The sequence below is a fragment of the Paenibacillus sp. FSL R5-192 genome (assembly GCF_000517845.1).
Taxonomy (GTDB): Bacteria; Bacillota; Bacilli; order Paenibacillales; family Paenibacillaceae; genus Paenibacillus; species Paenibacillus amylolyticus.
This window is the reverse complement of record NZ_ASPR01000079.1, coordinates 1-115343: the sequence shown is the minus strand read 5'-3', so window position 1 is coordinate 115343 and position 115343 is coordinate 1. Positions and strand designations below refer to the sequence as shown.

The following is a 115343-nucleotide window of genomic DNA, read 5'->3' as shown; positions in this document are numbered from 1 at the left end:
CCAGTCCACCGAGCATATTCAGCAGTGTTGTTTTGCCTGAGCCCGATCGCCCCTTCAACATGACCAGTTGTTGCGGATTCACTTCCATATCAATGCCTTTGAGCACATGGATAATGCGACTGCCTGTCTGGAAACTGCGATGCACGTTACGCACCTCCAGTACAGGTCCATCATATGGAGGCAGCGTATCCTTCTTTGGTTTGATCTTCTTCTGGGGTTCATCAACAGTGATGACAGCAGCTGCAGCCACTTCATCTGAAGCGATTTCACTTTCAGGTAACGGAGGTTTACTCGTCGGGTAATCATGTTCATTGTTGTATGTATTTTCCCCCGACTCCGTCGATGCCTCCAACGGTGTTTCCCCCTGTTGATGTTCATCGCCTGACTGGCTCTTGGCAGGTCTTTTTCTGAGAAATAAATTCTTCATGCCAGCAATCACGCTCATCCTTTCTTGAAATCCCGTTCATTTCTTCAAAAAACCTAAAATTAGAAATCTGTTCCATCCTACACTGAATTATAAACGACCGATCCCAACTAAAAGTTACAAGCTTTTTACAACGGTAGAGTGAAAAAGTTAATATTTTGATGAACAAACAAAAAAAGCACCCCAAAGTGCGGGATGCCTCTTGCATATTCGATGGTTTTGCCGCTATGACGGCAATCATTACAATTTTGATACCGTTCATTCCTGAACATTTTTTCGAGGTATCAATGATATTATTTACCAAATGAAGAAGGATCTTCACGCCAGGATTTAAGCAACTCAAAGTCACTCTCCTGAATCGTTCCCTGAGCCAAAGCCACATCCATCAGCGCCGTGTAATTGGACAACGTCTGAAGTGGAATTCCAGCATCTTCAAATGCTTTAACACCTTTATCCAGCTGGTAGCTGAAAATGGCAAGCACGGCGAGAGGTGTTGCACCTGCAACGCGTACAGCTTCTGCTGCTTTGATCGAGCTTCCACCTGTAGAGATCAGATCTTCGATGACAACCACTTTCTGTCCTTCGGTAATCAGACCTTCGATCAGGTTCTCCTTGCCGTGTCCTTTCGCTTTATCGCGAATGTAAGCCATCGGCAGATTCAGCTTCTGAGCCACCCAGGCAGCATGCGGAATACCTGCGGTTGCTGTACCTGCGATGACTTCTGCATCCGGATACTGGTTCCGAATGATTGTTGCAAATGCTTCAGCGATATCGTTGCGAATCTCCGGATAGGACATCGTTAAGCGGTTATCACAGTATATTGGTGATTTGATGCCGGATGTCCATGTAAATGGCTGCTGCGGACGTAACGCCACGGCTTTAATTTTCAAAAGTTGGGAAGCAATATGATTCGGAATCTCATTCAGTTCGATCATGCGTTCAACATCTCCTTCAAAATGGTTTCTACCGCTTCTCGCGGATTGGGAGCGCCTGTAATGGGTCTGCCTACAACAATGTAATGACTGCCTCTGGCGATGGCTTCACCTGGGGTCAAGACGCGTGTCTGATCTCCCAGACCACTACCCGCTGGACGAATTCCTGGAGTAACGGTGTGAAAAGCACTGCCACACGCTGCCCGAATTGCGGGCACTTCCAGTGGAGAAGCAACAACCCCATCCAGTCCGGCCTCTTGGGCTAGTCCTGCATAACGGACCACCGCAGCTTCCACACTTCCCGGGATGCCAATCTCGTTATTCATCGTTTCCAGACTTGTACTGGTGAGTTGGGTGACTGCAATGATCTCGGGCTTGCTAAGGGAAGGATCGGCAGCGATTGCTGCCTCAGCACCTTCACGTGCAGCACGCATCATAAGGGCTCCACCCGCTGCATGTACATTGAACATGTCTACACCCAGACGTGTGATACTCTCAGCTCCGCCACGAACGGTGTTGGGAATGTCATGCATTTTCACATCCAGAAAAACGGAGTAACCTTTGGATTTCAGCTCCCGAATAAAGTCAGGTCCCGCTGCGTAGAACAGCTGCATACCCACCTTGAGATAACAGGGAATGCCCTCAAGAGCTTGTACCAATTCTTGAGCTTCTTCCGCTCCAGGATAATCCAGTGCCACCATCAGACGGCCAGCCATTTCATTGAAACTCGCTTGATTCATCACCAGCGCTCCCCTCCACTTGCTCATTTTTTCCGTTTTTGCCCGATATAAAGGACATCCCGCCAGCCCGCAGGCTGACTGATGTCCTTCATCAGAGAGTTATTTATTTTACAAAGACAGGCATTGCTTCCGAAGAGAAGTTGATCGTTTGCAGCATGATCAACAGCGCACGAATCGTATCCAGTGAAGTCATACATACAATGCCGTTTTCTACCGCTTCACGACGGATACGGAATCCATCACGCTGCGGTGTTTTGCCTTTGGTGAGTGTGTTGAAGACAAAGTTTGCTTCGCCGCTACGGATCATATCCAGAATGTTCGGCGAACCTTCACTTAATTTGTTCACAGTCGTTACCGGAATGTTCGCTGCTTCAAGCGCAGCTGCTGTTCCGCCGGTAGCCATGATTTTGTAACCCAGTCTGTAGAAACCTTCGAGCAAAGGAACCGCTTCGTCTTTGTCTTTGTCTGCTACAGTTACTACGATCGCTCCGGTTGCCGGAATTTTCATTCCTGCGCCGATGAGACCTTTGAACAACGCTTTAGCGTAATTCGGGTCACGGCCCATAACCTCACCTGTAGACTTCATCTCAGGTCCGAGGGTTGGTTCTACACGACGCAGCTTCGCGAAGGAGAAGACCGGAACTTTAACAGATACATGATCCGATTCAGGCCACAGCCCGTCAACATAACCAAGATCTTTTAGTTTCACACCCAGAATGGCTTGTGTTGCCAAGTTCGCCATCGGAATGTTGGTTACTTTACTCAGGAATGGTACGGTACGGGATGAACGCGGGTTCACCTCGATAATGTACACTTGGCCATCATGGATAACAAACTGGATGTTGACCAAACCTACCGTTTTCAGTTCTTTCGCAATTTTGATTGTAATCTCTACAATTTTCTCTTTCAAATCCTGGGACAGATGTTGAGGAGGATATACCGCGATGGAGTCACCAGAGTGAACCCCTGCACGCTCGATATGTTCCATGATTCCCGGAATCAATACCGTTTCACCATCACAGATGGCGTCAACCTCAACTTCTTTACCCATCATGTAACGGTCGATCAGGACCGGATGCTCCGGATTGATTTTAACCGCCTGTTCCATGTATGTCAGCAATTCAGCATCGGAGTATACAATCTCCATCGCACGACCGCCGAGTACATAAGAAGGACGAACCAAGACAGGGTAGCCCAGACTTTGAGCTGTTTCTACTGCATCATCAACGGAAATGACCGTTTTACCTTTTGGCTGTGCAATCTCCAGACGGGAGAGCAGACGCTCGAACTTCTTGCGGTCCTCCGCCTCATCGATGCTTTCCAGATCCGTTCCGAGAATGGTTACACCTGCATTACGCAGTGGTGCTGCCAGGTTGATGGCCGTTTGACCACCGAACTGTACGATAACCCCTACTGGTTTCTCCTGTTCAATCACGTTCATGACATCTTCGAAGAAGAGCGGTTCAAAGTACAGGCGATCCGATGTATTAAAGTCCGTAGACACCGTCTCCGGGTTATTGTTGATAATGACTGCTTCATAGCCTGCTTTTTGCAATGCCCATACTGCGTGTACAGTTGAGTAGTCGAACTCGATCCCTTGACCGATCCGGATTGGTCCTGAACCCAGCACCACAACTTTTTTCTTGTCTGAAGGAATTACTTCATTTTCTGTCTCGTAAGTTGAGTAGTAATATGGCGTTGTTGCTTCAAACTCAGCCGCACATGTATCTACCATTTTGTACACTGGGCGCAGGTTCTCTGCTTCCCGACGAGTTCTAACTTCCGCTTCAGTTGTTAATGTGCCTCCTGGTTGACCTTGCGCACGCAGTTCAGCAATGGCACGGTCCGTGAATCCAAGGCGTTTCGCTTGATACAGAATGTCGGAAGACAATTCGGATTCTTCACGAATGCGATCTTCGAATGCGATCAGACCTTCGATTTTGTCCAGGAACCACCAGTCAATCTTGGTCAGATCCTGTAGCTGTTGCAACGTATAACCTCTGCGGAATGCTTCGGCAATCAGGAAGATACGCTCATCATCTGCTTTGATCAGACGCTCGTTCAGGGTGGCTTCGTCCAGCGTTTCGGCATCCTTCAGGTAGAGGCGATGTACGCCAATTTCCAGGGAACGAACTGCTTTGTGAATCGACTCTTCGAATGTCCGGCCAATAGCCATTACTTCGCCTGTTGCTTTCATCTGAGTTCCCAGTTTACGGTTCGCCGAGATGAACTTGTCGAACGGCCAGCGTGGGATTTTGCTCACGATGTAATCCAGTGTAGGCTCAAAGCAAGCATACGTTTGGCCTGTTACCGGGTTCACGATTTCATCCAACGTGTAACCCATGGCAATTTTGGCAGCCATTTTTGCAATCGGATAACCCGTTGCTTTGGAAGCCAGAGCCGATGAACGGCTTACCCGTGGATTTACTTCGATAACATAGTATTGGAAGCTGTGTGGGTCCAGTGCAAACTGTACGTTACATCCACCCTCGATATTCAGGGCACGAATGATTTTCAAGGAAGCTGAACGCAGCATTTGATATTCACGGTCCGACAATGTTTGGCTTGGTGCTACGACGATACTGTCACCTGTATGAATACCTACCGGATCAAAGTTTTCCATGTTGCAGACAACGATACAGTTATCGTTTTTGTCTCGCATAACCTCATACTCGACTTCTTTCATGCCTGCAATGCTCTTCTCGACCAGACATTGCCCAATCGGGCTGTAACGAATTCCCGCTGCCACCGTCTCGCGCAGCTCTTCTTCGTTCGCACAGATTCCGCCGCCTGTTCCGCCCAGTGTATAGGCTGGACGCACGATGATTGGATAACCAATCTCATTCGCAAATTCAAGTGATTCTTCAAGTGTCGTTACGATTACACTCTCTGGTACAGGTTGTTCCAATTCACGCATCAGGTCACGGAACAGATCACGATCTTCCGCTTTCTCGATGGATGTTAACTGTGTTCCGAGCAATTTCACATTTTCACGTTCCAAAACTCCGGCACGTGCCAGTTCCACAGCCATGTTCAGACCTGTCTGACCACCTAGTGTTGGCAACAAGCCATCTGGACGCTCCTGACGAATGATTTGGGTCACGAAATCCAGGGTGATAGGCTCGATGTATACTTTGTCAGCCATGTTTGTATCCGTCATAATGGTCGCCGGGTTGCTGTTGATAAGTACAACTTCCACGCCTTCTTCTTTCAGAGCCTGGCAAGCTTGTGTACCGGCATAGTCGAACTCGGCCGCTTGACCGATGACGATTGGACCGGAACCAATCACCAGGATTTTTTTGAGATCTTTGTTAATCGGCATGTTATTGTGCTCCTTTCACTGCGGCTGCCAATACGGCTTGACGCGGCTTTTGCGGGTTAGTGATCTTGTGCTCGCGAATCATCTCGATGAAGCGGTCGAACAGATAGCTGTTGTCGTAAGGACCCGGGGCTGCTTCAGGGTGATATTGAACCGAGAATGCCGGGAATGATTTATGTTTCAGACCTTCAATGGTCTTATCGTTATTGTTGATATGTGTAACTTCCAGGTCCGTGCTCTTCACAGACTCTTCGTTTACAGTAAATCCATGGTTCTGGGATGTGATGAAACAACGTCCGCTCTCCAGTTCTTTCACCGGGTGGTTTCCTCCGCGATGTCCAAACTTGAGCTTTTCGGTGTCTGCTCCTGCTGCAAGTGCGAACAACTGGTGACCCAAGCAGATGCCAAAGATCGGGTATTCGCCAAGCAGTTCACTGATCATGTTAACCGCGTGAGGTACGTCTTTCGGGTCCCCAGGGCCGTTGGACAGTTGAATTCCGTCCGGGTTCAGGCGACGAATCTCGTCTGCTGTTACATCGTGTGGAACAACAACTACGTCACAGTCACGTTTGCTGAGTTCGCGCAAAATCCCTGTTTTTGCACCGTAATCCACGAGCACAATACGCTCAGCCGTTCCCGGGCTGTTGTAGACATGCTCTGTAGAAGTCATTGGCACCTGGTTACGCAGCTCAGCAATGGTGGTGTCTCCCATCATCTCCAGCAGTTCTTCCACAGGTTTCGATCCTGTTGTGAGAATTCCCTTCATTGTGCCGTGGTGACGAATCCGGCGAGTCAACATGCGTGTATCAATTTCGCTGATTCCTACGATGCCGTATTCTTTGAGCAGATTGTCTACGCTATATTCCGCACGCCAGTTGCTTGGCGTTGGCTCATGACGTCGCACAACGAAACCGTGCACGTATGGACGAATCGACTCAAAGTCATCACGCGTAATGCCGTAGTTTCCGATCAGCGGATACGTCATGGTTACGATTTGACCGCAATAGGAAGGATCCGAAAGCACCTCTTGATAGCCTGTAATTCCCGTATTAAAAACGACCTCACCTGTAGTTTCACCTTCAGCACCAAATGCTTTCCCGGTGAACAGTGTGCCGTCTTCCAACAATAATCTTGCCTGTGCCTGCATCCCATTTCACTCCTCTGTGTTTATCAACGTTGAATGCATTGGGGTTGAACATGGGGGACGTTACGATTGTGCGGCTCCGCGTACAGAAAACCCTTTGATCGCTGTTATCACCGGATTACTTTTTATCATTTTTTAAATGATGTAATCCGGTGATAAAGGCGAACGCTTTGCTTCTTCGGGTCTTTTCTGTCCGCTCCGCAGTTACGTTGGTGTCCAAGTTCAAAATCATGACATTCAACTTTGCTTGTTTCGTATGTTAGACTCTCGGCATGATTTGCCTCGAGTTAGTTGAAAAGATGTTACTGGTGTAAAAGTTGTAGATTAAGTTTTAGAGTTAAAAAGATTTGTTGTTTTAAAAAGTTAAGATTTACTGTTACTGATTTAAAGAGTTAAAGATATAGAGTTACTGTTTTATTAATTTGCTGAGTTACCGTTTTACTGTTGTACCGTGTTATTCCACACGCTTTTGCCATCCACCCAAGTTTGTACGGCCCAGCCTTTCAGCTTCCAGCCTGTGAATGGTGTGTTTCTTCCTTTGGTTGCAAACGTTGCAGGATCAACCGCTTTTTCCTCGTTCAGGTCAATCATCGTGATATCGGCTGGTGCTCCCTCTTCCAGTTTGCCTGTATCCAGTCGGAATACACGTGCCGGATCAGCTGTCATGCGTTTCACCAGGAATTCCAAGCTCCACAGTCCTGTTTCCACAAACTTGGTGTACAGCAGCGGGAAGGCTGTTTCGAATCCTACGATTCCGAAAGGTGCCAGCTCCATGCCTTTGGCTTTCTCTTCTTCACTGTGTGGCGCGTGATCAGTTACGATCATGTCCAGCGTGCCGTCCAGCAAACCTTCGATACAAGCCTGCACATCGCGTGGTGAGCGCAGCGGCGGGTTCATTTTCCAGTTGGCGTCCATGCCCGGGATATCTTCATCCGACAACACCAGATGGTGTGGACATACCTCAGCAGTTACTTTAATGCCGATGGACTTCGCTAGACGAATCAGACGAACTGATTGCTCTGTACTTACGTGACAGACATGGTAGTGAACTCCTGTTGCTTCTGCGAGCAAGATATCACGGCCAACGTGGATGGCTTCGGATTCATTCGGAATCCCTTTGATGCCGTGACGTTTCGAAAACTCACCTTCTGTCACATATCCACCAACAACCAGTGAGTCATCTTCACAGTGTGCGATCACGGGCATATCCATGCTTGCCGCGAGGCTCATGGCATCTTTCATCATTTGTGCGTTTTGTACGCCTACACCGTCATCTGTGAATCCAATAGCGCCTGCTTCTTTTAATGCGGCAAAATCGGTAAGTTCACGACCCAGTTCATTTTTTGTAATGGCTGCATAAGGCAACACTTTAACCAGATCAGCTTCTTTGGCTTTATCCAATACCAGTTTCACAACTTCCGCTGTATCTGTAACTGGTCTCGTGTTCGGCATGCAAGCGATTGTTGTAAAACCACCTTGTGCTGCTGAACGGGCACCTGTCTCGATCGTCTCTTTGTGTTCGAATCCAGGTTCACGCAGATGCACGTGCATATCGATCAATCCCGGAATGACCAGTTTGCCTGATGCGTCTGTCACACTTTGCGCTGACTTTTCGGCATCCAGAACGGCTTGGTCTTCCAGACCAGCGATCTTTTTAATTTTACCTTCATCTATAATGATGGTTTTCCGTTCAAGTTCCCCTTGTTGGTTCAAGACGTTTGCGTTTTTTATAATCTGTAGCATAATTGCCCTCCGCTTCGGTTCTGTCCGGCTTACCAGGCAAGCCGGATGATTTTCTTTATCGTGTACTCTCTTATTGCTCTATAAGAACTACCGTACCGTCAGCCTATGACCTACAGCCAGACCCTGTTACAGTTTCATCGCACGTTCCATAACCGCCATGCGGATTGGAACGCCGTTTGCCATCTGCGGGAAGATCCGCGATGCTTCACTTTCCACAACCGCGTCATCTACCTCGACGTTGCGATTCACTGGAGCAGGGTGCATGATAATGGTGCTTGGTTTTAGGCGTGATGCCCGTTCTTCCGTCAATCCGTAGTGTTCGCGATAATCCTCAGCTGAAGTAATTAAGCCATGTTGATGACGTTCCAGTTGAACACGAAGCATCATGACTACATCTGCATCCAGCGCTTCTTCAAGACCGACATAAGGAGCATGCTCTGCGAGTTCCGGTGCCTGCATCGTTTGTGGTGCACAGAAGCGTACATCTGCACCAAACTTTTGCAGTGCCCACAGGTTAGAACGAGCTACACGGCTATGCAGGATGTCACCAATGATGGAAACACGCAAGCCTTTCAGTTCGCCAAATGCTTTCCTCATCGTGTAGAGGTCCAGCAGTGCCTGTGTGGGGTGCTCATTGTTGCCATCTCCTGCGTTCACGAGTGGTACATTCACTTTCTGAGCCAGTTGTTGCAGAACGCCTGCCGGTTTCAACCGGATCACGCCTGCATCAATGCCCATCGACTCAAGTGTTCGTACCGTATCGTAGATGGACTCTCCTTTTTCCACACTGGATGCGGCTGCCGTAAAGTTCAGTACTTGTGCGCCCAGGCGTTTCTCTGCCATTTCGAAGGAGAAGCGGGTACGTGTGCTGTTCTCGAAGAACATGTTCGCAACAAAGCGTGATTCCAGTACAGGAACCAACTTCTCTTTCTGTGCTTCCCAGTGAGCCGCACGGTTCAGAATGGACTCGATTTCTCCTCGACTAAGTTCCTTCAGTCCAAGCAAGCTTCGGTCTCTCAATGCTGTCTGTGTAATCATTATGCTTGCTCCCCCCGGTTCTGAGTGATTTTGACTTCATCCTGTCCGTCCGTTTCCATGAGTGCAACTTCGATCTCCTCTGATTTGGAAGTCGGCACATTCTTGCCGATAAAATCAGGTCGAATTGGAAGTTCCCGGTGTCCGCGGTCTGCGAGTACAGCCAGCTGAATGTTCTGTGGTCTTCCACAGTCCATCAGGGCATCCATCGCTGCGCGAATCGTCCGTCCGGTATAGAGCACATCATCGAACAAAATCACCTTTTTGTTATGGATCGAAAGTGATTCAGGTGTCATAATCAACATTTCCTTGCGATTCGCTTTATTTTCGTCCAAGCGGTCATCGCGGTAAGGAGTCACATCCAGCTCTCCCCAGGGGACTTTGGCGCCCTCGATTTCTTCAATCTTGGCGGCAATCCGTTCTGCAAGGTAAACCCCGCGTGTACGGATACCGACCAACACACAATCGTCGATTCCTTTGTTTTTCTCCAATATCTCATGGGCAATCCGTGTTAATGCGCGGCGGATCGCCGTCTCATCCATAATGACATGTGTCTCTGTGCTCATGCGTTCAGCCTCCTCAGGATTTCCCTTCAGCATCATGGCCCCGTGACGAGGAGAAAAAAAAAGACTCCTTGCCGTGTTTATTGGCAAGGAGTCTCCGAACTTCAGACCGCTCTGAAGAAAGTTTACTCTCGGGGATGCATCGCTTCATTTGCCGCAGCAAAAAAACGATGTATCGTTCACGTTACCTTGCCAGTCTCACGGGACTGATTTAAAGGTGCTATTCATGTCGTTCATATTGCAGGACCTCACAGGGTTCTGTAATCAATATGTCCGTTTGTCTTCATGAATTATGACAGAAAGACAACCCCCTGTCAACACCTCACCATCGCAGGTGAAAACCCTCTGCTACGTTCTTCTTAGAATCAGCAGTTAGGCTGAAAAACATCCATGCACAATACATCTCATTGGTTATTCATAATTATACAACATTTCTGCATATTTATCCATAGGCAAATGAGAAATTTGATATAACCAAAATAAACCTCTTACTGTACTCAAAAGAGATAAAACACTTCTTTTTAGAACAGACAGTGAGTTTCATTTTACGCAATATATGAAGGCTCTGAATTAGTACCAAGTGAAATGGGTACAGTTTATAAACATGAACCCATTATTAGATACTGCAATAATGCCGATATACATACGATTCACAAATATGAGTCATAGAAATAAGTTAATCCCTACATTTATGTACATTTAGGAGGAAGTCATGCGTCACATTTGGCACGTTTACAAAACAGACTGGTTGCATATTCTGAAGGTTCCCACAGGTATATTTCTAATTGTGGCTATTATTCTACTGCCCGGGGTGTATGACTGGGTCAACGTGAAGTCCGTCTGGGACCCATACAGTAATACCCAGGGGATCAAAATTGCGGTGACAACTGAGGACGAGGGTGCGACTGTTGAAGGAACCCATGTTAATATCGGAGACGAACTGGTATCCAGCCTCAAACACAACGAAAAGCTGGGCTGGACTTTTGTGGACCAGGCTGAGGCTAATCGGGGTGTGCAAACTGGAGAGTATTATGCAAGCCTGCTCATTCCGGGGGACTTTTCATCCAAAATTACAGGCATCGTTGATGGGAAGCTGGAGCGACCGGAAGTAATCTATACCGTCAATGAGAAGGTGAATGCCATTGCTCCTAAAATCACAGGCTCTGGTGTATCTGCCATAACAACACAAATCAATGAAAATTTCACTGAAGCCGTCAGTGAGGCCGTTCTGACCAAGCTCAATGAAGCCGGGGTTGAGATTAATTCCCAGCTTCCAACATTACGCAAAATGAAGAATGGCATTTTTACGCTGGAGAAAAATCTTCCGGCTATTCAAGCCGCAGGTCAAAAGGTTCTGGAAGTAGAAAAAGCCATGCCCGAGATTGTAAAAGATGCTCAAAAGATCGTTGAAATCGAGAAAAAACTGCCTGAAATCAATGAAGCAGCACAGTATGTGCTCAAGGTGCAGGAGTATTGGCCACAAATTAATGATGCGGCTTCCGAAGTGCTGGCTATTCAAGGGCGGATACCGGATATACAAAAAGCGGTAGAACGCATTCGAGAAGTGGATGAAAACTTTGGCCAGGTATCAGATGTCATCCAAACGGCGCTGGATAAAACCAACAAAGCTCTGTCTATCGTAACGGCAGCAGAGCAAGATTTGGACAAAGTATCACAAATCGCTGGCAACGGGATTGAGCTTGCAGAGGGATTAAATCAGTTCGTGGATTCCAGTGAAGAAGCGTTTCAGACAATTGGCCCGACGATCCGCCAAAATCTGCTGCTGGTGCAGCAGATTACTAACGCTGCAGGAGACGTATTTGCACAATTGCAAAATTCGGATCTTAATAACCTTCCTACAGTAGAAGATCTCGACCGGATTGCTTCACGTTTAGGGGTTGCGGTAAAACTCGTGGACAGTATGGCAGAACTACTGGGCAACATCAATAACTTGCTTCCAAGCCAACCACTTGCCGATAAAATCGCACAACTGAACTCCATCTCAGATAAACTTCAGTTGCAGATCCACTTGGCTGGCATCATCAGTGATGCCATGCGTCGTAATACAACTCCACCAACAGATGTCATCGCTCAGTTAAATACTCTCTCGAAGGACATTAGCAGCGGGATTGCCAATATCTTAAGCACCTATGAAAGTGAAATATCGCCTGCACTGGCAGCTGGTGCGGATAAGCTCAGATCTATCCTTTCCACTTCAGCAGAAACTCTACAAGGAGCAAAGGATCGTATTCCGGATATTGCGGACATTCTTGCATCTGCCAAAGAAGGAATTACGTTTGGGCAGACCGAGTTGACAAAAATCCAGAGCGAACTGCCTCAAATACAATCTAAGATCCATGAGATATCAGAGACACTCGCGAACAAAAGTGAAGGTTTTATCCAAGCTTTGAACACAGTGTCTTCATTAATTCAAAATGATCTGCCCAAGTTGGGAAACAAACTGAACGAAGCAGCTAATTTTGTTCGTAATGATCTGCCTAATGCCGAGAAACAGATAGGCAAGGCATCCGATTTTGTCCAGAACCAGCTTCCGGAGGTCGAAAAAGGAGTACATCGTGTTGCCACTCTGGTACGTGATGATCTGCCAGCATTGGAAAGTGCCATCAGCAAGGCTGCGGAAAAACTCAGGGAAGTTGAAGGTAATAACCAGTTTGCCGAACTTGCCAAGCTTCTGCGCGGCGATATCGAAGAAGAAAGTGCTTTCCTTGCAAGTCCGGTGCAAATCAAGGAACAACAACTTTACCCGATTCCGAATTATGGATCGGCCATGTCACCATTTTATGGCGTGCTGTCCTTGTGGGTTGGCTCAACACTGCTGATTTCTCTGCTTCGTGCCGAAGCTGAGAATCCAGAGGGCAAGTTCCGGGGATATGAATTGTATCTTGGACGTCTCGCTACTTTTCTGACCATTGGGTTACTTCAGGCGATATGTGTCACCCTGGGAGATATTTTAATCCTGAGTACCTATGTCGCAGATAAACTGTGGTTTGTCCTGTTTGCCATGCTGGTGAGTGCCGTATTTGTCACTATAACGTACACGCTGCTGTCCGTATTTGGAAATATCGGAAAAGGGATCGCCATTATCTTCATGGTGTTCCAGTTCTCCAGCTCCGGCGGTACGTTCCCAATCAGCATGACATCACCCTTTTTCCAAGCATTGAATCCGTTCATGCCCTTCACGTATGCGATCAGTCTGCTGCGTGAGTCGGTCGGCGGCATATTGTGGTCTACTGCCATCAAGGATATTCTGTGGTTGTGTATGTTCATCGCGCTGAGTCTCATTGTTGCTCTCGCTTTGAAACGTCCACTCAGCAGTCTCACCAAACGTTCAGCCGAGAATGCCAAGAAGACCAAAATTATTGCTTAACTCATTTGCTCAACACTAAATAAGAAAAGGCCATTGGACTTTCCATCCAATGGCCTTTTCTCGTTTCATTATATGAATCGATACATTTACTATTTGACTATTTCACTGAGCGTTCCTGTTCCAACTGATTATAGGATTGTTTGATTGTTGTTAATGTTTCTACATGGCGATAGATGTTGTTACTTGCCGTAACGATAACACATAACATGATCAAGCCTATAACCACTTTTTTCCCCAATCCCGGACGAAGGCTGATGACGAAACTTCCACCCAACAGGAAGAACGCAAACAGATAATGTCCCGCATACAGGTACATATCGTATTGAAACACAGCTAGACCAAAGCCCACGACTACATGAAGCAAAAAGGCAAACAAAATATATGGCACAAGGGTCCACACTTCTCGTTCACGAATGCCTTTAATGAAGCCCATGAATGCCAGTAGTAAAATAAAGATACCTGTCATCTGCACATGGATTGGATTGGAACGGGATAGATCCGTAACAAAGGCCGCCATGCCCGGGTCCAGTAAATGCATTTTCGGTGTCAGCATCGGATTAATAGTTAACATGTTCAATGCTTTCCAGTGAACAGCGAACTGGAATGGCGTTGCATAGCTGGTTCCACCATTTTGAATGCCCAACAGCCAGTTACTAACCCAGCTGCGACCTCCAAAGGCAACGTACTGGACGCCAGTTAATACGACGATGATCAGAACCGCTAATGCCATGATACCGATGTATTTTTTCAAATTCGCCTTATTGCGCCATGCATGCATATTGAAGAATGTGGCAGCAGCAAATGGTACGATATTGGTCGAGGTTAGTCCAAAGTTAATCGATGTAAGCAATGCATTGGGTACATAACGTACGTCCTGACGCTCACGAGTATACTGCATGTAAACCACCGACAACAGAATAACGAACTGTACATAAGGATACGAATCCGGGATCAATGCAGTAAACATTAAGTAGGAACTGAAACCAAACAATAAGGCAAACAGTAGCGGTACGATGGTCGGTTTATCTTCTTTTTGACTCAGGAACAGATACGCCAGCACCACCGAACCCGCATTCACCAGCGATTGCAGGATTAGAAAGAACCAGTTGCCTCCCAGCAGTTTCGCTACAGCCGCAAGGGTGACAGCGAGAAAGGAAATCAGCGGATGGATCACTGAAGAACTGTTGTCCCCATAATACATTGAAGGATCAAAGTTGAATAAATTGATTGGAAACAGCGTTGTATTAAATGGGGTATACGCCCCAAGCATCTCTGCATTATTTTCAATGTACAGAACATACGAGCCGTTCATTAAACCATAGAACAGAGCAAATCCCGCAAACAGGTAAAAGGCTGTCCAGTTGGCTCTGCGATTATAAAATAAGTGATCTAAAAATTTCATGCTTTCATTTCACATCCAATAAATTTTATAAAAACTATCCATAATTTGAACTAATCATTTACACAAAAACGGAGAGGACAGAAAAGACCTGAAAAAGCGGAGCGTTCGCCTTTATCACCGGATTTCCCCTTTGAAAAAAGGAAAAAAAATCTGGGGATAACAGCGATTGGAAGGTTATTCTGTCATCGTAGTGCTCGTGTAAATAACCATTAGTTCAAATTAGAACACCAATAAACATAGGCCACCCATAATACATGCCACACCTATCCAGCGTAAAGGGCCCACGGTCTCTTTAAATATCAGCCGAGCTATGATAAGAGTCCACACATATGTTAATGCGTTTGCAGGCAACACTACGGTTAATGGAAGAAACTTCAGCAATACAATATTCAGCAACGCGCCCGTTCCGTAGAATCCAAGTCCCATGAGTACATGCAGACGATTGCGACTGGATGCATAAGCTTTCAATCCGGCCCCGCCCAATGCACCGCACATCGTCATGACGATTAACACGGCAACCATCCAGCTATCGATCAACACTGGTTAATGTCACCCCGATTCCAAGCAACACAACTGCTGCCAGCTTTTGCACCGTAATTTCTTCCCCAAGCAAAAAATACCCATAGATTAAGGCAAATACGTAGCTGGCACACATCAGAGGATAAGCAACAGAGAGTTTTTCCAGAGCAAAAGCTTTAATCATCAAAATCGCTCCAAGTCCATAACACAGAAAACCAACACCCAGGTAAATCCACTCGGTTAGTCCCCATTTCCAAAACAATTGACCCGTTGCTGTCAGTAAAGCGGAAACGAGCATCAACCATTTACCAGTATGACGCGATTTTATTTCCCCCACGTTAATGCCTCCATGTCCGGAACACGCTTGTTAATAAAGTATCGTTGACTTACAAGTTGCATGACTGGAAGGTCGGATAAGGAGTCCGAGTAGGAACATGACTGGTCATAATCAATGACCATATTCTTCTCACTCAGATAAGCCTGAATTCGGCGTACCTTCTCTTCCCCTTTGCAATTGCTGCCATCAACTCTGCATGTGTAACCATTCTCATGACGGACAAGTTCAGTTCCAATTACATGATCCACCCAGGGAAAATTATTAAAGTATTTCATATAGGCATGCGGAGATGCAGTTACTAGCAAGACATGATACCCTGCTTCTTTGCGATGTTGCATCTCTACACTGGCCTCGGCAAAAATGGACGTACGCAAGCGAGTATCAAAGAAATGTTCGAGATCTTTTTCAGACATACGCTCAATTTCTTGAAAGTAGGATCGTTTGACTTGTTCAACCGTCATGAAGCCTGCCTTGAATAACACGGTATGTAATGCAATGACAGGTAATCTCCATACCTGCCACGGGTAACGGCGAACACCGTAATGCACAAATTGAAACATGGAATCACTGCGTATGATCGTTTTATCAATATCAAAAATTGCGACTTTCGTGCTTTTCACCCTGATCCCCCTCAGCCTTTATTCAAAGATTGCAAAGATTGTAACAACACTTATCACATACAACATAACCGTAATTAATATAGGCTTGTCCTCAAACAGCACACGATCGGGCGAACCTCCCTGGTTTTTTATGTGGATCAGATACAGGTAACGGAACATGCCGTAAATGACCAATGGAATCGTCCACATGAGATGAATGGTTCGATCTGAAGTGAATGTGAACAGGGAATAACTGATAATCGTAGCTGTCGTCACAATTGTATTGAATTGATCCAGTAACGTAATGGAGTAGTTATCTAAAACCTTACGATGTGATCCCGTGTTTCCCTCAAGCAACGTGAGTTCATTTCTGCGTTTTCCAATGGCCAAAAACAACGACAACAGCATTGTACAGATCAAAAACCACGGTGTGAATGGCACATGGATCAGCACACCACCTGCAATGGCACGAAGTACAAAGCCGGCTGCAATGGTCATCATATCCAGGATAACGAGATGTTTCAGCACAAATGAATACGATACATTCAACAGGAAATAGACGATACATAACACCCCGAATAGAAGGTTCATCATGAAGGCCGTTCCTACGGAAAGGATTAATAGAATAATGCCAAACAACAAAGCATGACTCGGATTCACCTGCCCAGAAGCCATAGGACGATACCTTTTCACCGGATGCTGTCGATCCCTGTCCCGGTCTACAAAGTCATTTAAAATATACACACAGCCTGCAACAAGGCTAAATAGAATAAAACCAAGCAACGTCGCAAGAATGGTTTCAGTCCGAATCTCCTCAAAAGAAAATAGTAACGCAGCAAATAACAGCAGATTTTTAGTCCACTGTTTGGGTCTTAACAATCTGAATAATCCTGACACTGTACTGCCTGTTCCTGTAGCCGGTGAGGACACCGTACTTGTTCGTGATGATAACAATTGTAATAACTCCCTTCAACAACAACTTCTGTATATAACAAATAACGTAAAGATCTAATCATATGTTGCTTGTATAATTTTGTAAAGGGAGTAAATGAAAAAATTCTAATATGGGCATAAAAAAAGAGACCGTTTCCGGTCTCTTCGTTAGTACATGATTTAACTATTGGGTGATGCAATTAAAATTCAAATTGTACGTCGCTCAGACGACGTTTGATCTCAGCAATAACACGTTTCTCTTCCTCTTCACCCTTCGCTTCAAAGGTTACGGAGAAACGAACAAAGTTACCGGCATCATCCCAAGGTACAGATGAAATCAATTTCTCACGGATCAGGAATTGGGAGAAATCTTCGCCGGATTCGAAACGACGTCCACCAACCACACCTTTTGGTGCTTCAACATACAGGAAGAATGAACCTTTAGGTTTTTCAGCCTGGAAGCCCAGTTCGTTCAATGCGGCAACGAGCATGTCGTGACGACGGGAATATTTCTCTGCAATTTTTTCCGTAATTTCAGGGTGATTCAAGCCATAAGCAGCTGCCTTTTGAATCGCGATGAACTGACCGGAGTCATTGTTGTCCTTCACGTCGCTGAATGCTTTGACTACAAGCGGGTTACCCGCTACGAATCCGATTCTCCAACCCGTCATGTTGTAGGACTTGGATAGAGAGTGCAGCTCTACACCGACATCCTTCGCTCCAGGTACCGACAGGAAGCTGAACGGTTTTTTGCCATCATACGTCAATGCTGCGTATGGAGCATCATGTACAACCACAACATTGTATTTCTTAGCCCACTCCACAACTTCAGTGAAGAACTCTACCGTCGCGCTTGCGCCTGTTGGGTTGTTCGGGTAGTTCAGGTAGAGCAACTTCGCACGTTTTGCGATGTCTTCCGGAATCGCCGTCAGATCAGGCAGGAAGTTGTTCTCTTTCGTCAATTGAATGTTGAACACTTCTCCACCCAGATACTTCGTATGTGTACCCATAACCGGGTAACCTGGAACCGTCATGATGGTCACATCACCCGGATTGATGAAGCATGAAGGCATCATCGCCAAAGCCGGTTTGGAACCAATGGAGTGCACGATTTCAGTATCTGCATCGATACCTTCTACGTTAAATACGTTTTTCAGGTAAGAAGCAGCAGCAGCCTTGAATTCAGGAATACCATTGTCGGCATAACCACGGTTCTCAGGTCTGGAAGCTTCTTCTGCGAGTGCAGCTACAATGCCTGCATCCGCCATTTCGTCCGGTTCACCTACACCAAGGTCGATCAGTTCCACATCGGGAAAATCTTTTTTGGCCGAAGCTTTGGCACGTTTGATTTTCTCGAATTTATAAATGTTCGTGTCTTTACCATAGTTGGAGCCACCGATACGGTCGGCAAAATTAGTCTGAATGTAAGTTTCTTGATATTTATCGATACTCATAACGTTGTTCATCTCCTCATTTGACGCAAATTTCTACACTTTAATATGAAGCATTTGCGTGATCAAAGCCATGGACAAAGTATCCGAACATTTGTACTTTCTTGGAACTGTTAACGACTGCGTAGCGAGGCAAGCACGTCTTCCATATCTTGCGGAATCGGAGCTGAAAATTCAAGGTATTCTCCCGTTGTTGGATGCACAAATCCAAGAATGGCCGCATGAAGAGCCTGTCCTTGCATTTTGATGCCTTTATTCCGTCCATAAGTTGGATCTCCTACAAGCGGGTGACCGATAAATTTCATGTGAACCCGGATCTGGTGGGTACGTCCTGTCTCCAGTTTCAAATCCAGCAAAGTATAGTCATTAATGCGCTCTGAAACGGTAAAATGCGTAACGGCATGTTTACTGTTGCGTTCCGTGACTGTATACATTTTGCGGTCATTGGTATCTCGTCCAATCGGTGCATCAACGGTCCCTTGATCATGATTAAGATGACCATGAACGAGCGCAATATACCGTCGGTTCACCGTATGGTCCTTCAACTGAGCAGCCAGTGATGCATGGGCACGATCGTTCTTGGCAGCCATGATCAAGCCTGATGTATCCTTATCGATACGATGCACAATACCCGGGCGCAACTCTCCATTGATACCCGAAAGGTCTTTGCAGTGGTGCATGAGTGCATTGACGAGTGTGCCAGACGTATGTCCTGGTGCTGGATGCACCACAAGACCACGCTGTTTGTTAATCACGATCAGGTCGCTGTCTTCATATACCACTTCCAGCGGAATATCTTCGGCAATGATCTCAACGGCAGCCGGTTCAGGAATCTGTAGTTCAATCAGATCCCCTTCGGATAACTTGGCATTGGCTTTGACTACAGCACCATTTACCGTAACCATTCCGTCTCCGATCCACAATTGAACTTGGGAGCGAGATACGTTATCCACAGCTTCCGTAATATATTTGTCAATTCGTTCTTTTTTATGTTCAGCGGCAACGGTCCATTCCATACGTTCATTGCCATTCATTAGTTCTTCGTCGTTAATCTGTTCCTTATTCGGATTACTCATGATGTTCATTCCCTTCAATCTTCGCGGCTGCTTTTTCGCGCCGTCCTTCAAGCAATGTCTCCACTATGATCAACCCTACACCGATGCAGATTGCCGAATCGGCGATGTTAAAAATGGGAAACGTATAACTCCCAAAATTAAGTTGTACAAAATCTACAACTTCTCCGGTCAATGCCCGGTCAAGGAAGTTGCCAATTGCTCCACCAAGCACCAAACTAAGCGCCACAGGCAGCAATTTGTGCGGAGTATCTTTTACCTTTTGCAAATACCAAATCAAGGCAACGACCACAATCAACGTAACCACAATAAAGAACCAACGCTGGTCTTGCAGAATGCCAAAAGCTGCTCCTGAGTTACGATGTGATGTGATGACAAAGAAATTGCCGATGACCGGAATTTCTTCTCTGAGTTCCATCCGGGTTGCAATCAGATACTTGGTTCCCTGATCCAATAAAAATACGATAAAAGCGAGGATATAATACACCACGTTTGTTTGTCACTCCGTTCTTGTCTTTTCCAAACGATACCAGGCTTACGCCAGACTTGTTTATTGTAGCACAGCTGTTTGGAAATCGTCCACGACGCGCTACATCGCAATGCTTATGGCAAAAACGATAACATTTCCCTTCTGTAATCTTGCCCTCAATAGCACATCCTACAATAGAGTCAAAATCCGGATTCCAGCATGAAAGCAGAAAGGGGAAAATCATGTCACACTTTACTAACGAACAACTACAATTTTTACGTTCCCAACTGATAACCGATAAGCGAGATATTGAACATAGACTGTCGGAGAACGAACATTATGGCCTTGGTGACTCCCTTAAACTACAGACAGGTGAATTATCACCAATTGATAACCATCCTGGCGACATAGCTACGGAGGTGTATGAACGCGAGAAAGATATTTCCCTGCTGGAACATGATGAATTCCAATTGGAACGAATCGATTCTGCACTGCACTCCATCGAAGAAGGACATTACGGTACATGTGCGGTCTGCCAGCAACCCATCCCTTATGAACGCATGGAAGCTGTTCCCTACACCAAATACTGCAAAAAACATCAACCGGAAACCGTTGTCTCTGAGAACCGTCCTGTAGAGGAAGAATTCCTCGCCCCGGCATTTGGTCGAACCAGTCTGGACGAGCGTGATGATCAAAATGGCTTCGATGGTGAAGACACTTGGCAGATTGTTGAAAGCTGGGGCACATCGAACTCACCAGCCATGGCTGAAGGACGCGATATCGACAGCTATGATGTTATGGCGATTGAAGCCACCGATGAAGTGGAAGGCTGCGTTGAAGCGTACGAAAGCTTTGTTGCCACGGACATCTATGGTCATGACGTCTCCATCGTGCGCAATCGGCAATATCGCCAGTACCTGGAGAACCGTGAGGGCGAGGGTCTGTTAGAACCGGATATGGAGACGGATGACATTTACTAAAAGCACTTTGATATCCTTCACCTTTAATCACTGCTCATCGCTTAGTATGTGTTCATATCAAGCTGGCGCTGGACAATGCGTACAATATCAGCGATGTAATCTCCAACAATGGGAAGATTGAGCGCCCCAAGTAGCTGCAAAACGTAAATAATCGTTGCTGCGAAAAAGGTAAACCCAATCGCAATCCCCACACCTCGTGCGGCTCCAGACAACAGGTTCAATCCGATCAATTTCCATGGTCTGTTCAGCAATTCTGTGTATTGCGCTATTCGTGAACGTTCCAGTTCATTCGCCAGACGGTTCGTCAGGGTATGTAACTCTTCAATTTTGTCATGGGAATTGAGATTATCTGATGTTGGTTGTTGTGAAGTGGATGCGGTTTGCTTGTCATGTTCGCTCATGTTTTGGTCAGTTCCTTTGATCAATATAGATTGACTGCACTATAGAATCATTGCCTTATTGCCTAAAAAACAAACGAGCCCAGATACAGGGAATATGTCCCTGCCTCTGCGGCTCGTTTATTTATATCCTATATTCTGTCCTTGTTGAATATTACATAATCCAAATTATGCTTCGATGTATATACCGATCGATTTGCCTCCGGCTTCAACACGTTCCATGGCCTCATTTGTGCCAAATGTCACTTCGGTTACGAGAACATTTTCACGCAACACATCATCAAACGCCTGAATAGCTTCCTGAAGGGATGCATCCACATCCAGTGTCAAACGTACTCTTTTCTCAATTGGCAGGTCCAGTCGTTTCCGGGTATCCTGCACAGCACGAACCACTTCACGGACCCAACCTTCCTGTTCCAATGCAGGCGTGATTTCGGTATTGAGTGCAACCGTCAGACCGTAACCTGATGCTGAAGCAAAACCTGATTTGGCCTGTTTATCAACCAATAATTCTTCGCTCGTCACTTGCAGCTCTTCGCCTTCCGGAGAAACGATGTTCAGCACACCCTCCGAAACCACTTTACGCGTCTCATCAGCCGACATTCCCTTGAAGAAGTTTTGCAAGAATCCTACGTTTTTACCGTATTTCTTACCTGCAACTTTCAGGTTCAGCTTCAATGTAAAGTCAACGAATTCCGCATCATTATGCTCCGTACGGATTCCTTTTACATTGATCTCTTCCTTGATGATCTCTTCATAACTTGTCAGGTCAAAGCCTTTATCCAGGGAAACGATCAATTCGGACAGCGGCTGACGTGTCTTGATGCCTGTTTCGTTACGAACGTTACGGGCAAGTTCAACCACGCGGCGAGCCGTCTCCATATCCTGTTCCAGTCCTGCATCAATCAGCGCTTCGTTAGCTACCGGATAGTCTTCCATGTGCACACTCTCGCCTGTTGCAAGGTTCAGATAGATGTCTTCTGCCAGCATCGGTGTGAACGGAGCAACCAACTTCGCGGTAGTCACCAGTACCTCAGTCAATGTACGGTAAGCGTCCAGTTTATCCTCTGTCAGCCCACTTCCCCAGAACCGGTCACGGGAACGACGGATGTACCAGTTACTCAACTCATCAACAAATGCTTCAATCGCTTTGGAGGAGTTCAGATAATCGTTAACCAGCAATGCTTTTTCTACAACCAGGATCAGACTGTTCAGTCTCGACAGAATCCAGCGATCCAGCTTGTGTGCGGACAGTTGGAACGGGTGCTCCTGTGGATCAAATCCATCAATGGTAGCATAAAGCGTCAGGAATGCATGGGTGTTGACCAGCGTATCCACCATTTTGGATTTTGCTTCGCCTACGATACCTTTGGAGAAACGTTTGCTGTTCCACGGTGCACTGTCAGACAACAAAGCCCAGCGGAATGCATCTGTACCGTATTCTTCAATTACTTCCCAAGGATCGATAACGTTACCTTTGGATTTGGACATCTTCTGTCCGTTCTCGTCAAGAACGTGTCCTGTAGCCATAACCGCTTTGTAAGGCGCTTTGCCTGTCAAAAGGGTGGAAACCGCCAGCAAGCTGTAGAACCAGCCACGTGTCTGGTCAATCCCTTCACAGATCATATCCGCAGGGTACTGCTGTTCGAATACTTCTTTATTTTCAAATGGATAGTGCTGCTGGGCAAACGGCATGGAGCCGCTGTCGAACCAGACATCGATCACTTCCGGTGTACGTTTCATCTCATATTTGCCACAAGAGCTCATGACTTTAACGTCATCCACATATGGTTTATGCAATTCAAGATTCTCTGGCACATCACCTACCGCACGAGCACGCAATTCTGCAATGCTGTGTGGTGCAAATTGTTCGCCAGTCTCCTCACACACCCAGATGTTCAGCGGAGTTCCCCAATAACGATCACGGCTGATATTCCAATCCACCAGATCCTCAAGGAATTTCCCGAAGCGACCTTCACGAACGTGACCTGGGTACCAATCCACTTCACTGTTGTTGGCAATCAATTGGTCCTTGATGGCTGTTGTTTGGATAAACCAGCTGTCCATCGCATAGTACAGAAGCGGTGTATCACAACGCCAGCAGAATGGATAGCTGTGCTCATATTTTTCTTTGCTGAACAAACGTCCATGCTCAGACAGATATCGCACGATATCAATATCACAATCCTTCACAAAACGTCCGGCAAAGTCAGTAACCTCAGCGACAAATTTACCTTCCAAGTCCACCATGTTCACAAAGCTGATCCCATTCTCACGGCATACACGGTAGTCATCTTCACCATGGGCAGGAGCCATGTGTACGATACCCGTACCACTTGCATCCGTTACAAAGCTTGCACCCAGAATGATATTGGCTTTCTCAGCCTGTACGTAGTTGAACGGAGGATCATACGTTTTGCCAACCAGATCGGCACCTTTCAGTGCACCGATGATCTCATACTCACCCTTGGTATCTTTCATTACTTTTTCAACCAGATTGGTTGCCATGATGTACACTTCATCACCTTGACGAACACGGGAGTAGTCCATATCCGGATTCACGGCAAGTGCAACGTGTGAAGGCAGTGTCCAAGGTGTTGTCGTCCAAGCCAGTACAAATTCTCCGCTGTCATTCAGTTTGAATTTCGCTGTAGCGCTTAGGTCTTTGACGTCTTTGTACCCTTGTGCAACTTCATGGGAACTCAGTGTTGTCTGACAAGAAGGACAATACGGGCTCACACGGTGACCACGATACAACAGGCCTTTCTCATGAATTGTCGCCAGGATGTTCCATACACTCTCGATATAGTTGTTATCAAGGGTGATATACGGGTTATTCATATCCGTCCAATATCCGATGCCTTCTGTCAGATCACGCCATTGTTGCTCGTATTCGAATACGCTCGCTTTACATTCGTTAATGAATTTCTCCACGCCGTAATCTTCGATTTCCCACTTGTGGGAGATACCAAGCTTTTTCTGTACACCCAGTTCTACAGGCAGACCATGTGTATCCCAGCCTGCTTTACGAACGACACGGTAACCCTTCATCGTGTTATACCGTCCAACAAAATCCTTGATTACCCGTCCCAGTACGTGACCGATATGCGGTTTACCGTTTGCTGTAGGCGGCCCTTCATAAAATACGAAGTTTGGCTTGCCCTCCCGGTTTTCGATGGATCTTTTGAATGTATTCTCCGTTTTCCATTTATCTAACACGCGTAATTCTCTAGCACGTGCCTTCTCTTTGACGTCAACTCGTTGCATGATGATTATCTTCCCTTTCTTTGGTTGGATTGTGGACCGTCCACAAAAAGCGTTTCAATCCCCCTAAATCCCCCTTGCCAAGGGGGACCCCATAGGCGCTCCGCCCTCTGGACACCCGGGATGGGTTGTTGTTGGGGGAACGGTGGCGCTTATGGGCGAGGGTTAATGTGCGTGATGGCGGCCATTTTGCGGTTGTTCCCTGCGTGAACGCCGCATGGCCTTACCACGAGGCGGGTGTTGCCGGGTGCTTCGCTTTCCCGGCGGGGAGGCTCTCTCCTTGAGGTCCCTTCGGGCCTCATGGGCGTTCGCCTTTTTTGGACACAAAAAAGCCCCGTCCCTGGAAAGGGACGAGGCTATACTCGCGTTACCACCCTAATTCTGTTCATCACAAACCACATCCAGGCAAGCCTGGGTATGCTCTGTCATCAACAGCGCTTATGCCCCGCTATACTACCGCAGGGTGCCGTTATAACGTACGGCTTACGGTTCGGCTTACACACGGCAATCAAGATCACCGCTTCAGCGTCACTTCTCCGGGGAGATATTCGGCTATAACTCATCCATTGGTTTGCACCAACCACCAACTCTCTGAGGGATGAGATCATAACGTACTGAACCCGTCATGGAATCACTATTCATTATGAATATAGTTATAGCCTCTTTGCAGACAAAAGTCAACCAGGCGACAGACTAATAAATTTCTTTCATCTCCCGCTCACGGTCACGCACTTCCTGCTCCCGGCTCTCCAGCACTTCCCAACCATCCTGAGTCAACAGTTCAAGCTGCGCTTCAACAAGCGTGCGGAAACGGGCACGGTAAATCGAGGCCTGCTTTTTCAGTTCTTCCACTTCCAAAGCAATTTTGCGAGATTTGCCCAACGATTCGTTCACGATCCGGTCTGCATTTTTCTCTGCTTCCTTCACGATCAACTGCGCTTCTTTCTTCGCATTACCCTTCACATCATCAGCAGCTTCCTGCGCAATGATGATCGTTTTGCTAAGCGTCTCTTCAATTGTAGAAAAATGATCCAGTTTCTCCTGAACGGACAGCAACTGATTGCTCAGCTCTTTGTTCTCGCGAATGACGCCTTCGTAATCTTTGATGACTTGATCCAGGAATTCATTGACTTCATCCTCGTCATACCCGCGCAAACGTCGGGAAAATTCCTTGTTGTGTATGTCCAGCGGCGTTAATGGCATGCTGTCCACCTCCTGTTAAAGTTCCTTCCCGTCCAGAGAAGGTTTGCAGCATATGGGTACCACCCAAGGGGCCGTATCGTTGATGCCTAACCTTGGCAACGTATACGGAATGCAGGATCAGAATTGCATCCTCCAACGTTCATGTAAAGCTTTGACTTAATGTTTATCGGATACACCGCGTATTTTCTACACCTTTATGATAAACATTTCGACAAGAAAGCGGATTTTCCTGCAACAGACTCAGGCAAATTTGCCGATTTTCACTCGGCAACGCCCTTTTTTGGTCATCCCATCCTGTTCCATAACCTTGAAGCGGCCAAATCCCTGAATGGATACGACATCACCCGCTTTTAGCGACTTGGAGGGATCTTCCTCAACTTTCCAGTTCACACGGCAGCGACCAGCTTTGATCGGAGCCAGCACTTTACTGCGACTAAGCCGATACACATCTGCGCAGATTCCATCCAAACGAAGCGAAGCGACCGTAATGTCCATCGTCTCCAGTTTACTCTCTGACCATCGCATCTGATCCAAAGGAAGTAACTCTGTGAACACATGTAACCGATGCACCTGATTCAGTTGAAGCGATAAAAAAGCGCCGGTTTCCGCCGCCACCACTGTATGGCAACCGTCCTCCAGCACTTGGATATCCCCGATCTTTCCACGTTTCATCCCAAGCCCGAGCAGGGAACCCATATAGTCCCCATGCTCCAGCTCCGAGATTTTCTGATCATCAGACGTAATACTGAGCACCTGCATACCCATATCCTCATCATCCAGATACATATAATCAGGTGCAACCAGCGCACGCTTGCGTTCAGCAGCCTCGTAACCACCATCCAGACGAATCTGAACGTCGTTACGGCGATTGGCAAGAGTCTGTAAGATAAAAACCTGTCTTGGATCAAGAAAGTCAGTTAGCTTCATGTCATGATACTTACCCGCCTGCTCAACCCAATCCGAAGCCTTATCTACAAAATCCCGCTCATCATGGCTAAAATGTTCGTAAATTTCACCGCTCATCTATGTCACCCTACCCTAATATGCAAAATACCGAAGTATGGAGATCAGCCCATTAAGCGCAAGTTGCAGAACAATCAGCGCCACAATCGGGGAAATATCCAGCACACCGAACAAAGGCGGTATAAATCGGCGAAACGGTCTTAGATATGGTTCCACTAATTTGCCCAGCCATTCACCGATGAAGCTTTCCCGCGCATTGGGAAGCCAAGACATCAATATGTAGACAATGACCATGTAAAAGTAAATCTGGTATAACGTGTACAACACGCTTTCAATCTGATACAAAAGTGGCTCACCTCATTCTGTTATAATCTTGCTCGCTGTCAGCCAGTATTTCCGTAATTGATCCCTGAATTTCAACCGTATCTGGCGTACAGAGAAAAATGTTTCCGCCGATTTTGGAAATACCGCCACCCAATGCATATACCGTGCCACTCAGAAAATCAATAACGCGCAACGCTTGGTCCTGGCGAATTCGTTGCAAGTTCACCACAACGGTACGATGCGAACGCAGATGGTCGGCAATTTCCTGAGCCTCGTCATAAGAACGCGGTTCATACAGGACAACTTTAACATTTTTCTGGGAATGAATGCTCACCACATTATTCCCCCTTTGGTTTCTACGTTTATCGAGACTGGAGGTTTCAGCTTCCTGATGTTCAGCCTCATTTTCCTCCTGCGCAGCCATTCGTTCACGTTCCACAATCTCTTCCTCTTCCTGAAGTCCGAGGAAATTCATAAATTTATTCATTACGCCCATCGTGAACCCTCCTCTTTTCCTACGAGAATCGATCCTAGCCGTACCCAGGTTGCACCTTCTTCAATGGCCACTTCAAAATCATTGGACATCCCCATCGACAGCTCAGTCAATGGCTCTGCTGTAAGGGCTTGTCCATTCAATTGATCTCTCAGCTCACGCAATCCACGAAATACGGGACGCGTCAGCTCCGGATCTTCCTCATGAGGTGCCATAGTCATTAGGCCAACGACCTTGAGATTGTTGAACGAACGAATATCACGCAAAAAAGAACTTGCCTGTTCAGGCTGTAATCCATACTTGCTCTCTTCACCCGAAATATTCACCTGCAAAAACGTTTCCACTTGGATGCCAAGTGAGGCTGCTTTTTTATCCAACTCCTTCGCCAATGACAAACGATCCAGTGAATGTATGTAACGAAACTTGCCAATCACGTCTTTCACCTTGTTTGTCTGCAAATGACCGATAAAGTGCCAGGTACCCTGCTGACCAAAAGCTTCCCATTTGGCCTGTGCATCCTGCCACCGGTTTTCTCCAATATGCTCAAGACCATGATCCAGCACCGATCCCGTTGTTTCAAGTGAGACATATTTCGTGACCGCAATCACATTCACATCATCACGATGACGGTTACTGCGCCGACATGCATCCTCGATCTTCTGATTTACCTGTTGTATACGCTCCTCCAATGACACAGAGGGTCACCTCTCTTCCAGCCCAATCCAGCTCGCCATCCGCCCTGTAACACCATTTTCCTTCCGATAGGAGAAAAATAGTTCGGGATGACAACTTGTACACCATGTTGTACATTCGATATGATCCGGCATTATTCCTGCTTTCATCATAATGTGTCGATTACATTCTTTCAAGTTTAACATCGTTTTACCGTTATTCACGGCTCGATATGCTTGTTTAGAAGCAGAATCCTTGTATTTATCATTAACCGGGGAATCATCAAACCAAACCCGTACATGCTGCATGACCGCCTCATCCACTTCATAACAGCAATCTCCAATCGACGGACCGATTGCAGCTCGAATGTCCTGCCTACGGCTGCCATACTTCCGTTCCATCGTCTCCACCATGGATACAGCGATACCCGCGACTGTACCTTTCCAGCCGGCATGAGCAAGACCTACCGCCTGCTGCACAGGGTCATAGAAATAAAGCGGAACACAGTCAGCGTAGAAAGAAGTCAGCAGCACACCAGGCACATTCGTGACCAATCCATCCGTATCCTGCAACGCAGATTGACGATCAAGTAATCCTCTGCTCCGATCTTCAGCGGTAATTACAGCTACATGTTTGCCATGCACCTGCTCTCCACAGGTCCATGCTTCTGCTGCAAAGCCAAGCTTCTCGGTTACAAGCCTGCGGTTGTTAAGTACAACTTCAGGGTCATCCCCCACATGATAAGCACAATTGAGCGTAGCATACGGAACTTTTCCAACTCCACCATGCCTCGTCGTAAACCCGACTGACAACTGTTCAAATTGCTGTGACCAGGGCTCAACATATAATAATAACGGATCAGGACCGAAATCTGAATTTGGGTTCTTGGTCCGTTCATGTAATTCTTTATCCAATACAAAGGATTCCATTATCTCACCTCACCACTTCCAGTGTACCAAATGAGCCACATTCTGTCTCATTTATATCGTTCGACGCTGATTACGTTCCGACCGTTCAATGCGTTCCACTCGCTCTGTGCGGTTATGCTGCTGTTCATCATACAGGCGCGCTTCGCGATCACGCTCGTCATACGTATTTTCCTTCACCTCATCCATCTTCACCAGTATTACATCTGAACCAATCTTCACAATGTTTCTCCATGGAATCACCAGATCCGTTCCCCCGCCAAAAAGACCCATAAAACGGCTGTACCCTGGCACAACAATCGCTTCAATTCGTCCCTGCTTCAGATCCAGCTCCAAATCACTGATCTGACCGAGGCGTTTACCATCCGTAATGTTAATGACATCCTTTGTCTGAAAGTCCGAGATTTTCATGCCTCGTGCCGCTACTTCGCTCGTATTTACTTTCATTCATTCCCGCCCCCTGTTATTCCTCTTCTGCCCGTTCTTCACGCTTCTATACAATATATGTTTCAGGGGCGAAAAATGTCCTGTTTTTCATCGAATGTGGAAACGGTCCAAAACAAAAAGACGACCAACGGTATACACTGCCCCGATTGATCGTCCTTCTGCCTTTGCATCGTGTTATGACTTTACATGTTTTTGCATCTGCTGTATCGCTGATTTCTCCAGACGTGATACCTGAGCCTGGGAAATGCCAATTTCATCAGCCACTTCCATCTGGGTTTTCCCTTCGAAAAACCGCATCGACAGAATCATTTTTTCCCGCTGACCAAGACGATGCATCGCTTCACGGAGTGCAATTTCCTCGATCCATGACACATCTTTGTTTCTGTCATCGCTGATCTGATCCATAACATAGATCGGATCTCCACCATCATGATAAATCGGTTCGAAGAGCGAGACCGGGTCCTGAATGGCGTCCAATGCAAAAACAACATCTTCCTTCGGCACATTCAGTACTTCCGCAATTTCGAATATCGTCGGTTCCCGGGAATTTTTATTCGTCAGGCTGTCACGGACCTGAAGTGCTTTGTAAGCAATGTCCCTCAAGGAGCGAGATACCCGAATTGGGTTATTATCACGCAGGTATCGACGGATTTCACCGATAATCATCGGCACCGCGTAGGTTGAAAATTTGACATTCTGGGATAAATCAAAATTATCAATGGCTTTCATCAGGCCGATGCAACCAACCTGGAACAGATCATCGACAAACTCCCCCCGATTGTTAAAACGCTGAATGACACTGAGTACCAGACGCAGGTTGCCATTCACTAATTTCTCTCTTGCTGAGCGATCATGGTGTTGCTGAAGGGAATGAAACAATTCCCGCATTTCAGTGTTGGTGAGGACAGGCAATTTTGCGGTGTCCACGCCACAAATCTCGACTTTGTTTCGGGTCATCGTGATTTACCTCCCAAGGAGAAACATTAATGTACATTATCTCCGGGGCAGGCTTTTTTATTCGTACTTGGCACCCTTGCCAGTAATACCCATTCTGACCAATGATGTATTTCAGACCATTTTATTGAACTCCTTGCGAAGTCTTTTAATGATTCTTTTTTCGAGTCGAGAGATGTAGGATTGGGAGATTCCGAGGAGATCAGCTACATCTTTTTGTGTCTTTTCTTCCCCATCCGTCAGGCCAAAACGAAGCTCCATAATCATTCGCTCGCGCTCCGTTAATTTTTCCAGTGCCTTGTGCAAAAGTTTCCGGTCTACCTGCTCTTCAATATTCCGATAGATTGTATCGTTTTCTGTACCCAATACATCGGATAATAATAGTTCATTTCCATCCCAATCAATGTTGAGCGGTTCATCAAAAGAAACTTCAGTTCGGATCTTACTATTACGTCTCAGGTACATCAAAATTTCATTTTCGATACAACGTGAAGCATAGGTTGCCAGTTTGATTTTCTTTTCCGGGTCAAATGTATTAACTGCCTTAATCAATCCGATAGCTCCAATGGAGACCAAATCCTCAATATTGATTCCTGTGTTTTCAAACTTTCGTGCAATGTACACCACCAGACGCAGGTTGCGCTCAATGAGCATCGCGCGAATGGCCGAGTCTCCCGAGGATAATTTTTGCAGCAAAAATTCTTCCTCTTCCCTTGTCAAAGGCGGCGGAAGTGCCTCACTTCCCCCAATATAATAAATCTCTTCACTTTTGAGTCCCAACAAAAATAACAGACGGTAATATTGCAGCTGCGCCACCAGTTTCCATTTCACAAGCATGTACGTTCCTCCTATACCACATTCAGCGGCTTTTCTGTTGCTCCCGCAGAGAGAGCCGTAGACTGCGCAGAAGCAGCGTCTTGCACAAGTTCAGGATGAATCACGGCCTGGTATTTCCCATCCGACGACAAAACACCTCCATCCAGCCCAATAAGTACCCTTGTCGTCTCATAACATGTTTCCTCCATCGTCACCTTCACCCGGTCCGGCTTTATTGCCAGCATAAACGCAGTCCCTTTGTTAATGCCCCGATAAGGCACCAGCCGCAGTCGATCCTGCCACTGAAAACTTTCCTGATCAAGCTCCAGAATAAGGTTGTCCGGCGCCTCGTCCTTGAGTCTACCCTTCCATGAAGCGGGTAACATGTCTTGCCATAACGAAACCTCCATCACCATGACCGGCATGCGCGATAAGGGATCTGTAAGTTGATTGCCCGTATCCAGAAGGCCTGTACAAGAAATGACTACCTCATCGATGCAGACCTCAACTTTACCCAAATAGGTCGTCATGCGATCCGTTTTCCGTTTTGAGCTCTGCACAGCTTTGAATAAAAACAGGACAGAAAAAAATACGATAAACGTGAACCAGAAAGCAATTTTCAGATCAAATGACATACCGCCAGAAGCCGTGAACCAAATGCCGTTAAACAACTCACCGGAGCTCTGAAGCATGTAATGCACACCCAGAATACCTCCGGCAGCGACAAAATTAATCACATAGAAGGTACCGAGCGTCCTCGCAAAAGCCTGCAGACCTTTAAAACCAAAAGCAATCGTAAGCATGACCAGCGAAAACCCGAACTTGATCAGAAAGGTGAACATAAAATCAAACTCCGGTACAAACATCATGACCACGTATAATGCACCCACAATGGCTGACAGCAACCATCGCCACCAAACCAGCTTTGTCTTGCGCATCCAGGCGGTCATTCCGATGAGTGCACCGTCAATACACAGGTTTGTCAAAAAAATCAGATCCACATAAACAACCAAAGTCTTCACCTGCCTGCGCGCAACATATCGAAATACCGGTACCCGATATCCTGATATTCATGAGCATATTCACAAGTATACGGAGCCCCCTGTTCAAAGTCTGTCTAATCATGGGGGTGTGGTTCCAACTTTTTTTGTCGGAATTGCTCAGGCTCTTTGTTCAGAATTTGTTCATTGCTGTATGCTATGATATCTAAATAAACAGAAAAAACCCGGTCGCTCCATAAGGAGTACCGGGTTTCCAATAAATTGATTTGCGTATTAATCGTTGTTATTATTGCGTGAACGATTGCGTAAAAATGTCGGAATGTCCAGCTGATCATTGCTCGGCTGATTTCCGAAAGGACGCAGGTTCGGCGAACGCGTATCCGTCGTCTCCGCTGTTGCTGGAGCTGGCTTACGTCCTGGTGGTGGTGGAGCAGGTTTATCTTCAAAACCGGTTGCAATAACCGTAACCTTAATCTCCTCTTTCAGGTCTTCGTCAATGATGGCACCAAAGATCATATTCACTTCCGGGTCGGAAGCAGAAGTTACGATCTCTGCCGCTTCGTTCACTTCATACAGGGACAGATTAACGCCACCCGTAATATTCATGATTACGCCGCGAGCACCTTCAATAGAAGTTTCCAGCAAAGGACTCATAATGGCTTTCCGTGCTGCTTCTGCGGCACGATTCTCACCAGTTGATTCACCAATTCCCATAAGAGCTGAACCACGTTCGTGCATAATCGTTTTGACGTCAGCAAAGTCAAGGTTGATCAGACCCGGTACAGCGATCAAATCAGAGATACCTTGTACCGCTTGACGAAGTACGTTATCCGCTTGACGGAATGCTTCAAGCATAGGAGTCTTTTTGTCTACGATTTCGAGCAAACGATCATTAGGAATCACGATCAGTGTGTCGACTTTTTCCTTGAGAGCTTCAATACCTTGCTCTGCATGGCTGGAACGCTTGCGTCCTTCAAATGTAAATGGACGAGTTACAACACCAACGGTAAGTGCACCACACTCTTTAGCGATTTCGGCAATAACCGGAGCCGCACCTGTACCTGTACCACCGCCCATACCGGCTGTAACAAATACCATGTCTGCACCTTTCAACGTGTTCATGATCAGATCGCGGGACTCTTCCGCTGCTTTTTTACCTACATCCGGGTTGGCGCCAGCACCAAGACCACGAGTCAATTTATCACCGATTTGCAATTTATGCTCGGATTTCGCCAGGTGTAACGCCTGAGCATCCGTATTCACCGTAATAAATTCAACACCTTGTACACCATTTTCAATCATACGGTTGACTGCATTGCTTCCGCCGCCGCCTACACCGATGACTTTAATTTGAGCCAAGCTCTCCATCTCGAAATCAAATTCCAACATATTATTCCATCTCCCCCTCAATGTGCATGGATGGCCCGTCCAATTTTTGATTTGAACCGAATCAATTTCATATATCGACGAACGAAAGCGTTTATTTTAGTACCGGCGCATTCAGACGGCTTCAAGAATGTATGAAATGGATCCAACCTGTTATATAAATTCGCTGAACATATTCTTCAGCCGCTCGAACAGACCGGGTTTTTGCTCCGATTCCTGTGCCGTATTTGGCTTCGGACGGTTGGTCGGTTTCTTGTTGTTATTATTGTTGTTGTTATTTCCACCGCCGTTATTGATCGAGGGACGAATGCGCAAACTGCGAATTACACTGTGCAATATGCCGACTCCGCTTGTAAACCCGGGGTCACGCACACCAATATAATCCGGAACTGCAACTCGTACCGAAGCAGCAAGCTCATGCTGAGCGACCTGCAGAACCCCCGGCATAGAGACCGTACCTCCCGTTAGTATATAACCTCCAGGAAGCTCGTTGTAACCAAGACGCTTCACTTCTTGGGATATCATCTGGAATATTTCTTGAACCCTAGGTTCAATAATTGCTGCCAGATCCTCCTGTGAAAACTCCTTGTCTACATTACTGCCAATTCGGGTGACTTTGAACATCACATCCGCAGCAGCATCATCCAACCAGGCACAGCCATATTTCAGTTTCACCTTCTCCGCCTGATCCGTTAACGTGCGTAAGCCATAGGCGATATCATTTGTTACGAATTCCCCACCTATAGGCAACGTTGATGTTGCAACAAGACTGTCTTCTTCAAAAATGGCGATGGTTGTTGCACCTGCTCCAATATCAACAAGCACTGAACCCATCGTTTTTTCATCTTTGGACAAAGCCAGTTGACCCGCTCCAAGCGACATGAGAACCAGATCGCTTACTTTCAGACCCGCTTTTTCCACGCAGCGCAAAAGATTATGTATCGCGGTTTTTGCACCCGTTATGATCGTTGCTTCAACTTCCAGACGAACACCAATCATACCACGGGGGTCCTGTATGCCCTCCAAGCCATCCACAACATATTGCTTGGCGACAACATCAATAATTTCCCGTTCCGGTGGAACTGCAATGACTTCGGCTGCTTTCAACACCCGTTCCATGTCTTCTTCTCCGATTTCACGATCCTCGTTAGACACAGCCACGACGCCGTGACTGCTCATCAGTCCGATATGATTTCCCGAGATTCCAACATACACTTCGGATATTTGAATACCTACCATACGTTCTGCATGATCCACTGCGTTGCGAATCGACTGCACCGTCTGATCGATATCTACGATTACACCTTTGCGAATTCCCTCCGAGTCGGCAGATCCAACTCCTATAATATTAAAGGTTCCATTATTCATTTCCCCAATAATAGCGCGAATTTTGGATGTACCGATGTCCAAACTAACAATGATGTCATTGTTGCTCAAGTCTGTGGCACCTCCTGACTCCAATAGTAAATTACGTTCGAATTTAAACACTCTTAAAACATATTCAACACACTTCAGGCTTTCCCTCTTTTTTCTACAATGTTTTTGGGTGTCAAAATCTGGTTGCCAGACATAAAACATTGAAGAAAAAAGAAGGAGGCAACTCATGTGCCATAAGTTCAAGTGTATCATTTTTTCTTCATCTCAGAAAGAACAAGTTTCATTGCTCTGACGGGGTCAAACCCCGACCTGCCTAGGCTTTCATATTCAGTCCAGCCTCATCATGGCAAAGATCAGGGGCTTGCTCCTGGTTCAGCATCATCTTCCGGGTCATCCGGGATGAAAGGGACATAGGTATCTGCCTCAAGCATGGTGATTTTCCCAGGCCGTTCGGTCTCAATCACCTGATTCAGATACTCCACTTTATCCGATAAAAGAGAGACGGTTGTAATCACTTCAAACTGCGATTTGGTATACATCCGAATCTGATCCGGAAATGAAGGCGTTGGATTCGGAATAATTTCCGAAATATCCGTCGTCAATTCATTCGGAATTTTAGCCAGTGTCTGGCTCAGTTTGGCTTTGAGTGGATCATCAGCCTTCCATTGGGTCAATATAGGCTTCTCCACAGCAACACCAATTGTTGCCGGAACCGTCAAGCTTGTCCCACTGGCTAATATCGCTTTTAGCGTACCATCAGAACCAAGCTCATAAGCAACCGTGGCATATTCCTGAACCTTGATATGGATAATCCCCGGAAACTTTTTGTCCACGGTAACGGTGGAAATCGCCTTGATTGTCTTGAGACGCTCAATAACCTCGGCAGTACTTGTCCCAAAAAATTGTTCGCCTTCTTTCAGTCCGCTTTTCTCCAGCAGTTCTGAAGTTGCTGTATATACATTACCCGTAATTTCAATTGCCGAAATCCGACTCATGGAAGAACGAAAGAATAATACAGCCAGCAATACAATAAATAATAATAAGAGAATAATTACAATTTTGCGGCTTGTGTTTCCTTTTGGCCGATTCTTCTTCAGAACCGGAATTTGACTTTTAGGCATAAGTAGCGCTCCACAAAGCCTCAGGTCCCCTCCCTTCAAGAAGGGGACGCCAAGGACGTTAATTGGCAAAATCCAACTGTTTCGAAACGGGCGACTGTCGCTCAACCGATGCTCCAAGACTTTGGAATAACTTCTCGATCTGATCGTAGCCCCGGTCAATATGATGCACTTGCTCCACAACCGTTTTGCCTTGAGCAGCCAGACCAGCAATGACCAGGGCTGCACCTGCACGAAGATCGGTTGCTTCTACTGTAGCCCCGTACAGACGGGGAACACCACGGATAAATGCTGCGTTCAGATCGACTGAAATATCAGCCCCCATCACATTCAGTTCATCCACATGTTTGAACCGGCCCTCGAATACCGTTTCCTTCATCACACTGAATCCGTCTGCCAAACTGAGCAGCACCATGATTTGCGATTGCAAATCTGTCGGAAACGAAGGATACGGAGAAGTCACAATACGGTCTACTGATTTGGGACGGCTCATACAGCTCACCGTCATTATATCATTGCAGACTGTGATTTGAACACCAGTGCGCTTCAATACATGTATAAGTGAAGTAAGATGAGCAGGATTGCAGTGTGTAAGCGTAACATTGCCTCGTGTTGCTGCTGCTGCAATCATCACGGTTCCGGCAACGATTCGATCCGGTATAATCTCATAGGAACAAGGTTTCAGTTTCTCAACACCATTGATCGTGATTGTATCCGTTCCTGCACCAATAATGCTTGCACCCATAGCATTCAAAAAGTGTTGCAGGTCCTGGATTTCAGGTTCTCTTGCGGCGTTGCAGATGGTTGTCGTCCCTTTAGCCATAACGGCTGCCATCATGATATTCTCCGTCGCTCCCACACTCGGGAAATCCAAATGAATATCTGTACCCACCAGATTGTGCCCATGACAGATAATCTGTTGGTCCTGCTCTTCAATCAAAGCTCCGAGCGCTTCCAGGCCCCGGAGGTGAAGATCAATTTTGCGTTCTCCAATGGCACAGCCGCCTGGCTGATACACTGACACTTGCCCAAACTTAGCCAGCAATGGTCCCATCAAAAAAATGGAAGAACGCATCTGCTTCATTAGATCTTCTGGCACATCATATGACCGGATAGACGAGGTATTAATCGTCACTGTTCCCTGTTCATGCCGACACGTGCATCCAAGCCGTTCCAGGATATACAGCATCACTTCAATGTCCAGCAAGTGTGGAACGTTATGCAGTGTAACTTCTCCATCTGCCAACAAACTTGCGGCCATAATCGGTAAAGCGGCATTTTTTGCTCCATGGATGCGTATGGATCCTGAGAGGGGTTTCCCGCCTTCAATCACCAATTTGTCCAATGTATCACCTCCGGGGTTTACCGCTCACCCACTACGAAGACTTCCGGTACCAGGTTAATACCGTTTTGAGATGATATAGTGCTCTGTATCTGCTGCATTAGGGTGATAACGTCCTCTGCTGTTGCTTGGCCTGTATTAACAATGAAATTGGCATGCATGGTGGATACCTGTGCGCCTCCCTGGGTCATTCCTTTCAGCCCTGCTGCTTCAATCAGGCGGGCTGCATGATCACCCGGTGGATTTCGGAATACACTACCTGCACATGCCATCTGCAGTGGCTGTGTGCGGCGTCGGCGATCTTTGTAAGCCGCCATCGTTTCCGAAATGACGTTGCGCTCTCCATGCTGGAGTTCAAACGTAGCTTCCAGCACGATGCCTCTCCGGTCATGCAGAACAGAGTGGCGGTAGGCAAAATCCATGTCCTCCTTGCTGTAACGTACCAATTCCCCTGTTTCCAGTACAATCTCAGCGAATTTGAATATCCGTGACACATCCGATCCATGCGCGCCTGCATTCATGTACACAGCTCCACCGACAGTGCCGGGGATACCGCTGCCAAATTCCAGACCGGCCCATTCCTTTTTGGCAGCAACCACGCTGAGTTTAACAAAAGAATGCGCCGCTCCGGCGGTTACACCGCCTTCGTGAAATTCGGCATAATCAAAGCCCTCGCCTGGTTTCACCACAACACCACGTATTCCTTTGTCTGACACCAGCATGTTTGAGCCCCGTCCAAGTTGCATCCACGGAATCTGATACATGTGAAGCAATTGAACGAGATTCATCATCTGCTCTTTATTCTCGGGAATGACCAGTGCATCCGCAGGACCGCCGATCTTCCATGTGGTGTATTTGGCTAGCGATTCGTTTTCAAGAACTCTGCCAACATTATTCTGGGATAGTAACGATATCCACTGATGCATGTTTGCTTCCTCCTTTGCTTCAAAACCGATGAGCACGGTATGTTCTGTTGTTACAGACCGTGTTCTGGCGCCATGGAACGATGGTCACGATTTATACGGTATCTTATGTCAGCCCCGTCTTGTGTGTGACAATCGCCCACAATCACACTTTATCGGCGTGCAGCAAGACGCTGAATTTCATGAACAAGCACTTCAGCTGCATCGGGTTTCCCCAGTTTCCTAGAGGCTTCAGCCATTCGTTTGCGTCCCGATTCATCATTCATAATCTTGGCGATGGCTTCATACAGGACTTTGCCTGTAAGATCCTTCTCCAGCATCGTGAGTGATGCGCCTCCACCTTCAAGCGTGCGTGCATTGGCTTCCTGATGATTATTAGTCACGTTAGGTGATGGAATCAGAATCGAAGGAATACCCAGTGATGTAATCTCCGCAAGGAATGATGCACCGGCGCGGTTTACAATCAAGGATGTGCAGGCAAGCACCTCAGGCATATTATGCACGTAAGGCAGGACATGCAGGTGGTTTGGCATCGTACCCAATGAGCTGCGAATGGCTTCACGCGTTTCATCAAAATAGGTATCGCCTGTCACGTAAACGACATGTACATCGTCCAGTTGTTCCAGCATTGGAGCCATGTCCACCATGGCCTGATTGATTGCTTTTGCCCCGCGACTGCCACCAACCACAAGAACAACACGGCTGTTCATCGGTACACCTAACGTGGCAAAACCACGATCACGGCTAGCCTGGGCTACCGTAGTCGCTCGCGGATTACCGGTGTAAATCACTTTTTTCGCGCCGGAAAACGATTTTTCAGAACCTTCAAAGCTAACGGCAACCGTGTCCACATAACGCATCAAAAATTTGTTCGTCAGGCCAGGGATGGCGTTCTGTTCATGAATTATACTCGGAATCCCCAGTTTTGTTGCTGCATATACCACAGGTCCACATACATATCCACCTGTACCAATCACAACATCCGGTTTGAATTCCTTCAGCATTTTTTTGGACTTGCGTACTCCTTGAATGAAACGCATGACCGTCTTCAGGTTTTCGATGGACAATTTCCGCCGAAAGCCCGTAATATCAATGGATTTAAAAGGAATATTTTCTTGGGGAACCAGTTTACTTTCCAGACCTCTGGTTCCTCCGATGTATAGAAATGTCGAGTCCGGATTCTCCGCCTCGCATTGTCTTGCTATGGCAACGGCCGGATAGATATGTCCACCCGTACCGCCACCGCTTAGAACGACTCGCATCGCATAGTCACCTCGCATAACGGGATAAATTCACTAAAATGCCCAGTGCTGTGAGCATGAGGGTCAGTGATGATCCGCCGTAACTGATCAGAGGCAATGTAATGCCCGTAACAGGCATCATGCCAATGACAACACCAATGTTAATAATGACCTGTACGGCGACCATACCTACGATACCAACACCAAGCAGACTGCCGAAGGCATCCGGAATGGTCATGGCTACACGCATCCCTCTCCACACCAGCACCAGAAACAACAATAATACAATCATTCCACCTATAAAGCCGAGTTCTTCGGCCAAAATACTAAAAATAAAGTCCGTTTGCGGTTCAGGTACATAACTGTACTTCTGCCGGCTCATACCCAGTCCCAATCCCGCCAGTCCACCAGGACCAATTGCGTATAAGGATTGAATGATCTGATATCCGGCACCCAGCGGATCGGACCACGGGTCCAAAAACGCTGTGATACGCTGCAACCGATAGGGTGCTGCTGCAATCAAAGCTGCAAACCCCGCTACGCCGCCAAGAGCAAGCAAGCTCAGATGTTTCATTCGCGCTCCGGCTGTGAAAATAATAAGCATCGATGCGCCCATCATCACAGTGCCAGTCCCCAAATCAGGTTGCAGCATAATAATCCCAAAAGCCAAACCAATCAATCCCAGCGGTGGCAGAAGCCCCGTTGTGAAGGTTTTGATTTTACCCGGTTCCTTGCTCAGCCAGTGAGCGAGAAACAGAATCATGCCCAGCTTCATGAATTCTGAGGGCTGAATACCGAACGAACCAATGCCCAGCCAACTTCGTGCACCACCGCGAACCACACCGATTCCAGGAATGAGCACCGCAATGAGCATAATAAAACAGGCAATCAATATAGGCTTGGCATATTTCCTCCACACCCGGTAGTCTACATTAGCAGTTACGAACATGGCCACAAGCCCAAGCACCGCAAACAGAGCCTGTCTTTTTACAAAATAAAATGAATCGCCATAGTCATGAAAGGCAAGCACCGAGCCCGCACTATATACCATAATAATGCCGATGGCAAGCAATGCCAAAATACAAATCAGCAACCAAATATCTGGTGCTGGTCGCGTCTGTTTCATCAGGAGGCCACCCCTTGCATGGAAGTAGGGGCTTTTCCACCCCCCTACTTACAAGTTATGCGCCGCCTCTTTAAAAATGCGTCCCCGCTCTTCATAGGAAGCAAACATGTCCCAACTTGCACATGCCGGGGATAACAAAACGACATCTCCAACAGTGGCAAGCTTCGATGCTTCCTGCACAGCAACGGTTAACGTCCGGGCAGCGTCCTCCTCATTATCGACGACCTTAATTTGCTTTAATCCGGCAAGTTCCGCGACCTTGGCAATTTTTGTCCGTGTCTCTCCAATTGCAACGACAGCTTTTACCCGTTCCTGGAACAAGGGTAACAACTCCATCATGTCTGACCCTCGATCCAACCCTCCAGCAATTAATACGACCGGTTCCTTGAACGAATTCAGGGCCATAACCGTAGCTTTCGAATTGGTCGCTTTGGAGTTGTTGTAGTATGCAGAGCCGTTATGCTCCAGGACATATTCAAGTCGGTGTTCAACCGCCTTGAAATCTGCAAGCGGAGCAGCCAGCACTGCTGGATCAGCTCCTGCCGCTACGGCAATGGCCACAGCGGCCATTGCATTTTCCACATTGAATCGTCCAGCGATGCCAATGTTCTCGATGTCAATAATGGTGTGGTGATTTCCGTTTTCATCCGCGTAGATAATCTGACGCTTCACATCATCCTCTTCTCCATCCACATAAGGAGGATCTGCATACACACCTACATCCAACTTCTCAATCATTGAGAAGGGAAGCAATCTGCCTTTGATGTAAGGAACCAGACCACGACATACCGCATCATCCCAATTCAGAATGGCCACGTCGTCAGGCTGCTGATTCGCGAACAGTTTCGCTTTGGAAGCCACATAATCATCCAGATCCCCATGATAGTCCAGATGCGTCTCTGCAACGTTAAGCAAGCTGGCAATCCGGGGACGGAAATCAACCGTTCCTTTGAGCTGGAAACTGCTAAGTTCAACAACCATCCAATTATCTGGAGAAGCTTGCTCTGCCGCTTCACAGAGAGGTGTTCCGATATTACCGGCAACGATCGGCTTGAGGCCGGCATGCACCAACATTTTACCCACCCAAGTGGTCGTTGTTGTTTTACCGTTGGAGCCCGTAATCCCGATCATGGGTGCAGCACATAGATGATAAGCAACCTCTACTTCGGTCACCACTTCAATGCCCAATGCCAAAGCTTGCTGCACAGGAGCTGCATGGTAGGGGATACCCGGGTTTTTGACAACCAGCTTCACACCACTGTGAATCAGATCATCCGGATGCCCTCCGCATACAACAGAAATTCCCAAAGCCTCCAATTCGGAAGCTTCGGGACATTGATCTCTCTCTTTTTTATCATTTACTGTAACCTTCGCTCCGGCGCGATCCAGCACTTTGGCGACCTGTACGCCGCTTTTGGCCAATCCGAGCACAACGACTTGTTGTCCGCGATATGATTCAGGATGGTTCATGATCTACAACCCCTTGTTGAGATAAAGTCCAAGAGCGGCCAAAATTGCGCCTACCGCCCAAAAGGTAATAACAACCCGCCATTCTGACCAACCGCTTAATTCAAAGTGATGGTGAATGGGGCTCATTTTGAATACACGCTTGCCACGAGTCTTGAATGATACCACTTGAATGATGACAGACAGGATCTCGATAACAAAAATACCGCCAATGATGACAAATAGAAGCTCTGTCTTGGTTACAATGGCTACCGCACCAATCGCACCGCCAATGCCCAGAGAACCGGTGTCTCCCATAAATACTTTGGCCGGATGTGCGTTATATACCAGAAAACCGAGTACGGCCCCGATCATCGCTGCTGCACACACTGCTGCCGGCATAGACGTGGCTTGCATCGCCACAATGGCAAACGCGCCAAAGGCAATCGCACTTACCCCTGATAGCAAACCATCCAAACCGTCGGTAAAGTTAACCGCATTGGTAATGGCAAGCATCATGAATACAACAAACGGATAATAGAACCATCCGGTCCAGTCAAACGAGAATGACGTACCCGGAATAGAGATGGCTGTGCTGTGTCCATTCTGGATCAGCAAGACACACATCACTGCACTGAAGAACAATTGGCCCAGCATTTTTTGTCTGGCCGTCAGTCCCAGCGAACGTTTGAACACAATTTTGATGTAATCATCCAGGAAGCCAATCAGCCCGAATCCCAGGGTAGCCACGAGCAAGACATAAAAGTCTGTATTCTTGACTGCCGAAAATTTCAAAAAGGCCAATGTGAACGCAACTAAAATGACGACTCCACCCATTGTAGGTGTTCCGCTTTTTTTCAAATGGCTCTGAGGCCCATCTTCCCTAACTTGCTGTCCGAATTTCATTCGACGTAACAGCGGAATCAGGAGCGGTGCGGCAATCACCGCCAGAATAAATGAAACGCCGATTGTTAACAGTAATACCTGAAAATCCATGGGTTCACCCCTCTAGTCTACTCGATTCTGTAATGGTGCTATTTGTAGTGCTTCGACCACGTCCTCCAGCTTCATGCCTCTTGAAGCTTTGAACAAAACAACGTCTCTGGGATGTAGTTTATCCAGTAGATAACGGGTCATTTCTTCTTTATCTATAAAAGCATGCACAGCCTCTGTAGGCATATGCTTGCTTGCTCCTTCAGCAATCTTGGCTGATAGCGGACCATATACCAGCACCATGTCCATTTTGGCCGATGTGATATACTCTCCGATTCCGTAATGCAGATCCTGCTCTTGGGGACCGAGTTCAAGCATATCACCAAGCACAGCCACTTTCATGCGGTATCCTTTCAGACCTTCTAGTACATCGATTGCGGCCTTCATGGAGGTTGGACTTGCATTGTATGCATCATTCAGCAGGGTTAGACCACTAACGCCTTGCGTAACCTCAATACGCATGCCTGTCAGTTTCAAGCGAGACAATCCCGCGGCAATCTGCTCCGTCGTCACTTTGAAATGACGGGCTACTGCCAAAGCAGCCAGACAGTTAACAACATTATGCGTTCCTAGCAGAGGTAGCGTAAATGCATGTTCTCCAGACTGTTTGGTGGTGAAAACTACCCCGTTCTGCGCATTCATAAGTCCGGTAGGATAGTCATCATTATCGGTTTGCAGACCAAATGTAAACCGCTGCAATCCATCGGGTTGTTTCGTTGCGGGTTCTTCAAGGACTTGTGCAATTAAAGGCTCGTCTCCGTTGTAGATCAGTAACCCGCCAGGCTTCAATCCCGCGGCAATCTCGGCTTTGGCTCTGGCAATCTCCAGTCTGGACCCCAGCTGAAGCAGATGTGATTCACCAATATTGGTAATGACCGCTACATCAGGCTGCGCAATAACCGACAGATCGTTAATTTCCCCGCGACCACTCATACCCATCTCCAAAATGATAATCTCGGTATCCGGGTCCATGCTTAGTACAGTCAGTGGTAAACCAATGTGATTATTGAAGTTGCCTTGCGTCTTATGCACTTTGAACGTCGTCGAGAGAATGGTATCTACGATGTCCTTTGTTGTTGTCTTGCCGTTGCTGCCTGTAATGCCGACTACAGCCGCTTTATTCTCCGTTAGATAAGCAGATGCGAGTGCTTGCAGCGCGACAAGTGTGTCGTCAACAACAATGACAGCTCCTTGTGGCGGAATACCATGATCCTTTTGCCAGATCGCGCCTGCAGCCCCCTTCTCTAGACAGGCTTGCACAAATTCGTGTCCGTCAAACCTTTCACCCACTAGCGGGATAAATAAACTGCCTTCCAGAGGTTTACGCGAATCGGTAAACACCCCTTCGACCATTACATTGCCATGAGCAGCAACGTCACTTAATGTTCCTCCACACATCTCGGCCAATTGTGCCAATGTTCTTTTTATCAATTGGATTTGCCCCTTATCGCTTCTTTAGCTATGATTCGGTCATCAAAATCGGTTTTGGTTGTGCCGATAATCTGATAGGTCTCGTGACCCTTGCCCGCAATCAATACTACATCGGCTGGGCTTGCCATTTCAATAGCTTCATGAATCGCCTGGCGTCGATCCACAATCATCGTATAACGTTCAGCAGGAACGGATTCTTCAATCAGGCCCTGTTCAATGTCTTTAAGAATCAGATCCGGATCTTCTGTCCGTGGATTATCGGAAGTAACCAGTACAAAATCACTATAATTCGCAGCAATTTTCCCCATGAGAGGGCGTTTGGTACGGTCCCTGTCACCACCACAGCCAAACACGCAGATCACACGTCCTTCGGCAAATTCCTTCACCGTACGCAACACATTCTCAAGTCCATCCGGTGTATGGGCATAATCGACAATAACAGCAAATGGCTGTCCTTCGTCCACTCCTTCAACACGTCCATCCACGCCCGGAACCGTCTCCAGACTGCGCTTGATCTCTTCCAGCGGAATTCCTTCAACCAGCGCTGCAGAGATTGCTGCCATTGCATTGTATACATTGAATTTGCCTACCATGCGCAAGCGAATATCTGTGCTGCCTGCAAATGTATCCACGTGGAAAGAAGTTCCCTGAGACGTGATTGAGATTTGGGATGCGCGTACATCCGCCTTTTCACCCATGCCATATGTAATCACTTCAGCCGCAGTCACAGAGATGAAATAATCCGCTGCCGGGTCATCTGCATTGATGACAGCATATTTACGCTGTGTAACATCTTCCGTATAACCGTTACCCAGACGTGCAAAGAACAATCCTTTGGCCCCGCGATATTCCTCCATGGAATGGTGGTAGTCCAGATGATCTTGCGTCAGGTTAGTAAATACCGCAGTACGGAAATTCGTTCCCTTTACTCGCCCTTGTTCCAATGCGTGAGAAGAAACTTCCATAACACAGCAGTCCGTACCCTTCTGAACCATATCATGCAGACTACGCTGCAGATCAAGCGCCTCTGGTGTTGTTCCTGACATCGGGTAGGTGCGACCGTCATACCGCATTTGAATAGTACCGATCAATCCCGTCTTGCGTCCGTAATCACTCATGATTTTTTCAATCAAATAGGTGGTCGTTGTTTTTCCGTTCGTTCCCGTTACACCAATCATATTCATCTTCTGGCTTGGCGAGTCAAAAAAGAAATCTGCCAGAACAGCCATCGCAAATCGGCTGTCCTTCACCAGCAATTGTGGTACAGGCAGATCCAGCTGCCGTTCAACCACCAATGCAACTGCACCGGCATTTACAGCTTTTTCTGCATAATCATGACCATCTACCGTATGTCCCGGAAGACAGATAAACAGATCACCCGGTTTTACCTGCCGGGAATCTGTCTGAAGGTTTTGGCATTCTGTATTTGATTCGCCCACGAGGCGGGCGGTGGTCAGCATCGATGCAAATTGTTTTAAAAGCACATGAATAACCTCACTTTTCCAATTATACTTCTGTTTTAACATATGTCTGTATTTATTAATATCGTCAATACAACCCAATAATGAAACGCACTTGGATGAATTTTGTTGCGCTAGAAGCCTCAAACTACCCCTAAGCCCCGTTATTCATCCTTTGTGTGATCATGTGCATCGTTCAGTACATTCCCCATATAAATGCGGATAGTTGATCCCTGATCTACCCTCGCCCCAGGTTTGGGTGCCTGATTAATCACGTATTTACCACTGCCAGACTTCGCCAGCATAAAATTCATGTTCAGGTCTTCGTACAGATCTTCAACAGTAGCTCCTGTCAGGTCTGGGACTGTCACGATTTTGGTTTCACCATACTTGTATTCTTTGGCGACCTGATCCTTCCGAACAGGTACATTCATATAGTGCAAAGCATCTTCAAGGATGTTCTGTACAATCGGGGCGGCAACCACACCTCCGAACTGAATTCCTTTGGGATTATCAACTGCGGTATAGACCACAATCTGTGGATCATCTGCTGGTGCAAATCCGATAAAGGATACGATATGCTCGGTCGAGGAATAACGTCCGTTGATAACCTTCTGGGCTGTACCTGTTTTGCCACCGACCCGGTATCCATCAATGAATGCCGGACGCCCGGTACCTTTTGCGACAACACTCTCGAGTGCTTCACGTACTTGTTTGGATGTATTCTCCGAGATCACCTGACGAACCAGTTCCGGCTTGGCTTCTTCCATGACTTCTCCTGTGACCGGATGGACCCACGCTTTCGTAACATAAGGCTTGTAAAGTTTCCCCCCATTGATGGCCGCTGACACAGCTGCTACTTGCTGAATGGGCGTTACGGATACACCTTGACCAAAAGCCGTCGTTGCAAGCTCGACAGGTCCCACTCTGGACAGTTTGAACAGAATTCCACTGGCTTCTCCGCTAAGGTCGATCCCTGTCTTGGTACCGAAACCAAAGTCTTTAATATAGGAGAAGAGCGATTCTTTGCCCAGCCTCTGCCCCAAAGCCACAAAGCCCGGGTTACATGAGTTCTCCACAACTTGTAAGAAGGTCTGACTTCCGTGGCCGCCCTTTTTCCAGCAACGCAGACGGGCCCCACCCACCTCAACATATCCGGGATCAAAAAATTGATCCTGTTGCAGATTGACCTTTTTCTCTTCAAGCGCTGCTGCCAAAGTAATGATCTTAAATGTGGAGCCCGGCTCGTAGGTCATCCAGATCGGTAAATTTCGATTGTATATCTCCGCGGGATATTGCTGATAATCGGCAGGTTCGTATCCCGGCCTGCTGGACATCCCCAAAATTTCACCCGTTTTGGGATTCATCGCTATGGCCAATGCTGAGTTCGCCTGGAACTTCACCATGGCCTGATCCAGTTCTCTCTCCATGATGGACTGAATGGATTTATCAATGGTCAGCTTGAGGTTAAGGCCGTCCTTCGGTTCCACATACTTCTCGGATGAGCCCGGCATTAGCCTTCCGGCCGCATCGGACAAGTAGGACACACTGCCATTCAAACCATTCAGCTTATCATCATATTTCTTCTCGACACCCGTTAAGCCCTGATTATCAATGCCCGTAAAACCAAGAATATGGGCAGCCAAATCATCATAAGGATAAAAACGTTTATTGTCTTCAGCAACAACGATACCCGGAAGCTTCAAATCACGGATGCGCTGAGCTTTCTCCATCGTAATTTTGCGGCCGCCGGGTTGTAGTCGTACAATGAGTTCTCGTTTCTTGATGGTTGCGAGCACTTTTTCTTCCGTCATCCCAAGCAATGGGGCCAGCGCTTTAGCCGTCGTTTCAGCTTCTTTCACCTGAGCCGGAATGGCCATAATGGTTGGTGTTGTCACATTATAGGCCAGAGAGGTTCCATTTCGATCCAGGATCTCCCCTCGCTTGGCTGAGTAAGGAATATTACGCCGCCAGGATTCTTCTGCTTTTGCTGACAATTCAGGGCCTTCCCCGAGCTGTACATAAGCAAGCCTGATCATCAGAGCCGAAAATAACAAAACTAAAATCATTAAACTCCATAGCAACCTGCGCCGCAGATTTACGCTTGATCCCTTCACGAAAAGATCCCCCCACTCGTCCCAAAATCATGACATTCGTTCCATTCATGAATATTCAGGACAACCGGGGGTTAGAACAAGCTGTCAGAGCTCCCTAAGGAAGCGTAGCTCCGTTTGTTGCTGGATCGTCAGAGGATTCGGATTCATTGGCAGGAGCCTTGCTGTTATCTGTTTCGTCTGTTTCGTCGGTTTTAGCTTCTCCGGCCGAAGCCTCTTGTTCCTTCACTTCAGCTTCTGATGACGGATCAGAAGAGATTGGAGCCTCATCGGCTATACCTGTCACTGCAGCTTTAGCAGTTTGCAAGTTCAACTGCACAGTTCTCTGCTCACCTGCGACCTGCTCGGTTTGCTTCACGACATAACCCTCGCCCTTGACCGTAACCCCCACTTTCATGAGAGAAAGTACTTCTAGGGCATCCCGGAGAGATTCACCTGTTAGATCGGGAATCTTCATCTTGCTGCTTTCTTCCGTTAGCAGATAGATTCGTTGGCCTGGATTCATAGAAGCGCCAGCAACCGGATACTGCCGAATTACATTATCACCTTGACCAAGAGTCACATAAGCAATACCTGCGCTTAGAAGCTGGCTTCTGGCTTGTTTGGCTGTCTTGCCACTTAAGTCAGGCGCCTTGGCTTGCACGACAGAGACTTCTTTTGACTTTTTGTCAGGAGTTTTGGCTGTATCTTTGGGTATTCCCATGTATTGAAGAGTCTGGCTGACAATCTTTTTGAACACCGGCGCAGCTGCGGTTCCTCCCCCAATGTTGGTTCCATCCGGTTGGTCAATGACAACAAGTATAGCAATCTTCGGATTATTCACGGGCGCGAATCCAATAAACGATACAACGTCTTTTGACTTGCTGTATGCTCCGTTAACAACCTTTCTTGCTGTACCTGTCTTACCAGCTACACGGTAACCTTCAATATAGGCGTTACGACCGGTACCAATCGTTTGGTCTGCAACCACTTGTTCCAGATAACCGCTCACCAGTTTGGAAGATTCCTTGGAAATCACCTGACGAACAACTTTGGGTTTGATGACTTCCGTTGTTCCATCATTCGGGTTCTTGATCTCCTTCACCAGATGTGGCTCCAGCAATTTGCCGCCGTTGGCAATCGCAGAGATGGCTGCGACCTGTTGAATTGGTGTTACCTGTACAAGACCGTGACCGTAAGCAGCAGTAGCAATCTCGGATTTGTAAACCAGTGGCTTGATCGGGGACGCTGCCTCATTTGGCAGATCAATACCCGTCTTTTTGCCGAAGCCGAATTCGTCTATGTAATGACGCAGACGTTCACCGCCAAGCATGTTGTAACCCAAGTTAACAAAAGCAATGTTACTTGACCGTTTGACACCTTCGAGATACGAGATCCAACCATAGGAATGACCATTATCACTAATCGGGAAACCACCGATATACATACGTTTGGATTCAAAACTTGCATTGGGATCAAAGAGTTTTTCTTCAACAGCCCCTGCTAGCGTAACTATTTTGAATGTACTCCCTGGCTCATAGATTGATTGAGTAGCATGGTTGATAAAATTCTTTTGATCAGGTGTACTCCCATACGTATTCGGGTTAAAGGTTGGCCAGTTCGCCATCCCTAGAATCTCCATCGTGTTTGGGTCCGCGGCAATGACCGTCATGCTCAGTGGATTATACTTGGCAACGGCTTCTTTCATTGCATCCTCAATGTAGAACTGGATCGTATCATCGATGGTCAGCGTAAGGTTATTACCGTTCTGAGGTGGCAGATAGTTATCCTGTGAATCCGGAAGTTTAATGCCTTTGGCATCCTTCTGATAATTCAAATATCCATCTGTACCTGTCAGTGCTTCATCATATGAGACTTCAAGTCCATTGACAGCTTTCCCATCACGGCTCATATATCCCAAGAGGTGAGAAGCAAGTGTTTCTTCAGGGTAAAAACGCTTCGACTCCTGAGCCATCACAATTGCATTACGAGCCTTGTACTCTTCTTGTAATTCCTCACGCAGTTCGTTGACTTTTTCCGCAAGCTCTGGACTTATCTTATATCCTTCACTCCGTACTTCACGTTGCTGAAAAAACTCACCATCTTTTTTCTTCGCTGTGACCAAAGCACGCATCTCACTCTCATTTTTCCCAAGAAGGGTAGAGAGTTTCTCCGTAACAACATCCTGAATTCCGAGTTCATTAATTAATAACGGATTAACAGAAACCGTATACGCAGGGGCATCGGTAGCCAAAATATTACCATTTCGATCCGTAATCGTTCCACGTGCAGCCTTAATCGTCTGTTCCCGCTCTACCAAACCGGCTGCCCGTTTCTGCCATTCACCGCCATTCACAACCTGAATGAAAAAGATTCGGGTTACGAGTACAAGAAAAAAGAGGGTAATACATCCCCCTATAAGCAACGTGCGCATCTTTATTCTTTTTATCATCGGAACACCTCTTTACTTACTGCTTGCTGTATTCGAGGACGACTCAGTGCCAGTTGATTTCGTACTTGTTGAGCGAGGTACATAAATGACATCCTTACCGGAAGCTTCAACGTAACCAAGTTGTTTTGCATTTTCGATGACCTGGTTGTTCAATGTTTCTTTTTCCACTTGCAGGTCTGCAATCGTCTTCTCATACCCCTTGATATCCGAAATAGTGGACTGCGCCTGCTTGTTCAGATCATAGATATGAGCATAACGAGACATCAAGGCTCCTCCAACAAGGATAACTGCAACCAGGGTAATCAGATACAAAATCTTCTCGCGTGCCGGAAGACCCGTACGACGGGTCACCACTTTGGTGGTTTCTTTGTATCGTTGCTGGGTCACACGTTCCTGGGACGCTTTTTCTTTTACAGCGAGATTACCACGTGTATATGCCATACTCCGATTCTCTCCTCCACTCTTGATCTACAATTTCTCGGCTACGCGCAGCTTGGCTGAACGAGCACGTGAATTTTCGGTCAATTCCGTTTCCGTTGGAATCAACGGTTTTCTGTTAACTAAACGCAGGGTCCCCTTGCCGCCGCATACACACAACGGAAAATCGGGTGGACATGTACATTTTTCCAGATAACTGCTGAAAATCTGTTTACATATCCGATCCTCAAGGGAGTGGAAGGTAATAACAGATACACGTCCTCCTGGTGCCAGACAACGAACAGCCTGATGTAAGCCTTCTTCAAACGCACCCAACTCATCGTTGACGGCAATGCGTAATGCCTGGAAGCTGCGTTTGGCAGGATGTCCACCTGTACGGCGAGCTGCCGCCGGGATGCCTTCCTTGATCAGTTCCACGAGTTCACCTGTCGTCTCAATGGTAGATTGCGCTCGTTTTCCCACGATAACACGGGCAATTCTTCTCGAAAACTTCTCTTCACCATAGCGATACAAAATTCGAGCAATCTCTTCTTCTGGCCACTCATTCACAATCTCTTTGGCCGTCAGCATTGCATCCTGGTCCATTCGCATATCGAGCGGAGCATCGTGATTGTAGCTGAATCCACGTTCTCCTTCATCAAATTGCGGGGATGACACACCCAAGTCGTACAAAATACCGTCGACCTGTGGTACACCATCCTTCATTGGTACATCCAGATCCTTGAGTACCTGTTCCAGATCCCGAAAATTGGTTTTCACCAATGTTACACGTTCTCCATAAGCTGCGAGCTTCTCGCGAGCATTATCCAAAGCCCAATCATCCTGATCAAGTGCGATCAGACGTCCCCCTGGACCGAGCTTGGAAGCAATCACGGAGCTATGTCCGCCACCGCCTAAAGTGCAGTCCACGTATATACCGTCCTGCTTGATGTTTAATCCCTCTGTTGCCTCTTCTTTGAGTACGGTTATGTGGTGAAACAACCTGCACCCCTCCTGACTTTATAAATCAAAATTAAAATCGACCAGCTTTTCGGCAATGTCGTTGAATGCTTCTTCGGATTGATTGAAATAACTCTCCCATATGCCTTTGCTCCAAATCTCCACCCGGTTCGACACGCCAAGAACAACACAATCCTTGTCCAGCTTGGCATACTCTCTTAAATTGCCCGGCAGATTTACCCTGCCCTGTTTGTCCAGTTCACATTCGGTTGCACCCGAGAAAAAAAACCGGGTAAACGCACGTGCATCAGATTTCATCAATGGCAGTGCTTTGAGCTTCTGTTCCATGACCCCCCACTCCTCCATGGGGTACACGAAAAGACACTGGTCCAAACCCCGTGTGACAACGAAAGACGGTCCCAGAGATTCGCGGAATTTAGCCGGAATGATAACCCGACCCTTATCATCAATGCTATGTTGGAACTCCCCCATAAACATTGGCCCACTCACTCCTCACCCGTTTCTCCCACTTTGCCCCACTTTCCACCACCTAAGCATAATAGATTCGCACAAAAAAATCAAAACCCTTCTTGCATGACTTGATTTTTTAATTTTTCAGCATAAAAAAACGTCCTTGATCCTGTAACTCAGGATCAAAGACGCTTCCCTTAAACGGGCAATCGTATGTCTACCCGCACATGAGCCATATCATCAATAAACCATTCTATACCTATTGAATCATTTCATCAGCTTGTAATTATTGGATAGTGCTTAAAATTTCCAGCTATCCAGATATTTCTCTTGCTCAGCTGACAAGGAGTCGATGCCAATATTCAGGCTTTCAAGTTTATAGCTGGCAACCTGCTGGTCAATATCATAAGGTACATTAACAACGTTTTTACCCAAGTTTTCATAATTCTCACTTACATAACGCAGACCAAGCGCCTGCAGAGCAAACGTTGTATCCATGATTTCGGCAGGGTGACCATCTGCTGCACCCAGGTTCACAAGACGACCTTCAGCAAGAAGGTACATTTTACGACCATCTTTGAAACGATATTCCTCAATGTTGCGACGAACTGTGCGAATCGATTCGGAACGTTTAGCCAGTTCAGGTTTATTCACTTCAACATCAAAGTGACCCGCATTACTCAGGATCGCTCCATCCTTCATCACATCGTAATGCTCCCCTGTGATAACATCCTTATTGCCTGTAACTGCAATAAAGAAATCGCCCAATTTGGCGGCTTCCACCATCGTCATGACCCGGAACCCGTCCATGTGTGCTTCTACCGCTTTGATTGGATCGATCTCGGTTACGATCACATTTGCACCAAGACCTTTGGCGCGCATCGCTACACCTTTACCACACCAGCCATAACCTGCTACCACTACGTTTTTACCAGCGATAACCAAGTTAGTTGTACGAATAATCCCGTCGAATGCAGATTGTCCAGTACCGTAGCGATTGTCAAACAGATACTTGCAGTATGCGTCATTAACCGCAACCATCGGAAACTTCAATTGGCCTTCTTTCGCCAATGCTTTCAAACGGATAATACCCGTTGTCGTTTCTTCTGCTCCTCCGCGAATGGTTGTTGCGAGGTCAGGGCGCTCGGATGCAATAATGGTTGCAAAGTCTCCACCATCATCAATAATGAGATCAGGCTTCACCTCAAGCGCACGCAGTTGCAGTGATTTGAATTCCGCAGGCTCCGGATTGTACTTCGCATACACCGTAACGCCGTCTTCCACCAATGCTGCGCAAACATCATCTTGTGTAGACAATGGATTGCTATGCGTAATCGTCACTTCTGCTCCACCGGCTTGGATCACTTTTGCCAAGTAAGCTGTTTTCGCTTCCAGATGAAGACAAATAGCAACCTTCAAACCTTTGAAGGGCAGATCCTGTTCGAACTGGCGACGAATGCGGTTCAGTACCGGCATATGCGCTTCTACCCAATCAATTTTCAGGTGACCCTCTGAAGCGAGTCCCATATCTTTAACAATACTGTTTTGCAATGCAGGTGTAGTCATTTCACGTCCTCCTCGTTTATGTGTTTCTTCTATTATAAAGGGCTCTACAGTGCAATAACCTTATGCTCTCCAAGGAATTCACTTGAGGCCTTAATCAGTTCATCGATCCACTCGGTGCCATAACGATTCAGGTAAAAGAGTGCATTATGTACTCGTTCCTGTGGTTTGCCCGTTGGGAATAAGGAGTTCTGAATGCCGTTCCAGTGCCTTAGACTCACATTGTGTTTATCTTCGATAGCTTTGTGAGTCTGTTGTTTCAGATACTGCATTTGCTCGTTGATTTTACTCAAATTGGTGTCGCCAATTCGTTCCAGCCCCGGATGAATCTCCGCGATCTCATCTAGCAACGGTCCATACAGATCAAGAAACGCTTCCTGAACCTTGTCAAACTGTTCATCTACCTGGAACGTCTCCTGCTGTGCGAGCCATTGCTCCTTCTTTTCTTCCATATGATATTGAACATCCTGAAAAGAAAGTCCATATTGTTTCATATGTTTGTGATGAATATCTTCCATAATGGTGAAAGACAACCGCGGCAACAAAATGGGCATTTGCAGGCCGAACTGACGGAATGCTTCCCGAGTCAAACCCCAATATGCAATTTCACCTTGCCCCAAAATAACAGCGGCTACAGGCAACACGGAATCTTGCATTAATGGTCGTGTCAATACGTTGTTACTGAAGCGCTCCGGATGTTCTCCCAGTTCCTGAAGCAAACGTTCCTCTGAGAAAGAAACCAAACCTTTGCGATCACTATATAAACCGTCCTTCAACAACAAGAGCAGACGCGTACCTTCATGAATGTAGAACAGATTAGCTCCATCCTCCGCCACTTCGGCAGGCATAGCATAACCAGCTTGTTGTACCAGCGAAGCACCTTGAGTGTATGCGCTGCGCAGCACTTCATTTTTTCGTATCAACCGCTCAAACACGGGCTGTTCCAACCTGCGTAAATCTGGATCCGATGCATCCATTAGAACAAGTCCACTGCTGGCAAACAAAGCAGATATCATGCGGGCAAATGCATCACTCAGATTTGAACTGGATTGATGGATCTCTGTGATGCATTTCATCAGTCCTGGTTTATGTATCGTATCAGGTAAAAGATGTTCCACCTGTTCGAGTACATTCATCCACTGCTGCGTATCCACATGAACATTACTCACAGAATCCCTTCCTGCGAATCGTCCTTGTAACTTAACCTTGTTCATGTCTCCCTGACGATCAGGTAGATATGTGTGGTTAACCTCATCCCAGTCATGGTCTTCACCGGCAATCCAAAATACTGGGACTACCGGGCGTTGAAGTCTTTCTTCCGCTTCACGCGCAGCTGCCACTACGCTGGCGGCTTTGTATATGACGAACAGTGGTCCGGTGAGCAGACCGCTCTGCTGTCCTCCTGTAACCACTAATGCATCTTGTTCTGCAAGACGTGTGATGGACGCATGAACCTCTCCATGGTCGTTCACCCGCTTATTATATATACGTAAATACTCTGCCAGATCACGACGATCAATACGTGTGTTTTCCGATTGGTCCAGCCACTCGGCACGCGCCTGAAGTCCTGATTCCCAGCGAATGTCATACTCGTAAAGGCCACGCGCAGCATCTCTTGAACAGATATAATCTTCTGCAAGTCTTGATCCGCTGCGGAGTGCCTCGGTAATACCGTTCATGAGGTCTGCCTCCTATTCTGCTTCAAAGAGCCTTTCTTGATTGTACCGAATTCAGGGCCGCTTCGTCAAAAGAAAGTAATTAAAATACGAAAAAAACCGCCGAACGAGTCGGCGGCATTTAATACATCAATAATAGCATATCGCTTTAATATTCCTATTATACGTAAGGTTCTGCAACCCAGTGACCTTTGGAAACCTCAATCAATTGAGAATTTTCCAGGTTGTACGGATCATTTGCAGGACCGCCAGATCCGTTCTGAATCGGGCTCATATGCTCTTCTGGCAGCAAGATGCGACGTTTGTTCGCTTCCACTTCCGGATCAGGTACAGGGATCGCGGAAAGCAATGTTTTGGTGTAAGGGTGGACAGGGTTCGCATATAGTTCTTCACTTTCTGCGAGCTCAACCACTTTACCCATGTACATTACAGCTACACGGTCACTGATATGTTTAACCATTGACAAGTCATGCGCAATAAACAGGTATGTCAAGCCGAGACGTTGCTGAAGTTCTTCAAGCAATTTAACGACCTGCGCCTGAATGGATACATCCAGTGCAGACAATGGCTCATCACAGATGATGAATTTAGGGTCTACAGCAAGCGCACGCGCAATCCCGATCCGTTGTCTTTGACCACCGGAGAATTCATGTGGATAACGAAGTGCATGACTTGGATTCAAACCTACCAGATCAAGCAGTTCCTCCACTCGTCTCTTGCGCTCTTTAGAGCTGGAAGCCAGACCATGAATATCGAGTGACTCCCCGATAATATCCATAACATTGAAACGCGGGTTAAGAGATGCATATGGATCTTGGAAGATCATCTGCATATCTTTACGCATTTCTTTCATTTTGCGCGGGGACAACTTGTAGATATCCGTTCCGTTGAAGTTAACATTTCCGCCAGTTGGCTCATAAAGACGCAGAATGGTACGACCTGTTGTGGATTTACCACAGCCAGACTCGCCTACAACGCCAAGTGTTTCACCTTCAAAGATATCAAAGCTTACGTCATTGACCGCTTTGAGAATGTTACCTTTACCCAAATTAAAGTACTGTTTCAAGTTTTTCACTTGTACCAGAGGCTTATTGCTGCCTTTGATAATACCAGCCGGAGCTGGTTTTTCCTTTTTGGGCTCGTCCAGACGTGGCAAGGCATTCAGCAATTTAATGGTGTATGGATGTTGAGGGTTACTAAAGATTTCTGCAGTTGTTCCTGTTTCAACAACTTCGCCTTCCTTCATAACAACAACACGGTCACACATACCCGCTACGACACCAAGGTCATGCGTAATCAGCATGATCGATGTTCCCAGCTTTTGCTGCATGTCTTTCATGACATCCAGAATTTGAGCCTGAATTGTAACGTCAAGTGCAGTTGTCGGCTCATCCGCAATCAGAAGGGATGGACGACATGCAAGCGCGATCGCAATCATGGCACGCTGACGCATACCACCAGAGAATTGGTGAGGATAATGATTCATGCGAATAGCCGCATTTTTAATACCTACAAGTTCCAGCATCTCCAAAGCCGCTTTATTCGCCGCTTGTTTGGACATGTTCTGATGCTTGCGCAATACTTCAGTAATTTGTTTACCAATTTTAATGGTAGGATTCAATGAAGTCATTGGATCTTGGAAGATCATACCGATATCTTTACCACGAATCGCTTCCATTTGTTTGTCTGTCTTATTCAGCAGGTCTTGCCCGTGAAAAGTAATTTCTCCGCTTTTGACCTTCGAAGGCGGGGAGGGAATCAATTTCATGATGGTTTGGGCGGTAACACTCTTACCACTACCCGATTCACCTACGATCCCCAGCGTCTCTCCTTTGCCAAGTTCAAAACTCACATGTTTAACGGCATCAAATTCACCAGAACGTGTTGAGAACGACACACTCAGGTCTTTGACAGTTAAAATCGGCTCCATAATCCCACCTCCTGTTTCTATTTACGTAATTTCGGATCGAGTGCGTCACGCAGACCGTCTCCGAGCAAGTTAAATGCAAGCATTGTAAGAACCATCAGACCTGCTGGGAACCACATCCGCCACGGGAATAGCGTCCAGCCTGTAAGTGCATCATTGATCATAGAACCAAGTGAAGATCTTGGTGCTGATACACCCAATCCAAGGAAGCTCAGGAACGCTTCAGCAAAGATTGCATTTGGAATGGACAACGTCAATGTTACAAGAATCGGTCCAATTGCATTGGGCAACAAATGACGGAACAATTGACGCCCTGTGCTTGCTCCCATGGACCTTGCAGCAAGAATAAAGTCTCTGTTTTTGAGTTGCATAATTTCACCACGCACAATCCATGACATGCTGATCCAGCCTGTGATGGTGAGGGCAATGATAATCGTTGTCAGACTTGGTTCCAGTACAACCAGCAACAAAATTACAACAAGCATGTACGGCAAGGAGTAAAGGATTTCGGAAAACTTGTTCATAATTCCATCTACACGTCCACCATAGAAACCCATGATCGCTCCATAAATAACCCCGATAACAAGGTCAATCAAGGCTGCGGCCAAACCTACAGTAAGGGATACACGTGCTCCTACCCAAGTTCTTACCCACACGTCGCGACCAAGCTCGTCCGTACCGAACCAGTGCTCCGCACTCGGTGCTGCATTGGCATTCAACAAATCATTGGAATAATAATTATAACTTGTAAACAAAGAAGTTGGACCAATCAAAGAGAAAATCACGACAAGAACCAACACGCTCAGACTGATCATTGCAGCCTTATTGGTTGCAAGTCTGTACATGGCATCTTTAAAAAGGGATACACTTTCTTGCGGTTTAACCGCTGCCTGACTAGTCAGGTTCGTGTTCGCCGTTTCATTCTTTTTATTATTCGTGCCAGACAACGTTATGCCCCCTTCCGGCTTTCCAGCTTAATTCTAGGATCAATCAGCACGTAAGCGATATCCGTAAAGAAACGAGCCAACATCAGGAGGATACCATAGAAAATCGTGATCCCCATGATCATAGTGTAATCACGGTTTGTGATACTCTCTACGAATACTTTACCAATTCCCCCGATGTTAAAGATCTGTTCAATTACAACGGAACCTGTGATGATATTCGCTGTCATTGGACCAACATAAGTTACTACTGGTAGAATACCGTTTCTTACAACGTGTTTAAACATAATTGCAGGCCATTTCAAACCTTTGGCTTTAGCTGTTTTGATATAATCTGCATGTAAAACTTCAAGCATGCTCGAACGCGTCAAACGAGCGATAAAAGCAATCGGAGATGCAGATAGCGCTGCAACCGGAAGAACGTAATCCAATGGACCATCAAAGCCCATAACGTTAAACCAGCCTAATTTAGTAGCAAAGAGATACTGCAATAGTGACGCAAGCAAGAAGCTCGGAACAGCTATCCCTATGACAGCCAGGATCATCGTGATATCATCAATGAGTTTACGATGGTAAACTGCAGCAATAAGGCCCAGCAGAACACCCACGATAATGGAGATAACAATTGCAAACACTCCAAGCTTCAGCGAAGCGGTGAATGTTTCGCCGATCATTCCGGCTACATCTCGATTGAGATATTTCATTGAGACTCCGAAATCTCCCTTAATGATTCCACCCATATACTTCAGGTATTGTTCATACATCGGTTTGTCCAATCCATACTTCTGTTCCAGCAAGACCCGAATTTCAGGCGATACTTTTTTCTCGGATGTAAAAGGGTCACCCGGAATAGCCTTCATCAGGAAGAAGGTTGCAGATGCGAGTATGAAAAGCGATAGCAGCATAAATAATAGTTTTTTCAACACATACTTAACCAACCCTTGCACACCTCCACAAACAATATTTTGTATACAAATCGATTGTAGAATTAGACAGAAATAAAGTCCAATCCATTTATCGGAAATTTCAAGAATTATAAGGAAAATCGGTGCACATACAAAAAATCGGGATATATATGGAATTCCACATATATATCCCGAAGTATTCATATTAGACTTCAGAACAACTTATTTCTCTTCCAGATATGCACGAGTGTAGTCAATAGCTCCACTGAAATCAAGTTGTACACCTTTCAGGTAAGGCTTAGTCAAAGATACGTTAGTGTAATAATAGATTGGCATAACGCCCATTTCATCTTGAATCAGGATTTTCTCAGCGTCAGCAAATGCAGCCATACGTGCAGCTGGATCAGCAGATTTTACAGTTTCTTTAACATCTTTGTCATACTGCTCGTTGCTGAATTTGGAATCATTGTTTGTGTTTCCAGTAGTCCACATTTCCAAGAAGTTGTAAGGATCGTTGTAGTCAGCAGACCAACCTGCACGAGCTACTTGGAAGTTTTGGTTTTGACGGTTCTCAAGGAATACGCCCCACTCTTGGTTTTCTGTTTTCACATCAACACCAAGATTTTGTTTCCACATGTCAGCAACCGCCAAAGCGATTTTTGCGTGACCATCACTAGTGTTGTAGATCAACGTAACAGCTGGCAATGTTGTGTAACCTTCTTCTTTCATACCTTCAGCAAGCAATGCTTTAGCTTCTTCAACATTTTCAGTGAAGTAATCATCTTTGTGCTCATCACGGAATTCGCCGTTTTCACCACGGATACCTGGAGGTACAAAGCCGAATGCTGGAATTTGTCCACCTTGTGTAACTTTGTCAACAATCAGCTGACGCTGAATTGCCATTGCAAATGCTTTACGGATTTTAACGTTATTAAATGGTGCTTCGTTTACGTTGAACTGATAGTAGTACGTACTTGCAATACCAGTAGCTTTGAACTCGTCCGGCAATTCCGCTTTTACAGAAGGAATTTGGTCGGATGGAATTTCACCGTTAGGTGCACCAGTGTAGTCCAATTGTCCTGATTTGTAAGCTTGCAGTTCGGAAGCACTGCTGTTTGTCAGAGACATATCGATTTGAGCCAATTTAATATCGGCAGCTGCATGGTAACCGTCATTTTTCTTCACAACAATTTTTTGACCTTTAGAGTATTGATCCATTACAAATGGTCCGTTAACGATCATGTTTTTGTAGTCTGTGAAGAATTTGTCATTGGTGTCAGCAGATGCATGTACTGGGTAGTACGTGTAGAATGCTGTCAGACCCAAGAAGTAAGGTGTTGGGTTTTCCAACGTTACTTCCAATGTGTGCTCATCAGTAGCTTTAACGCCTACTTGTGAGAAATCTGTGACTTTAGTACCTTTGTATGTTTCATCTTTGCTGAGGTTGTAACCTTCAGCACCTTTGATGTAGTACAATTGGTATGCATATGGAGAAGCTGTTTCCGGTTTCAAAGCACGTTCCCAAGAACGAACAAAGTCTTCGGCAGTGATTGCATCACCGTTGCTCCATTTAGCATCCGGGTTCAGGTTGAAAACATATTTCAAACCATCTTCGGAAATTTTCCAGTCTTTAGCTACGCCTGCTTGTTCTTTACCATCAGCATCGATGCGTACAAGACCTTCGTACAAGAATTTCAGAACTGTGTTGGTTTGGCTGTCTTTTGCTTGAGCCGGGTCCAACGTAGGAGGTTCAGCTGACAGGTTGATTTTCAGAATTTGATCTTTAGCAAGACCATTTCCTTCGTTTGCAGAACCAGTATCGGTGTTACCTGTGCCTTCGTTTTTCGATCCGCACGCTGCAAGTACGGTACCGAACGCCAAAATCAGCGTCAAAAGGACTAATAGACTTTTCCTTTTCATCTAACACGTTCCCCCTAAATTGATATGGTTTATATGTTTATAGATTATACAACCACCGGTCAAAAAAATCTACATTACTTTTTCAGAAAGTAATGTTTTTTTCAGTTTTCGACAAAATCGACACATTTTTTGCCTCTTTTGCGTTATGTAACCTTACATCAGTTGCATGAAGTATCTAAATAATCCAAATAAAGTAAACAAAACATACCCAAAACTCATGATAACGAAAGACATGCGCCATACGGCCCGGAACATTCTACCCCTATCGACCTTCCCTTTTAGTCGATTTTGCGCACCCCCGATGAATCCAAGTGCTACTAGTATGAGTATTAATGTCAGATAAAAACCAAAATTCGAATCAAATGTTAAGTTGAATAACGCTGAAACTGAAAATACAAGAAAAAAAGTGGTTACATCCATTGCCATTCGCAATGCTTTACGTTTGTCTTTTTTCCATACGTACATGCCCCAATAGACAAGAAAGAACGGAAAAAAGGGCAATATGCTTAACACAATAAAAAGTCCCATTAATTCACTCCTTCCGGTTGCATTCCTTCAATCAGATGAAGCAGTATTTCATGTGTAGGTGCAACAAGGTCCAACTTCTGTGCCATCTTTACAATATGACCGTTAATTGACCTCACTTCTGTACCACGTCCAGCGAGAACATCTGCAAGCATGGAGGAAGTATTCGTGGCAGTAGAACGACAAACCGATATCAGTTGATCCCACATATCCTGATCCAAACATATTCCACTTGCAGAGTAGATTAACAATACTTCATCATATAACTGGCGCATTAGCCTCTTTCGTTCTTTCTTGACGATCAATTCTCCATTAGGGATTCGCCATAGTGCCGTGAGCGGGTTAATGACTGAATTAATCAATAGTTTCCTGTATATCAGCTTATCGATTTCATTCGACACTGTACAGTCAAATCCTGCCTGCTGCAACGATCCCGACAGAGTAAATGTTCTCTTCTCCTCTATAGAGGTAGAAGCTCCTATATGTATGTTGTACCTCCCCAGCCTAGTTTCACCTGTACCTGCACGAGTCACCTGACTTTGTGTTCGCTTCGCACCTTCTGTTGTAACCGCACTACACAGAAGCGACTTTGGCAAAGCTGCTTGAAGTTTTGTAAGATGGCCCATCCCATTCTGAAAACAAGCGACATTCAGCACATGATCTTGTAATGGACTAATCTCATCAATGAAATCATCAATGCTTGTCTGCTTAACCATGAGCAGTAACCATTCTCCTGGTGTGTTCTTCCATGTGTCAGTCAGCTTACTTATTGGTTTCGCCTGTATTTGATCCGGTAGAATATGTATCTCCTCGTCTTGTTCCACAATGGTTACTCCATTATGGCTGAGGAGGTCTGCCTGAGCTGTTGTTCTGGTCCAAAATCTGACCTGGTTACCTGACACCAGCAGTTTCCCGCCATACAAAAGACCAAGTGCCCCCGCTCCTACGATGTCAATGATCATATGATGCACTCCTCTCCGCTTCAGTAGTTTCTCTTCTATTATCTATAATAGAACAAAAAAACCAAACTAAAAACCCGTCATACCTGCCGTTGTGTAACGGAGGTGTGGCGGGTTCATACCTGACTTTCACAAATCAAACGTCTGAATTTGTTATTCAATTCGTTCCAGATTCCCGTTGGCATCCATCTTGAAACGTGTCTTAAGTTCCTCTTCTTCTTCGGACAAAAATGCGAGTCTGCGAGCCCGATCCATAATCTGAATCAAAGCTTTGTAGTCGTCATTCACCACACGGTAATCCGTCTGTACTTCATTCACTTCCTTGGAGAGACGGTCATTCTCAAGACGTAGTTCAAGCAATTCATCTTCTTTCTCCCGAAGCTCCTTCTCCAGCATCTTGAGTTGACGACTACTCTCCTGCACCGTTCCCTTCCATTGTCGCAGGAAGCGGATTACTGCATCCATCGATAATGAATCGTCTGAGATCCCATCTGATTTGTACAGATGTTCTTCAGTGTCCAGTGTAGACAGTGCTGCAACCTGCGGTCCGAGCATAGCTGGTTGCTTTCTGAGATAACTTCGTTTTTGTCGTTGTGCCTTGGCGTTACTGATGGCAGAATCATACTTTTTACGTACACAACTGTTCCAGCGAAAACCGCATGCGGCAGATGTTCTGCCTATTTTTTCGCCCACCTCTTCAAAAGCGGCCAATTGTGTACTGCCTTCCCGAATATGACGCAAAGTAACCTCAGCCAATATCAAATCGTCCTCTGTACTCCAAGCATCCTGTCTCACTGCAGTCATGCTATAATACCCTCCTAACAACATCCTAAAATAACCGTCCGCATTACCGGAAGCCCGGTATGTGAATTAGGTATAAAAGCTGCTTCATTCATTCTTATGCCTCTCATAGAGTTCATAGAATTGATTTCATACTAAAATGTATTTCCACATTCAGGCTTGCTCATACGTGACATATGTAAAACATATCCTTCTATACTTACTTTGAGCAAAAAAAGAATTCGCTTTCATATCCAAATTTGTTTACACGTTTTTCCTTTCCCGGTATAATGTTGTGTAGACAATCTATGAACGTACTTAGGAGAGGAGGATTTACCGTGGCACGCATGTTTCGGGTACTCGGGTTCTTCACGCTTGCAATTGGCCTGATGGCTTTTGCGGGAGATCTGGTCGAAATGGCTTTGCTTTTTTTCCTGCAGACTGCGTTTTTTGTCATTTTGGGATACTTGAAATTTACCGAGCGAACGTACATATTGCTCTTCTGGGGTTATATGATCGTAACATTCACGGGGTTCAGCTACTGGACCGTATTCGAAATGGGTTTGCCGCTCTAATCCACCTGCAGCATCAAAGTGATCCGATATCTGTCGGGTTGCTTTTTTGTTGTGTTCAGATTAAATGAATGTTCATGGTGTTATGTAACCACTAAGGATATTTCACGTATTTGTTTCATATATTGTCTGGAAGACAACAAGCCTGTACGATTGTCATTTAAGAAGTGGAAAGGAGAATGGATCGGTGAAACGTCAACACGGCATTTCCGCCTTTATATTATGCATCATTTTATTCCTCCAGCTACCTTTAGCCTATGCCTATGGAGAGTCTTCACCTGAGGATACACGTGAGATATTACAAAAAAGTCTATCCATCGTTGAAATCGATCATGAAATCGAACGCATCACCGAAAGGCAGAAGCAGCTGGGTCAACAACACGAGACATTATCCGTCCAGCTGCAGGAACAGGAAGAGCAGATACATATTCAGCAAGATCGGGCCGGAGCTGTAGTGAGGTCCTACTACACAGGAGAACGCGACAGCCTCCTCATGACGGTCCTAGGAGCCAGATCATTCAAAGACCTGTTTGTACTGTATGATTATTACCAGATTATTATCGGACGGGATCAGGCTGTGCTGGACAAGTATCAGGACCGTTATCGCAATCTGCAACAGACTTCTACTCAGATTCGTCAGACTACAACAGAATTAACCGAAATTAAGACTAATCTTCAAAACCAGCGGGAACGTGTAGTCGCCTTGCAAAAAGAAGTGGATGCCCAAATAGCCACCAGTGGAGATGCGGCAGCGATTCAGAAACTGATGGATGAATTAACCCTTTATTGGGAGAATATAGGCATCTATGAGGTGAAACGATATTTCAAAGCATTGGCATCTGCCATGCAGAACCTGCCTGATTTTATCCAAAAACAAAACGGAGGAATATCCACGACTGGAACAACGTATACGATTCGAATTGGGCAGGATGAGCTTAATGCATTTCTACGTTCCCAAAATTCAATCTTTGAAGACTTTGCCTTTCAGTTTAACCAGGATAAGATTATAGCTTCCGGTCAGCGGGATCAGTTGCAATTAAGCATTGAAGGACATTATACGGTTGAAAATGAACCGCAAAACTCCATTCGTTTTCATGTGGACAAACTTGTATTCAACCAGCTTGAATTACCAGACACCACTCGCCGAATGCTGGAAAGAGAATTTGACCTTGGGTTCTATCCACAGAAAATCCTCTCGTTTGTGAAAGCAACCGATGTTTCGACAAGTGAAGGCATGCTGGAAGTAAAACTAGCTATATCCTTTTAAAGAAGTTGTTCAAAAAGTCCGCTTTTGATTACGAAGGATGCCTTGTGGCATCATCAGCATCGAAGTTGAAATCCAGACTTTTTGAACACGAACTTAAAGTTAATTCGTCGTTTTAATACTGTCTACGTATTGATTCGCTGTAATTTCACCCTTTAAGAATTGTTGTACTTTTTTATGAAAACGAGTTATTAGAGCATGACTTTCGGTCGTGGCAGCAGGGACATCTTGGGTGGTCGGGAACCAGGATTGTCCCTTTGTCATGTCATAACGTCCAATGAGTTTCTCAGACTCCAAATCCAGCTCCTGTTGCTTTGCGGGCAACCGGTTAACCTGTTGGTACCATTTCAGCTGTGTCGTAGCGGACGTCATTCCTTCAATCCATCTACTGGCCTCCTCAGCCTCAACCGAGCCCGCAGTAATAACAAGGCTTCTGGAGTTTGCGGTTTCCAAGGTTTCAAAAGAAATCCGCTCCAAAGAATCTTTATCCACTGTGCTCGCTTGATCCGCACTTAATAATTGAGATAACAATGATACAACCATCGGTGTGCCGTTCTGGTCAGCAGTTGGAGCGAACTCTGAATTGGTAGACTCCAGCTTAATAAGGGGCTGAATCTGATTCATCAACTGAATCCCCTGCTGAAGATTCCCCGTTTGCGAATCTATTTGTGTTCGTTTAACTTGGTCTGGTGCCATTTTCGGTTCCAAATGATTCAGCCACGCATTTGTCCCGTACATATCATTGATGTTCATTGTAATTAAAGGGGTGCCTTCCGCAATGGCTTGTTGAGTAAGTTTGACCCACTGATCTTTATTGCGAGGTAATGACTCCAGACCAGCTCTCTTCAGAAATGAAGATTGTGTAGCCAGAATGTACGGATCAAAATCAAAAGGCATTCCCCACTGATAACCATTCCACTCTGTCATTCCCCGTAACCCAACTACCGTATCTCCTAGCGACTTCGATAATGTTGTTCCGTTTAACGGATACAGGTACCCTTTTTGGGCATAGTATTGCACTTCCTCACTATCAAGCAGAACAACATCACCGTTCTCCCCTAGTGAAAATTCAAGATCCAAAACATGCTTATATGTATCCGGCTTCTCATTCCGAAGATTAATCTCTACCAGCTGGGAGGCAGCAACTTCTTTGGCTATTTTTTGAAAGGCTTGAAACTCTTCATCCGACATGGCCACTACAATCTCCAGCGGAGCTTGAGCATCTTCATTACGGGACGAAGACCCAGGAAAAGCATCCTTCTCCTGATCGCGTTCCTGATTGAGCTGCGAACCTCTAAAGTCAAAACTCGGTGACAAGATCGTTAACGAAAGCAGCAATACCGCGAATAAAACAACCTGATGTCTACGCTTCATTAACTTCCCTCCCTGTTCACCTAGTTTTTTCCTGCAGCAATTATTGTAACAAATAAGTAGTACTCTTGTCCTACCCTGCCGAAAAACACTTTTTCGGATTTTTGCATAATAAGAGCATATCGAGTTCTGTGTAATAACGCTTACTTATTTTTTCAGCAAAAAGCCGGCTCCAGGAGCCGGCTTCAATAACAACATTTTCCGGGAAATAAATCCCCTAAATATTACAATAAATCAGCTGCAAGTTGTGCCAGCTTGGACCGTTCTCCTTTTTCGAGCATGATGTGTCCGCTGATTCCCTCTTGTTTGAACCGTTCCACGATATACGTCAGACCATTACTGGCAGAATCAAGATACGGATGGTCTATCTGTTCGGGGTCTCCCATCAAAATAATCTTACTGCCTTCACCGACCCTTGATACAATGGTCTTCACTTCGTGGCGCGACAGGTTCTGGGCTTCATCAATAATGATAAACTGTCCAGGTATCGATCTTCCACGAATATACGTTAAGGCCTCCACCTGAATACTGCCAAGCCCCATTAGGATTTTATCGATATCTCCGGCTTTTTTGGTGTCAAACAAAAACTCCAGATTATCATATATCGGCTGCATCCATGGACGAAGCTTTTCTTCCTTCTCACCGGGCAAGTAACCGATATCTTTCCCCATCGGAACGACAGGACGAGCGATCAACAGTTTTTTGTATTTATGATCATCCTCTACCTTAAGCAGACCTGCTGCAAGTGCCAGCAAGGTTTTCCCTGTTCCGGCTTTACCGGTGATAGTAACCAGCGGGATGTCATCATTCAAAAGCAGTTCCAGTGCCATACGTTGTTGTGCGTTACGTGCGCTAATACCCCAGACATTATCATTACTGAGGAAAAGCGGCTCCAGCTTTGTTCCCTCTGTGTTCACTTTAAGCAAAGCCGATTTATTGGTTCCCATCTCATCCTTGAGAATGACAAATTCATTCGGATACAACGAATAAGACAACTGTAACGGTTTGATTGGTAAAAAACGATATGTGTAAAACTCATCAATCACTGACGGATGAACTTTTAGGGCCGTATAACCTGGATATAACTCACTGAGTCCTGCCGTCCGATCTGATAAGTAATCCTGTGTGAACAGACCAAGTACATCCGCTTTGATACGCACAAGTACATCTTTACTGACAAGCACGACCTGACGTTCGACTACTTCCTTTTCATTCTCCTCAATCTGATAATTCAGTGCGACAGCCAAAATGCGATTATCGTTGGACACTTCACCAAACATTTCCTGAACTTTCACGAAACTCCGATGATTCAGCTCTACTTTCAGGTTACCTCCATTAGCCAAAGGTACCCCACTGTGCAAGTGACCCAGCTCTCGTAATCCATCTAACAGTCTGGATACATTACGGGCATTACGCCCAATTTCATCGGCATTTCTTTTTTTGGAGTCGATCTCCTCCAGTACAACCGCGGGAATGATTACCTCATGTTCCTCAAAGGCAAATATGGCATTGGGGTCATGCAGAAGCACGTTGGTATCCAATACAAAAATCTTTTTCATTCAATCCCCTCCAAAGCGGCGTCGTTAAAGGCATGAATAGTGTGATCTTTCAGCAGCGGCATGGACAATCATGATCCCATACATAAATGTATTCGACTAGGGCAAAATAATTGTCAACCATTCTGAAAAACTCCAAGAAAGGATGAACATTTATGAAAATATGGGTTTGCACGCTGCTTCTGATCTTTATACTTACAGGTTGCAACAGTTCCACACGCAGCGCTTCGCCGAATCAAGGTACACATGCGAAAGGTTACGGAGGAAATGTAACAACTCAGCAAGATCAAGGGAAAGGATCTCACATGCTCAATGCACAGGAAGATCGGATGAATCCTTCACGTTTGGACCGTCTCAATGAGAATACAGGTGAAGTCAATGATACCAACATTGCAGATGATGCAAAGAGTGGCCGGATGCCCAATGAAAAACGAATCAATCACCTTAAAGCCCTTGCCAAGCAAGTGGAAGGTGTTGAAGATGCGAACTGCGTCATACTCGGTAATACAGCCGTAGTTGGCATCGATGTTGATGGTGAACTGGAACGTGCTCGGGTGGGTACCATTAAGTACGCTGTTGCCGAAGCACTTCGCAAAGACCCCGAAGGTATAGATTCCATCGTTACTGCTGATGCAGATGTCACAGAACGAATTAAAGAGATTGGTGAACATATTCGTCAAGGGCACCCAATCTCCGGTTTTGCTTCAGAACTCGCTGACATGGTGGGACGAATTATCCCTCAACTCCCAAAAGACGTCAAAGTTCGTCAAAATCCCGATGAACACGTGAATCAAAAACAACAAATGCAGCAGCTGCATTCATCAGACAAAAGACAACAAAAAGCCCAGTGATCTCTCACTAGGCTTTTTTCATGGCAGCAAAAACCTGCTCATCTAATTTCTCAGCAGCACGCTGATCATATATTTTGACATATTGAGGCACAGAGGACAATTGAGCGCCGTAAAACAGAGCATTCCTCACCGCTTCAATTGTAATGTCGAAACAGCACATATTAAATGGAACGTCCAGCAGCGGATCTTGTCGTACCGCAGCACGTCCGTTCACTGCGTACACCGTCTCTTCTCCAAAGACAGTAACCGTAATGAGCGGATTAGTAATCATGTTATTCACTAAACGTGAACGATGATCAATTGCTACACGAAAAGTAGAAGCATTCTCCGCATAAATCCAGGAGATGGCTGTTGAAGTCGGACCTCCGGATTCTACATCCACTGTGCTCAGAAGCACAAAGGTCTCATTCTTGAATTGCTGTAAAAGAGATTCAGTTAATTGTGTGACGGCTTCGGACATTCAACCAGCCCCCTAACCTTCTTTATGCAATTCTTGTACTTGGTTTATGTTATTATAGCATACCGATTAACGTGCTTCCAATCCCAAAAGAATGAAGGTTATTCACTTGAAGGTGAAGCCGTTACTTTACCTGAAAGTGTATCTTGTAAAGCCTGCTTGGCATTGGCGAGTTCCGTTTCATTAATATACACATATGGACTTCTCCATTCTCCAGTAACTGGAGTATAATGCACATCCGAAGTGGAAATGTTCCAATACGTCGAGATAAAGTTTTTCATTTGTTCCGATTCCACATCTGTCGTCATATTCTTGTCAACTGCACCAATCACTTTGCTGATCTTTGTAATGCCCCCAAGAGATTTCATCTGATCCAGCATGGAGTTCAGCACTTGGTTTTGACGTTTATTACGATCAAAGTCATTGGATTCATCAGTCTTCGGATTACAATTGGATTTGCGGTAACGAACAAAATCTAGTGCTGTTTTACCATCGAGATGTTGTGCGCCTGCGACCAGATTGATATCCGTACCGTCGGCTGTATCTCTATAACACATATTTTTATCCACAGTCACATCCACGCCACCCACGGCATTGACAGCATCACGGAATGCCTGGAAATTCAGGACGGTTGTATAATTGATATCTACATCCAAATACTTGCCCATCATTTCTTTCATTTGATCCTCTGCATTTTTGCCAGTGGTTTTTTCCTGTGCTTTGAATCTTGGATAATAGGAATTCAGCTTGTTCGACTTGTACCCATCCAATTGAATACGTGTGTCTCGTGGTAAAGATACAATGGTTGCCGTCTTGGTCTCTGGATTCAACGAAGCCACCATAACAACATCCGAGAGATGTGTGCCAGTTTCAGGACGGTTATCTGTGCCTAATAACAGCATCGTGATCGGTTTGGTTGTGGCTGACATCCCGGGAGGTACCGGTTTATCGATGCCTGTATCCACGACTTGATTGTATACCCAGTACGCATATCCACCGCCTACCACAATGGCAATAACCAATAGACTTAAAAGGATTCTGCCAAAAGCATTCATTCTCTTTTTCTTCTTAGGCTGCTTGCCCTTGCCATTCTTCGATCCAGAAGCACCGGATTGCGTTGGTGCCTGTCTCCGTGGAGGCAGTCCGTTCGAATTTGAGTTCATATCTTCAACACCTTTATCACATCTGTTTTTGTCTAAATAAAAGACAACCGCTTTCCCTAAGGAAAACGGATGGTCTGTACAAGACAGGATTTATGAGTTTCGAGCGGCAGCTTCCGCTTTTTTCTTTTGACGACCTTCAATAAAATAACGCACTCTCACTAATAACATCAAACCAACCGCCACCAGCAAACATTGAATGATGGGCAGCTTGTCGATCTGAAAAATAAGAAGCATGAATGTGCCCATCGCCATCAAAATATAGAGAACGATTTCCTTACCAAGTGGCAATTTCTGACGTACCCGAAACACCTTATTATATACGTAAGTAATCAATACAAAGATGACGATGTAGGCTACGATCGGGTGTGATGCGAACCATGCTTGCATGCACAGCCAGCTCCTTTCGTTATCATGCTAGGATAAGTTAACTGGTTGATGGAATTCCCTTTAGCAACTTAGAGAGCCAGTACATGCATCGTGACCGTTTCGGTCTCAGCTCGTTCTTCTGATCGCTGTTATCCCCAGATTTTTTTGATCCATTTTTTAAATGGTAAAATCCGGGGATAAAGGCGAGCGCTTCGCTTCTTCAGAATCGATTCTGATCCCTACACTACTTTAGCTGTACAACCCTCTCGTTACTTGCCGGGCCCATCAAATGCTAACTTATATAGTTTATTTTGTTGTTATTAGGCTTTAGAAGCCATTTTGCGTTGTTTTTCTGCACGCTCACGCTCGGATTTGTTCAGGATCTTTTTACGAAGACGAATAGATTTTGGTGTAATCTCACAATATTCATCTTCATTCAGATATTCAAGCGCCTGTTCCAATGAGAAGATAATCGGGGTTTTAATTTTAACCGTATCATCTTTACCAGAAGAACGAACGTTAGTCAGTTGTTTTTCTTTGCAGATGTTAACAACGATATCATTGTCACGTGTATGTTCACCAACAATCATACCTTCGTAGATTTCAGTACCCGGCTCCAAGAAGAGCGTACCGCGATCCTCAACGCCCATCATGCCATAGAACGTAGATGTACCCGTTTCAGTTGAGATCAACACGCCTTGGTGACGTCCACCCACTTGACCGGATACTACTGGAGCGTAGCTGTCAAATGCATGGTTCATTACACCGTAACCACGAGTCAATGTCAGGAAGTTTGTGCTGTATCCGATCAAACCACGTGCTGGAATCAGGAACTCCAGACGAACTTGACCACTACCTGTGTTAACCATGTTAACCATCTCTGCTTTACGTGCGCCCAGGCTCTCCATTACGGAACCCATGCTCTCTTCAGGGATATCAATCAACAAGCGCTCAACAGGTTCCATTTTCTTACCGTCAACTTCTCTTACGATAACTTCTGGTTTGGATACTTGAAGCTCATATCCTTCACGACGCATATTTTCAATCAGGATACCCAAGTGAAGCTCACCACGTCCGGAAACGATAAATGCATCAGGGCTATCCGTTTCGTCAACACGAAGGGAAACGTCTGTTTCCAACTCTTTGAACAAACGCTCACGAAGTTTACGGGAAGTTACCCATTTACCTTCACGACCTGCGAATGGACTATTGTTCACGAGGAACGTCATTTGCAGTGTTGGCTCATCAATTTTCAGAACTGGCAAAGCTTCCGGGTTGTTAGGGTCGGCAATGGTTTCACCAATGTTGATGTCCTTGATCCCTGCAATGGCAACGATGTCGCCTGCTCCTGCTTCTTCCGTCTCAATACGTTTGAGACCTTGGAAACCAAACAGTTTCTCGATACGTGCAGTTTTACTCTTACCATCACGCATAATAACCGTTACCGATTGTCCTTGACGGATCACACCGCGGTTAACACGACCAATGGCAATACGGCCAAGGTATTCATTGTAGTCCATCAAAGTAACGAGGAATTGAAGTGGTTCTTCAACATTTTCGGTAGGGTGTGGGATATGACTAACGATGGTATTGTAGATCGCCATCATGTTGTCATCTTGTTTGGCAGGATCATTATCCATGCTGGATGTTCCGTTCAATGCGGAAGCATATACAACAGGGAATTCGAGTTGTTGATCGTTGGCACCCAGTTCAATGAACAGGTCCAATACTTCATCAATAACCTCAGTCGGACGAGCCGCTGGACGGTCAATTTTGTTTACAACAACGATTGGTGTCAGGTTATGCTCAAGTGCTTTACGAAGTACAAACTTCGTTTGTGGCATACAGCCTTCATAAGCATCAACAACGAGCAATACACCGTCAACCATTTTCATGATACGTTCAACTTCACCACCGAAGTCGGCGTGTCCTGGTGTATCCACAATATTAATCAGGTAATCTTTATAAGTTATAGCCGTGTTTTTGGCCAAAATCGTAATACCGCGTTCACGCTCCAAATCGTTGGAGTCCATTACGCGCTCCTGTACCGTTTCGTGATCTCGGTAAGTACCGGATTGCTGGAGCAACTTGTCAACGAGTGTTGTTTTTCCGTGGTCGACGTGGGCAATAATCGCAATATTGCGAATGTGTTCTCTTGAATGCATGTTTTGTATCCATATCCTTTCCAATTTCAAATCATATCTACTTAAACTTCCCGCAATTTCGCAGGTTACTCACAAAATAAGCGTCGGTGATATCCCGACGCATGTCTATATCCCTTATATTATAGTTTATTATAGGTAAAAATCAAGATATTTCGCACGAAAAGACCACTGGGAATGTTACCAGCCTCTCCCTTGACGTCCTCGTCCAAGTAATAACCAGACTCCACCCAAGATCAAAAGGACAGCAAGTACATAGATTATTCCCGTTTGCAGCAAGGTAAATCCGAATATTATGATGGACACCGCACCAAGGATCAAAGCTGCAGGTAACACATATTCCGGTCTTCGTCGTTCAGCCATTCCATATTCGAGTAACCCTATGGCGATCCCTAGCAAGAATGCTGGCCACAGCCTGCTCATAAGTCCAGCGCCCCATGTATTCGTTATACTGAATAAAACACCATACACCGTTAGTATGCCGGCAGGAACGAGTGACCACGATGGTGAAATACGCGCATAATATAACGCATGAAGGGCGATGCCTGGCAGCAGGATCAGCAAAGGCCAGAAATTACGACCAATAAATCCAAACACGCCAAACTTGCCAAGCAGAATAATAATTCCCGCAGCTGCAATAAATAGTCCAATCGCTTTTTCATTTCTCATCCTCAATCACCTCTTATACTATGGCTATGTACTTTATTTCTTCATAAACGATACGCATTCCATGCTGACTGTTGATATTCAAACCTGTAATCATGCTTCTAGTGTATCCGATGTTTCGGCAAAAAACTATACTTTATGTCGCACTTTGCGTGCGCCCTTTACCTGTATTACCCTAAAATGTGCAACTTATGACCAGCCCAATGGTTGTTGTATTGACAAGCGTATTCTCTCACCACAAAACCGCCTAAACCGGACGGTTCAGACGGTCATATGTTCAAGCTTTTATCCAAAATTAAACTATGCGTTCTTCCGCACAAATTTATGTGCGCCTCCAATCGCAACCACAAGACAAGCCATGGCTACGGGTAGCAGCGTATGCACCTCTGATGCCATACCTCCCAGCCATTCTCCTAACTTGGGGTCTTTCATCACCATCTCACCTGCTGTGAAGGCCAGGATGCCTGATCCGACGAATACAAGAATCGGAAATCGCTTCAACAAACCAACAATTAAGCCGCTCCCCCATACGACGATGGGGATACTGATTGCAATACCAATGACGATCAGAGCCAAATCTCCATCTGCCAAAGCCGCTATGGCCAAAACATTATCCAAGCTCATTACAAAATCGGCAACCAGAATGGTTTGAATGGCTTTCCAGGTCGTAGAAGCTTCTCGAATATGTACTTCATCCTCATTTTGAAGCAGCAGCTTTACTGCAATCCAGAGTAGCAACAGCCCACCTGCCGCTTGGATAAAGGGAATCCCCAGCAATAATACCGCTACAAAGGTTAACACACAACGCAGCAGCACCGCGCCAAAAGCTCCCCACCATACCGCTTTTTTGCGTTGTATTGGTGGCAGATCCTTGCTGGCAAGCGCAATAACAACCGCATTATCTCCACTTAATACCAGATTGATCATTAAAATTTCAGTTAAAAGCCATAGTGTATCCATGTCCTCATCCCCCCACATTAACTTGTATGTCGGAGTTGTCCATGCTATTCTTAATGATTGAACCGTATATAAGGAGTGACATATATCATGGAGCTATTTAGTCCCACATTCTGGCTGGCTTTGCTGAACGTTGTCTTTATTGATCTAATTCTGGCTGGGGATAATGCCATCGTCATTGGTCTCGCAGCTCGAAATTTGCACCCTTCCGTGCAGAAAAAGGCGATTCTATATGGAACTGGCGGCGCACTTTTGATTCGAATTTTAGCAACAGTTGTTGTTTTATGGTTGCTTAAAGTTCCGTGGCTCTTGCTTGTGGGAGGCATACTTCTGATCTGGATTGCCTATAAATTATTGGCGGATCAGGGAGATGAACACAATAATGTCCAGGCGGGAACTTCCTTGTGGACCGCTATTCGTACCATCGTGATCGCGGATGCAGCCATGGGATTAGATAACGTGATTGCAGTTGCTGGAGCAGCGCAGCAGCATCTCGTGCTTGTCATCCTTGGACTCCTGATTAGTGTACCTATTATCGTCTGGGGCAGTACCCTGTTTATCAAGCTAATTAATCACTTTCCTTGGATCATCTATGTCGGAGCCATTGTTCTCGGGTATACGGCTTCCAATATGATCACCGAGGAACAGCGACTCTTGCCTTACTTTACGGAACATCCGGCATTGCGCATTCTCTTCATCGTTGTGGTTATTGCAGGTGTAGTGTTTGCAGGTTATCGCAAACGCTCCAGCAGTTCCAGCCACAAGGGATCTGGCGGGGAACAGCAACGTTCCTATTCTTAGGCTAATTTAAAATAACAATTTCATCTGAATACAGCAAAGGACTGAACGATATTTCATCGGACAGTCCTTTTTTGCAGTTAACATAGCCCTTATTATGTCAGCCATGCTAATTTTTATTGAGTTTAGAACCAGTCATCCTTCATGCCATTGTCGCCTGTCGGATTCGTTACCACAGAAGTTTCACCGGCGTGCAGTGTGATCGTTTCAGTTTGTTCCACCGCCTGATCCACCCATTCTGACAGATGGCTCATTGTTGATTCTATTTTATCCACAATTCGAAGATTTGGATTGGTTGAAGGTGACTTTGGCACAAAGAGAGTACAGCAATCCTCATATGGCAAAATAGAAATGTCATACGTTCCGATCTGTTTGGACAGGGTAATGATCTCCTGTTTATCCATCATAACCAGTGGTCGCAACAGTGGCAGATCCGTCGCACGACCAATGACATTCATACTCGGAAGAGTCTGACTCGCTACTTGGCCCAAGCTATCCCCGGTGATCAGTGCTAATGCCCGCTCACGCTCGGCAAGTTTGGATGCAATTCGCAGCATTGAACGTCGCATCAGCGTAATAATCAGATTATCCTGACCCAGTTGAGTAAATGCCGTTTGAATCTCTGTAAAAGGAACCAGATGCAGCTTGATTGTTCCTGCATGATCAGCAAGGGCACGGGCCAAATCAATCACTTTCTCTTTGGCACGCTCGCTTGTGAACGGGTAACTGTAAAAATGTACACATTCCACTTCAAGTCCACGGCGCATGGAAGACCAGGCTGCCACCGGGCTGTCTATTCCACCTGATAGCAGTACCATTGCTTTGCCATTCGTGCCCAGTGGAAAGCCGCCTACTGCCGGAATGGTTTCGTTGAAAATATAGGTACCCTGATCCCGAATTTCCACTCGCAGTTCAATATCAGGTTGACGAACATCAACACTTAATTGCTGAAACTTCCGAAGAATCGGGGAACCGACCAAATGGTTCATTTCATGGGAAGAGTTCTGGAACTCCTTCCATACCCGCCTTACATTTACCTTGAATGTGGTGCCTTCTTTGAATTCGTCTTCCCTTTCGTCCATAAACGCAACTGCGGTTTTCACAATCTCATCAAGCTCAGATGGAGTAACTTTAACCGGACTAATCGACATCACACCAAATACCCGCTTCAGCACCTTAATCAGTTCAGTATGTGATTCACCGCCAAGATCCACATAGACACGGCCATATTCTTTGCGGAGGCTCGCTCCTGGATAAGGTTTAAGCAAAGCTTTCACCTGTGTAATGATCGTTTTCTCAAATCGGGCACGATTTTTCCCTTTTAACATAAACTCTCCGAAACGGAGAAGCAGCATATCATATTTCATATCCATTACATCCGCCTTTCGAGGGGCCGCAACTGCGCCACCATCTGATGTAAAGCCTGTTCAAGCAAGGCTACATCTTCTTCTGTATGTTCATCTCCAAGACTAATACGCAATCCGCCAACAGCACAAGCTGCATCTCTGCCCATCGCAAGTAGAGCCCGACTCGGTTCAGCCGAACGCGAAGAACAGGCAGATTGGGTCGATATGGTTACGCCAAGTTGCTCCAAGGTGTGCAGCGCCACTTCTGCCTTCATCCCGGGATAGGAGAAGTGCACAATATGAGGTGCACCCTCTGGGCTACTGTTCAATTTAAATTCAGGAATGGCACGTATCGTTTCCATCAATCGATCACGGAGCACCGTTGTACGCCGGGCAAAATCAACCTGATCTTCTGCTGCCATTCGCATGGCCTTTGCCATGCCTACCAGTAAGGCCACGTTTTCTGTGCCTGCTCTAAGGCCCTGCTCCTGTGATCCTCCTGACAATAGTGGCGTAAGCTCCACTCCACTTCGCACATACAGGAGACCTGCTCCCTTCGGTCCACGAATCTTGTGAGCAGACAGACTGTACAGATCTGCACCCCAATCGGCAGGGCTCGCCTCCATTTTCCCAAAACCCTGAACACCATCTACATGGAAAAGCACGCGTGGTGCTTTCTTTTTGAGCTGTTTGCCGATCTCTGCAATCGGATGGATGGCTCCTGTTTCATTATTTACATGCATCAGACTCACAAGCACCGTGTCGGGCCTGATCGCGTCTACAACCTGCTGAGCGTTCACTACTCCATCGGAATTCACAGGAACTAATGTCACATTCCATCCCCACTGCTGCAATTGCATAACACTTTCGTACACCGAGGCATGCTCGGTAGCCGTAGTGATGATATGTCTGCCTCGTGACTGATAACGTAATGCCGCACCTTTTATCGCAAGATTATTACTCTCTGTCGCACCGGAAGTAAATACAATCTCTTCTGGCTTAACGCCGATTGCCGCAGCACATCCAGATCGAGCACGACGCAGCAACTGATCGGCACGCTCTCCATATCTATGGATGGAGGACGGATTACCGAATTGTGTCTCCATAATTTCGGCCATCGTACGAATCACATCAGGATGGGGAGGTGTGGTTGCAGCATAATCAAAATATTTCAAATGAGGTTAGACCTCCCTTATCTCTTCGTTCTTGAACCTACATGGAGCATTGTAACACGATACCCATACAACACAAAAAGACCAACCGGGAACAGGCGTTTCAAGCGCTTCTGCTCCCACATTTGATCTCATCCTGCCTACCATGTGTTTTCACAACTGTCTATCTGTGAGTTTAGATCACATATTTCGACTGTGCCTTCTCCACCTTGGAGATATAATTCTGTGTTTCTGAAGGCAAACGGTTAAGTACACTCATCAGTTCGCTATCACTCGACACGCCCAGACGTGAAACACGCCCTGGCCCTGCATTATATGCAGCAAGTGCCATCTTCACTTCTCCACCGAAACGCTGGAGCTGAAGGGAAAGATACTTCGTACCCGCATCAATGTTCTGGGCAGGGTCAAATGAATTACTCACACCCAGCCCTGCAGCCGTGCCATCCATTAATTGCATAAGCCCCTTGGCACCGGCGGAGGACACCACATTTGGATTGAAATTGGACTCTGTGTCAATGACGGCCTTGATCAATGATTCAGGAACACCGTATTTGGCACTTGCCTCGGCAATCAAAGATTCATAATCCGTAGGTACAGATGCACCGGAATCCACTATTCCTGTATTGGATGAAGATAATAAAGACTCAACGATGTTATTGGAGACAGAGGACGATCCTGCCGTATTTATATCTGGATTGTACGTGCTTCCGAGTTGCAGCCACAACAGACCATCACTGGATCTTTTGGAGACCGTAGCGGTGGAATCTGTATTACTCGTCGAATTGGCACCCGTACCTAACAGCCCGTCCATCACATTGGCGAAATCCACTGTTGAACCAGCATCGGATTGTGATCCACTGGTTTGGTTATTCACATTGGACAATTGCAGTTCCAACAACTGCCGCGATCCGCTTGGATCAATCTGCATGAGTTATACCCACTCCCGTATAATTAAGCGTATTATGACCTTATTCTACATCGTTTTACAGCAAGGTTCCATTGTTTTCAAAAAAATATATGAATCTCTCCACATAACCTGCGCATATACGAAAAAAACCTTCTGTAATTCACCGCATTTGGGTGAGAACAGAAGGCTTTTGAATGAATCATTTTACACGTTAACGAGCGAATGGAATCATGAAAAAATAACTCAGCGTAGCTACAACACCCAGTCCAATGGACCAGGCTCCCGCTGTCTTACGACCATTCACATAGGCATAGTAACCCAGTACGGCTGCGGCCGGTCCAAGTACGATTGACCACATGAACAAAGACGCGATCCCGAAGGCAAGTCCCATGTAACCCGCAACCTTGCCTGTTGATTCCATGACCCGGTCTGCCTCATGCTTCTCAGGTACAGGCTCTGCCCGTTCGGTACCTCCAGTTCTTACGACAGTCGGAGGAGCGACCTCTGCCCCGTATTCTTCCCGATGTGCTTTTCTGGGATAATCGACGCGCATACGCTGTTTTTCACCGTCAACATTGATTTTAGGGCGATCCTGCAAATTAAACTTATTATCGTCATTTTTCATTGGGAAGCACCTCCGTTATGAATAGGGATGACTGCTCACTTGGGTTTGAACGTGTGACAGCATGTTGCAGAGGATGTGCGTGCATGATCATGGTGATCGGAGTCAAATGTCTCACCGGCAAATTCCTCATGCAGACGACGGGTGGCATGTTGGTCGATGTCAATCATGATGGCATCAGCGTGGCAGAAGTTGTTCTCTCCCCAAAAGTTGCAGTTGGAGACGCTGCATTTGACAATTGGTTTGTCTTGGCTCATTTTTTATCACCTCGACTACTATTGTCTCCCCGCCACAAACCTGATATTCCCCGTCAAAATGCCAGATGATGACATGATCACACCTCGTCTGATTCTCACTAAAAACACAAAAAAACCGCCACAAGGGCGGTTTCGTCCAATTTCATATTCAGGTTTAAACGTTAATTAGGCGTGATTCCGTTGATTTTGCATACGGCGCTGAGTCAGGTAATCACTTTCATAATATGCCAGATCATCGCGCAATTCTTCGTACGTTTTGGAAACCTCAAGAATGACATCCCGTACTGCACGGATTGGCTTGTCACGGAAACGAATGGCATCTTGTCCTGTGTAAGCGTATCTTCCGTCTTCGGAATAACATTCATTTTTGGGATAGAAAAAGCTGTTTACGCATTGGTGATACGTATTATAAAGAGCCTTTTCGGCAAAATCGACATCAAAGTTGGCACGACGCAGCACAACGCCAAGTTTTTCGTAAGAAACTTCAGAAAAAACGAGCAAATGACGGAGATCTGAAAGAAATCCTTTGTAGAAGGCTGTTGATTCTTCCGTCTGATTCTGATCCAGTTCAGGCAAAGCATTCTCATTCAAAAAATTTTCAATCCGATCGATAGCCGGTTTTAACTTTTCCCTAGTTGACTCACATGTTTTCTGTACATTGGCTGCTGACATAAAGGTAGCTCCCCCTTAAATAAGTCCTTACATATAGGTCGGCCAACGGTGGTTTTCCCCTGACCTTTGAATTCTCAGCTATAATCCTACCATAAAAAGATGACGAGCGGTATCCCTTAATCATGCTTTCCGCTTCTGCCGTTAAACATGCCTATTATACGCAGTCAGACTCGAACCCGCCTGCATAAAAATATCCGCTTTTTCTAACGATAGATATAACCAGTGACAACGACGAAGCACTGTTAATGATTGTTCAAAATGAACGAAGGAGGTTCCATCCACCATGTCCAGACCGAAATGGATTAACTGGGCCCTTGCAGCTGGTGCAGGAGCACTCGCTCTGACGCTCCTGCTTCCAACATCCAATCGTCCCGAACCTAAGCCAGGTGCCCTGTCTGACTCTGCTCATGAGGAGCACACGAGTAAGCATCGTCTGAAAGTGCAGGATGTCAAAGCAACCGATCTTCTGACCCGTATGGATGCCAAGCAACATCTCAGTATCATGCTGGAGAAAACCGCCACAATGAATGCTGCTCAGGTTAGCCGATATGTGAATGATCTCCAAAGTTCACATGAACATATCAGATCCATTCATCTGATGAATACCAATGGCTCATTTAACAAGCCCTTTGATCACGCCTCCACACAAGGAAGCAAGTTGGAACAACAGAAGCTTCAACATTCGCTCAACCTTGCCAAAAAAGCGGTAAACAAACGTCAAAGTTTTGAATCCTCTTCTTTTCCTTTGGGAAAAGAAAAATACTTTGTTATGGGGCAACCCTCCAAAAATGGCAAAAGAGCTGTAATTGCCTTGTTCAGTCAGAACGTATTAAATGCTGTTGAACAACATCAGCGCAAAAATCTGCGCATGATCCCTTATCCGCGTGAGGGTAAATTCAAAATTGAGTCTGTTCACCCGGATACGCTTAACGAAATCACAGTAAAAACTGGACATGATAATGCAAATGCCAGTCATTTTTATGAAAATGAAATCGTCATCCGTTTTCGCCAAGATCCCGGTGAACGGGATATGCGTATCATTAAATCCGATCTGAAAGCGCTATCTGCGCGCAAGCTGGGATACACGTATGTTTTTCGGTCAGAACACATGAGTTACAAACAATTGCATAGTTATTTCGATAGCAAATGGAATCCACTCTATATGGAGCCCCACTATATGTATTTAACCAATGATACTGTAACTGAACAAACAGATGTAACGATACCCAATGACATTTTGTTCTCCGATTATCAGTGGAACCTGCCTGCGATTGAGACAAACAGAGGTTGGAATATTACCAAGGGAAACAAAGATGTCATCGTAGCAGTAGTTGATACGGGGGTTGATATGAATCATCCTGACCTGAAGGGCAAGCTCCTTGAGGGTTATAATGTGGTCGAGCCGGGAAGCCAACCGATGGATGATGTGGGACATGGAACACACGTCGCAGGCATTATCGGCGCTATTGTCAACAATAACGAAGGCGTGGCAGGCATGAGCTGGTATAACAAGGTACTCCCGGTTAAAGTACTCGACAACTCAGGTTCTGGTACCACATATGCCGTTGCCGAAGGCATCATCTGGGCAGCCGATCATGGAGCCAAAGTTATCAACATGAGTCTGGGCAATTATGCTGATGCGCAATTTCTTCATGATGCCATTAAATACGCTTTTGACCGGGATATCGTCCTGATTGCAGCCACGGGGAACGATAATACCGAGCGTCCAGGATACCCTGCTGCTTATCCGGAAGTATTTGCCGTATCTGCTACGGACCCGGATACGAGCAAAGCTTCCTATTCTAACTACGGGGACTATGTTGATGTGATGGCTCCGGGGTCCAGTATCGCCAGTACCTATCCAAACAATCAGTATGCAGCCTTGTCTGGAACGTCCATGGCTAGCCCTCATGTAGCCGCACTTGCAGGTTTGATTCGTTCGTTGAACCCGGACTTGACCAACACGGAAGTGATGGATTTGATGCGCCAAAGTGTTATTGACCTCGGTGATCCGGGTCACGATAAGTATTTCGGCTATGGTCAAATCGATGTCTATAAGGCACTGCAAGCCGCATCAGGCAACAGCGCTCCTTTGCAGTTCTGGCCGCAACATGTCAGACAACAAATGGATAATACGATGAAAAAGTATACGCAGTAAGCGTAATGAGGATAATCTGTAAAAAATACAAAAGCAGCTGCGCCCCGGGGCGTACGCTGCTCTTTTGGTTTATATCCAATTCCCCGGGGCACCCGCTGCGATTAGCGTTTGCGAGAAGTTGTGCGGGCTTTGCTTGATTTTTTCACGGATTTTTTCTTCGGATTATGGCTGGATACATAGCAAGGGTCTTCTTCTTTGACAACAACAGGATACATGTGGTGATGAATCGGAACACAGTGATGTTTTTTGATCACTTCAATCGGGTGGATTACAGGCACGATTTGTGGGATGTAATAATCCTCAACAACCTGGATCGGGTCACAGACAATCGGGCAAAGCGGTGGACAGTAATGGTTCATTTCAAAACCAACTCCCTTTCTGGTGATACTATAACCTATTGCAACAGAGCGAAAGTGGATTGGATGTATGTCCATAGTCCGAAAAATTATATGAGCGGTAGCCTGTCCGCCACTGTCCCACCCTGCCCAGGTGTTACTCTTTCAATGACTTGGCACAGTACACGAAGTCCCTCACACAAAAGCTCAACGTTTGTTACAGTGAAGCAGATACGCAGACTTGGTGTATCCATCTCCCCTACATAACAGGCGGAACCAGGGAGGAAAGAGACCCCTGCAGCAAGTGACTGATGATGCAACTCACGCATATCCAAGTTACTCGGAAGTTGGAGCCACAGATTGAGTCCTCCCTCTGGCAAGCGCCATTGCATGCCCATAGTAGAATGCTCTTCCAGCACTTCAGATGCTGCGCACAAGCGAGAATACAATTCATCCCTCAATCGGGATACATAAGCACCGTACTGATTCTGAATGAAAGATAGCAGTGCCTTTTGTGTAAGCAGCGGACTCCCCAGATCCGCCGTAGATTTCGCGGCCACAAGCCGGGTCAATACACTTCCGTCTGCGATGGCGCAGGCTATACGGCAACCGGGAGACAACACCTTGCTGAAGCTTTTGATATATACGACATGACCTGTCCCATCCATCGATTTAATGGAAGCCGGGGGAGGGTCCCGAAAATAAAGATCTGCAAACGGATCGTCCTCCAGAATGAGGCAGTGGTAACTTTGCGCGAGATTAAGAAGTTGTGCTCGTCTTCTTGCGCTCATCGTGATACCTGTTGGATTGTGATAGGTCGGGATCGTATAGATCAGCTTGGGCGGATAGGTATCACATAATCGGGTCAACAGATCAATACGCATGCCTTCGTCATCCATCGGGACCGTAATGATCTTCGCGCCTCTACTCGTAAATACATCAATGGCTCCGGTATAGCTTGGTGCCTCCATGTATACAACATCCCCAGGTCCGACAAAAGTTCGTGCCACAAGATCGATCCCCTGCTGAGCACCACTTGTAATTAACATGCGTTCAGGTGCAGCCTGTAGTCCACGCTCGGCAAAGTGTTCGGCCAAGATCTGTCTAAGCTCCCGATCCCCCTGAAAAGATCCGTAAGCTGCCATACGCTCTGTATGATCAGAGGAGAGTCGGTAGGCGCTGTCGATAATCTCTCGTGTAGGCAACAGTTCAGGCTGAATCGCTGACATATGAAGTTCATACCGCACTTGAGGTGACGTATCAAAATGTCTCCAGAGCTGGGCTCGCGGTAAATAATCCACCAGTGCCATCTGCCAATTCCATGACGTACTGGATTCACTGTTGGCATTGTTTCGCTGCGTTCGGTCCACATCCTCCATCTGATCCACGTTCAATGTACCTCTCACATAACAACCTTTCCCCTGGGAGCAGGTGATCAATTGAATCGCTTCAAGTTCAGCATATGCTTTGGATACAGTGACCAGGCTGACACCCAAATCCGCGGTCATTTTACGAACAGAAGGAAGTCGGGTTCCGGGTTCAATGAGTCCTGATCTGATGCGATCGGCAATCGTTAGCGCAATCTGCACGTACAATTTGGTACTGCTTCCCCGCTTTAATTCAATATGCATATGTGCTCCCCCAACTGTTATGATCTTCATTTTACTGTTATAGTGTAGTCCGTCTATTATAGTTTATAATATCAGTATAACAGTGAATAACAGGAGATGAGAATAACATGAGTATCCCTTGGTCCAAAATGGCACAAAACACCCCGTCCTCTGTCGTTCGCGACATGCTCCAGGCCGCTCAGGCACCTGGAATGATCTCTCTAGCCGGTGGATTACCCGCCCAGACTTCATTCCCGCTGGAAGCCATCCGCGTTGCATATGAAAAAGTATTTATGAGCGGAGCAGCCGCTCTTCAATATGCGGAGACTGAGGGTTACCGTCCTCTTCGCGCCAAAATCGCCGAACGTCTTGAATCCAAGGGCATTCCCGCTTCACCCGATCACATGCTTCTCACTACGGGTTCACAGCAATCCATCGACTTGGTTTGCCGCATCCTTCTCGACCCGGGTGACCGCGTATTGGTTGAATCACCAACCTACCTCGCTGCTCTGCAAGTCATTCATTCCTATCAGGCTGAATCTCACGGCGTAGCCTGTGATGATCACGGCATGTTGCCTGAATCTCTGGAGGAACAGCTCCAGTTGCATCGTCCAAAACTTGTCTACATTAATCCCACGTTCTCCAATCCTACGGGAAAAGTATGGTCACGAGAAAGAAGACAGCAGGCTGTGGATCTGTGCCGCAAGTATGGTGTACTTATTCTGGAAGATGATCCCTATGGTGAAATTCGGTTCAATCCGGAGCAATTGGATGTCCCTGCTCTTGCAGAACTGGATGCAGTATCCTATGACGGCCCTTCCAACGTTATCTACACCAGTACATTCTCCAAAACGGTAGCACCTGGCCTTCGTACGGGATGGATTCTGGCCGCTCCCGATATTGTCAAAATGGCAGCACGAGCCAAACAAGGTGCCGACTTGCACTCCAGCAGCATTGACCAAAGAGCGCTTCATGCACTGCTTGAATCTTTCGATCTGGATGCGCATATCCGCCATATTTCAGAGGATTACGAACAACGCATGAAAACATTGACTACTCTTATGGCAGCCAAAGCTTGGGAAGGCATCTCGTGGAATTCACCTCAAGGTGGCATGTTCTTGTGGCTGCAATTGCCTGAAGGCATGCTTGCAAGCAATCTGTTCACTTATGGTATCCAGGAGAAAGTGTGCATTGTCCCTGGTGATTCCTTCTATGCAGGCACACCAGAGTTAAACCGCATGCGGATCAACTTTACTCATACGGACCCTGAGCTCCTTCCGGAAGCCGTGGAAAGAATGGATCGCGCCATCCAACGTTGGCATGCTTCCTTAACATCCGACAGTGTTGTTACACTGTAATGAACTGTCATAAAGGTTTGACTATTCCATTAGCGTATGAAGGTTAATAACTTGATATGAGAAACAAAAATAAGGCGGCAGGCCCGAGAATCTCGGAACTGCCGCCTTATTTTTATAGAACCTGTTATCAACAGGAGTTATGTTTTTTAGATGTTTGTGGGTCCTTCTGATCAGTCAGGCCATCGGATGATTCATACGAGTTGTCCTCGACTGATAGGTGGACTACATTGTGTTGCAATAGTGTTGTTGTTGCAGTTAGGAAAGCTTACCGTAAGCCGGGTTCTGTGCTCTTCGTGGTTCATACGGGAACTACCCTCCCACCAGAAGCGACAATCATCTATCTAGGCCATACATTGCTGCACAGCTCAAGCGACCAACCTAGACACACCTCGGGCTAAGGTTGCATCCTCCGAAGAGGCGGCTGTGTCCCATTAGGTCTTGCTCCAGATGGGGTTTACCAGGAACGAAGTCACCAGCGTTCCTCGGGGTCTCTTACACCTCGGTTCCATCCTTGCCTGTGCCGGAAAATCCGGCCATCGGCGGTCCATTTCTGTGGCACTATCCTTCAACTCGCGCTGACTGGACGTTATCCAGCATCCTGCCCTGTGGAGCCCGGACTTTCCTCTCGTGGCAACAAAGGCCACCAGCGATTGTCTGTCAAGCTTTCCGAACAACATTACATAGTATACAGGCATTTAGGTTCCCAGACAAGCTTAATATTACTGGGAGCTGCACATCAACGATCTTTTTAGATAAACTGGAATACTTCCGTATTTACCTCTGAAGCTGTAACTTGCGTATCATATCGTTTTTCTTCCAAACGGGAACGAAGCCAATCCGCTGTTTTTGGTTTCATAATCTTCTCGGAATTATGTCCCGGGTCGATGATACACATACCTGCCATTAACGCATCATGAGCCGTGTGATAATCGATATCTCCGGTCACAATAACATCCGCACCTTTGAAGCGGGCAGTGAGCGCGTAACGGCTGCCAGAGCCGCCAAGAACCGCTGCTTTTTTGATCTGCTTGTTCAGATCTCCTACTACCCGCACATGAGGCACATTGAATTGGGTCTTCACGACCTCCACTAGCTCACCTAATGTCTTAGGCTCCCTAAGGGGTCCCAAGCGTCCCAGACCGAGCGTACGGCCCTTTAAATCCATTGCATACAGGTCATAGGCAACTTCCTCATACGGATGAGCCTTAAGCATCGCCTGAACGACCTTACTTCTCAGACTTTGGGGTACGATGGTCTCAATCCGCATTTCTTCCACACGTTCCATCTGCCCTTGGGTACCGATAAACGGTTGAGTCCCTTCACCAGGTACAAACGTTCCTGTACCTTCCGTGTTAAAGCTGCACTTGTTGTATTGACCGATACTCCCCGCTCCGGCTTCCAGAATGGCCTGAAGAACCTGTTCATGATGGGTACGAGGCACAAACACAGCCAGCTTGTACAGATGATCTGTGTGTACATCTTCCAGCGATTCTTTACTCTCGATGCCAAGTGCCTCGGCCATCCAGTCATTCATCCCACCCTCGGCCACATCCAGGTTTGTATGACTGATATAGACAGCAATATCATGCTTAATCAGCTTTTCATACAATTTACCCATAGGTGTATCTGTACTCAGTGACTTAACCGGACGGAAAATGATGGCGTGATGAGCGATAATCAGGTTGGCTCCAATGCGAATCGCTTCGTCCACCACTTCATCCGTCACATCTAAAGCTACTAACACGTGACTGATTTCTTTTTGCAAACTGCCAAGTTGGAGACCAATGCGGTCATCCGGTACAGCCAGATGTTTGGGAGCGAGTTGCTCCATCAGTTGAATTACAGTTTGACCTTTGGCAAACATGCCAAAACCTCCTTCAAGTTTGCGATAAGACGCTCTACCTCAGCCGCCTTGTCCCGGGAAGAATCCTGATCGGATTTGGAGATCGAGTTAACAACCCCTTGCAGCTTGATGATCTCACTTTCCCATTTGGCAAAAAATACATCCGATGGACGATCCACCAAATAAGGTCCCATTCGTAGCAGCAAATCTTCCGTCAATTCTGCCCCGTTTTGAAGCGGACGTGCACGATACACCTCTACATTGGCAATCGGGCTTACAGATTGTGGCATCGCCGTTATAATCTCATAGATCTTGCCATCTTCTTCGAGCAACTGTTCTGCTACAACCACCCAGTGATGCTCCAGTAACCAGCGTCTGAGGATATCCTCACCCACATTTGGTTGCAAAATAAGTAACTGGACTCCTTCCAGTTTGGATATACCTCGGTCCAAAATAGAGGCAATCAAGGCACCGCCCATACCTGCAATGGTGATGACATCCACTTCACCCGCAGAGATCACATCAAGACCGTCTCCACGACGCACCGTGATTTTTTCTTTCAGGCCAGCATCGCTGACTTGTTTGCATGCAGCATCATAAGGGCCAGGATTGACTTCCCCGGCTACTGCACTTGCAGCTTTCCCACTGCGGATTGCGGCTACTGGCAGCAACGCGTGGTCTGAACCGATATCAGCCATGCGGCTGCCATCGGGAATTTGATCATGTATTCGCTGTAATCGATTCGAAAGTTTCATGGAGCACCTACACCATTCATTTAATTTATTGATTTGCATTGAACAAGGAAAAGCGATAAAATAAAATCCAATAAAACATTTCAAGGATGAATTTCCAAAACCAAGAAATCAAGACGTTTAAATTAAAAATAAAGGAGACCCCGCCGCCGCTAAAGCGTCTTGCGGAAAGTCTCCCATAGTTCGATTATTCGAGGAAATCCTTGAGTCGTTTACTACGACTCGGGTGACGCAATTTACGAAGAGCCTTGGCTTCGATCTGACGAATACGCTCACGCGTAACACCAAATACCTTGCCGACTTCCTCCAGCGTTCTCGTCCGTCCATCATCCAGACCAAAACGTAGACGAAGCACGTTCTCTTCACGTTCAGTCAGTGTATCCAATACATCTTCGAGCTGTTCTTTCAGCAACTCATACGCAGCAGCATCCGCCGGAGCAAGTGCTTCCTGATCCTCAATGAAGTCACCCAGATGGGAATCATCTTCCTCACCAATCGGTGTTTCCAGAGAAACCGGTTCCTGTGCAATCTTCGTAATTTCACGAACTTTCTCTACACTCAGATCCATCTCAGCAGCGATTTCTTCTGGTGTCGGTTCACGCCCAAGTTCCTGCAACAGCTGACGGGATACCCGGATCAGCTTATTAATCGTCTCCACCATGTGCACAGGGATACGGATTGTACGCGCCTGGTCAGCAATAGCACGAGTGATTGCTTGGCGAATCCACCATGTAGCATACGTACTGAACTTGTATCCTTTTTTGTGGTCGAACTTCTCAACCGCTTTGATCAGACCCATATTACCTTCCTGAATCAAATCAAGGAACAACATTCCACGTCCAACGTAACGCTTGGCGATACTGACAACGAGACGTAAGTTAGCTTCAGCCAGACGACGCTTTGCTTCTTCATCCCCGTTCTCAATCCGTTTAGCCAGTTGTACTTCATCATCTGCCGACAACAGTGGCACACGACCAATTTCCTTGAGGTACATACGGACAGGGTCATTGATTTTGATACCTGGCGGCAAGCTCAGATCATCATCAAAGTGGAATTCGTCCTCTCCCTCTCTGGTGTTGTTCTCGGAATCTTCACTAGGACGAAGTGTAACCTCTTCATTATTTTCATTCACTACGTCGATACCCAGATCGCTCAGTTGCTCATAGAACTCATCCATTTGCTCTGCATCCTGCTCAAAAGGAGAGAGTTTCTCTATAATTTCCTTGTAATTCAGCGAAGCTCTTTTCTTACCTGATTCAATCAATTGATCTTTAACCTGATCCAGTGTCAATTCTGTTTCTAGTTCAGTATGCTGATCATTCGCCATAATTCGACTCCCTCCTCCCTAGAAACATCTAATCATCAGACGTTCACTGTCTCTCTAGGGCAATCATTTCAATTGCAATCTGTGCCGCGCGTACAGAATCACCTGCCCGCTCTGCAGCAATCATTTCTTCTTTTTTCAAATCGTACTCTTTCTTACGCGGATGCTTCAGCACTTCCCTGATGCAATCATCGAGCATTTGAATACTCCATTCACCTGGACCATCCATCATCGAGATTGAACTGACCGTTTTTTCCAGGCGATCGTCATGCAGTGAAGACATAAAACGGCTTGTATCCGACGGTTTGCCTTGCGCATAGTAGGCATATAGATAAGCAGCAATAGCTGCATGATCCTCCAAGTTAAATGCTTCACCAAGATGTTCATTCACGTACTGGGCAGCCTCATCATCCTGCAACATCCAGGCAATCAGTTTGCGTTCGGCAGCGTGATAAGCCGGCAACAGATTAGGTGTAGGCATCTGCCTATTTTGTTGCCTACCATTATTCCACCTTTTCGGGTTATTATCCCCGTACTGGAGGTTATTTTTCATTGCCTCCCGTTCTTCATTACACTCCTGCTTCAATGTTTCGAAGGATACGTCCACTTCTGCAGCCAGTTCACGGAGATACACTTCCCTCTCTGTTGGAGAAGGTAAGGGGGCAATCAATTTTACTGCTTCTTTCGAATAGGCGATTTGTCCGCCACCCTCTAGCAGTATATGGCTTTTTTTTAAGTTTATAAGTTTAAATTTTGTAGTTGTCACGGCACCGTCCACAATCTGGTTTCGGAACCGTTCACCACCATGCTTCCGGATAAAATCATCCGGGTCAAGTCCCTCGGGAATGAGAGCCACTTTGACCTGCAATCCAGCTTCCTCAAGAATAGGGAAGTTTTTGAGTGCAGCAGCCTGTCCTGCTCTGTCGCCGTCATAACATATGATGACTTCGTCGCACATCCCTTTGAGCATCAGTGCCTGATTCTCGGTTAACGCAGTACCCATTGCCGCTACACCATTCTGGATATCCTGATCCCATGCGGAGATGACATCACCATATCCTTCAAACAAAATGGCTTGTCTTTGTTTGCGAATTGCATTTTTGGCATGATGCAGATTATAGAGAACACGGCTTTTGTTAAATAACCGGGTTTCCGGTGAATTTAGATACTTCGGTTGCCCATCTCCCAATATGCGTCCTGCAAATGCAATCGGCTTACCGCTCCTGCCATTAATCGGGAACATAATCCGGTCTCGGAATCGATCCACATATCCCTGACCTTCATTTCGCGGTGACAGAAGTCCACCCTTTTCCATCTCTTCGAGCGGATAGTTACGTTTCTCAAGAAATTGTACCAGTGTGTCCCAACGATTTGGTGCAAAACCAATCTGGAACTGGTCGATCAACTTGTCGCCAAAACCTCTTGAGCGTAAATACTCCATGGCTGACTTGCCGTGCTCTGTATTTTTCAACAAAAAATGATACAGCTTCGCGGTAAGCTCATAAGCCTCCAGCAGACGTTCAGTCTCCGGATTCACATGAGCAGATTCACGCCCTTGCCAGTCCCCCATAGAGATGTGACTTTCTTCCGCCATCGTTTTGACAGCCTCGGGAAAGGATAACCCTTCGATTTCCATCCTGAATTTGATGGCATTTCCACCCGTGCCGCAACCGTAGCAGTAGAAAATTTGTTTCTCAGGTGTAACGGTGAACGAAGGCGTCTTCTCGGAATGAAAAGGACAGAGGCCTTTCATATACTTCCCCTGTTTGGTCAGATGCACAAATCGGCTCACCGTATCGACAATATCATTCTGCTGTAACACCGATTCAATAATACTTTCGGGTATACCGCCTTGTCCGGTACTCATCTCTGGCCACCTTCATCTCTTCAACACGTAAATATAATTCGATAAACTTACACATTCTCCTGCAAATCTTTTAAAAGTTTTGTCAGTTTATGTTGAAACATTTCTCGATCCTGCTCTGTGAAAGGCTTTGGGCCTTTCCCGTAATGGCCTCTTTTTCGTGCTTTGGCCGCAGTATGACGAGAATCCAACATGAAATCAATGTCACGATCGTTGAACTCACGACCACGAAAGGACAAAACATAACAACGTTTGCCAAGCGCAAGTGCCGCAAGTCCATAGTCCTGAGTGATAACCACATCATATGGCTTAATATGATTAGCAATATACAGGTCTGCGCTCTGATCACTGCGATCCACTTGCACGGTTCGTACCCCTTCTCCTCCTTGAAGCAAATGATCAAATGAAGAGACTAACAATACGGGGATGTTGAAAAGGCGAGCGGTTTGCGCAATCTCGGTTTTGACCGGGCAAGCATCACCATCCACAACAATGTGGCGTATATTTAACTCACTCAAACCCAGACCACCCGGTTTCATAAAATAGCTGCATATTGTTATATACGACCCCGGCCAGGCAAAATCCTTCTGCCGGAACGAGGGAAATCAAAGGCTAAAATACGGAGCGGTTGTCAAAAATACAATTCACAACCCGTTCCGTATATTTATACCCTCATATATCCTTCTTTAATACTGAATTTTAGCTTTGCGCCAAGTCTGTGGAAAAGGACTCATGAAATTCGCCCAATTACCAAACCAACTTGGAAAAATCAGCAAATCCTTTCAAGTCACGATCAATAGCCGCGAGTAAGGCAAGTCGGTTCGCCCGAACAGCTTCATCTTCAGCCATAACCATGACCGAATCGAAGAATGAGGTAATACCATCCTTCCAGGCAGATGCAATAGCCAGTGCTTCAGCAGCATGATGCTGAGTCAACGCCTGACGATATTCTGCATTCGTTTTGCTCCATGCCTCATGGAGCTGACGTTCTCCATCTTCTGTGAACAGTTCTGGATGTACGGAAGCATTGGATGCTTTGGCAGCCAGATTACCCACACGGTTGAACGATTCAACCGTTGTTTTGAATGCGTCTCCTGTCATAACAGCCGCCATCAACGCTTCACCTTTTGGTACAACAGCGCTGATATCATCGAATCCGGAAGAAATTACGGCATCCACTACGTCGTAGCGGACGGTTTCGGACAACAATTTTTTCACACGAAGACCAAAGAAGTCTTGCAGATCTTTACGAACCTCTTCATCTGCACGTTTCAACAGGTTCATCTGAGCATGCACTTGAAGTGCTACTCCGAACACGTCTGACAATGTCAGCGGAAGCTTGTGATCCAGCAAAATCTGTACAATACCTGCAGCCTGACGGCGTAGTGCGTACGGATCCTGAGAACCCGTTGGAATAATGTTGATGGAGAAACAACCCACGATTGTATCCATTTTGTCCGCAGCACTCACAATGGCACCAACAAGAGAAGCAGGGGATTGATCGCCAGCGAAACGTGGCTGATAGTGTTCAAATACCGCTTTGGACACCTCTTCTTTTTCGCCAGCTTTACGAGCGTAATCCTCACCCATCACACCTTGCAGTTCCGGGAATTCTCCCACCATCAGTGTCACCAGATCGAATTTGCAGATATCTGCTGAGCGGCTAACGGATTCGGCAACATCACCGGATACTTGCAGTTTGGCAGCAATTCCATCGGCAATCTTGCGAATACGGCGCACTTTATCTCCAACCGTTCCCAATTCTTCCTGGAAGACGATACTTTCCAGCTTCGACAATGCATCCTTAATCTGTAGCTTCTGATCTTCCTCATAGAAGAACTTGGCATCAGACAGACGTGCACGCAGAACTTTTTCATTCCCTTTGGCAATAACGTCCAGTGAATCACTTCCACCGTTACGTACCGTCACGAAGAATGGCAACAATTGTCCTTCATTGTCCAATACAGGGAAATAACGCTGATGCTCACGCATGGAAGTAATCAATACTTCTTGTGGAATATTCAAGAATGAGGAGTCAAATGTCCCGAACAATACGGTAGGTGTTTCCACCAGGAACAGGACTTCCTCCAACAAGTCTTCCTTAATCGCGATATCCCATTTTTTCTCAGCAGCCAGTGCCTGAATCTGGGATACAATCATCTGTTCACGTTCCTGGATATCTGCAATGACATGTTCGGAACGCAGCACTTCCACGTATGAAGACGGATTGGAAATCACGGCCTCCTTGCCGAGGAAACGATGTCCGCGAGTTACATTACCCGACTTAACACCTGTCACTTCCAGATCGATAACCTCACTGCCGAGCATAGCTACAATCCAGCGGATTGGACGTACAAATTTGAAATCATAGGAAGCCCAACGCATGAATTTCGGGAACGTCATGGCATGTAATACTGAAAGTAATCCTTCGCCAACTACAGAAGCTGTTTCCACACCTTTGCTGCTCTTTGTTGCATAGATATATTCCACACCGTTCAGTTCCTTGAACGTGAACTGGTCGGGTTCAACACCTTGACTGCGGGCGAATCCGAGTGCAGCTTTGCTCCAATTGCCACTGTCGTCCAGGGCAATTTTGCGTGAAGGACCTTTCACTTCTTCCTCGATATCTTCCTGCTTTTCAGCCACATTGTGAATCAAAACAGCCAGACGGCGCGGTGTAGCATATGCATTCACTTCACCATAAGCAATACGGGATGCGTCAAGCCATTTCACGAGACGCTCTTGCAGCTGTGCGATTGCTGCGCGCATAAAGCGTGCAGGTACTTCTTCCAGCCCGATTTCAAACAACAAATCCTTAGACATGTTCGGCTCCCCCTTTCTTGATCAGCGGGAAGCCTAGCTTCTCACGCTCTTCCATATATGTTGCAGCGACTTGGCGAGCCAGATTACGAACACGTGTGATGTAACCCGTACGTTCCGTTACACTGATGGCTCCACGTGCATCCAACAGGTTGAACGTGTGGGAACATTTCAGCACATAGTCATATGCCGGGAATACCAGATGCTGCGCCATGGCCTTGTTTGCTTCTTCTTCATGCATGTTGAAGAGTGTAAACAGCATTTTGACATCAGATACTTCAAACGTATATTTAGAGTGTTCGAATTCTGGCTGACGGAATACATCACCATAAGTGATACCTTCCACCCATTCCAGATCAAACACATTCTCTTTATCCTGAATGTAAGAAGCCAAACGCTCCATACCGTACGTAATTTCAACAGCTACCGGATTTGTCTCGATTCCACCAACCTGTTGGAAATACGTAAATTGCGTAATTTCCATTCCGTCCAACCATACTTCCCAACCAAGACCTGCACAACCAAGGGAAGGATTCTCCCAGTTATCTTCAACAAACCGAATATCATGTTTGAGCGGATCAATGCCCAGACGCTTTAGACTTTCCAGGTAAATTTCCTGAATATTATCCGGAGAAGGCTTGATGATGACCTGGAACTGATGATGCTGGTACAGCCGGTTAGGGTTCTCACCATAACGTCCGTCCGAAGGACGACGGGAAGGCTCCACATAGGCCACTTTCCAAGGTTCGGGTCCAAGCGAACGCAAAAAGGTCATCGGGTTCATCGTACCTGCCCCTTTTTCCGTATCGTATGGCTGGACAATAATACAGTTATGCTCGGCCCAGAATTGTTGCAGCGTTAGAATCATCTGCTGAAAATTCATAATCATGCTCCTTTTCAATGGTTTGTTAGCAAGCTTAGGACGGTGAAGACAACAATAAATAGCCCCCGTCCTACGCCTGTTGTACAGACGTAGGGACGAGAGCTATTCCCGCGGTTCCACCCTACTTGGCTTAGATCAAACAAGATGATCCTGTTCGTTCCAGCCCACTTTTCCGTGTCCATTCATGCTCCCGAGTGCCGTTTCAAAAACCGATTCAGCCAGGCTCCCACCATCCCCGACTCGCTCATTCATGATTCCCAAGTGTTATACAACGACTTGTCTCCATCAATGCAATAAATCCAGTCTTTTACTTTCTCGTTCAATGCATGTCTCATAAAGAGAAATTATATTTCATAATATATAAAATCTAGTATGAAGTCAAGATATAGTTTCACTTCCACCAAAACGCCTCAAATCCCGTACTTCTCCATCTGATCGAGGAAAGAACGGGATTTAAGATTCAGACCAAGCTGATGATCCATAAAAGCACGCATCAACTTTTTGATCTCATCACGGGTAGATTCACTCACTGATATATTCCCCAAGCGTTGCAGATCCAACTGTGCGAACAAACGCAACAACTTCAGAGCCTTTGGACTAACTGACATCGCTGGAGGATCAAAATGTTTGCATGCTCGACACAAGACGCCACCAAGTCTGGGACTTATAAACAACTGCTCATCTGGTCGCTCCTGATTGCAGGAGATGCACTCATCGAACTGTGGACCATATCCGGATGCCTGTAATATTTTCATTTCGTACAGACTTGTAATAACAACCGGATCTTTCTCTTCCTTCAACGCCTGCAAACACGCCTTTAACTGTTTGAACCAAAATGTACCTGTCTCTTCATCCTGAAGCACCCGATCCAATAGTTCACACGCATAAGAGGCATAAGAGGCCTTGACCAGATCTTCACGCAATTCATGATAGGATTCAACGATTTCTCCAGCATTCAGTGTACCTAGACCCGTATTGCGAAAATAAACATATTGACCAAACGTAAACGGCTGCACCAGTGCAGCATGTCGGCTCTTGGGCTTTTTGGCACCGCGGACGAGTACCCCTACTTTCCCGCCGCTTTCGGTGCAAAGTGTAATGATTTTGTTCCCTTCGCCGTAGTCCATGCTGCGGATGACAATCCCTTCCACCCTGTATAGCATGCCTCGTCACCTAACCATTCCCGAATCAGCCAGTTATCCTTCGGCTTCTTCATCTTCAATCACTTCCCTTGCATTATCCGACTCCTGTCCTAACGAGTTACACGCCTCGGTATATAACAAATAGGACTCCACGTCCCCCGTCATCGCAAAAACCTTCCACGAAAAATCTCGCATCGGAATTTCATCCTCTCTTCGGAAATGACGTCTGCATCTACCAAATAGGATGGAGTCTTGCAAGGTAAACTATGTGTTGCAATTACTGGATACAACTCGGATGATCAGTCGCGCCCGAAGCCAAGATCACGCAGAACTCGATCCTGATTTCTCCAGTCCTTTTTCACTTTGACCCACAGATCCATGAAAATTTTGGAGCCAAGCAAGTTTTGAATGTCATGTCGAGCTCGTTTACCCACTTCTTTCAGAAGGGCACCCTGCTTCCCGATAATGATCCCTTTTTGGGAATCCCGTTCCACAAAAATGACAGCTGAGATATAAACGACACCATTATCCTGCACTTTCATATCTTCGATCGTTACAGCAATGGAGTGAGGCACTTCTTCACGAGTCATTTGCAGAATTTTCTCACGAATCAACTCGGCACATACAAACTGCTCCGGATGGTCAGTAACTTGGTCATCAGGATAGTACTGTGGACCTTCTGGCAAATACTTGCCGAGCTGTTCCAGTAATGTGCTGACATTATTGCCATGCTTGGCAGACACAGGCACAATTTCAGCGAAATCGTGTAATTTGCGATACTCTTCAATAAGTGGTAACAGCGCTTCCGGCTCAATTTTGTCAATTTTGTTCATGACGAGAATGACAGGCGTACGGATATTTTTCAGCTGTTCCGCAATATAGCGGTCACCACCGCCCATTCCTTCGGAAGCATCAATCAAGAATAAGGCTGCTTCTACTTCACTCAGTGTGTTCAAAGCGGTCTGGTTCATATAATCGCCTAATTTGGACTGACGTTTATGAATCCCTGGTGTATCCAGAAAAACGATCTGTTGATTGTCCGATGTATATACACCGTGAATTTTATTACGGGTTGTTTGCGGCTTGTCCGACATAATTGCAATTTTCTGTCCGATGACTTGGTTCATCAAAGTGGATTTACCAACGTTTGGACGTCCGATAATGGCTACAAAACCGGATTTGAATTTTTGTTTTTTCATATGTTCCTCCTCAGGCGCCTAGGCCTGGAATGTATTGGTTTATTTTTTGGCAGAATTCAGATCAGAAGGCCCAAAAGCCCAAGGTAACAGTTCAGCAACGGTGGTCTCTTGCAGATCACCTTTCAAATTCCCCAAGATGACTTTCATATCGGGTTCACACAGTTCGTACATGACCTGACGACATACGCCACATGGAGCAATCGGACCATCCGTGTCTCCCACAATGGCAATCGCTGCGAAGCTGCGAGGCTTCTGCCCACCTGCAATGGCACTAAACATCGCTGTACGCTCAGCACAGTTACCTGGTGTATACGCAGCATTCTCAATATTACAACCATGATGCACATGACCTTCACTGTCAAGCAAAGCCGCGCCAACACCAAAATGGGAGTAAGGCGTATACGCCTTCGTACGTGCCTTAATTGCTTCTTGCATTAACAAACCGTTATCCATTAATATTCTCTCCCTTAGGGTGCAATATAAAATCAAACTAGTGCATTTACACTGGACACTCCGCTGTCAGAACAACCTTCCGAGCGCTGTTATCCCCAGATTTTTTTAATCCCTTTTAATAAGGGAAAATCCGGGGATAAAGGCGCACACTCCGTTTCTTCAGGTTTCTTCTGACCTCTCCGTTATCGTGTTTGCATCAAGTAAATTTATATTAGTGTGTAGTATTAAAATCAAATCAAAACGAATCAAAACAAAGTTAAAACAAAATCAATACAAACCGAGCCAGCTCATCACCGGCTTAATGAAAACGATACAACCGATGATGACGGCGAATACCGCAGCCAGCAAAACTGCCCCGGCCGCGGTATCCTTTGCCGCTTTTGCCAGCGGATGGATATGGGGGTGTGCCAAGTCAACCGCTGCCTCTACAGCCGTGTTCATCAATTCAGTCACCAGGACCAAAAAGACAGCGGTCAGCACAAACATCCAATCCGTTCTTGAGATTCTGAAAAAAAAGCCGGCTACACACATCAAAATAGCCACTCCCGTGTGAACTCTCACATTACGCTGAGTCCGCAACCCATATGCGATTCCTTCCGCAGCATTGCGGAATACCAGACCCCAGGAGCGTCTTTTCATTATCGTGTCAACCCGGCCTGGGCCAATACCGCTTCTTGTTTGCCCATCATTTCAGCCTCACTTGCTTCATCCTGATGGTCGTATCCAAGCAGGTGCAAGAAACCATGGACAAACAGAAAACCAAGTTCACGTTCAAATGAGTGTCCATACTCTTCACTTTGCAGGATGGTCCGTGGTACGGAAATGATGATGTCTCCAAGAACATCCGGCATTTCTTCCATTTCTTCATCTTCGTCCAGCTCATAGATAATATCTAGTTCTTCATCCACCGTTTCGTTCATCGCAAAAGACAGTACATCCGTAGGACGGTCAATGCCGCGATAATCACGGTTCAACTCATGAATCTGCTCATCGTTTACAAAAGTCAGAGCCACTTCCCCGTCTGCAACACCTTCCGCTTCTCCTGCGAGATTCAGCAATTGTTCCAGCATTGCAATCATCGGTTCTGTAATTTCTTTATCCTGTTGTTCATTATTCCATGCCAGATTAAGACTCATTCCTTCATAACTCCTATCTACTAATATTAGTGGTTGTTCAAAAAGCCCGCTTTTGATTACGAATGATGCCTAAGGGCATCATCAGCATCGAAGATGGAATTCAGCCGAAATGTCCGTTGCTCACGTAGTTTTCCCTACGCTCCGCTACTCCATTTCTAACTTCATCCCATCTTCTCGGTACTGAAAACCAACCTTTTTGAACACGAACTATTATTGAATTAGCCTGCTTCGGGTGAAGTTGGCTTTGGTTTCTTGATCTCCTCCGGATATTCTATCCTGGAGTGGAAGATACCCATCACCGTTTCCTTCAATGTTCTGGCAACGATATCCAGTTCACGCATCGTAAGGTCACAATCATTAAATTGATGATCATCCAATCGTCCTTTAATAATCTTCTCAATCATGGACTCCACTTGCTCCACTGTCGGTTTGCGCAAAGATCTCACAGCAGCCTCTACACTATCAGCAATGCCAACAATAGCCGATTCCTTGGACTGAGCCTTCGGCCCAGGGTAACGGAAATCTTCTTCCGTGAAATCAGGTTCTACGCCTGCTTCTTCAGCCTGACGCAGTGCTTTGTGATAGAAATAGTGGAGAAATGTCGTGCCGTGATGCTGTTCCGCAATATCCCGAATAGGTCTGGGCAACTTATAATCCTTCTGCATTTCCACCCCATCGCGCGCATGGGCAACGATAATGGATTTGCTCAGTTTCGGATCAATTGAATCATGTGGATTCTCCATATTGTTCTGATTTTCAATAAAATAGATGGGGCGCTTCGTCTTGCCAATATCATGATAATACGAACCGACTCGGCATAGCAATCCGTTAGCTCCTATGGCTTCTGCTGCTGCTTCGGACAGATTCCCTACCATAACGCTGTGATGATAGGTACCCGGTGTCTCCGTCAGCAACTTACGAAGAAGCGGATGGTTCGGATTAGACAGTTCCACCAGTTTGAGCGCTGACAAGATGCCAAATGAAGTTTCAAAAAATGGCATCAGCCCAATGACCAGTATGGCAGTTAATACGCCACCCGCAAATGCAAATCCAACACCGTACAGTGTCGTGGTTCGATTCCAATCGCCCGAGTCAATCAAAGCCAAGGTGAAGACGGCTATGGACCCGAACAGACAGACCATAATAGCCCCTTTCAGGATCGTTGATCGCTGGCTAGCCTTATGAGTTGCGAAGATCGCAACAAATGAAACCAATACAGCGAAGAAACCTAATTCGAAGTCAAAAAGTTGACCCTGATGCGTATTCAAAATGATGCTGGACAACATACCGATCAATATCGAACATACAAAGGCAAGCGAGGTATCCAGTAACAAGGCAATTAACATCGCTCCTACCGCAACAGGTGCAAGGAAGCCAACATAAGACCTCTCATTGGTCTGGATAATCGCCGTCACATGCATAACCACAATCGTAATAATAAAAATGAGAACAAGCATCAACAGCTGCGCATTATTATATTTGAAATGTGTTCCGCTGCCTTGCTGAATATACATCAGAATGGCTGCTGACAACAGGCAGGAAAACATAAGAAGTCCAAGCTGTGGCCAGTAGTTCACTTCATTTTTCAGCAAATCATTCTCATCCAGCAAAGTATACATCTCCGGTGTGATCATCTCACCCTTGGCAACTAATGTGTCCCCTTGCTTGATAAAGACAGTTTGCGTGTTCTCACGCGCCTGAACTTTCGCTTCCTTGGTTCCCTCTTCATCATAGAAGCGGTTCGCGGTCACCACGAGGCGAGCAAGCTCTTGCACAACCTCACGTTGCGTGCGCTTACCAAGAGAGCTGACACTCACCATCTCAGCTACTTTGGCACGGGCAGTGGTTGCATCGCTGATCTGATCCGTCATTAACCGGGCAACAATATCCCTCGCAACCGGTTTCATCTCCTGGATATCATCCGATGTCAGACGTGAGATTTTGATGTAAGTTTCTTCGGGAATACGGTAGCTTTGCTCCTGTACCACATTTCTGATTTCTTCCAAAAGAGTCTCGGAGTATGTACCGGCTTTCCGATTATTATTGATATAGTTGGTCACAAAGTCCTTCTGGCGCTGCGGAATTTCATCCCGATATATATCAATCTTGTCCTGACTTGAAATCTGATCATCCTGATTTAATCGATCTACACGATCAAGCAGGGTAGTCATCAAATTTTCGTTTCGCAACTGGACAATCTGAAATATGGGCTGTACCCGTTCAGCAGCTTCTTCCTGTGCTTTGAGTGTGGCCTTGTTATTCGGAATCTGCATGGGCGCAGCAATGTCCACTTCACTCCGTGTACCTTCCTGAATATCATATCGCTCAGGGAGCAGCTTGGAAGCCAGACTCACGTAGAAAAGAATCACCAGAAACAAAAACAGAAGATAGCGTGCCCACACGCTATACTTCCATCCTGTAGCCTTATTCTGAAAAGATTTGCCTTTTGACGGTTCCTTCGAGGTCACTTTAGACAATCCCTTTCTATGCTTGATTTTCTGCGGCGTGGTTGTAAGCCACGATAATTTTCTGGACAAGGGAATGCCGTACAACATCTTGCTCGGCAAAATAGACAAATCCAATCTCGTTAACTTCATTCAAGATCGTATTCGCTTCCACAAGCCCGGATTTCTTACCACGCGGTAAATCAATCTGTGTCACGTCTCCGGTGATGACCATTTTGGAGCCAAAACCAAGACGGGTTAGAAACATCTTCATCTGTTCCGGCGTTGTGTTCTGTGCTTCGTCCAGAATGATGAAGGAGTCATCCAGCGTACGCCCCCGCATGTAGGCGAGTGGCGCGATTTCGATTAACCCTCGCTCCAGTGCCTTAGCGGTCTGTTCCTGTCCCATAACGTCATATAGGGCATCGTACAGCGGTCTCAGATAAGGGTCTACCTTCTCCTGAAGATCACCTGGCAAAAATCCAAGACTCTCTCCCGCTTCAACAGCAGGCCGTGTGAGTACAATCCGTTTGACGCTGCCTTCTTTAATTGCGGCAACAGCCAGTACAACAGCAAGGTAGGTTTTACCCGTACCGGCAGGACCAATGCCAAATACAATATCACGTTTTTTAATTGTAGTTACATAGTGCTTCTGTCCAATGGTTTTAACACGGATTGGTTTACCTCGGTATGTCGTTGTAATCTCGCCCTTGAACAGATCCAATAGCTGGTCTGCCCGCATATCCTTGGCAAGTTCAATCGCATACTTCACATCTCTCTCGGTTAACACATATCCATTGCGTATCAATTGCAGTAACACATCAAATAATTGTTCAAGCGATTCCACCTGCTGTGCGTTGCCAAAAATCACAATCTCCGCTTCACGGGATGCAATCTGGGCGGGAATCTCGGATTCAATCAGTTTAAGAAAAGTATCTTGGGGTCCAAAAAGAGATTGGCCCTCTCCCGCACTCTGGAGCGAGATTTGTATGCTGCGTGTTTGCTCTGACAAATATCCTCATTCTCCTTGACTATGGACTAGCGGAAGTTCTTCCGCAATGCTTTCTTCTACTTCAAATAAGACTTTCATATAAACTTTACCATTCTCTTTCTTCTCATGCAAAATTTTTTCACTTATAATTTTTGTTCCTTTGCCGTTTTTGGCGGTAATATCGTTCCTTGCTCCTTCCAATCCTTTCGTTCTGGCCCATTCTATCGTCTGTTGTTGCTCATGCTCTCGGGTCTCCAGATCTTTCTCTGTCAGCCAACCCATGGGAAGTGTAAAGGATCGCCACGTTAATGGTTTATGATTACTCTCGGTATCAAATGAACTGAACGGTGTACTTCCGTACCCCCACAGTTGAATCGCCCAATTCCCCAGCACCATGTAAAAACGTTCTTTGCTCTCACCTGTCATTGTATTATGTTTTTGCACCAGCGGAACCTCTACCTGATACTCACGCCATACCAGACCACGAACTTCGCCTTTGGCAACGATGGTTTTGGTGTTCTCCTCATCCCCGAGAATCCCCGAGATCAATACCTGACCCTTTTTGACACGCATGTCCTTCTGAACAACAGGGCGTCCCTGCTCCGCATAGATTTGAGTGACCACAGCATCTGACTTACTGATCAGATGCCTGGGATTCAGCAATGGTTCGCGCTTTGGTTGCGCCGATTCTACGACCTGAATGGTAATGGTTGTCCCTTCTTTGCTCACGCCAATCCAGGTTACATCCGGCAGAGCGAGTGCAAGCTGCCTGGAGAGCTTGTCTTGGCTTTGCAAACGGAACCCCCATTGCAAAGGATATATGCCCTCTTTCTTCGCTGCTGCAAGCACCTCGTCGGTGGGAATGGTGACGTTACCCTTGACCTCCACACTCCATACCATGGACGACAACGCAAACAAAGCTGCCACAAAAAACAGCATACCCCCAAGAAAGAACTTCCTCCGCAATAATCGGGCCGCAAAAAAAGGGAAACCGCTGCGATGGGTTACTTTCACCCTGCAGCCTGTCCGTTTCAACACAGGACGCAACCTGAAAAAATGCGGCAGCAGAATGTTCATCTCTGCCACGCGTCCATCGTGAGCACGCAGGTTCCACACTTCCAGTCCCTGCTCTGCCACCGTGTTGATCAATGTTTCAATGTCTCCCCCAGTGACCGTGATTCGGACTGCTCCCCGCAGTTTGTACAGACTGGGCTGCTTCATCCCTTCCCCTCCACTCCATTCATATGAATATCCAGAATCGTTCCTTCAACAGCTACTTCATCCGGCAAAATGTTACGTATCACCAAGGCAGTTCCTTTGATCTCTAACTGGCCTTGGGAAAGAGCCAACACGATACGATCCGGCGTGAAATGGATGACACCGCGATGATTCTCTATATACAGTTGCTTACTGCCGATCAGGGTTAACCGTGGCATATCATAAAGCACATCCTGCGGCAGATCCAACACTTCACTGGTCCATCTGCGCAGCTTGCGGCTGATCCGGGTCATTCGAAGGTCTTCCCCCTTCCTCTACAGTTCAACTTATGCGCAGATTCATGAAATTATGAAAATTCCGGGGCGTGTTAGGGACGAATGTTGAGAAAAAAGGATAGAACACAGAAAAAGCCGTCTCCGGCGGCTTTATGCTCACCAGAGACGGCTTTATTTCCGTCCAATAAATTGACTTGTTTACAGTTTTCCTCTTGTACCAAACGGTTGCCTGGAACGAGGGGAACCCAGTACTTCTGCCCACAGGACACCTGTACGAATATCAGCAGGACGAAGTGGAGACGCTCCCGATTCATCGGTGCTGGTCTCATCCCAACTGGAATCAGACACAACTGGCCGATTCGCAGAAGAGATGCGATTCAAGCGTTCTTCAATCAAGCGCTGCTGTTCTTCCATGCCTCTCATCTGTTCCTCAAGTGAATTTGCCATCGCACTCATCGTGCCCTCACTTCTGTAGTCAGTTGCGGGGCGAGAAGATGCAGCAGGCTCCGAATACGGCTCATCATACTGATTCTCATATTGCACGTCATCATACCGATCGTCATACTGTTCATCATAGCGAGGGTCTGTAGGTCCGGAAGACTGCTGCGGAGATGAATTGTCTCTTGAACGTTCATCCCGGCCTGAATCACCACTGCCTCCAAATGTAGGCATCCCGTTGGCAGGACGCTTTTTGTTCGGATCAGCCGATTTGGCAGCTTTCCCCAAGAAGGAGAAGAGTGCAAAACCGATGACGGCCACAATATACAGATTATCAAAAATCCATTCAAATAGGCCCATATGCACTCACCGCCTATCTTCCGTTTTTGGAATCACCCTGATCGTTGGAATTCGAACCTTCACCAGGTTTTCCCAATGTATTACGCATTTGAGTATCCGCTTCAATGTTCTTCAGGTTCATATAATCCATCACACCGATTTTACCGTTACGAAGTGCCTCAGCCATTGCCAAAGGTACTTGGGATTCGGATTCAACAACGCGTGCTCTCATTTCCACTACGCGTGCTTTCATCTCTTGCTCTTGGGCTACGGCCATTGCGCGACGCTCTTCGGCTTTTGCCTGAGCGATACGTTTGTCAGCTTCTGCTTGCTCTGTTTGCAAGAAGGCACCAATGTTCTTACCTACATCAACGTCAGCAATATCAATGGACAGGATTTCAAAAGCAGTACCTGCATCCAAACCTTTGGACAATACGGTTCGGGAGATCAGATCCGGATTTTCCAAGACGTCTTTGTGAGAATTGGAGGAGCCGTTTGTACTTACGATACCTTCACCAACACGGGCGATGATCGTTTCTTCACCAGCACCACCGACGAGACGGTCAATATTGGCACGAACCGTAACCCGTGCTCTAACTTTAACTTCAATACCATCTTTGGCAACCGCAGAGACAATCGGTGTTTCGATAACTCGTGGGTTAACACTCATCTGTACGGCTTGTAATACGTCACGACCTGCGAGGTCAATCGCAGCAGCACGTTCAAATTCGAGTGGAATGTTGGCACGTTGTGCAGCAATCAGAGCGTTTACAACACGGTCAACGTTACCACCGGCCAAGAAGTGACTTTCCAGTTGGTTCATTGAAAGTTTAAGACCAGCTTTAGTTGCTTTAATCATTGGATTAACGATACGGCTAGGCGTTACACGTCTCAGTCTCATCGCTACCAGTGTAATAATACTTACGCGTACGCCGGATGCAATCGCTGAAACCCAGAGCATAACCGGGAAAAAGCTGAAGAATACGCTCAATACGATAATACCTACTACCGCAATGAGCAAAATCGTAATCATAGATGTGTCCATTTAATTTCCTCCATTTGCAATTTGAATTTGATAAAAATATTTGAGAATACACTCTTGAGTCCGCTGCTAAATGAAAGAATGCACCACCTTGCTGGCAGCTTCAGCTACGTGGTTATGTACATTGCCGAAGCGTTAATCCGCTTCGACAACAGAGCGAGTTACACCGGCAAAGCTTGCTGAACCACAATCCGGGTACCTTCCGCTTTAATCACAATAATCGGAGTATCGATGGGAATAAAATCTCCGTCGGTCACAACGTCAATTCGTTCCCCTTCAAACATCGCTGTTCCAGAAGGACGAAGTGGTGTCAGACTGATTCCTTGCAGACCAACCAGCTCTTTACGTTCTGTGGCTGATGAATAACCCCGATCCGCAGACATGCTATCACTCAGTATGAAGCGATTCCATATCCCTCGATCCTTAAAGATAATTGAGATGATCGCAATGACTACCAGTGCTGCTCCAAAAGCGATACCTAGAGATACAAATGCATCACTCGTATCATAAGCAGCCCTTACAACACCGGCCACAAGCGCAATTGATCCCAAAATCCCCAGAATACCAAAGCTCGGAATAAACATCTCCAGAATCATCATGATGAGTCCAACGGTAAATAGCACCCATGTCTCTGCTCCGGCAAATCCAGCAATGTAATTACCCGAGAAATACAACACGAAACACACGATACCTACAATACCAGGAACTCCAAAACCAGGAACAATCAATTCAATGATCACACCCGCGATTCCGAGGAACAATAACACAGTCATCACAACCGGATTGGTAAGAAAAGAGGAGATATTCTCCGCTGTTGTTCGTTCTACCTTAAATACGTCATCCTGACTGTAACCGAGCCAAGCTGCCGCTTCTTCCGGTGTGTTGCTGATGTGGTCGGCATAACCAACTTTCAGCGCTTCTTCAGCCGAGAGAGCAATAATTTCACCTTTTTGCTTGGTTTTATTGATCTCTGGCATTTCAACAACGATGTTAACATCCGTCATTCCAGCTGCAATCTTGCCATCACGACCACTGATTTCAGCCGCTCCCTGCATTTTGCTTTTCCAGAATGCAACAAGCTTTGGATCATCAACATGTTTACCCGTACTGTCGACCATTGCTGCCGCACCAATCATACTGCCTGGTGACATTACGATCTTATCTGCATTCAGAGCCAGAAAACTCCCTGCTGAAGCAGCATCTCCACGAACAAATGCAACAGTCTCAATCGGACTGTCCTTAATTAGGGTACCCAATGCTTCTGCAGTGTCGACACGGCCTCCCGGCGTATTGATATCAAGAACGATCAGGCCAGCATTCATCTCTTCTGCTTGCTTGAACCCGCGTTCCATGAACTTGCCAAGTCCCTGCTCGATTGGTTTATCAACCGGAATAATATATACGGCACCACTCTTCTCAGCTGCATGCGCTGACGGTGATCCAATCCAGACAGGAAGCAACAGCGTCAGCAGCATTAAGAGCATCAATGGCCCCGTAAGCTTCTTCCGGCGCTTTCCCTTCACAATAGTCCCCCCTTTTCCATTAATGTTATACTGTCCAGCTTATGGTATTTATTACGTGCAATGCAACATTTCGTTTCAAAATCTTAAAATTATATTTGAAAACTCAATCAATTGCAAGAATAAAAATCCATAATAATATATATTAACCATTAAAAAGAAATTTCGTCATCCCAAGGACATGATGCCTTCTGATAAATGGAAAAAACACCTCCTGACAAGTCAGAAGGTGTTTATTGATTTGCTTTATTGCAGAAATTGTTGAACTGCTTGATTTACCAGTTTGCCGTCCGCTTTGCCTTTAACTTTCGGCATAAGGGCCGCCATGACTTTCCCCATCTCGGCTTTCGAAGAAGCACCGGTTTCCTGGATGGTCTGCTGTACAATAACTTTAATTTCTTCTTCGGTAAGCTGTGTGGGAAGGTACTGGATGAGTACTTCAATTTCCGCTTTTGCATTTGCCGCGAGATCTTCACGGCCCGCTTTGTCAAATTCTTGGAGGGCATCTTTGCGCTGTTTGATTTCACGACTCAGGATATCAAGCACTTCGTTGTCATCCAAATCTCTTTTCAAATCTATTTCAAGATTCTTGATCGTCGAACGAATCAACCGAATGTTGGAGAGTCTGAACTTGTCCTTACTCTTCATCGCTTGCTTCATATCTTCGTTCAATCGTTCGCTAAGATTCATGTAATTAAAATCCTCCTAAAACTTTCTCTTACGAGCAGCCTCGGACTTTTTCTTGCGCTTTACGCTTGGCTTCTCATAATGCTTACGTTTCTTCACCTCAGCCAATACGCCATCTTTAGCGATGGAGCGTTTAAAACGACGAAGTGCAGCATCAATAGTCTCGTTTTTGCGAACTTTAGTTTCAGACACCAGTTTTCCCTCCCTCCGACCAGACCGTCCAAGAGCAATAACACGGTTCATCATCTTACATTATAGGCGAAAGATAATAAAGGTGTCAACCTCAATGTAATGATCACTTATTTGAATCCATTTTATAACTCAAAGGTATTATGAAATGGATTCATTATATAAGCATTTGGTCACACATTCATGGATTTAATGCATATGACTAAATCCTCAATAGTAGTACCCATCAGCTCGTTTATTTGTGAGAATCGGACAGACTTGTTAACACGCCAAGTCTGGTACCACCCAACAAGTGGTAATGCAGATGATGAACGGTTTGTTCTCCATCCTTACCACAATTGTTGATTAATCGATATCCTGTTTCCTCCACGCCAAGACGCTTCGCCGCTTCTTGAGCAGCCAGATGAATCTCGCCGATCAATGGCAGATCTTCTGCAGTAACTTCATTCATGGAAGCAATATGTTTCTTCGGAATGACAAGAACATGTGTCGGTGCAGCGGGCTGGATGTCATGAAAAACGATAACATGGTCATTCTCCAGTACTTTATTGGAGGGAATGCTGCCCTCTACAATTTTGCAAAATAAGCAATCCATAGTTCATACCCTCCTTTGTATTCCAGTGTATGTATTCCCCTCTATCATACTAAAAGTAAAAACCCACGTCCAATCTTTAGACACACAACCAGGTATTCTAGGTCAACTCTCCATCTATCATCGAGCCGAACACTATACAACATTGGATTGTATACCAAGCTCTTTTATCGAAATATGGTTTTATCACGCACTTTTCCCAATTAAACAAATATGTATGGTTAATGACACACAAAAGGAGATTGGTTAATTTGACCGTTTATCAACATGTGCAGGAACTTATAGGTAATACACCTCTGCTTGAATTAACTCGTTATCCATTACCGGAAGGAATCCGCCTGTTCGCCAAACTGGAATTCATGAATCCCGGAGGAAGTGTGAAAGACCGGATCGGCAAGTTTTTATTGGAGAAGGCCTTGGCAAGAGGAGATGTTAAGCCAGGTGGAACAGTGATTGAAGCTACCGCTGGCAACACAGGAATTGGTCTTGCAATGGCGGCTGTAGGCCTGAATTTAAAGGTCATTTTCACGGTACCTCAGAAGTTCAGCTTTGAGAAGCAGCAGTTGATGAAAGCCCTCGGTGCTACGGTCGTCAACACACCCACATCCGAAGGAATCACTGGTGCCATACGCAAGGCGGAATCGCTGGCGAAAGAAATACCGGGTTCGTATATTCCAGGTCAGTTCTCCAATGCGGATAACCCACTCGCACATTATGAACATCTGGGCCCTGAGATTTGGCGTGATCTGAACGGGCAGGTGGATGTATATATCGCCGGAGCCGGGTCTGGCGGAACTTTCATGGGAGTATCTCGCTATTTGAAGGAGCAAAAACCGTTAATTAAAACATGTATCGTAGAACCCGAAGGTTCGATACTCGCAGGAGGTCCATCGGGACCACATCGTACAGAAGGAATAGGGGTCGAAACGTTATCTTCTTTTATGGATGTGAGTTACTTTGATGCCATTCATACGATCTCAGATGAAGATGCCTTTGAGCGGGTAAAGGATCTGGCCTTGTTGGAAGGCTTACTGGTAGGAAGTTCCTCAGGTGCAGCTATGCAAGCCGCATTAAACGAAGCTGTTCACGCAGCTCCCGGAAGTAACATCGTCGTTATTTTCCCGGATAGCAGCGAACGGTATTTAAGCCAAAATATCTATAATGGAGGACAATGAAATGAGACCAAAAACCAAGCTGATTCATGCAGGTATTGTTGGTGATCCAAACACTGGAGCAGTGAGTGTACCGATCTATCAAGTAAGCACGTATGAGCAAGAATCGGTTGGCGTACACAAAGGATACGAGTATTCACGAACAGGCAACCCTACCCGTCATGCGTTGGAAGAAGTCATTAAAGAGCTGGAGGATGGCGTTCGAGGTTTTGCTTTTAGTTCGGGCATGGCTGCGATTCACGCTGTACTGTCTCTGCTGAAAACTGGAGATCACGTCATTCTGACGGATGATGTATACGGCGGGACTTACCGTATTTTCACCAAGGTGCTGAGTCGTCTGGGGATCGAGTCTACCTTTGTAGATACTACCTCACCACAAGCACTGGAAAAGGCTTTGCAATCCAATACAAAGGCCATTTATGTAGAAACACCTACCAATCCGTTACTCAAGGTCACCGATATTGCTGCTGTAGCGAAATGGTCAAAACAACATGAGTTGCTGTTCATCGTGGATAACACGTTTAGTACACCTTATTGGCAAACTCCGCTGGTTCTTGGGGCAGATATTGTACTGCATTCTGCAACAAAATATATCGGTGGGCATAGTGATGTCGTGGCAGGACTTGCGGTTGTCAACAGCGAGCAACTTGGTGAAGATCTGCATTTTATTCAAAATGCAATTGGCGCAGTTCTGGGACCTATGGATTCCTGGCTGTTAATGCGAGGTCTTAAAACATTGGGATTGCGGATGGAAGCGCAAGAGCGCAATACAGAGCAGCTTGTGACATTTCTGAATCAGCATCCAACAGTGAGTAAAGTTTATTATCCCGGACTGCCCGACCATCCGCAGCACAAGCTTGCTTCCATGCAAGCGAGAGGATATGGCGGTATGGTTTCCTTTGATGTAGGCAGTGCTGAAAAAGTAGATGACGTGTTAAGCAAAGTCCGTTATTTCACATTGGCTGAAAGTCTAGGCGCGGTGGAAAGTTTAATCTCTGTACCTGCCCGAATGACGCATGCCTCCATTCCTTATGAACGTCGGCAAGAATTGGGGATCACGGATGGTTTGATTCGGATCTCCGTTGGGATCGAGGATGTTGAAGATTTACTTGAGGATTTGAAATCTGCATTAAGTTAAGGGCATTTTGAAGTCCGTGCTGGCTGATACTTGCGAATGGGTAGTTGACCATTCTCTAAGGAACACAGGACGTCTCATTTGGCGTTCAGGCGCTAATTTGAAATTATAAGGAACATCAGGCACGTTATTTCCCGAAATAACTCAAAAAAATGCTGAAAGCGGCTGTTTATTCGGTTATAACGTGTATCAGATTCCTTAAAATTCTGAGGACGCTTCAAAGCCTTGAATAAGATGCCTCAGATTCGTCAGCGCTCACATCATGCTCCGCTCCTCCAATCGTGGCAAGAGAACAGCATGGATTCCACCCGAAGCGAAGCTTTTTATCGGGATAGAGAATTAAAGCTTTTCGGTGTCTTGATCGTAAGCTTGCACATAGGACGTTCTCGCATATTCAGGATGCAGTACACCGATTGCTGCTGCGGACGTTCAGGCCAGGTCTGCTTTCAGTAGTTAAATACACGTTATGTGCCATCCGTTCATCATCGACCTTACACTAATTAGATTCAAAAAAAGGTCATGCCTTACAGAAGTTCGCTTCTGCACAGGCATGACCTTTTTAGATATTCGGTATGTTGCCAGTTGTATTGCAAAGACTGTTGCGATACATCAGGCTGAGACTCTGTATGTGATAAGACCTCTCTAATTCATGCTGTACGGTACCATGAATGAAACATCCATCCTCAGCTAGTTATTTTCGAGGATTTTCATAGGATGCCCATAGGGTACATAAGAATGTGTCACTTGCAGTTATGACTGTTTTTTCTAATCTCAATAGTACGGTAAAAGGGTTAACGCTGTAAGCGCAAATAACGGGAGCACCAGTCGGTTAAAACGTCTACGGCCATAACCATAATACGGATAAGGTGTAGGGTAGCCGTAACCTGGATAAAATCCGCGAGTATGACCTATCGGATAGTTTGCTCCAGGCATTGCATTTGGAGCCCAGTTCGCATGATTCACCATGGCTTCCGGTCCAACGGGAACAGCCAGGTAGATCATTTCGTCATCCACATTTTCCATAATGCCATCGTAGTGCATACCGTCATTCATCTGTACACATACATAACGGTGCATGTGTTCTTTGCATATTTTCTTCGCTTCCACTTTTTCCACTTGCCAACGCCTCCCTGATTCTGCTCTTGATCACCTTTTCATGGTATTCAGAACTGGGCGAATTGACACTACTGATGAGAAAACACAAAAAAGAAGCACCCCGTGAGCGGCTTCCTTGGAAGTCTGCTGCGCGGACATCTATTCAGGAAACGTCCTGATCAGATGTCCGCCGGGGTACTTAAATAAAGTTTGTCGGCTTAACTGTAGTATAACAGTGGGATGAACCTGTATCTGTGATGTAACTCACTCCGCTAAGTTATAAAAGCAGGAAAAGAAATATTTTCACAAAAATAATATTACGTAATAGTGCATGTTTAAAAAGGGCGGTTTTCAGTACCAAAAAGACGGGATAAAGCTAGAAATGGAGTAGCGGAGCATAGATAGAACTACGTGAGCAACCGTAATGTTTCCGAAGGAAACAACCTTCGTAAGCCCCTACTTATTTCAGCTGAATTCCATATTCGATGTTGATGATGCCGCTAGGCACCATTCGTAATCAAAAGCGGACTTTTTGAACAACCTCTAATATTCATTTTGCTTGGACTATTAGAGGCGCTTCTATGATCTATATTGCTTACACATTGCCCTCTACAGAGTCTCCAAGACCACACGTGAGCCGTTTCCGGCCTCACCTGCCGGAATCACCACAAGTTTGCGCGGCAAGCGTGCACGCAGTTCAGGCACGTGACTGATGACACCAACAGCCAATCGATCGTCATGCAATTTTTCCAGAGACGTAATGACGGTATCCAACAGTTCAGGGTCAAGGGTACCAAACCCTTCATCCAGGAAGAAGAATTGAAGTGGGTACTGACCTCGCAGTTGAATCTGGGCCGACAGTGCCAAGGCCAGTGACAACGAAGTCAAAAATGTCTCGCCACCTGACAACGTTGATACCGGTCGTTTGACTCCCCCGTTGGCATCATCACAGATCACAAAACCACCACCGGAATCCACCTCCAGTGAATAACGCTGTTTGGTCAGGAAGCGCAGACGCTGAGATGCCGCATGACTAACCTGCATCAGTTGTTCCTCCGCAATATACTCAACAAAAGCATTGCCTCTGAACGCGGATTGCAGCTTGCTGAGCAGTTCGCCTTGACGGCTTACCTCCACCCGCTTGTTCTCCAGTTCGGTCCAGCGAACATGTCGCTGCTCCACATCCTCCAAATCACGTTCTGCACGTGCTTTGGCACGAAGGGCAGCCTCGTCCTCAATTCGGACCTGCTGCAAACGTTCGGTGCAGGCTAACCACTGTTCCTCCGATACGACAGCACCACCCAGCTTTTGTTCCAGTTCACGCAACTGGGATGCCAGTTCACGCTCACGTTCCCGGTGCTGCTGGATCTCCCCTGCCAGTCGCTCTGCTTCCTGTGCAGGAATTGCCGCGGATACAACAGCATCATCTGAGTCAAATGGAGATTGTTCCAGCAATTGCTTCCACCGTTCCTGTGCTTGTTGCAGATGTTCTGTGGCCGAGGCGGCTGCCTGCTGTGCCATGACGTCTTTCTTGGCTGATTCCTGCTTCAGCGTGTCCGCTTCTTTGAAGCGTTGTGCCGAGTCCGAAGCTGTTTTCCGCAGTCCATCCAGACGAGCCTGAGCCGCAGTAATCAGATCTTCTACCCGTTGCTCCCCAACCCACTGGCGCAAGCGTTCTTCCTTCTCGGCCAGCTGTTTGCTATTGCCCTGCCACTCCGTTTGCCACTGAATCAGTTGTTTGTCCAATTCAACCAGTTTCTGCTGGAGAGATTGAATGATTTGGTCTTTTTCCTCAAGGAACGTCACGCTTTTGTTCAGACGTTCCTTGATGTCTTCGGCGCGCGCATCGCGCTCCTGCATCGCCTGATAGAGGGCCTTGGCCTCCTCCTGAGCGATGCCGGGCAGTTCCGAGGCCCAGCGGCTCTGCAAGGCAGCCGCTGCGGCCTCGCTCTCGGCCAGCTTGCGCTCCGCCTGGGCGAGCCCGGCACGGCCGGCCTCTTGCGCAGCTGCCGCTTCCATGCGGCGCTGCTGCGCGCCCACAGCCGCCTGCTGCAACGCGGCGGCTTCGGCCTGGAGCGGCGCTGCTGCGCCAGCCAGCGCCTGCGCGGCTTCGCGCAGCGCAGCGGCACGCGATGCCCAGCCTGCCGGGGGCCGCCCGTGTTCGGGCGACCCGGCGGGCTCGGGCTCCGCTGCCGCAGGCGCGGCCTCGGCTGCGGCAGGAGC

Annotated in this window: 104 protein-coding genes, 1 other RNA gene and 1 other annotated feature (1 of these 106 running past the window's edge); of the genes, 10 read left to right on the top strand and 95 right to left on the bottom strand. The window is 46.3% G+C overall.

Annotation, left to right across the window (positions count from 1 at the left end; translation table 11 throughout):
- The 8 genes from C161_RS30070 to pyrR all read right to left on the bottom strand — a co-directional run.
- Positions 1-445 carry the beginning of an ABC transporter ATP-binding protein gene (locus C161_RS30070; protein ID WP_076328075.1) on the bottom strand. The gene continues 503 nt to the left of window position 1, outside the view, so only the first 445 of its 948 coding nucleotides appear in the window; the start codon lies at positions 443-445; its stop codon lies off the left edge, out of view.
- A gap of 272 nt (positions 446-717) precedes the next feature.
- The gene (gene pyrE / locus C161_RS30065; RefSeq protein WP_036674850.1) at positions 718-1359 is read right to left on the bottom strand and encodes an orotate phosphoribosyltransferase; all 642 of its coding nucleotides are present in this window, start codon (positions 1357-1359) and stop codon (positions 718-720) included.
- Positions 1356-2096, bottom strand: coding sequence for an orotidine-5'-phosphate decarboxylase (gene pyrF / locus C161_RS30060; RefSeq protein WP_036614806.1), 741 nt, complete (start codon positions 2094-2096; stop codon positions 1356-1358). The genes pyrE and pyrF overlap by 4 nt, the downstream gene beginning before the upstream one ends.
- Before the next feature lie 103 nt (positions 2097-2199).
- Positions 2200-5418 carry a carbamoyl-phosphate synthase large subunit gene (carB, locus tag C161_RS30055; RefSeq protein ID WP_036614808.1) on the bottom strand — a complete coding sequence of 1073 codons (3219 nt, stop codon included), beginning with the start codon at positions 5416-5418 and terminating at the stop codon, positions 2200-2202.
- 1 nt (position 5419) lies between these two features.
- Positions 5420-6562 (bottom strand): glutamine-hydrolyzing carbamoyl-phosphate synthase small subunit, encoded by a 1143-nt coding sequence (carA, locus tag C161_RS30050; protein ID WP_017687333.1) that lies wholly within the window; start codon positions 6560-6562, stop codon positions 5420-5422.
- Positions 6563-6997: 435 nt separating this feature from the next.
- Entirely contained in the window at positions 6998-8302 is a 1305-nt protein-coding gene (locus C161_RS30045) for a dihydroorotase (protein WP_036674849.1), read from the bottom strand.
- A 126-nt stretch (positions 8303-8428) separates the two neighbouring features.
- Positions 8429-9340: an aspartate carbamoyltransferase catalytic subunit gene (locus C161_RS30040; RefSeq protein WP_036674848.1), complete on the bottom strand. Its 912-nt coding sequence runs from the start codon at positions 9338-9340 to the stop codon at positions 8429-8431.
- Positions 9340-9903, bottom strand: a complete 564-nt coding sequence (gene pyrR, locus C161_RS30035) for a bifunctional pyr operon transcriptional regulator/uracil phosphoribosyltransferase PyrR (RefSeq protein WP_017687330.1) — start codon at positions 9901-9903, stop codon at positions 9340-9342. Before pyrR ends, C161_RS30040 begins: the two co-directional genes overlap by 1 nt.
- 709 nt (positions 9904-10612) lie before the next feature.
- Here pyrR and C161_RS30030 point away from each other — a divergent pair.
- Positions 10613-13288 (top strand): YhgE/Pip domain-containing protein, encoded by a 2676-nt coding sequence (locus C161_RS30030; protein WP_036674847.1) that lies wholly within the window; start codon positions 10613-10615, stop codon positions 13286-13288.
- Positions 13289-13385: 97 nt separating this feature from the next.
- On the opposite strand, the gene C161_RS30025 is transcribed toward C161_RS30030, so the two are convergent.
- From C161_RS30025 to lspA, 8 genes are all read right to left on the bottom strand, one after another.
- Entirely contained in the window at positions 13386-14690 is a 1305-nt protein-coding gene (locus tag C161_RS30025; protein WP_036674846.1) for a DUF6080 domain-containing protein, read from the bottom strand.
- Between the two features lie 219 nt (positions 14691-14909).
- Positions 14910-15230 carry an EamA family transporter gene (locus tag C161_RS30020; RefSeq protein ID WP_235193982.1) on the bottom strand — a complete coding sequence of 107 codons (321 nt, stop codon included), beginning with the start codon at positions 15228-15230 and terminating at the stop codon, positions 14910-14912.
- Positions 15217-15507: an EamA family transporter gene (locus tag C161_RS30015; protein ID WP_422395288.1), complete on the bottom strand. Its 291-nt coding sequence runs from the start codon at positions 15505-15507 to the stop codon at positions 15217-15219. Before C161_RS30015 ends, C161_RS30020 begins: the two co-directional genes overlap by 14 nt.
- Positions 15508-15533: 26 nt before the next feature.
- Positions 15534-16166 (bottom strand): HAD-IB family hydrolase, encoded by a 633-nt coding sequence (locus tag C161_RS30010; RefSeq protein WP_036614827.1) that lies wholly within the window; start codon positions 16164-16166, stop codon positions 15534-15536.
- Between the two features lie 18 nt (positions 16167-16184).
- Positions 16185-17075 carry a decaprenyl-phosphate phosphoribosyltransferase gene (locus C161_RS30005; RefSeq protein ID WP_036675028.1) on the bottom strand — a complete coding sequence of 297 codons (891 nt, stop codon included), beginning with the start codon at positions 17073-17075 and terminating at the stop codon, positions 16185-16187.
- Between the two features lie 203 nt (positions 17076-17278).
- Positions 17279-18532, bottom strand: coding sequence for an LL-diaminopimelate aminotransferase (locus C161_RS30000; RefSeq protein ID WP_036674844.1), 1254 nt, complete (start codon positions 18530-18532; stop codon positions 17279-17281).
- 110 nt (positions 18533-18642) lie between these two features.
- Positions 18643-19605, bottom strand: coding sequence for an RluA family pseudouridine synthase (locus C161_RS29995; protein ID WP_415841434.1), 963 nt, complete (start codon positions 19603-19605; stop codon positions 18643-18645).
- Entirely contained in the window at positions 19598-20092 is a 495-nt protein-coding gene (gene lspA / locus C161_RS29990; RefSeq protein ID WP_017687321.1) for a signal peptidase II, read from the bottom strand. Before lspA ends, C161_RS29995 begins: the two co-directional genes overlap by 8 nt.
- 221 nt (positions 20093-20313) lie before the next feature.
- Here lspA and C161_RS29985 point away from each other — a divergent pair, with 221 nt between their 5' ends.
- Positions 20314-21051: a TraR/DksA C4-type zinc finger protein gene (locus tag C161_RS29985; protein WP_036674842.1), complete on the top strand. Its 738-nt coding sequence runs from the start codon at positions 20314-20316 to the stop codon at positions 21049-21051.
- 41 nt (positions 21052-21092) lie between these two features.
- On the opposite strand, the gene C161_RS29980 is transcribed toward C161_RS29985, so the two are convergent.
- From C161_RS29980 to C161_RS29800, 37 genes are all read right to left on the bottom strand, one after another.
- Positions 21093-21452: a DUF5665 domain-containing protein gene (locus C161_RS29980; RefSeq protein WP_036674841.1), complete on the bottom strand. Its 360-nt coding sequence runs from the start codon at positions 21450-21452 to the stop codon at positions 21093-21095.
- 165 nt (positions 21453-21617) lie between these two features.
- The gene (gene ileS, locus C161_RS29975; RefSeq protein ID WP_036674840.1) at positions 21618-24716 is read right to left on the bottom strand and encodes an isoleucine--tRNA ligase; all 3099 of its coding nucleotides are present in this window, start codon (positions 24714-24716) and stop codon (positions 21618-21620) included.
- A gap of 340 nt (positions 24717-25056) precedes the next feature.
- Positions 25057-25349 (bottom strand) — a binding site (T-box leader).
- Positions 25350-25406: 57 nt separating this feature from the next.
- Entirely contained in the window at positions 25407-25916 is a 510-nt protein-coding gene (locus C161_RS29970; RefSeq protein ID WP_017687316.1) for a DivIVA domain-containing protein, read from the bottom strand.
- Between the two features lie 240 nt (positions 25917-26156).
- Complete coding sequence (locus C161_RS29965) at positions 26157-26939, bottom strand: YlmH family RNA-binding protein (protein WP_036614847.1); 783 nt, start codon at positions 26937-26939, stop codon at positions 26157-26159.
- A gap of 15 nt (positions 26940-26954) precedes the next feature.
- A complete protein-coding gene (locus C161_RS29960) occupies positions 26955-27224 on the bottom strand; it encodes a YggT family protein (protein WP_036674839.1) in 270 nt (89 codons plus the stop codon).
- 7 nt (positions 27225-27231) lie between these two features.
- Positions 27232-27699: a cell division protein SepF gene (locus C161_RS29955; protein WP_036614853.1), complete on the bottom strand. Its 468-nt coding sequence runs from the start codon at positions 27697-27699 to the stop codon at positions 27232-27234.
- Positions 27690-28391, bottom strand: coding sequence for a YggS family pyridoxal phosphate-dependent enzyme (locus tag C161_RS29950; RefSeq protein ID WP_036614854.1), 702 nt, complete (start codon positions 28389-28391; stop codon positions 27690-27692). The genes C161_RS29955 and C161_RS29950 overlap by 10 nt, the downstream gene beginning before the upstream one ends.
- Positions 28392-28397: 6 nt before the next feature.
- The gene (gene pgeF / locus C161_RS29945) at positions 28398-29297 is read right to left on the bottom strand and encodes a peptidoglycan editing factor PgeF (RefSeq protein ID WP_036674838.1); all 900 of its coding nucleotides are present in this window, start codon (positions 29295-29297) and stop codon (positions 28398-28400) included.
- Between the two features lie 51 nt (positions 29298-29348).
- On the bottom strand, positions 29349-29741 hold the full coding sequence (locus C161_RS29940; RefSeq protein WP_017687310.1) for a YlmC/YmxH family sporulation protein: 393 nt from the start codon (positions 29739-29741) through the stop codon (positions 29349-29351).
- 174 nt (positions 29742-29915) lie between these two features.
- Positions 29916-30698 (bottom strand): RNA polymerase sporulation sigma factor SigG, encoded by a 783-nt coding sequence (sigG, locus tag C161_RS29935; protein ID WP_017687309.1) that lies wholly within the window; start codon positions 30696-30698, stop codon positions 29916-29918.
- A 111-nt stretch (positions 30699-30809) separates the two neighbouring features.
- A complete protein-coding gene (sigE, locus tag C161_RS29930; protein ID WP_017687308.1) occupies positions 30810-31532 on the bottom strand; it encodes an RNA polymerase sporulation sigma factor SigE in 723 nt (240 codons plus the stop codon).
- Between the two features lie 11 nt (positions 31533-31543).
- On the bottom strand, positions 31544-32524 hold the full coding sequence (gene spoIIGA / locus C161_RS29925) for a sigma-E processing peptidase SpoIIGA (protein WP_036674837.1): 981 nt from the start codon (positions 32522-32524) through the stop codon (positions 31544-31546).
- A gap of 261 nt (positions 32525-32785) precedes the next feature.
- Complete coding sequence (ftsZ, locus tag C161_RS29920) at positions 32786-33901, bottom strand: cell division protein FtsZ (RefSeq protein ID WP_017687306.1); 1116 nt, start codon at positions 33899-33901, stop codon at positions 32786-32788.
- A 150-nt stretch (positions 33902-34051) separates the two neighbouring features.
- A complete protein-coding gene (gene ftsA, locus C161_RS29915; protein ID WP_036614863.1) occupies positions 34052-35335 on the bottom strand; it encodes a cell division protein FtsA in 1284 nt (427 codons plus the stop codon).
- A 293-nt stretch (positions 35336-35628) separates the two neighbouring features.
- Positions 35629-36396 (bottom strand): cell division protein FtsQ/DivIB, encoded by a 768-nt coding sequence (locus tag C161_RS29910; protein ID WP_036614865.1) that lies wholly within the window; start codon positions 36394-36396, stop codon positions 35629-35631.
- Between the two features lie 58 nt (positions 36397-36454).
- Entirely contained in the window at positions 36455-37738 is a 1284-nt protein-coding gene (murA, locus tag C161_RS29905) for a UDP-N-acetylglucosamine 1-carboxyvinyltransferase (protein ID WP_036614867.1), read from the bottom strand.
- 17 nt (positions 37739-37755) lie between these two features.
- The gene (gene murB / locus C161_RS29900) at positions 37756-38661 is read right to left on the bottom strand and encodes a UDP-N-acetylmuramate dehydrogenase (protein WP_036674836.1); all 906 of its coding nucleotides are present in this window, start codon (positions 38659-38661) and stop codon (positions 37756-37758) included.
- Positions 38662-38810: 149 nt separating this feature from the next.
- Complete coding sequence (gene murG / locus C161_RS29895) at positions 38811-39920, bottom strand: undecaprenyldiphospho-muramoylpentapeptide beta-N-acetylglucosaminyltransferase (RefSeq protein WP_036674835.1); 1110 nt, start codon at positions 39918-39920, stop codon at positions 38811-38813.
- Positions 39921-39927: 7 nt separating this feature from the next.
- Positions 39928-41025, bottom strand: coding sequence for a stage V sporulation protein E (gene spoVE / locus C161_RS29890; RefSeq protein ID WP_036614875.1), 1098 nt, complete (start codon positions 41023-41025; stop codon positions 39928-39930).
- A gap of 48 nt (positions 41026-41073) precedes the next feature.
- Positions 41074-42495 carry a UDP-N-acetylmuramoyl-L-alanine--D-glutamate ligase gene (gene murD / locus C161_RS29885; RefSeq protein WP_036674834.1) on the bottom strand — a complete coding sequence of 474 codons (1422 nt, stop codon included), beginning with the start codon at positions 42493-42495 and terminating at the stop codon, positions 41074-41076.
- Positions 42496-42498: 3 nt separating this feature from the next.
- Complete coding sequence (mraY, locus tag C161_RS29880; protein WP_017687298.1) at positions 42499-43467, bottom strand: phospho-N-acetylmuramoyl-pentapeptide-transferase; 969 nt, start codon at positions 43465-43467, stop codon at positions 42499-42501.
- Between the two features lie 12 nt (positions 43468-43479).
- Positions 43480-44892, bottom strand: coding sequence for a UDP-N-acetylmuramoyl-tripeptide--D-alanyl-D-alanine ligase (locus C161_RS29875; RefSeq protein ID WP_036675025.1), 1413 nt, complete (start codon positions 44890-44892; stop codon positions 43480-43482).
- Complete coding sequence (locus C161_RS29870) at positions 44892-46379, bottom strand: UDP-N-acetylmuramoyl-L-alanyl-D-glutamate--2,6-diaminopimelate ligase (RefSeq protein WP_036674833.1); 1488 nt, start codon at positions 46377-46379, stop codon at positions 44892-44894. The genes C161_RS29875 and C161_RS29870 overlap by 1 nt, the downstream gene beginning before the upstream one ends.
- A 140-nt stretch (positions 46380-46519) precedes the next feature.
- Complete coding sequence (locus C161_RS29865) at positions 46520-48472, bottom strand: stage V sporulation protein D (protein WP_036614879.1); 1953 nt, start codon at positions 48470-48472, stop codon at positions 46520-46522.
- Between the two features lie 94 nt (positions 48473-48566).
- On the bottom strand, positions 48567-50900 hold the full coding sequence (locus tag C161_RS29860) for a penicillin-binding transpeptidase domain-containing protein (RefSeq protein WP_036674832.1): 2334 nt from the start codon (positions 50898-50900) through the stop codon (positions 48567-48569).
- A gap of 12 nt (positions 50901-50912) precedes the next feature.
- On the bottom strand, positions 50913-51341 hold the full coding sequence (locus C161_RS29855; protein WP_036674831.1) for a hypothetical protein: 429 nt from the start codon (positions 51339-51341) through the stop codon (positions 50913-50915).
- A 27-nt stretch (positions 51342-51368) separates the two neighbouring features.
- Positions 51369-52319: a 16S rRNA (cytosine(1402)-N(4))-methyltransferase RsmH gene (gene rsmH, locus C161_RS29850; RefSeq protein WP_036674830.1), complete on the bottom strand. Its 951-nt coding sequence runs from the start codon at positions 52317-52319 to the stop codon at positions 51369-51371.
- Positions 52320-52337: 18 nt separating this feature from the next.
- Positions 52338-52775, bottom strand: a complete 438-nt coding sequence (mraZ, locus tag C161_RS29845; protein ID WP_017687291.1) for a division/cell wall cluster transcriptional repressor MraZ — start codon at positions 52773-52775, stop codon at positions 52338-52340.
- Positions 52776-53048: 273 nt separating this feature from the next.
- Positions 53049-54314 (bottom strand): adenosylhomocysteinase, encoded by a 1266-nt coding sequence (locus C161_RS29840; protein WP_036674829.1) that lies wholly within the window; start codon positions 54312-54314, stop codon positions 53049-53051.
- Between the two features lie 44 nt (positions 54315-54358).
- Positions 54359-55990, bottom strand: coding sequence for a bacillithiol biosynthesis cysteine-adding enzyme BshC (gene bshC / locus C161_RS29835; protein ID WP_036674828.1), 1632 nt, complete (start codon positions 55988-55990; stop codon positions 54359-54361).
- A gap of 157 nt (positions 55991-56147) precedes the next feature.
- Entirely contained in the window at positions 56148-57917 is a 1770-nt protein-coding gene (locus tag C161_RS33455) for an ABC transporter ATP-binding protein (protein WP_036614890.1), read from the bottom strand.
- 17 nt (positions 57918-57934) lie between these two features.
- Positions 57935-58816: an ABC transporter permease gene (locus C161_RS29825; RefSeq protein ID WP_370511422.1), complete on the bottom strand. Its 882-nt coding sequence runs from the start codon at positions 58814-58816 to the stop codon at positions 57935-57937.
- A gap of 47 nt (positions 58817-58863) precedes the next feature.
- Positions 58864-59796 (bottom strand): ABC transporter permease, encoded by a 933-nt coding sequence (locus tag C161_RS29820; protein WP_036614893.1) that lies wholly within the window; start codon positions 59794-59796, stop codon positions 58864-58866.
- 189 nt (positions 59797-59985) lie between these two features.
- The gene (locus tag C161_RS29815; protein ID WP_036674827.1) at positions 59986-61683 is read right to left on the bottom strand and encodes a peptide ABC transporter substrate-binding protein; all 1698 of its coding nucleotides are present in this window, start codon (positions 61681-61683) and stop codon (positions 59986-59988) included.
- Positions 61684-61836: 153 nt separating this feature from the next.
- Positions 61837-62211 carry a DUF3397 domain-containing protein gene (locus C161_RS29810; protein ID WP_036674826.1) on the bottom strand — a complete coding sequence of 125 codons (375 nt, stop codon included), beginning with the start codon at positions 62209-62211 and terminating at the stop codon, positions 61837-61839.
- Positions 62211-63170, bottom strand: coding sequence for a ketopantoate reductase family protein (locus C161_RS29805; protein ID WP_036674825.1), 960 nt, complete (start codon positions 63168-63170; stop codon positions 62211-62213). Before C161_RS29805 ends, C161_RS29810 begins: the two co-directional genes overlap by 1 nt.
- Positions 63171-63320: 150 nt before the next feature.
- Positions 63321-63971, bottom strand: a complete 651-nt coding sequence (locus C161_RS29800; protein ID WP_036674824.1) for an RsfA family transcriptional regulator — start codon at positions 63969-63971, stop codon at positions 63321-63323.
- A 314-nt stretch (positions 63972-64285) separates the two neighbouring features.
- Between C161_RS29800 and C161_RS29795 the strand changes: the two genes are divergently transcribed.
- Positions 64286-64522: a DUF2626 domain-containing protein gene (locus C161_RS29795; RefSeq protein WP_017687281.1), complete on the top strand. Its 237-nt coding sequence runs from the start codon at positions 64286-64288 to the stop codon at positions 64520-64522.
- A 184-nt stretch (positions 64523-64706) separates the two neighbouring features.
- Positions 64707-65786: a hypothetical protein gene (locus C161_RS29790; RefSeq protein WP_036674823.1), complete on the top strand. Its 1080-nt coding sequence runs from the start codon at positions 64707-64709 to the stop codon at positions 65784-65786.
- A gap of 99 nt (positions 65787-65885) precedes the next feature.
- Here the strand turns inward: C161_RS29790 and C161_RS29785 are convergent, their stop codons facing one another.
- Positions 65886-67157 (bottom strand): ABC transporter substrate-binding protein, encoded by a 1272-nt coding sequence (locus tag C161_RS29785; protein ID WP_036674822.1) that lies wholly within the window; start codon positions 67155-67157, stop codon positions 65886-65888.
- A 221-nt stretch (positions 67158-67378) separates the two neighbouring features.
- Entirely contained in the window at positions 67379-68713 is a 1335-nt protein-coding gene (locus C161_RS29780; protein WP_024628438.1) for a PhoH family protein, read from the bottom strand.
- Between the two features lie 152 nt (positions 68714-68865).
- Between C161_RS29780 and C161_RS29775 the strand changes: the two genes are divergently transcribed.
- On the top strand, positions 68866-69561 hold the full coding sequence (locus C161_RS29775) for a YhcN/YlaJ family sporulation lipoprotein (protein WP_036674821.1): 696 nt from the start codon (positions 68866-68868) through the stop codon (positions 69559-69561).
- 7 nt (positions 69562-69568) lie between these two features.
- On the opposite strand, the gene C161_RS29770 is transcribed toward C161_RS29775, so the two are convergent.
- From C161_RS29770 to C161_RS29745, 6 genes are all read right to left on the bottom strand, one after another.
- The gene (locus C161_RS29770) at positions 69569-70021 is read right to left on the bottom strand and encodes a pyridoxamine 5'-phosphate oxidase family protein (RefSeq protein WP_017687276.1); all 453 of its coding nucleotides are present in this window, start codon (positions 70019-70021) and stop codon (positions 69569-69571) included.
- A 98-nt stretch (positions 70022-70119) separates the two neighbouring features.
- Complete coding sequence (locus tag C161_RS29765; RefSeq protein ID WP_036674820.1) at positions 70120-71181, bottom strand: LCP family protein; 1062 nt, start codon at positions 71179-71181, stop codon at positions 70120-70122.
- A 90-nt stretch (positions 71182-71271) separates the two neighbouring features.
- On the bottom strand, positions 71272-71568 hold the full coding sequence (locus tag C161_RS29760; protein WP_036614990.1) for a YlaH-like family protein: 297 nt from the start codon (positions 71566-71568) through the stop codon (positions 71272-71274).
- A gap of 299 nt (positions 71569-71867) precedes the next feature.
- Positions 71868-73712 (bottom strand): translational GTPase TypA, encoded by a 1845-nt coding sequence (gene typA, locus C161_RS29755; protein ID WP_036674819.1) that lies wholly within the window; start codon positions 73710-73712, stop codon positions 71868-71870.
- A gap of 177 nt (positions 73713-73889) precedes the next feature.
- Positions 73890-74384, bottom strand: a complete 495-nt coding sequence (locus C161_RS29750) for a hypothetical protein (RefSeq protein WP_156946191.1) — start codon at positions 74382-74384, stop codon at positions 73890-73892.
- A 291-nt stretch (positions 74385-74675) separates the two neighbouring features.
- Positions 74676-75335 (bottom strand): TerC family protein, encoded by a 660-nt coding sequence (locus C161_RS29745; RefSeq protein ID WP_036674817.1) that lies wholly within the window; start codon positions 75333-75335, stop codon positions 74676-74678.
- A gap of 87 nt (positions 75336-75422) precedes the next feature.
- On the opposite strand from C161_RS29745, the gene C161_RS29740 reads away from it, so the two are divergent.
- Positions 75423-76133 carry a TerC family protein gene (locus C161_RS29740; protein ID WP_036674816.1) on the top strand — a complete coding sequence of 237 codons (711 nt, stop codon included), beginning with the start codon at positions 75423-75425 and terminating at the stop codon, positions 76131-76133.
- A 122-nt stretch (positions 76134-76255) separates the two neighbouring features.
- Here C161_RS29740 and thiI read toward each other — a convergent pair whose 3' ends face one another.
- The 6 genes from thiI to C161_RS29710 all read right to left on the bottom strand — a co-directional run bounded on the left by thiI (position 76256) and on the right by C161_RS29710 (position 81106).
- Positions 76256-77497: a tRNA uracil 4-sulfurtransferase ThiI gene (thiI, locus tag C161_RS29735; protein WP_036675022.1), complete on the bottom strand. Its 1242-nt coding sequence runs from the start codon at positions 77495-77497 to the stop codon at positions 76256-76258.
- Positions 77498-77502: 5 nt separating this feature from the next.
- On the bottom strand, positions 77503-78651 hold the full coding sequence (locus tag C161_RS29730; protein WP_036674815.1) for a cysteine desulfurase family protein: 1149 nt from the start codon (positions 78649-78651) through the stop codon (positions 77503-77505).
- A gap of 172 nt (positions 78652-78823) precedes the next feature.
- Positions 78824-79576 carry a lytic transglycosylase domain-containing protein gene (locus C161_RS29725; RefSeq protein WP_036674814.1) on the bottom strand — a complete coding sequence of 251 codons (753 nt, stop codon included), beginning with the start codon at positions 79574-79576 and terminating at the stop codon, positions 78824-78826.
- A gap of 190 nt (positions 79577-79766) precedes the next feature.
- Positions 79767-80180, bottom strand: coding sequence for a hypothetical protein (locus tag C161_RS29720; protein WP_036674813.1), 414 nt, complete (start codon positions 80178-80180; stop codon positions 79767-79769).
- A 35-nt stretch (positions 80181-80215) separates the two neighbouring features.
- Positions 80216-80434: a DUF1540 domain-containing protein gene (locus C161_RS32230; protein WP_074095869.1), complete on the bottom strand. Its 219-nt coding sequence runs from the start codon at positions 80432-80434 to the stop codon at positions 80216-80218.
- A 165-nt stretch (positions 80435-80599) separates the two neighbouring features.
- Positions 80600-81106, bottom strand: coding sequence for a YpuI family protein (locus tag C161_RS29710; protein WP_017687263.1), 507 nt, complete (start codon positions 81104-81106; stop codon positions 80600-80602).
- A gap of 283 nt (positions 81107-81389) precedes the next feature.
- Between C161_RS29710 and C161_RS29705 the strand changes: the two genes are divergently transcribed.
- Positions 81390-83264, top strand: coding sequence for a S8 family peptidase (locus C161_RS29705; RefSeq protein WP_036674812.1), 1875 nt, complete (start codon positions 81390-81392; stop codon positions 83262-83264).
- Positions 83265-83365: 101 nt separating this feature from the next.
- Here the strand turns inward: C161_RS29705 and C161_RS29700 are convergent, their stop codons facing one another.
- The gene (locus C161_RS29700) at positions 83366-83623 is read right to left on the bottom strand and encodes a hypothetical protein (protein WP_036615016.1); all 258 of its coding nucleotides are present in this window, start codon (positions 83621-83623) and stop codon (positions 83366-83368) included.
- 86 nt (positions 83624-83709) lie between these two features.
- The gene (pdxR, locus tag C161_RS29695; protein ID WP_036674811.1) at positions 83710-85230 is read right to left on the bottom strand and encodes a MocR-like pyridoxine biosynthesis transcription factor PdxR; all 1521 of its coding nucleotides are present in this window, start codon (positions 85228-85230) and stop codon (positions 83710-83712) included.
- Between the two features lie 107 nt (positions 85231-85337).
- Here pdxR and C161_RS29690 point away from each other — a divergent pair, with 107 nt between their 5' ends.
- On the top strand, positions 85338-86567 hold the full coding sequence (locus tag C161_RS29690; RefSeq protein WP_036615022.1) for an aminotransferase-like domain-containing protein: 1230 nt from the start codon (positions 85338-85340) through the stop codon (positions 86565-86567).
- Between the two features lie 256 nt (positions 86568-86823).
- Here the strand turns inward: C161_RS29690 and rnpB are convergent.
- From rnpB to C161_RS29580, 24 genes are all read right to left on the bottom strand, one after another.
- Positions 86824-87233: RNase P RNA component class A (gene rnpB, locus C161_RS31835), an RNA gene on the bottom strand.
- Positions 87234-87315: 82 nt separating this feature from the next.
- On the bottom strand, positions 87316-88431 hold the full coding sequence (locus C161_RS29685; RefSeq protein ID WP_036674810.1) for a Nif3-like dinuclear metal center hexameric protein: 1116 nt from the start codon (positions 88429-88431) through the stop codon (positions 87316-87318).
- The gene (locus C161_RS29680; protein ID WP_036674809.1) at positions 88407-89165 is read right to left on the bottom strand and encodes a tRNA (adenine(22)-N(1))-methyltransferase; all 759 of its coding nucleotides are present in this window, start codon (positions 89163-89165) and stop codon (positions 88407-88409) included. The genes C161_RS29685 and C161_RS29680 overlap by 25 nt, the downstream gene beginning before the upstream one ends.
- A 184-nt stretch (positions 89166-89349) precedes the next feature.
- The gene (gene rpoD / locus C161_RS29675) at positions 89350-90489 is read right to left on the bottom strand and encodes an RNA polymerase sigma factor RpoD (RefSeq protein ID WP_017687256.1); all 1140 of its coding nucleotides are present in this window, start codon (positions 90487-90489) and stop codon (positions 89350-89352) included.
- 43 nt (positions 90490-90532) lie between these two features.
- Positions 90533-92353, bottom strand: a complete 1821-nt coding sequence (dnaG, locus tag C161_RS29670; protein WP_036674808.1) for a DNA primase — start codon at positions 92351-92353, stop codon at positions 90533-90535.
- Between the two features lie 47 nt (positions 92354-92400).
- Positions 92401-92889: a YaiI/YqxD family protein gene (locus C161_RS29665; protein ID WP_047843776.1), complete on the bottom strand. Its 489-nt coding sequence runs from the start codon at positions 92887-92889 to the stop codon at positions 92401-92403.
- Positions 92890-93097: 208 nt separating this feature from the next.
- A complete protein-coding gene (gene glyS, locus C161_RS29660; RefSeq protein WP_036674807.1) occupies positions 93098-95173 on the bottom strand; it encodes a glycine--tRNA ligase subunit beta in 2076 nt (691 codons plus the stop codon).
- On the bottom strand, positions 95166-96053 hold the full coding sequence (gene glyQ / locus C161_RS29655; protein WP_017687252.1) for a glycine--tRNA ligase subunit alpha: 888 nt from the start codon (positions 96051-96053) through the stop codon (positions 95166-95168). The genes glyS and glyQ overlap by 8 nt, the downstream gene beginning before the upstream one ends.
- Positions 96054-96463: 410 nt before the next feature.
- A complete protein-coding gene (recO, locus tag C161_RS29650) occupies positions 96464-97216 on the bottom strand; it encodes a DNA repair protein RecO (protein WP_036674806.1) in 753 nt (250 codons plus the stop codon).
- A gap of 33 nt (positions 97217-97249) precedes the next feature.
- Positions 97250-97390, bottom strand: coding sequence for a YqzL family protein (locus C161_RS32225; RefSeq protein ID WP_074095877.1), 141 nt, complete (start codon positions 97388-97390; stop codon positions 97250-97252).
- Between the two features lie 104 nt (positions 97391-97494).
- Positions 97495-98394 (bottom strand): GTPase Era, encoded by a 900-nt coding sequence (era, locus tag C161_RS29645; RefSeq protein WP_017687248.1) that lies wholly within the window; start codon positions 98392-98394, stop codon positions 97495-97497.
- A gap of 39 nt (positions 98395-98433) precedes the next feature.
- Positions 98434-98847: a cytidine deaminase gene (locus C161_RS29640; RefSeq protein ID WP_036674805.1), complete on the bottom strand. Its 414-nt coding sequence runs from the start codon at positions 98845-98847 to the stop codon at positions 98434-98436.
- A 267-nt stretch (positions 98848-99114) separates the two neighbouring features.
- Positions 99115-99486 carry a diacylglycerol kinase family protein gene (locus C161_RS29635; RefSeq protein WP_017687246.1) on the bottom strand — a complete coding sequence of 124 codons (372 nt, stop codon included), beginning with the start codon at positions 99484-99486 and terminating at the stop codon, positions 99115-99117.
- On the bottom strand, positions 99486-99983 hold the full coding sequence (gene ybeY, locus C161_RS29630; RefSeq protein ID WP_036674804.1) for an rRNA maturation RNase YbeY: 498 nt from the start codon (positions 99981-99983) through the stop codon (positions 99486-99488). Before ybeY ends, C161_RS29635 begins: the two co-directional genes overlap by 1 nt.
- 218 nt (positions 99984-100201) lie before the next feature.
- Positions 100202-102451: an HD family phosphohydrolase gene (locus tag C161_RS29625; protein ID WP_036674803.1), complete on the bottom strand. Its 2250-nt coding sequence runs from the start codon at positions 102449-102451 to the stop codon at positions 100202-100204.
- A gap of 16 nt (positions 102452-102467) precedes the next feature.
- Entirely contained in the window at positions 102468-103439 is a 972-nt protein-coding gene (locus tag C161_RS29620; RefSeq protein ID WP_017687243.1) for a PhoH family protein, read from the bottom strand.
- A 6-nt stretch (positions 103440-103445) separates the two neighbouring features.
- A complete protein-coding gene (gene yqfD / locus C161_RS29615) occupies positions 103446-104639 on the bottom strand; it encodes a sporulation protein YqfD (RefSeq protein ID WP_036674802.1) in 1194 nt (397 codons plus the stop codon).
- The gene (gene yqfC, locus C161_RS29610) at positions 104636-104929 is read right to left on the bottom strand and encodes a sporulation protein YqfC (RefSeq protein WP_036674801.1); all 294 of its coding nucleotides are present in this window, start codon (positions 104927-104929) and stop codon (positions 104636-104638) included. Before yqfC ends, yqfD begins: the two co-directional genes overlap by 4 nt.
- 180 nt (positions 104930-105109) lie before the next feature.
- Complete coding sequence (locus tag C161_RS29605) at positions 105110-105709, bottom strand: hypothetical protein (RefSeq protein WP_036674800.1); 600 nt, start codon at positions 105707-105709, stop codon at positions 105110-105112.
- Positions 105710-105722: 13 nt separating this feature from the next.
- Entirely contained in the window at positions 105723-106733 is a 1011-nt protein-coding gene (floA, locus tag C161_RS29600) for a flotillin-like protein FloA (RefSeq protein WP_036615045.1), read from the bottom strand.
- A 158-nt stretch (positions 106734-106891) separates the two neighbouring features.
- Positions 106892-108214: an NfeD family protein gene (locus tag C161_RS29595; RefSeq protein ID WP_051450046.1), complete on the bottom strand. Its 1323-nt coding sequence runs from the start codon at positions 108212-108214 to the stop codon at positions 106892-106894.
- A gap of 282 nt (positions 108215-108496) precedes the next feature.
- Positions 108497-108940: a GatB/YqeY domain-containing protein gene (locus C161_RS29590; protein WP_017687237.1), complete on the bottom strand. Its 444-nt coding sequence runs from the start codon at positions 108938-108940 to the stop codon at positions 108497-108499.
- A gap of 15 nt (positions 108941-108955) precedes the next feature.
- A complete protein-coding gene (rpsU, locus tag C161_RS29585; RefSeq protein WP_005547957.1) occupies positions 108956-109129 on the bottom strand; it encodes a 30S ribosomal protein S21 in 174 nt (57 codons plus the stop codon).
- A gap of 232 nt (positions 109130-109361) precedes the next feature.
- Positions 109362-109721 carry a histidine triad nucleotide-binding protein gene (locus C161_RS29580; RefSeq protein ID WP_024628477.1) on the bottom strand — a complete coding sequence of 120 codons (360 nt, stop codon included), beginning with the start codon at positions 109719-109721 and terminating at the stop codon, positions 109362-109364.
- Positions 109722-109969: 248 nt separating this feature from the next.
- On the opposite strand from C161_RS29580, the gene C161_RS29575 reads away from it, so the two are divergent.
- Together C161_RS29575 and C161_RS29570 are read left to right on the top strand one after the other, a co-directional pair.
- The gene (locus C161_RS29575; RefSeq protein WP_036674798.1) at positions 109970-110893 is read left to right on the top strand and encodes a PLP-dependent cysteine synthase family protein; all 924 of its coding nucleotides are present in this window, start codon (positions 109970-109972) and stop codon (positions 110891-110893) included.
- A gap of 1 nt (position 110894) precedes the next feature.
- The gene (locus C161_RS29570) at positions 110895-112028 is read left to right on the top strand and encodes a bifunctional cystathionine gamma-lyase/homocysteine desulfhydrase (protein WP_036674797.1); all 1134 of its coding nucleotides are present in this window, start codon (positions 110895-110897) and stop codon (positions 112026-112028) included.
- 768 nt (positions 112029-112796) lie between these two features.
- Here the strand turns inward: C161_RS29570 and C161_RS29565 are convergent.
- Together C161_RS29565 and C161_RS29560 are read right to left on the bottom strand one after the other, a co-directional pair.
- Positions 112797-113141 (bottom strand): hypothetical protein, encoded by a 345-nt coding sequence (locus C161_RS29565; RefSeq protein WP_036674796.1) that lies wholly within the window; start codon positions 113139-113141, stop codon positions 112797-112799.
- A gap of 588 nt (positions 113142-113729) precedes the next feature.
- Positions 113730-115343, bottom strand: a 1614-nt coding sequence (locus C161_RS29560; protein ID WP_036674795.1) for an SbcC/MukB-like Walker B domain-containing protein, incomplete at its 5' end; no start/stop codon positions are given.

What these genes read in the sequence shown, in the direction of transcription:
- C161_RS29855 (WP_036674831.1), bottom strand. Translation starts at nt 51,341, where the DNA reads ATGGCATATACACGTGGTAATCTCGCTGTAAAAGAAAAAGCGTCCCAG.
- C161_RS29800 (WP_036674824.1), bottom strand. Translation starts at nt 63,971, where the DNA reads ATGACTGCAGTGAGACAGGATGCTTGGAGTACAGAGGACGATTTGATA.
- era (WP_017687248.1), bottom strand. Translation starts at nt 98,394, where the DNA reads ATGAAAAAACAAAAATTCAAATCCGGTTTTGTAGCCATTATCGGACGT.
- C161_RS30030 (WP_036674847.1), top strand. Translation starts at nt 10,613, where the DNA reads ATGCGTCACATTTGGCACGTTTACAAAACAGACTGGTTGCATATTCTG.
- C161_RS33455 (WP_036614890.1), bottom strand. Translation starts at nt 57,917, where the DNA reads ATGGAGCCGATTTTAACTGTCAAAGACCTGAGTGTGTCGTTCTCAACA.
- pyrF (WP_036614806.1), bottom strand. Translation starts at nt 2,096, where the DNA reads ATGAATCAAGCGAGTTTCAATGAAATGGCTGGCCGTCTGATGGTGGCA.
- C161_RS29970 (WP_017687316.1), bottom strand. Translation starts at nt 25,916, where the DNA reads ATGCCATTAACGCCGCTGGACATACACAACAAGGAATTTTCCCGACGT.
- thiI (WP_036675022.1), bottom strand. Translation starts at nt 77,497, where the DNA reads ATGAAATATGATATGCTGCTTCTCCGTTTCGGAGAGTTTATGTTAAAA.
- C161_RS29570 (WP_036674797.1), top strand. Translation starts at nt 110,895, where the DNA reads ATGAGACCAAAAACCAAGCTGATTCATGCAGGTATTGTTGGTGATCCA.
- sigE (WP_017687308.1), bottom strand. Translation starts at nt 31,532, where the DNA reads ATGCTTGTGAAATGGAAACTGGTGGCGCAGCTGCAATATTACCGTCTG.
- C161_RS29980 (WP_036674841.1), bottom strand. Translation starts at nt 21,452, where the DNA reads ATGAGCGAACATGACAAGCAAACCGCATCCACTTCACAACAACCAACA.
- C161_RS30000 (WP_036674844.1), bottom strand. Translation starts at nt 18,532, where the DNA reads ATGAGTATCGATAAATATCAAGAAACTTACATTCAGACTAATTTTGCC.
- C161_RS29815 (WP_036674827.1), bottom strand. Translation starts at nt 61,683, where the DNA reads ATGAAAAGGAAAAGTCTATTAGTCCTTTTGACGCTGATTTTGGCGTTC.
- C161_RS29710 (WP_017687263.1), bottom strand. Translation starts at nt 81,106, where the DNA reads ATGTCAGCAGCCAATGTACAGAAAACATGTGAGTCAACTAGGGAAAAG.
- C161_RS32225 (WP_074095877.1), bottom strand. Translation starts at nt 97,390, where the DNA reads ATGCGAGATTTTTCGTGGAAGGTTTTTGCGATGACGGGGGACGTGGAG.
- C161_RS29910 (WP_036614865.1), bottom strand. Translation starts at nt 36,396, where the DNA reads ATGCCTAAAAGTCAAATTCCGGTTCTGAAGAAGAATCGGCCAAAAGGA.
- C161_RS29580 (WP_024628477.1), bottom strand. Translation starts at nt 109,721, where the DNA reads ATGGATTGCTTATTTTGCAAAATTGTAGAGGGCAGCATTCCCTCCAAT.
- carA (WP_017687333.1), bottom strand. Translation starts at nt 6,562, where the DNA reads ATGCAGGCACAGGCAAGATTATTGTTGGAAGACGGCACACTGTTCACC.
- C161_RS29785 (WP_036674822.1), bottom strand. Translation starts at nt 67,157, where the DNA reads ATGAAGCGTAGACATCAGGTTGTTTTATTCGCGGTATTGCTGCTTTCG.
- C161_RS30045 (WP_036674849.1), bottom strand. Translation starts at nt 8,302, where the DNA reads ATGCTACAGATTATAAAAAACGCAAACGTCTTGAACCAACAAGGGGAA.
- C161_RS29700 (WP_036615016.1), bottom strand. Translation starts at nt 83,623, where the DNA reads ATGAACCATTACTGTCCACCGCTTTGCCCGATTGTCTGTGACCCGATC.
- murB (WP_036674836.1), bottom strand. Translation starts at nt 38,661, where the DNA reads ATGCATCAGTGGATATCGTTACTATCCCAGAATAATGTTGGCAGAGTT.
- pyrR (WP_017687330.1), bottom strand. Translation starts at nt 9,903, where the DNA reads ATGAGCACAGAGACACATGTCATTATGGATGAGACGGCGATCCGCCGC.
- glyS (WP_036674807.1), bottom strand. Translation starts at nt 95,173, where the DNA reads ATGTCTAAGGATTTGTTGTTTGAAATCGGGCTGGAAGAAGTACCTGCA.
- pgeF (WP_036674838.1), bottom strand. Translation starts at nt 29,297, where the DNA reads ATGGAATCCTTTGTATTGGATAAAGAATTACATGAACGGACCAAGAAC.
- C161_RS29595 (WP_051450046.1), bottom strand. Translation starts at nt 108,214, where the DNA reads ATGCTCTTAATGCTGCTGACGCTGTTGCTTCCTGTCTGGATTGGATCA.
- C161_RS29705 (WP_036674812.1), top strand. Translation starts at nt 81,390, where the DNA reads ATGTCCAGACCGAAATGGATTAACTGGGCCCTTGCAGCTGGTGCAGGA.
- ybeY (WP_036674804.1), bottom strand. Translation starts at nt 99,983, where the DNA reads ATGAGTCTTAATCTGGCATGGAATAATGAACAACAGGATAAAGAAATT.
- C161_RS29680 (WP_036674809.1), bottom strand. Translation starts at nt 89,165, where the DNA reads ATGAAACTTTCGAATCGATTACAGCGAATACATGATCAAATTCCCGAT.
- C161_RS29635 (WP_017687246.1), bottom strand. Translation starts at nt 99,486, where the DNA reads ATGAAAAGACGCTCCTGGGGTCTGGTATTCCGCAATGCTGCGGAAGGA.
- ftsZ (WP_017687306.1), bottom strand. Translation starts at nt 33,901, where the DNA reads ATGTTGGAATTTGATTTCGAGATGGAGAGCTTGGCTCAAATTAAAGTC.
- C161_RS29955 (WP_036614853.1), bottom strand. Translation starts at nt 27,699, where the DNA reads ATGGGCGTAATGAATAAATTTATGAATTTCCTCGGACTTCAGGAAGAG.
- rpoD (WP_017687256.1), bottom strand. Translation starts at nt 90,489, where the DNA reads ATGGCGAATGATCAGCATACTGAACTAGAAACAGAATTGACACTGGAT.
- mraZ (WP_017687291.1), bottom strand. Translation starts at nt 52,775, where the DNA reads ATGTTTATGGGGGAGTTCCAACATAGCATTGATGATAAGGGTCGGGTT.
- C161_RS29740 (WP_036674816.1), top strand. Translation starts at nt 75,423, where the DNA reads ATGGAGCTATTTAGTCCCACATTCTGGCTGGCTTTGCTGAACGTTGTC.
- C161_RS29765 (WP_036674820.1), bottom strand. Translation starts at nt 71,181, where the DNA reads ATGAACTCAAATTCGAACGGACTGCCTCCACGGAGACAGGCACCAACG.
- recO (WP_036674806.1), bottom strand. Translation starts at nt 97,216, where the DNA reads ATGCTATACAGGGTGGAAGGGATTGTCATCCGCAGCATGGACTACGGC.
- yqfC (WP_036674801.1), bottom strand. Translation starts at nt 104,929, where the DNA reads ATGACCCGGATCAGCCGCAAGCTGCGCAGATGGACCAGTGAAGTGTTG.
- spoVE (WP_036614875.1), bottom strand. Translation starts at nt 41,025, where the DNA reads ATGAAACAGACGCGACCAGCACCAGATATTTGGTTGCTGATTTGTATT.
- C161_RS29725 (WP_036674814.1), bottom strand. Translation starts at nt 79,576, where the DNA reads ATGCAGATTGATCCAAGCGGATCGCGGCAGTTGTTGGAACTGCAATTG.
- murG (WP_036674835.1), bottom strand. Translation starts at nt 39,920, where the DNA reads ATGCGAGTCGTTCTAAGCGGTGGCGGTACGGGTGGACATATCTATCCG.
- C161_RS29770 (WP_017687276.1), bottom strand. Translation starts at nt 70,021, where the DNA reads ATGTCCGAAGCCGTCACACAATTAACTGAATCTCTTTTACAGCAATTC.
- C161_RS29860 (WP_036674832.1), bottom strand. Translation starts at nt 50,900, where the DNA reads ATGATAAAAAGAATAAAGATGCGCACGTTGCTTATAGGGGGATGTATT.
- dnaG (WP_036674808.1), bottom strand. Translation starts at nt 92,353, where the DNA reads ATGAGTACCGGACAAGGCGGTATACCCGAAAGTATTATTGAATCGGTG.
- C161_RS29760 (WP_036614990.1), bottom strand. Translation starts at nt 71,568, where the DNA reads ATGCAAGCATGGTTCGCATCACACCCGATCGTAGCCTACATCGTCATC.
- C161_RS32230 (WP_074095869.1), bottom strand. Translation starts at nt 80,434, where the DNA reads ATGAGCCAAGACAAACCAATTGTCAAATGCAGCGTCTCCAACTGCAAC.
- C161_RS29805 (WP_036674825.1), bottom strand. Translation starts at nt 63,170, where the DNA reads ATGATCATTGACATCGTAGGAGCGGGGGCACTTGGTCTTTTGTATGGC.
- mraY (WP_017687298.1), bottom strand. Translation starts at nt 43,467, where the DNA reads ATGGATTTTCAGGTATTACTGTTAACAATCGGCGTTTCATTTATTCTG.
- pdxR (WP_036674811.1), bottom strand. Translation starts at nt 85,230, where the DNA reads ATGCATATTGAATTAAAGCGGGGAAGCAGTACCAAATTGTACGTGCAG.
- C161_RS29780 (WP_024628438.1), bottom strand. Translation starts at nt 68,713, where the DNA reads ATGAAAAAGATTTTTGTATTGGATACCAACGTGCTTCTGCATGACCCC.
- murD (WP_036674834.1), bottom strand. Translation starts at nt 42,495, where the DNA reads ATGAACCATCCTGAATCATATCGCGGACAACAAGTCGTTGTGCTCGGA.
- C161_RS30025 (WP_036674846.1), bottom strand. Translation starts at nt 14,690, where the DNA reads ATGAAATTTTTAGATCACTTATTTTATAATCGCAGAGCCAACTGGACA.
- C161_RS29995 (WP_415841434.1), bottom strand. Translation starts at nt 19,605, where the DNA reads ATGAGTAATCCGAATAAGGAACAGATTAACGACGAAGAACTAATGAAT.
- C161_RS29640 (WP_036674805.1), bottom strand. Translation starts at nt 98,847, where the DNA reads ATGGATAACGGTTTGTTAATGCAAGAAGCAATTAAGGCACGTACGAAG.
- C161_RS29665 (WP_047843776.1), bottom strand. Translation starts at nt 92,889, where the DNA reads ATGAAACCGGGTGGTCTGGGTTTGAGTGAGTTAAATATACGCCACATT.
- C161_RS29605 (WP_036674800.1), bottom strand. Translation starts at nt 105,709, where the DNA reads ATGGGCCTATTTGAATGGATTTTTGATAATCTGTATATTGTGGCCGTC.
- C161_RS29775 (WP_036674821.1), top strand. Translation starts at nt 68,866, where the DNA reads ATGAAAATATGGGTTTGCACGCTGCTTCTGATCTTTATACTTACAGGT.
- typA (WP_036674819.1), bottom strand. Translation starts at nt 73,712, where the DNA reads ATGCATTCAAGAGAACACATTCGCAATATTGCGATTATTGCCCACGTC.
- C161_RS29685 (WP_036674810.1), bottom strand. Translation starts at nt 88,431, where the DNA reads ATGTTTGCCAAAGGTCAAACTGTAATTCAACTGATGGAGCAACTCGCT.
- C161_RS30015 (WP_422395288.1), bottom strand. Translation starts at nt 15,507, where the DNA reads ATGCTCGTTTCCGCTTTACTGACAGCAACGGGTCAATTGTTTTGGAAA.
- yqfD (WP_036674802.1), bottom strand. Translation starts at nt 104,639, where the DNA reads ATGAAGCAGCCCAGTCTGTACAAACTGCGGGGAGCAGTCCGAATCACG.
- C161_RS29965 (WP_036614847.1), bottom strand. Translation starts at nt 26,939, where the DNA reads ATGAGCGGTGAAATTTACGAACATTTTAGCCATGATGAGCGGGATTTT.
- floA (WP_036615045.1), bottom strand. Translation starts at nt 106,733, where the DNA reads ATGGACACATCTATGATTACGATTTTGCTCATTGCGGTAGTAGGTATT.
- pyrE (WP_036674850.1), bottom strand. Translation starts at nt 1,359, where the DNA reads ATGATCGAACTGAATGAGATTCCGAATCATATTGCTTCCCAACTTTTG.
- bshC (WP_036674828.1), bottom strand. Translation starts at nt 55,990, where the DNA reads ATGAACGGTATTACCGAGGCACTCCGCAGCGGATCAAGACTTGCAGAA.
- C161_RS29745 (WP_036674817.1), bottom strand. Translation starts at nt 75,335, where the DNA reads ATGGATACACTATGGCTTTTAACTGAAATTTTAATGATCAATCTGGTA.
- C161_RS29690 (WP_036615022.1), top strand. Translation starts at nt 85,338, where the DNA reads ATGAGTATCCCTTGGTCCAAAATGGCACAAAACACCCCGTCCTCTGTC.
- C161_RS30040 (WP_036674848.1), bottom strand. Translation starts at nt 9,340, where the DNA reads ATGATTACACAGACAGCATTGAGAGACCGAAGCTTGCTTGGACTGAAG.
- ileS (WP_036674840.1), bottom strand. Translation starts at nt 24,716, where the DNA reads ATGCAACGAGTTGACGTCAAAGAGAAGGCACGTGCTAGAGAATTACGC.
- C161_RS29985 (WP_036674842.1), top strand. Translation starts at nt 20,314, where the DNA reads ATGTCACACTTTACTAACGAACAACTACAATTTTTACGTTCCCAACTG.
- glyQ (WP_017687252.1), bottom strand. Translation starts at nt 96,053, where the DNA reads ATGAATTTTCAGCAGATGATTCTAACGCTGCAACAATTCTGGGCCGAG.
- carB (WP_036614808.1), bottom strand. Translation starts at nt 5,418, where the DNA reads ATGCCGATTAACAAAGATCTCAAAAAAATCCTGGTGATTGGTTCCGGT.
- sigG (WP_017687309.1), bottom strand. Translation starts at nt 30,698, where the DNA reads ATGACCCGAAACAAAGTCGAGATTTGTGGCGTGGACACCGCAAAATTG.
- C161_RS29840 (WP_036674829.1), bottom strand. Translation starts at nt 54,314, where the DNA reads ATGACTACACCTGCATTGCAAAACAGTATTGTTAAAGATATGGGACTC.
- C161_RS29940 (WP_017687310.1), bottom strand. Translation starts at nt 29,741, where the DNA reads ATGAAAGTAAATACGAGCGAAGTAGCGGCACGAGGCATGAAAATCTCG.
- C161_RS29720 (WP_036674813.1), bottom strand. Translation starts at nt 80,180, where the DNA reads ATGAAAAATGACGATAATAAGTTTAATTTGCAGGATCGCCCTAAAATC.
- C161_RS29810 (WP_036674826.1), bottom strand. Translation starts at nt 62,211, where the DNA reads ATGGGACTTTTTATTGTGTTAAGCATATTGCCCTTTTTTCCGTTCTTT.
- C161_RS29590 (WP_017687237.1), bottom strand. Translation starts at nt 108,940, where the DNA reads ATGAATCTTAGCGAACGATTGAACGAAGATATGAAGCAAGCGATGAAG.